The organism is Enterococcus hulanensis (assembly GCF_005405485.1).
Lineage (GTDB): Bacteria > Bacillota > Bacilli > Lactobacillales > Enterococcaceae > Enterococcus_A > Enterococcus_A hulanensis.
On record NZ_BJED01000016.1, the window covers coordinates 1 to 115,343 of the forward strand.

The 115,343-nt window shown below is 42.7% G+C and carries 118 protein-coding genes, 1 tRNA gene and 1 other annotated feature (1 of these 120 running past the window's edge); of the genes, 101 read left to right on the forward strand and 18 right to left on the reverse strand.

The genetic code is table 11. The annotated features are described in order from the left end of the window. From FFR60_RS16345 to FFR60_RS16430, 18 genes are all read left to right on the forward strand, one after another. Positions 1–3,637: InlB B-repeat-containing protein (locus FFR60_RS16345; protein ID WP_137664965.1), on the forward strand; the 3,637-nt coding region annotated here is incomplete at its 5' end. Positions 3,638–3,970: 333 nt separating this feature from the next. Beyond that, a complete protein-coding gene (gene selD, locus FFR60_RS16350; protein ID WP_137664966.1) occupies positions 3,971–4,993 on the forward strand; it encodes a selenide, water dikinase SelD in 1,023 nt (340 codons plus the stop codon). A 14-nt stretch (positions 4,994–5,007) separates the two neighbouring features. Next, positions 5,008–5,598 carry a sulfurtransferase-like selenium metabolism protein YedF gene (yedF, locus tag FFR60_RS16355; protein WP_137665048.1) on the forward strand — a complete coding sequence of 197 codons (591 nt, stop codon included), beginning with the start codon at positions 5,008–5,010 and terminating at the stop codon, positions 5,596–5,598. A 98-nt stretch (positions 5,599–5,696) separates the two neighbouring features. Next, a complete protein-coding gene (locus FFR60_RS16360; protein ID WP_088935589.1) occupies positions 5,697–5,963 on the forward strand; it encodes a putative Se/S carrier protein in 267 nt (88 codons plus the stop codon). Between the two features lie 4 nt (positions 5,964–5,967). Further along, positions 5,968–7,857: a selenocysteine-specific translation elongation factor gene (gene selB, locus FFR60_RS16365; RefSeq protein ID WP_137664967.1), complete on the forward strand. Its 1,890-nt coding sequence runs from the start codon at positions 5,968–5,970 to the stop codon at positions 7,855–7,857. Further along, positions 7,858–8,982 carry an aminotransferase class V-fold PLP-dependent enzyme gene (locus tag FFR60_RS16370; protein ID WP_137664968.1) on the forward strand — a complete coding sequence of 375 codons (1,125 nt, stop codon included), beginning with the start codon at positions 7,858–7,860 and terminating at the stop codon, positions 8,980–8,982. Between the two features lie 15 nt (positions 8,983–8,997). After that, positions 8,998–10,374 (forward strand): L-seryl-tRNA(Sec) selenium transferase, encoded by a 1,377-nt coding sequence (selA, locus tag FFR60_RS16375; RefSeq protein WP_137664969.1) that lies wholly within the window; start codon positions 8,998–9,000, stop codon positions 10,372–10,374. A gap of 39 nt (positions 10,375–10,413) precedes the next feature. After that, complete coding sequence (locus FFR60_RS16380; protein WP_371853600.1) at positions 10,414–10,896, forward strand: CD3072 family TudS-related putative desulfidase; 483 nt, start codon at positions 10,414–10,416, stop codon at positions 10,894–10,896. Then, positions 10,886–11,431 (forward strand): CD3073 family putative ECF transporter S component, encoded by a 546-nt coding sequence (locus tag FFR60_RS16385; protein WP_137664971.1) that lies wholly within the window; start codon positions 10,886–10,888, stop codon positions 11,429–11,431. The genes FFR60_RS16380 and FFR60_RS16385 overlap by 11 nt, the downstream gene beginning before the upstream one ends. Before the next feature lie 269 nt (positions 11,432–11,700). Then, positions 11,701–12,060 carry a YxeA family protein gene (locus FFR60_RS16390; protein WP_137664972.1) on the forward strand — a complete coding sequence of 120 codons (360 nt, stop codon included), beginning with the start codon at positions 11,701–11,703 and terminating at the stop codon, positions 12,058–12,060. A gap of 36 nt (positions 12,061–12,096) precedes the next feature. Next, on the forward strand, positions 12,097–12,849 hold the full coding sequence (locus tag FFR60_RS16395; protein ID WP_137664973.1) for an ABC transporter ATP-binding protein: 753 nt from the start codon (positions 12,097–12,099) through the stop codon (positions 12,847–12,849). Positions 12,850–12,860: 11 nt separating this feature from the next. After that, complete coding sequence (locus FFR60_RS16400) at positions 12,861–14,663, forward strand: FtsX-like permease family protein (RefSeq protein WP_137664974.1); 1,803 nt, start codon at positions 12,861–12,863, stop codon at positions 14,661–14,663. A gap of 256 nt (positions 14,664–14,919) precedes the next feature. After that, the gene (locus tag FFR60_RS16405) at positions 14,920–16,986 is read left to right on the forward strand and encodes an LTA synthase family protein (RefSeq protein WP_137664975.1); all 2,067 of its coding nucleotides are present in this window, start codon (positions 14,920–14,922) and stop codon (positions 16,984–16,986) included. 398 nt (positions 16,987–17,384) lie between these two features. Further along, positions 17,385–17,738: a DUF1622 domain-containing protein gene (locus tag FFR60_RS16410; protein ID WP_137664976.1), complete on the forward strand. Its 354-nt coding sequence runs from the start codon at positions 17,385–17,387 to the stop codon at positions 17,736–17,738. Positions 17,739–17,881: 143 nt separating this feature from the next. Next, positions 17,882–17,978 (forward strand) — tRNA-Sec (locus FFR60_RS16415). A 121-nt stretch (positions 17,979–18,099) separates the two neighbouring features. Beyond that, complete coding sequence (locus FFR60_RS16420) at positions 18,100–18,423, forward strand: hypothetical protein (protein WP_137664977.1); 324 nt, start codon at positions 18,100–18,102, stop codon at positions 18,421–18,423. A gap of 61 nt (positions 18,424–18,484) precedes the next feature. Beyond that, positions 18,485–18,832: a hypothetical protein gene (locus FFR60_RS22995; RefSeq protein ID WP_242551299.1), complete on the forward strand. Its 348-nt coding sequence runs from the start codon at positions 18,485–18,487 to the stop codon at positions 18,830–18,832. Between the two features lie 81 nt (positions 18,833–18,913). Further along, the gene (locus FFR60_RS16430; RefSeq protein ID WP_242551300.1) at positions 18,914–19,120 is read left to right on the forward strand and encodes an HNH endonuclease; all 207 of its coding nucleotides are present in this window, start codon (positions 18,914–18,916) and stop codon (positions 19,118–19,120) included. A 110-nt stretch (positions 19,121–19,230) separates the two neighbouring features. On the opposite strand, the gene FFR60_RS16435 is transcribed toward FFR60_RS16430, so the two are convergent. Further along, positions 19,231–20,499, reverse strand: a complete 1,269-nt coding sequence (locus FFR60_RS16435) for an AbiH family protein (protein ID WP_137664978.1) — start codon at positions 20,497–20,499, stop codon at positions 19,231–19,233. 86 nt (positions 20,500–20,585) lie between these two features. On the opposite strand from FFR60_RS16435, the gene FFR60_RS16440 reads away from it, so the two are divergent. The 31 genes from FFR60_RS16440 to FFR60_RS16590 all read left to right on the forward strand — a co-directional run bounded on the left by FFR60_RS16440 (position 20,586) and on the right by FFR60_RS16590 (position 57,996). Then, complete coding sequence (locus FFR60_RS16440; RefSeq protein ID WP_249355026.1) at positions 20,586–20,729, forward strand: hypothetical protein; 144 nt, start codon at positions 20,586–20,588, stop codon at positions 20,727–20,729. Between the two features lie 46 nt (positions 20,730–20,775). Next, the gene (locus FFR60_RS16445; RefSeq protein ID WP_137664979.1) at positions 20,776–21,060 is read left to right on the forward strand and encodes a DUF1905 domain-containing protein; all 285 of its coding nucleotides are present in this window, start codon (positions 20,776–20,778) and stop codon (positions 21,058–21,060) included. A gap of 116 nt (positions 21,061–21,176) precedes the next feature. Next, positions 21,177–21,671: a hypothetical protein gene (locus FFR60_RS16450; protein WP_088935508.1), complete on the forward strand. Its 495-nt coding sequence runs from the start codon at positions 21,177–21,179 to the stop codon at positions 21,669–21,671. 253 nt (positions 21,672–21,924) lie between these two features. Next, positions 21,925–24,312, forward strand: a complete 2,388-nt coding sequence (locus FFR60_RS16455; RefSeq protein WP_137664980.1) for a phosphoketolase family protein — start codon at positions 21,925–21,927, stop codon at positions 24,310–24,312. Between the two features lie 156 nt (positions 24,313–24,468). After that, positions 24,469–24,716 (forward strand) — a binding site (T-box leader). Between the two features lie 63 nt (positions 24,717–24,779). Next, positions 24,780–26,000: an NAD/NADP octopine/nopaline dehydrogenase family protein gene (locus FFR60_RS16460; RefSeq protein WP_137664981.1), complete on the forward strand. Its 1,221-nt coding sequence runs from the start codon at positions 24,780–24,782 to the stop codon at positions 25,998–26,000. Then, positions 26,000–26,758, forward strand: coding sequence for an aspartate/glutamate racemase family protein (locus FFR60_RS16465; RefSeq protein ID WP_137664982.1), 759 nt, complete (start codon positions 26,000–26,002; stop codon positions 26,756–26,758). Before FFR60_RS16460 ends, FFR60_RS16465 begins: the two co-directional genes overlap by 1 nt. Before the next feature lie 62 nt (positions 26,759–26,820). Continuing rightward, positions 26,821–27,648: a MetQ/NlpA family ABC transporter substrate-binding protein gene (locus FFR60_RS16470; protein WP_137664983.1), complete on the forward strand. Its 828-nt coding sequence runs from the start codon at positions 26,821–26,823 to the stop codon at positions 27,646–27,648. Between the two features lie 382 nt (positions 27,649–28,030). Further along, complete coding sequence (locus FFR60_RS16475) at positions 28,031–29,029, forward strand: hypothetical protein (protein WP_137664984.1); 999 nt, start codon at positions 28,031–28,033, stop codon at positions 29,027–29,029. A gap of 671 nt (positions 29,030–29,700) precedes the next feature. Beyond that, positions 29,701–31,200, forward strand: coding sequence for an ABC transporter permease (locus tag FFR60_RS16480; RefSeq protein WP_137664985.1), 1,500 nt, complete (start codon positions 29,701–29,703; stop codon positions 31,198–31,200). 12 nt (positions 31,201–31,212) lie between these two features. Next, positions 31,213–31,887, forward strand: a complete 675-nt coding sequence (locus tag FFR60_RS16485; protein ID WP_088935501.1) for an ABC transporter ATP-binding protein — start codon at positions 31,213–31,215, stop codon at positions 31,885–31,887. Beyond that, positions 31,880–33,250 carry a PASTA domain-containing protein gene (locus FFR60_RS16490; protein ID WP_137664986.1) on the forward strand — a complete coding sequence of 457 codons (1,371 nt, stop codon included), beginning with the start codon at positions 31,880–31,882 and terminating at the stop codon, positions 33,248–33,250. Before FFR60_RS16485 ends, FFR60_RS16490 begins: the two co-directional genes overlap by 8 nt. A 331-nt stretch (positions 33,251–33,581) precedes the next feature. After that, the gene (locus FFR60_RS16495; RefSeq protein ID WP_137664987.1) at positions 33,582–35,105 is read left to right on the forward strand and encodes a PTS fructose transporter subunit IIC; all 1,524 of its coding nucleotides are present in this window, start codon (positions 33,582–33,584) and stop codon (positions 35,103–35,105) included. 15 nt (positions 35,106–35,120) lie between these two features. Further along, positions 35,121–35,576 (forward strand): PTS sugar transporter subunit IIA, encoded by a 456-nt coding sequence (locus FFR60_RS16500; RefSeq protein ID WP_088935497.1) that lies wholly within the window; start codon positions 35,121–35,123, stop codon positions 35,574–35,576. Between the two features lie 51 nt (positions 35,577–35,627). Continuing rightward, on the forward strand, positions 35,628–38,249 hold the full coding sequence (locus tag FFR60_RS16505; RefSeq protein ID WP_137664988.1) for a glycoside hydrolase family 38 N-terminal domain-containing protein: 2,622 nt from the start codon (positions 35,628–35,630) through the stop codon (positions 38,247–38,249). Between the two features lie 11 nt (positions 38,250–38,260). Then, positions 38,261–39,052 carry a MurR/RpiR family transcriptional regulator gene (locus FFR60_RS16510; RefSeq protein WP_088935495.1) on the forward strand — a complete coding sequence of 264 codons (792 nt, stop codon included), beginning with the start codon at positions 38,261–38,263 and terminating at the stop codon, positions 39,050–39,052. 11 nt (positions 39,053–39,063) lie between these two features. Next, positions 39,064–40,434 carry a glycoside hydrolase family 1 protein gene (locus FFR60_RS16515; protein WP_137664989.1) on the forward strand — a complete coding sequence of 457 codons (1,371 nt, stop codon included), beginning with the start codon at positions 39,064–39,066 and terminating at the stop codon, positions 40,432–40,434. Between the two features lie 10 nt (positions 40,435–40,444). After that, a complete protein-coding gene (locus FFR60_RS16520) occupies positions 40,445–41,311 on the forward strand; it encodes an ROK family protein (protein ID WP_137664990.1) in 867 nt (288 codons plus the stop codon). Between the two features lie 295 nt (positions 41,312–41,606). Continuing rightward, positions 41,607–42,479 (forward strand): LysR family transcriptional regulator, encoded by an 873-nt coding sequence (locus tag FFR60_RS16525; protein ID WP_137664991.1) that lies wholly within the window; start codon positions 41,607–41,609, stop codon positions 42,477–42,479. Positions 42,480–42,723: 244 nt separating this feature from the next. After that, on the forward strand, positions 42,724–43,764 hold the full coding sequence (locus tag FFR60_RS16530) for an amidohydrolase family protein (protein ID WP_137664992.1): 1,041 nt from the start codon (positions 42,724–42,726) through the stop codon (positions 43,762–43,764). 13 nt (positions 43,765–43,777) lie between these two features. Then, positions 43,778–44,956 carry an alkaline ceramidase gene (locus tag FFR60_RS16535; RefSeq protein WP_137664993.1) on the forward strand — a complete coding sequence of 393 codons (1,179 nt, stop codon included), beginning with the start codon at positions 43,778–43,780 and terminating at the stop codon, positions 44,954–44,956. Between the two features lie 4 nt (positions 44,957–44,960). Further along, entirely contained in the window at positions 44,961–46,199 is a 1,239-nt protein-coding gene (locus FFR60_RS16540) for an alkaline ceramidase (protein WP_137664994.1), read from the forward strand. An 84-nt stretch (positions 46,200–46,283) separates the two neighbouring features. Then, entirely contained in the window at positions 46,284–48,182 is a 1,899-nt protein-coding gene (locus FFR60_RS16545) for a beta-glucoside-specific PTS transporter subunit IIABC (RefSeq protein ID WP_137665049.1), read from the forward strand. Between the two features lie 266 nt (positions 48,183–48,448). Continuing rightward, positions 48,449–50,002, forward strand: coding sequence for a PTS transporter subunit EIIC (locus FFR60_RS16550; RefSeq protein ID WP_137664995.1), 1,554 nt, complete (start codon positions 48,449–48,451; stop codon positions 50,000–50,002). Positions 50,003–50,033: 31 nt separating this feature from the next. Further along, complete coding sequence (locus tag FFR60_RS16555; protein WP_137664996.1) at positions 50,034–51,371, forward strand: 6-phospho-alpha-glucosidase; 1,338 nt, start codon at positions 50,034–50,036, stop codon at positions 51,369–51,371. Positions 51,372–51,507: 136 nt separating this feature from the next. Then, positions 51,508–52,272, forward strand: coding sequence for a MurR/RpiR family transcriptional regulator (locus FFR60_RS16560; RefSeq protein WP_137664997.1), 765 nt, complete (start codon positions 51,508–51,510; stop codon positions 52,270–52,272). Positions 52,273–52,433: 161 nt separating this feature from the next. After that, entirely contained in the window at positions 52,434–53,231 is a 798-nt protein-coding gene (locus FFR60_RS16565; RefSeq protein WP_137664998.1) for a MurR/RpiR family transcriptional regulator, read from the forward strand. Positions 53,232–53,346: 115 nt separating this feature from the next. Then, entirely contained in the window at positions 53,347–54,711 is a 1,365-nt protein-coding gene (locus tag FFR60_RS16570; protein WP_137664999.1) for a glycoside hydrolase family 1 protein, read from the forward strand. A 12-nt stretch (positions 54,712–54,723) separates the two neighbouring features. Continuing rightward, positions 54,724–56,037, forward strand: coding sequence for a PTS sugar transporter subunit IIC (locus tag FFR60_RS16575; protein ID WP_137665000.1), 1,314 nt, complete (start codon positions 54,724–54,726; stop codon positions 56,035–56,037). A gap of 169 nt (positions 56,038–56,206) precedes the next feature. Next, the gene (cysK, locus tag FFR60_RS16580; protein ID WP_137665001.1) at positions 56,207–57,136 is read left to right on the forward strand and encodes a cysteine synthase A; all 930 of its coding nucleotides are present in this window, start codon (positions 56,207–56,209) and stop codon (positions 57,134–57,136) included. Between the two features lie 348 nt (positions 57,137–57,484). Next, complete coding sequence (locus FFR60_RS16585; RefSeq protein WP_088935481.1) at positions 57,485–57,685, forward strand: cold-shock protein; 201 nt, start codon at positions 57,485–57,487, stop codon at positions 57,683–57,685. A 77-nt stretch (positions 57,686–57,762) separates the two neighbouring features. Then, the gene (locus FFR60_RS16590) at positions 57,763–57,996 is read left to right on the forward strand and encodes a hypothetical protein (protein WP_088935480.1); all 234 of its coding nucleotides are present in this window, start codon (positions 57,763–57,765) and stop codon (positions 57,994–57,996) included. Between the two features lie 56 nt (positions 57,997–58,052). Here FFR60_RS16590 and FFR60_RS16595 read toward each other — a convergent pair whose 3' ends face one another. Next, complete coding sequence (locus tag FFR60_RS16595) at positions 58,053–58,523, reverse strand: ImmA/IrrE family metallo-endopeptidase (protein WP_088935479.1); 471 nt, start codon at positions 58,521–58,523, stop codon at positions 58,053–58,055. 4 nt (positions 58,524–58,527) lie between these two features. Further along, positions 58,528–58,854 carry a helix-turn-helix domain-containing protein gene (locus tag FFR60_RS16600; protein ID WP_137665002.1) on the reverse strand — a complete coding sequence of 109 codons (327 nt, stop codon included), beginning with the start codon at positions 58,852–58,854 and terminating at the stop codon, positions 58,528–58,530. Between the two features lie 218 nt (positions 58,855–59,072). Here FFR60_RS16600 and FFR60_RS16605 point away from each other — a divergent pair, with 218 nt between their 5' ends. From FFR60_RS16605 to FFR60_RS16625, 5 genes are all read left to right on the forward strand, one after another. Beyond that, positions 59,073–59,462: a DUF722 domain-containing protein gene (locus tag FFR60_RS16605; RefSeq protein WP_137665003.1), complete on the forward strand. Its 390-nt coding sequence runs from the start codon at positions 59,073–59,075 to the stop codon at positions 59,460–59,462. 310 nt (positions 59,463–59,772) lie between these two features. Further along, entirely contained in the window at positions 59,773–59,988 is a 216-nt protein-coding gene (locus FFR60_RS16610; RefSeq protein ID WP_088935476.1) for a BhlA/UviB family holin-like peptide, read from the forward strand. Between the two features lie 70 nt (positions 59,989–60,058). Continuing rightward, positions 60,059–60,736, forward strand: coding sequence for a peptidoglycan amidohydrolase family protein (locus FFR60_RS16615; RefSeq protein ID WP_137665004.1), 678 nt, complete (start codon positions 60,059–60,061; stop codon positions 60,734–60,736). A 19-nt stretch (positions 60,737–60,755) separates the two neighbouring features. Next, positions 60,756–61,448, forward strand: coding sequence for a phage tail tip lysozyme (locus FFR60_RS16620; RefSeq protein WP_137665005.1), 693 nt, complete (start codon positions 60,756–60,758; stop codon positions 61,446–61,448). 174 nt (positions 61,449–61,622) lie between these two features. Continuing rightward, complete coding sequence (locus FFR60_RS16625; RefSeq protein WP_137665006.1) at positions 61,623–62,300, forward strand: peptidoglycan amidohydrolase family protein; 678 nt, start codon at positions 61,623–61,625, stop codon at positions 62,298–62,300. Between the two features lie 66 nt (positions 62,301–62,366). On the opposite strand, the gene FFR60_RS16630 is transcribed toward FFR60_RS16625, so the two are convergent. Beyond that, positions 62,367–63,095 carry a class I SAM-dependent methyltransferase gene (locus tag FFR60_RS16630; RefSeq protein WP_137665007.1) on the reverse strand — a complete coding sequence of 243 codons (729 nt, stop codon included), beginning with the start codon at positions 63,093–63,095 and terminating at the stop codon, positions 62,367–62,369. 87 nt (positions 63,096–63,182) lie between these two features. Next, positions 63,183–63,398 carry a hypothetical protein gene (locus tag FFR60_RS16635; RefSeq protein WP_088935473.1) on the reverse strand — a complete coding sequence of 72 codons (216 nt, stop codon included), beginning with the start codon at positions 63,396–63,398 and terminating at the stop codon, positions 63,183–63,185. 613 nt (positions 63,399–64,011) lie between these two features. Between FFR60_RS16635 and FFR60_RS16640 the strand changes: the two genes are divergently transcribed. Both FFR60_RS16640 and FFR60_RS16645 read left to right on the forward strand, forming a co-directional pair. Then, positions 64,012–64,443, forward strand: coding sequence for a universal stress protein (locus FFR60_RS16640; protein ID WP_137665008.1), 432 nt, complete (start codon positions 64,012–64,014; stop codon positions 64,441–64,443). Positions 64,444–64,525: 82 nt separating this feature from the next. After that, a complete protein-coding gene (locus FFR60_RS16645) occupies positions 64,526–64,954 on the forward strand; it encodes a universal stress protein (RefSeq protein WP_088935471.1) in 429 nt (142 codons plus the stop codon). Between the two features lie 18 nt (positions 64,955–64,972). On the opposite strand, the gene FFR60_RS16650 is transcribed toward FFR60_RS16645, so the two are convergent. Together FFR60_RS16650 and FFR60_RS16655 are read right to left on the reverse strand one after the other, a co-directional pair. Next, the gene (locus FFR60_RS16650) at positions 64,973–65,533 is read right to left on the reverse strand and encodes a GNAT family N-acetyltransferase (protein WP_137665009.1); all 561 of its coding nucleotides are present in this window, start codon (positions 65,531–65,533) and stop codon (positions 64,973–64,975) included. Between the two features lie 130 nt (positions 65,534–65,663). Continuing rightward, positions 65,664–65,813 carry a hypothetical protein gene (locus tag FFR60_RS16655; protein WP_171004960.1) on the reverse strand — a complete coding sequence of 50 codons (150 nt, stop codon included), beginning with the start codon at positions 65,811–65,813 and terminating at the stop codon, positions 65,664–65,666. Between the two features lie 251 nt (positions 65,814–66,064). Between FFR60_RS16655 and FFR60_RS16660 the strand changes: the two genes are divergently transcribed. From FFR60_RS16660 to FFR60_RS16670, 3 genes are all read left to right on the forward strand, one after another. Continuing rightward, positions 66,065–66,799 (forward strand): C39 family peptidase, encoded by a 735-nt coding sequence (locus FFR60_RS16660; protein ID WP_171004961.1) that lies wholly within the window; start codon positions 66,065–66,067, stop codon positions 66,797–66,799. 164 nt (positions 66,800–66,963) lie between these two features. Further along, complete coding sequence (locus FFR60_RS16665; RefSeq protein ID WP_137665010.1) at positions 66,964–67,392, forward strand: universal stress protein; 429 nt, start codon at positions 66,964–66,966, stop codon at positions 67,390–67,392. 102 nt (positions 67,393–67,494) lie between these two features. Then, positions 67,495–68,253, forward strand: coding sequence for a MerR family transcriptional regulator (locus FFR60_RS16670; RefSeq protein WP_137665011.1), 759 nt, complete (start codon positions 67,495–67,497; stop codon positions 68,251–68,253). Between the two features lie 17 nt (positions 68,254–68,270). Here FFR60_RS16670 and FFR60_RS16675 read toward each other — a convergent pair whose 3' ends face one another. Continuing rightward, positions 68,271–68,951 carry a hypothetical protein gene (locus FFR60_RS16675; RefSeq protein ID WP_137665012.1) on the reverse strand — a complete coding sequence of 227 codons (681 nt, stop codon included), beginning with the start codon at positions 68,949–68,951 and terminating at the stop codon, positions 68,271–68,273. Between the two features lie 125 nt (positions 68,952–69,076). Here FFR60_RS16675 and FFR60_RS16680 point away from each other — a divergent pair, with 125 nt between their 5' ends. Continuing rightward, positions 69,077–69,337, forward strand: a complete 261-nt coding sequence (locus FFR60_RS16680) for a hypothetical protein (protein WP_088935466.1) — start codon at positions 69,077–69,079, stop codon at positions 69,335–69,337. 454 nt (positions 69,338–69,791) lie between these two features. Next, complete coding sequence (locus FFR60_RS16685; protein WP_088935465.1) at positions 69,792–70,217, forward strand: universal stress protein; 426 nt, start codon at positions 69,792–69,794, stop codon at positions 70,215–70,217. 38 nt (positions 70,218–70,255) lie between these two features. Here the strand turns inward: FFR60_RS16685 and FFR60_RS16690 are convergent, their stop codons facing one another. Both FFR60_RS16690 and FFR60_RS16695 read right to left on the reverse strand, forming a co-directional pair. Continuing rightward, positions 70,256–70,516 carry a hypothetical protein gene (locus FFR60_RS16690; protein ID WP_137665013.1) on the reverse strand — a complete coding sequence of 87 codons (261 nt, stop codon included), beginning with the start codon at positions 70,514–70,516 and terminating at the stop codon, positions 70,256–70,258. After that, complete coding sequence (locus FFR60_RS16695) at positions 70,503–70,757, reverse strand: DUF5960 family protein (RefSeq protein WP_088935463.1); 255 nt, start codon at positions 70,755–70,757, stop codon at positions 70,503–70,505. Before FFR60_RS16695 ends, FFR60_RS16690 begins: the two co-directional genes overlap by 14 nt. Positions 70,758–71,371: 614 nt before the next feature. On the opposite strand from FFR60_RS16695, the gene FFR60_RS16700 reads away from it, so the two are divergent. Further along, positions 71,372–71,614 (forward strand): hypothetical protein, encoded by a 243-nt coding sequence (locus tag FFR60_RS16700; protein ID WP_137665014.1) that lies wholly within the window; start codon positions 71,372–71,374, stop codon positions 71,612–71,614. Between the two features lie 88 nt (positions 71,615–71,702). On the opposite strand, the gene FFR60_RS16705 is transcribed toward FFR60_RS16700, so the two are convergent. Together FFR60_RS16705 and FFR60_RS16710 are read right to left on the reverse strand one after the other, a co-directional pair. Beyond that, positions 71,703–73,403, reverse strand: coding sequence for an autotransporter outer membrane beta-barrel domain-containing protein (locus tag FFR60_RS16705; RefSeq protein WP_137665015.1), 1,701 nt, complete (start codon positions 73,401–73,403; stop codon positions 71,703–71,705). Positions 73,404–73,675: 272 nt separating this feature from the next. Continuing rightward, positions 73,676–74,047 (reverse strand): hypothetical protein, encoded by a 372-nt coding sequence (locus tag FFR60_RS16710; protein ID WP_088935459.1) that lies wholly within the window; start codon positions 74,045–74,047, stop codon positions 73,676–73,678. A 204-nt stretch (positions 74,048–74,251) separates the two neighbouring features. Here FFR60_RS16710 and FFR60_RS16715 point away from each other — a divergent pair, with 204 nt between their 5' ends. Continuing rightward, the gene (locus FFR60_RS16715) at positions 74,252–74,689 is read left to right on the forward strand and encodes a universal stress protein (RefSeq protein WP_088935458.1); all 438 of its coding nucleotides are present in this window, start codon (positions 74,252–74,254) and stop codon (positions 74,687–74,689) included. Between the two features lie 25 nt (positions 74,690–74,714). On the opposite strand, the gene FFR60_RS16720 is transcribed toward FFR60_RS16715, so the two are convergent. Next, positions 74,715–75,035, reverse strand: a complete 321-nt coding sequence (locus tag FFR60_RS16720) for a DUF960 domain-containing protein (protein WP_088935457.1) — start codon at positions 75,033–75,035, stop codon at positions 74,715–74,717. A 189-nt stretch (positions 75,036–75,224) separates the two neighbouring features. Between FFR60_RS16720 and FFR60_RS16725 the strand changes: the two genes are divergently transcribed. Together FFR60_RS16725 and FFR60_RS16730 are read left to right on the forward strand one after the other, a co-directional pair. Then, the gene (locus FFR60_RS16725; RefSeq protein ID WP_137665016.1) at positions 75,225–76,106 is read left to right on the forward strand and encodes a diacylglycerol/lipid kinase family protein; all 882 of its coding nucleotides are present in this window, start codon (positions 75,225–75,227) and stop codon (positions 76,104–76,106) included. 25 nt (positions 76,107–76,131) lie between these two features. After that, positions 76,132–76,539 carry a pyridoxamine 5'-phosphate oxidase family protein gene (locus tag FFR60_RS16730; RefSeq protein ID WP_137665017.1) on the forward strand — a complete coding sequence of 136 codons (408 nt, stop codon included), beginning with the start codon at positions 76,132–76,134 and terminating at the stop codon, positions 76,537–76,539. Positions 76,540–76,584: 45 nt separating this feature from the next. Here FFR60_RS16730 and FFR60_RS16735 read toward each other — a convergent pair whose 3' ends face one another. Beyond that, on the reverse strand, positions 76,585–77,844 hold the full coding sequence (locus FFR60_RS16735) for an MFS transporter (RefSeq protein WP_137665018.1): 1,260 nt from the start codon (positions 77,842–77,844) through the stop codon (positions 76,585–76,587). 432 nt (positions 77,845–78,276) lie between these two features. Between FFR60_RS16735 and FFR60_RS16740 the strand changes: the two genes are divergently transcribed. The 6 genes from FFR60_RS16740 to FFR60_RS16765 all read left to right on the forward strand — a co-directional run bounded on the left by FFR60_RS16740 (position 78,277) and on the right by FFR60_RS16765 (position 83,130). Then, a complete protein-coding gene (locus FFR60_RS16740; RefSeq protein ID WP_088935453.1) occupies positions 78,277–78,843 on the forward strand; it encodes a glycerol-3-phosphate responsive antiterminator in 567 nt (188 codons plus the stop codon). Between the two features lie 158 nt (positions 78,844–79,001). Next, the gene (locus FFR60_RS16745; protein WP_088935452.1) at positions 79,002–79,778 is read left to right on the forward strand and encodes an SDR family NAD(P)-dependent oxidoreductase; all 777 of its coding nucleotides are present in this window, start codon (positions 79,002–79,004) and stop codon (positions 79,776–79,778) included. Between the two features lie 68 nt (positions 79,779–79,846). Then, entirely contained in the window at positions 79,847–80,968 is a 1,122-nt protein-coding gene (locus FFR60_RS16750; protein WP_137665019.1) for an ABC transporter ATP-binding protein, read from the forward strand. Positions 80,969–80,979: 11 nt separating this feature from the next. Further along, positions 80,980–81,600 carry an ABC transporter permease gene (locus FFR60_RS16755; RefSeq protein WP_088935450.1) on the forward strand — a complete coding sequence of 207 codons (621 nt, stop codon included), beginning with the start codon at positions 80,980–80,982 and terminating at the stop codon, positions 81,598–81,600. A 4-nt stretch (positions 81,601–81,604) separates the two neighbouring features. Further along, on the forward strand, positions 81,605–82,513 hold the full coding sequence (locus tag FFR60_RS16760) for an osmoprotectant ABC transporter substrate-binding protein (RefSeq protein ID WP_137665020.1): 909 nt from the start codon (positions 81,605–81,607) through the stop codon (positions 82,511–82,513). Beyond that, positions 82,513–83,130 (forward strand): ABC transporter permease, encoded by a 618-nt coding sequence (locus FFR60_RS16765; RefSeq protein WP_088935448.1) that lies wholly within the window; start codon positions 82,513–82,515, stop codon positions 83,128–83,130. Before FFR60_RS16760 ends, FFR60_RS16765 begins: the two co-directional genes overlap by 1 nt. 30 nt (positions 83,131–83,160) lie before the next feature. On the opposite strand, the gene FFR60_RS16770 is transcribed toward FFR60_RS16765, so the two are convergent. Then, a complete protein-coding gene (locus FFR60_RS16770) occupies positions 83,161–83,874 on the reverse strand; it encodes a MurR/RpiR family transcriptional regulator (protein WP_137665021.1) in 714 nt (237 codons plus the stop codon). A 216-nt stretch (positions 83,875–84,090) separates the two neighbouring features. Between FFR60_RS16770 and FFR60_RS16775 the strand changes: the two genes are divergently transcribed. The 7 genes from FFR60_RS16775 (at position 84,091) to ade (ending at position 93,359) form a co-directional block, all read left to right on the forward strand. After that, the gene (locus tag FFR60_RS16775) at positions 84,091–85,578 is read left to right on the forward strand and encodes an FAD-binding oxidoreductase (protein ID WP_137665022.1); all 1,488 of its coding nucleotides are present in this window, start codon (positions 84,091–84,093) and stop codon (positions 85,576–85,578) included. Between the two features lie 65 nt (positions 85,579–85,643). Beyond that, positions 85,644–86,432: an electron transfer flavoprotein subunit beta/FixA family protein gene (locus tag FFR60_RS16780; RefSeq protein WP_137665023.1), complete on the forward strand. Its 789-nt coding sequence runs from the start codon at positions 85,644–85,646 to the stop codon at positions 86,430–86,432. Next, positions 86,432–87,358: an electron transfer flavoprotein subunit alpha/FixB family protein gene (locus FFR60_RS16785; RefSeq protein ID WP_137665024.1), complete on the forward strand. Its 927-nt coding sequence runs from the start codon at positions 86,432–86,434 to the stop codon at positions 87,356–87,358. Before FFR60_RS16780 ends, FFR60_RS16785 begins: the two co-directional genes overlap by 1 nt. A gap of 47 nt (positions 87,359–87,405) precedes the next feature. Further along, entirely contained in the window at positions 87,406–88,182 is a 777-nt protein-coding gene (locus tag FFR60_RS16790) for an SDR family oxidoreductase (protein ID WP_010743859.1), read from the forward strand. A 39-nt stretch (positions 88,183–88,221) separates the two neighbouring features. Further along, the gene (locus FFR60_RS16795) at positions 88,222–89,667 is read left to right on the forward strand and encodes an FGGY-family carbohydrate kinase (RefSeq protein ID WP_137665025.1); all 1,446 of its coding nucleotides are present in this window, start codon (positions 88,222–88,224) and stop codon (positions 89,665–89,667) included. Between the two features lie 172 nt (positions 89,668–89,839). Further along, entirely contained in the window at positions 89,840–91,423 is a 1,584-nt protein-coding gene (locus tag FFR60_RS16800; protein WP_137665026.1) for an oligosaccharide flippase family protein, read from the forward strand. Positions 91,424–91,619: 196 nt separating this feature from the next. Then, a complete protein-coding gene (gene ade / locus FFR60_RS16805) occupies positions 91,620–93,359 on the forward strand; it encodes an adenine deaminase (RefSeq protein ID WP_137665027.1) in 1,740 nt (579 codons plus the stop codon). A 42-nt stretch (positions 93,360–93,401) separates the two neighbouring features. Here the strand turns inward: ade and FFR60_RS16810 are convergent, their stop codons facing one another. After that, entirely contained in the window at positions 93,402–93,659 is a 258-nt protein-coding gene (locus FFR60_RS16810; RefSeq protein WP_088935434.1) for a hypothetical protein, read from the reverse strand. Positions 93,660–93,815: 156 nt separating this feature from the next. Continuing rightward, positions 93,816–95,582, reverse strand: coding sequence for a Na/Pi cotransporter family protein (locus FFR60_RS16815; RefSeq protein WP_137665028.1), 1,767 nt, complete (start codon positions 95,580–95,582; stop codon positions 93,816–93,818). Between the two features lie 270 nt (positions 95,583–95,852). Here FFR60_RS16815 and gad point away from each other — a divergent pair, with 270 nt between their 5' ends. The 16 genes from gad to FFR60_RS16895 all read left to right on the forward strand — a co-directional run bounded on the left by gad (position 95,853) and on the right by FFR60_RS16895 (position 110,392). Further along, positions 95,853–97,253, forward strand: coding sequence for a glutamate decarboxylase (gene gad / locus FFR60_RS16820; RefSeq protein ID WP_137665029.1), 1,401 nt, complete (start codon positions 95,853–95,855; stop codon positions 97,251–97,253). Between the two features lie 32 nt (positions 97,254–97,285). Next, positions 97,286–97,603 carry a DsrE family protein gene (locus FFR60_RS16825; RefSeq protein ID WP_088935431.1) on the forward strand — a complete coding sequence of 106 codons (318 nt, stop codon included), beginning with the start codon at positions 97,286–97,288 and terminating at the stop codon, positions 97,601–97,603. A gap of 204 nt (positions 97,604–97,807) precedes the next feature. Beyond that, positions 97,808–99,733 carry a BglG family transcription antiterminator gene (locus FFR60_RS16830; RefSeq protein ID WP_137665030.1) on the forward strand — a complete coding sequence of 642 codons (1,926 nt, stop codon included), beginning with the start codon at positions 97,808–97,810 and terminating at the stop codon, positions 99,731–99,733. Between the two features lie 4 nt (positions 99,734–99,737). Continuing rightward, a complete protein-coding gene (locus tag FFR60_RS16835; protein ID WP_137665031.1) occupies positions 99,738–100,064 on the forward strand; it encodes a PTS lactose/cellobiose transporter subunit IIA in 327 nt (108 codons plus the stop codon). 28 nt (positions 100,065–100,092) lie between these two features. Further along, positions 100,093–100,431, forward strand: a complete 339-nt coding sequence (locus FFR60_RS16840; RefSeq protein ID WP_137665032.1) for a PTS sugar transporter subunit IIB — start codon at positions 100,093–100,095, stop codon at positions 100,429–100,431. Positions 100,432–100,446: 15 nt separating this feature from the next. After that, positions 100,447–101,796 (forward strand): PTS sugar transporter subunit IIC, encoded by a 1,350-nt coding sequence (locus FFR60_RS16845; protein WP_137665033.1) that lies wholly within the window; start codon positions 100,447–100,449, stop codon positions 101,794–101,796. A gap of 50 nt (positions 101,797–101,846) precedes the next feature. Continuing rightward, on the forward strand, positions 101,847–102,929 hold the full coding sequence (locus FFR60_RS16850) for a M24 family metallopeptidase (protein WP_137665034.1): 1,083 nt from the start codon (positions 101,847–101,849) through the stop codon (positions 102,927–102,929). Continuing rightward, positions 102,913–103,959, forward strand: a complete 1,047-nt coding sequence (locus tag FFR60_RS16855; RefSeq protein ID WP_137665035.1) for a M42 family metallopeptidase — start codon at positions 102,913–102,915, stop codon at positions 103,957–103,959. The genes FFR60_RS16850 and FFR60_RS16855 overlap by 17 nt, the downstream gene beginning before the upstream one ends. Beyond that, complete coding sequence (locus tag FFR60_RS16860) at positions 103,946–105,136, forward strand: MalY/PatB family protein (RefSeq protein ID WP_137665036.1); 1,191 nt, start codon at positions 103,946–103,948, stop codon at positions 105,134–105,136. Before FFR60_RS16855 ends, FFR60_RS16860 begins: the two co-directional genes overlap by 14 nt. Positions 105,137–105,269: 133 nt before the next feature. Then, positions 105,270–105,554, forward strand: coding sequence for a type II toxin-antitoxin system RelB/DinJ family antitoxin (locus FFR60_RS16865; protein WP_137665037.1), 285 nt, complete (start codon positions 105,270–105,272; stop codon positions 105,552–105,554). Continuing rightward, the gene (locus FFR60_RS16870) at positions 105,547–105,837 is read left to right on the forward strand and encodes a type II toxin-antitoxin system RelE/ParE family toxin (RefSeq protein ID WP_137665038.1); all 291 of its coding nucleotides are present in this window, start codon (positions 105,547–105,549) and stop codon (positions 105,835–105,837) included. Before FFR60_RS16865 ends, FFR60_RS16870 begins: the two co-directional genes overlap by 8 nt. 197 nt (positions 105,838–106,034) lie before the next feature. Next, a complete protein-coding gene (locus FFR60_RS16875) occupies positions 106,035–107,675 on the forward strand; it encodes a BglG family transcription antiterminator (protein WP_137665039.1) in 1,641 nt (546 codons plus the stop codon). Then, a complete protein-coding gene (locus tag FFR60_RS16880; protein ID WP_088935420.1) occupies positions 107,672–108,121 on the forward strand; it encodes a PTS sugar transporter subunit IIA in 450 nt (149 codons plus the stop codon). The genes FFR60_RS16875 and FFR60_RS16880 overlap by 4 nt, the downstream gene beginning before the upstream one ends. Next, entirely contained in the window at positions 108,118–108,399 is a 282-nt protein-coding gene (locus FFR60_RS16885) for a PTS sugar transporter subunit IIB (protein ID WP_088935419.1), read from the forward strand. The genes FFR60_RS16880 and FFR60_RS16885 overlap by 4 nt, the downstream gene beginning before the upstream one ends. Positions 108,400–108,403: 4 nt before the next feature. Next, entirely contained in the window at positions 108,404–109,654 is a 1,251-nt protein-coding gene (gene ulaA, locus FFR60_RS16890; RefSeq protein ID WP_088935418.1) for a PTS ascorbate transporter subunit IIC, read from the forward strand. Continuing rightward, positions 109,655–110,392 (forward strand): sugar isomerase domain-containing protein, encoded by a 738-nt coding sequence (locus tag FFR60_RS16895; RefSeq protein ID WP_137665040.1) that lies wholly within the window; start codon positions 109,655–109,657, stop codon positions 110,390–110,392. It begins immediately after the preceding gene. 33 nt (positions 110,393–110,425) lie between these two features. On the opposite strand, the gene FFR60_RS16900 is transcribed toward FFR60_RS16895, so the two are convergent. Beyond that, positions 110,426–110,605, reverse strand: coding sequence for a hypothetical protein (locus FFR60_RS16900; RefSeq protein ID WP_088935416.1), 180 nt, complete (start codon positions 110,603–110,605; stop codon positions 110,426–110,428). A 74-nt stretch (positions 110,606–110,679) separates the two neighbouring features. Between FFR60_RS16900 and FFR60_RS16905 the strand changes: the two genes are divergently transcribed. The 7 genes from FFR60_RS16905 to FFR60_RS16935 form a co-directional block, all read left to right on the forward strand. After that, positions 110,680–110,847: a hypothetical protein gene (locus FFR60_RS16905; RefSeq protein ID WP_171004962.1), complete on the forward strand. Its 168-nt coding sequence runs from the start codon at positions 110,680–110,682 to the stop codon at positions 110,845–110,847. Between the two features lie 86 nt (positions 110,848–110,933). After that, a complete protein-coding gene (locus tag FFR60_RS16910; protein WP_010741677.1) occupies positions 110,934–111,122 on the forward strand; it encodes a CsbD family protein in 189 nt (62 codons plus the stop codon). Positions 111,123–111,320: 198 nt separating this feature from the next. Next, entirely contained in the window at positions 111,321–111,788 is a 468-nt protein-coding gene (locus FFR60_RS16915) for a cysteine hydrolase family protein (protein WP_137665041.1), read from the forward strand. Positions 111,789–111,803: 15 nt separating this feature from the next. Beyond that, positions 111,804–112,403, forward strand: coding sequence for a short chain dehydrogenase (locus tag FFR60_RS16920; RefSeq protein WP_137665042.1), 600 nt, complete (start codon positions 111,804–111,806; stop codon positions 112,401–112,403). A 300-nt stretch (positions 112,404–112,703) separates the two neighbouring features. Continuing rightward, positions 112,704–113,642: a sugar phosphate isomerase/epimerase family protein gene (locus FFR60_RS16925; RefSeq protein ID WP_137665050.1), complete on the forward strand. Its 939-nt coding sequence runs from the start codon at positions 112,704–112,706 to the stop codon at positions 113,640–113,642. Positions 113,643–113,667: 25 nt separating this feature from the next. Continuing rightward, complete coding sequence (locus FFR60_RS16930) at positions 113,668–115,041, forward strand: PTS transporter subunit EIIC (protein ID WP_137665043.1); 1,374 nt, start codon at positions 113,668–113,670, stop codon at positions 115,039–115,041. Between the two features lie 15 nt (positions 115,042–115,056). Then, positions 115,057–115,343, forward strand: partial view of a PTS sugar transporter subunit IIA gene (locus tag FFR60_RS16935; protein ID WP_137665044.1) — the 5' portion only. It continues 175 nt past the right edge of the window; the window shows 287 of its 462 coding nt (coding positions 1–287); the start codon lies at positions 115,057–115,059; its stop codon lies off the right edge, out of view.

A 115,343-nucleotide genomic window follows, 5' to 3' on the forward strand; every position in this document is an offset into this window, starting at 1 on the left:
AGCAACGAAACCATCTGATCCGACGAAAGCGGGTTATGACTTTACTGGTTGGTATAAGGATAAAGCTTGTAAAGAAGCATTCGACTTCGATAAAGAAGTGATTACAGAAGCGACAACGATCTATGCCGGTTGGGAAGCAAAAGCGAAAGAGAAATTTGATGTAACGTTTGAAACAGATGGCGGTTCATCAGTTTCAAAACAAACTGTAGAAGATGGAAATAAAGCAAGTAAACCATCCGATCCAACGAAGGCCGGTTACGACTTTACTGGTTGGTACAAGGATGCAGGCTGTACGGAAGCATTCGATTTTGACACCGAAGCGATCACGGAAGCGACAACAATCTACGCTGGTTGGAAAGCTAAGGCGAAAGAGAAATTCGATGTGACATTCGAAACGGATGGCGGCTCATCAGTTGCGAAACAAACTGTAGAAGATGGAGCGAAAGCAAGTAAACCATCTAATCCGACAAAAGCGGGCTACGATTTCACTGGCTGGTATAAAGATAAAGATTGTAAGGAAGCATTCGACTTCGATAAAGAAGTGATTACGGAAGCGACGACAATCTACGCAGGCTGGAAAGCAAAAGCGAAAGAGAAATTCGATGTAACGTTCGAAACGGACGGCGGTTCAGCTGTTGCGAAACAAACAGTAGAAGATGGAAATAAAGCCACAAAACCATCTGATCCAACAAAAGCGGGTTACGATTTCACCGGCTGGTATAAGGATAAAGATTGTAAAGAAGTATTCGACTTTGATAAAGAAGTGATTACGAAAGCGACAACAATCTACGCAGGTTGGAAAGCTAAGGCGAAAGAGAAATTCGATGTGACATTCGAAACGGATGGCGGCTCATCAGTTGCGAAACAAACAGTAGAAGATGGAAGTAAAGCAAGTAAACCATCCGATCCAACGAAAGCAGGTTATGACTTTACCGGTTGGTATAAGGATGCAGGCTGCACGGAAGCATTCGATTTTGACACTGAAGTCATCACGGAAGCGACGACAATCTACGCAGGTTGGAAAGCGAAGGCGAAAGAGAAATTTGATGTAACGTTTGAAACCGATGGTGGTTCAGCTGTTGCGAAACAAACAGTAGAAGATGGAAGTAAAGCCAATAAACCATCCGATCCAACGAAAGCGGGCTACGACTTTACCGGTTGGTATAAGGATAAAGATTGTAAAGAAGTATTCAACTTTGACACTGAGGTCATTACGGAAGCGACGACAATCTATGCTGGTTGGAAAGCAAAAGCGAAAGAGAAATTTGATGTAACGTTTGAAACCGATGGTGGTTCAGCTGTTGCGAAACAAACAGTAGAAGATGGAAGTAAAGCAAGTAAACCTTCTGATCCAACAAAAGCGGGTTACGACTTTACCGGTTGGTATAAGGATAAAGCTTGTAAAGAAGCATTCGACTTTGACACTGAAGTCATCACGGAGGCGACGACAATCTATGCAGGCTGGAAGGCGAAGGAAAAATTCGATGTAACGTTCGAAACGGATGGCGGTTCATCAGTTTCGAAACAAACAGTAGAAGATGGAGCGAAAGCAAGTAAACCATCTAATCCGACAAAAGCGGGGTACGATTTCACCGGTTGGTACAAGGATGCAGGTTGCACGGAAGCATTCGATTTTGACACTGAAGTGATCACAGAAGCGACGACAATCTATGCTGGTTGGAAAGCAAAAGAGAAATTCGATGTAACGTTTGAAACCGATGGTGGTTCAGCTGTTGCGAAACAAACAGTAGAAGATGGAAGTAAAGCAATTAAACCATCCGATCCAACGAAAGCAGGTTACGACTTTACTGGTTGGTACAAGGATGCAGGCTGTACGGAAGTATTCGATTTTGACACCGAAGTGATCACAGAAGCGACAACAATCTACGCTGGTTGGAAAGCAAAAGCGAAAGAGAAATTTGATGTAACGTTTGAAACAGATGGTGGTTCATCAGTTTCAAAACAAACAGTAGAAGATGGAAGTAAAGCTACAAAACCATCTGATCCAACAAAAGCAGGGTACGATTTCACCGGTTGGTACAAGGATGCAGGCTGCACGGAAGCATTCGACTTTGACACCGAAGTGATCACAGAAGCGACAACGATCTATGCCGGTTGGGAAGTGAAAGCGAAAGCGAAGTTTGATGTTGTATTTGACAGTAATGGCGGTTCCGCTGTTACAAAACAAACGATAGAAGACGGTAGTAAAGCAACGAAGCCGTCCGATCCAACGAAAGCCGGTTATATTTTTGAAGGCTGGTATAAGGAACAAACTTTCTTAACTCCGTTTGATTTTACTAATGAAACGATTACTGAGAATGTGACACTTTATGCCAAATGGAAGCAGGAAGATATCACAATTCCTAGCCATCAAGTTACTTTTGAGTTGGATAATGGAGACGCACCGATTAAACAAGAAGTGCAAGATGGAGAGAAATTAACTCGCCCACAAGATCCAACAAAATCAGGGTATAAATTTGCAGGTTGGTATAAAGATTCTCAACACACTCAAGTCTTTGATTTTGACAAAGAAACAATTTCTTCTAGTTTGTCATTATATGCAAAATGGGAAAAACTTGAAGAGTATAAAGTAATCTTTGATACAGCTGGCGGTGATCCGCTTAATGATCAACTCGTATTGGAAGGCGATTGTGCCGTTGCACCAGCTGATCCGACAAGACCTGGCTATGTTTTTGTTGGTTGGTATAAAGATGCCAATGGTTTGGAGGAGTTCGACTTCACGAAAGAAATTTCTGAAGATACGATTATCTACGCGCTTTGGGAGCAAGAAACTTATCAAGTAGATTATCAAACGAATGGCGGCGATGAGATTGCTTCAGAAATCGTCAATAGCAGCGAAACCTTCACGAAGCCACAAGATCCAAGCCGAACAGGTTACACATTTGCAGGCTGGTACACGGACAAAGACTTAACAAAAGCGTATGATTTCAATACGCCGGCGACAGGTAACTTAGTCTTGTATGCAAAATGGGAAAAAACTGTGGAAACGAACTATACGGTAACGTATGAAGTGAACGGCGGAAGTAAAGTTGACTCAGAAACAGTTAAGAAAGACGCACTGTTCACGAAGCCAAAAGATCCAAGTCGAACAGGCTACACATTTGCAGGCTGGTACACGGACAAAGACTTAACAAAAGCGTATGATTTCAATACGCCAGCGACAGGTAACTTAGTCTTGTATGCAAAATGGGAGCAAGCTGTGGAAACAGAATATACGGTGACGTATGAAGTGAACGGCGGAAGTGAAGTTGCTTCGGAAACAGTTAAGAAAGATGCACTGTTCACGAAGCCAAAAGATCCAAGTCGAACAGGCTACACATTTGCAGGTTGGTACACCGATAAAGAATTGACTCAAGCCTATGATTTCGCTACACCAGCGACAAGTGATATCACTTTGTATGCGAAGTGGGAGAAAAATGGGGCAACAACGGGCAATAACTATAGCGGTGGAAGTAATGGATTCTTTGGAGGCAACCAATCCAACTTTGGCAGTGCTTCAAAACAGAAATCTCTTCCAGAAACTGGCTCAGTTCAATCTCCTTATTTGTTATTTACTGGGTTTGTGTTTGTAGGACTTGCGGCTTTAGCTGTACTGAAACGTAAAAAAATGAAATAAGATTCAAAAAGGATCGCTTCCCACGTTAATACGAGTGGGAAGCGCCTTTTTTTGTTGGTTAGAATTAAGTAGTGATTGATAGGTTGGAAAAAGCAGTTGTGTAGGATAGAAGCGCACTTTTTGAGGTATTTTAGCCAGCTACAAAAAATAAGTTTTTCAACAGTGTAAAAAAACATAAGCAATCCTTTCTGATGGTGAAGAAAATTTTTCGCTGGAATCGTTTTATCCTAGGCACTAACAGCATCTTGCTTAGCTAATGAGCGTGACGAAATTTTACATAGAGAAACAAAAAGTAAACTGTTATAATAGAGGACGTGAAGGATGGTGGAAAGCATGGAGACAATCCAACAATTGATCGTCTGCGGCGGATGCAATGCAAAAATCGGACCGGGGAATTTAGGAGAGCTGCTGGCGGATTTACCGAAAGCAACGAATGAAAATTTACTGGTGGGTTTTGATTCGACAGATGATGCTGCTGTTATTAAACTACGTGATGATTTAGCGATTATTCAAACTTTAGATTTTTTCCCGACGATGGTAACTGATCCTTATCTTTTTGGCAAAATCGCGGCTGCGAATGCTTTGAGCGATGTCTATGCGATGGGGGGCGAAGTGCTCTCGGCACTGAATATCGTCGCTTTTCCAGAAGAAAAAGACTTAAATATATTAAAAGAAATTTTACGCGGCGGTGCGGAGAAGGTTCAAGAGGCAGGGGCTATCTTAGCTGGCGGGCACTCGATCCATGACCAGTCGGTGAAATACGGCTTGTCCGTTACCGGCACGATTGATCCAACTAAGATTTATCAAAATAATACTTGTCAATTAGGGGATCATTTGATTTTGACGAAGCCGCTTGGTGTAAGCATCATTACGGTGGGCTATAGTGCGGAAGAAATCAGCGAAGAGGCATTTGTGAAAGCAACCACGAGCATGGAAACCCTAAATAAATATGCGATGGATATTATTCGCAAATACCAAATTAACAGCTGTACGGATGTGACTGGTTTTGGCTTGGCAGGGCATTTGCATGAAATGATGAATGACAAATTCAGCGCTGAAATTCATTCAAAAGACCTGCCTTATTTTGAAGAGGCATATCAGGGTGCGAAGGAATTTATCCTCACTGCGGGCGGTCAGCGAAATCGGAACTATATGGAAGAGAAGATGGATTTCCAAATCAATGATTTCGGGATCGAGGAATTACTATTTGATCCGCAAACGTCTGGCGGGCTGCTGGTCAGTGTGCCAGAGGATGAAGTAGCGGCTTTGCTGGAGGAATTACAGGCTGCGAATATTCCTGCAAAGGATTTTGGGGTAGTCGTTGAAAAACAAGAAAAAGAATTGATTGTTTACTAGAGAGGATGGATATGATGTTTAAAGTTGATGCTTTAGGAAAAGCTTGTCCGTTACCAGTAATTGAAACGAAAAAGGCGTTGCGTGAGCACGAGGTAGTACAAACGCTGGTTGATAATGAGATCGCGACACAAAATTTGAAAAAGATGGCGGAACAGCTGGGCTATATTTATCAAATGGATCAAGATGCTCCGAATCATTACACAGTAGTCATTTCAAAGGCCAATGCGGACCTCACTGAGGAATCGCCTCAAGCTGCTGAACCGCTGGTGACAGTCGATGATTATATCGTGGTGGTGGATACAAACGTGATGGGACGCGGTTCTGATGAATTAGGGAAAAACCTGTTAAAAGGCTTCATCTATTCATTGACCGAACAAGACGTACTGCCAGAAAAAGTGATTTTCTATAATGGCGGGGTGCAATCAGTCGTTGAAGGCTCGGATTCATTAGAAGATCTTCGCGGCTTAGCTGAAAATGGCGTGGAAATTTATGCCTGCGGCGCTTGCTTGAACTTTTACGAGTTGACTGCGGCTGTTGGTGAAGTGACGAATATGTACCGGATCGTAGAAATGATGCGCCAAGCACCGAAGATCGTTAAACCATAAAAGCCTGTAATTATTATTTTAGTTAGATACGGCTTGAACATAAGACTCATTTTTCTTTTGAAAAATGAATACATTAATATGAAAAAGGAGCAGTTTTTATGCAGACATACGGTGTTGCGTTATTTTATTCAACCCGGGAGGCCATGAAAGCTGAGGAAATCGCGAAGGAAGCCCAACTTGCCGTTCGAATCATTCCCACACCGGAAAAGATTCATGCTAGTTGCGGCTTTTCTTTGAAATATCCGCTGTCAGAAGAGGCTTCATTGACCTTGTTGCTTGAGGAATCAGGGATTGCTTCGGAGGGCTTTTATCATGCGACCCAAGAGGGCTTGAAAACAGACTATACGTTGATTCAGAAAGGATAAATAGATGGCAAATATTGTAATTGGAACGGCAGGGCATATTGACCACGGAAAAACAACGCTGATCAAAGCTTTGACCGGGATCGAAACGGATACAACAAGCGAAGAAAAGAAACGTGGGATGTCGATCAATTTAGGTTTTGCTTATTTGGATCTGCCAAACAAAAAACGGGTCGGTATCGTGGATGTGCCGGGGCACGAAAAATTCATCAAAAACATGGTCGCTGGGCTGCCGGGGATCAATTTAGTCCTGCTGGTGATCGATGCAGCAGAAGGGATCATGCCGCAAACGAAAGAGCATATCGATATTTTGACCTTGTTAGGTATTCGGGATTTCCTGATTGTCTTGACGAAGGTGGATACGGTCGATCCTGATTTGAAAGAGTTGGTGATTGAGGATATTCGCGAACAATTAGCAGATACTCCATTGGCGGATGCTGATTTGATCGAAACGGATGCGGTAACTGGAACGGGGATCAAGGAATTGCTGGAAAAAATCCAAGAGCATTCGGAAGAGGTGCAGGAGCGTTCAGGCAGCGGATCGGCCCGTCTGAATGTGGACCGTGTGTTTAGTGTCAAAGGTTTTGGTACGGTTGTGACGGGAACATTATTAGATGGTTCGATCAATGCAGGCGATGATCTGTATCTCTATCCGAGTCAGAAAAAGACGCGGGTGCGTAATATCCAAGTGCATGAAACGGATGTGAAAAATGCGCAGCCGGGACAGCGAACAGCGCTGAATTTGGCGAATATCGCGACCGATGAGATTCAGCGGGGCGATGTGTTATCTGTGTCAGAAAAGCTGGAAGATACGTGGATGCTGGATGTAAAGGTTACCTGCTTGCCTGAAGTCGAAGGCGGAATTGGTCTATGGGATCGGGTGCGGCTATTGATCGGTACCCGAGAAGTGATGGCGCGGACAGTTCCCTTGGGGGTGGACTGGATCGGACCGGGCGAGGATGGCTTCTTACAGCTTCGTTTAGAAGAACAAGTCGCGGTTAAAGAGCGTGATCGCTTTATTTTGCGCTCCTATTCACCGATGTATACGATCGCAGGCGGCGAGGTTCTGGATGCGGCGCCGCATAAACATCGCCGCTTCAAAATGGAGATTCTGGAAAGCTTAAAGGCGAAAGAAGAAGGCAGTTTAGACGAATTGATCGCAGATTTCATGGTCAATAAGAAGCAGCCGTTCACTAAGGAAAAGGAATTGCAGGAATACTTAGGGGGTGATCTGGAAGAATTGCGGCCGATTTTAACCGAAATGGTCGAAGAGGGCCGCGTACTGGAAACCAAAGTCGGCTATTTGGCTCAAGCAAGCTATCAAAAATTGGTAGATCGCTCTACTGAGATTTTGGCCGCTTATCATAAGCAATACCGTCTGCGTTTTGGGATGCCTTTAGAAGAATTCCGCTCACGGATGCGGAGCGTCTTAGCTGAAAAAGAAATTTCAGCTCTGATCGGATTAATGAAGGAAGAATTGGTCAAAGAGGCGAATGACAAAATAGCGTTAGCCGATTTTGAGGTTACCTTCAATAAATACCAGCAGGCCGCAAAAGAAAAAATCGAAAAGGCGTTAGCAAAAAATGGCTATACACCAGTCAAAAAAGAAGAATTGTATGATCTGGATAAAAACGCAGAAGAAGTGTTAGAAGCGTTGAATGGCGAGTCGGTGGTCTTCTTGACCCATGAATATGTGCTGCTAGGAAAAGTATTCGATCAAGCCGTCAAAGAAAGTCAAAAATATATTGCAGAGCATGAACAGATGACCTTGGGAGATTTCCGTGACTTTACGAACTCCAGCCGCAAATCGTCGATGTTGATTCTGGAATATATGGATAAGCAGGAAATCACGAAACGAGTGGAAAATTATCGGATCTTAGGAGAGAAGGGAAAATAAATGGGCATTTATTTGGATAATGCCGCCACGACGGCTCAAAAGCCTGCGGTTGTGGCAGAAGCTGTGACGCAAATTTTGACGGGCGAATATGGAAATCCTTCTCGCGGCGCCCATGGTTACTCGTTGGCGGGCTTTCGTGTGGCCGAAAAGGCGCGCAATCAGGTGAAGGAGTTGTTTAACGCTGATCAGCGCTACGAGGTTGCTTTTACCAATAATGCGACGGTCTCGTTGAATGAAGTTTTGAAGGGTTTGATCCATGCGGGGGATCATGTGCTTACGACTTCTTGGGAACACAATTCGGTGCTGCGGCCGTTGTATCAGTTAGAAGCGCAAGGTGCCAGCTTCGATGTTGTTTCCAGCGAGGCGGTGACGGGTCGTTTGAATTATCAAGAATTTGCTGAAAAAGTTCGACCTGAAACGAAGGCGGTGGTCTGCAATCACGCCAGCAATGTGACAGGAAATCTGTTAGACCTTGAATGGGTCAAGAATTTCTGCGCGGAACAAGAGCTTTATCTGATTATTGATGCTTCGCAAACGGCGGGCGTCATACCGATCGATCTCAGTGACGGAAAAATCGCGGCGTTGTGCTTTACGGGGCACAAATCGTTATACGGACCACAAGGGACTGGCGGCGTTTGTCTATTGAAGGATTTGCCAGTCGAGCCGGTGATCACTGGCGGCGATGGGATGCAGTCATTTTCAAAGGTGCAGCCGAAGAATCTGCCAACCTTGTTAGAAGCTGGCACCTTGAACATTCCCGGGATCGCAGGTTTAAGTGCCAGCATCCAGTGGCTGATGGAAAAAGAGCCTGCGGAAAAATTAGGCACTTACTTCTATCAAGAGCTGCAAAAAATCGCGGGCGTGACGATCTATGGAGATTTCACGAATCCTCGGGTCGATGTTTTTTCAATTAATATCAAAGACGCGGAATCGGCGATCGTCAGTGATGTGCTGTGGGAAGAATATCAGGTTGCGACGCGTCCGGGGTATCATTGTGCGCCTTTGATGCACGAGGCGTTAGGGACGGCGGATCGCGGAACGGTTCGTTTGTCATTTTCAAGTTTTACCACTAAGGCTGAGGTCGATACAGTCTTAGCCGCATTACAAAATCTGGCGTTACGCTAAGAAAGCAGGTGGCCTATGTCAAAAGAGATTCAAAATATTTTAGCAAGTTTGCCTTCCGTGGATGTCTTATTGAAACAGATCGACCCGATTTATCCTCACGGAAAGGCCAAAGAAGCGACTCAGCAGGTTGTTGCGAGTCTACGCGAAGCGGTGGTTGACGGCACCCGAAAAACCGTCATCGATCAAAAAGAGGTTGTGGCAATGATCCACAAGCAGCTGGAAGAAAAGCAATTTTCACTTCGGCGAGTGATCAATGGAACAGGTACCGTGATTCATACGAACTTGGGGCGCTCATCATTAAGCGCGAAAACACAGGAGCAGCTGTTAGCGACCAGTTTCCATTATTCTAACTTGGAGTTTGATCTGGAAAGCGGCAAGCGCGGTTCGCGTTACAGCCATTTAGTATCGATCGTGAAGAAGCTTACAGGTGCCGAAGATGTGCTGGTGGTGAATAATAATGCGGCGGCAGTGCTTTTGGTCTTGAGTACCTTGACGCAGGAAAAAGAAGTGCTGGTTTCACGCGGCGAATTAGTGGAGATTGGCGGTGCCTTCCGAATCCCCGATGTGATCACATCAAGCGGCGGCACGATCGTCGAAGTCGGAACGACCAACAAGACACATTTAGCCGATTATGAAAAAGCGTTGACGGAAGAGACTGGTGCAGTCTTAAAAGTTCATACTAGCAACTATCGGATCGTTGGCTTTACCGAAAGTCCAGCGCTGGAGGATTTAGCAGAATTGGCGCATCAGAATGATTTGCCCCTGATCAATGATTTAGGCAGCGGATTGTTATTAGATATGCGGCCCTTTGGTTTGCCTTATGAGCCGACCGTAAAAGAAGTGCTGGATCAAGGCTGCGATATCGTGACCTTCAGCGGCGACAAGCTATTAGGCGGACCGCAGGCAGGGATCATCGTCGGTAAAAAAGAATACATTGAAAAGATGAAGAAAAATCAATTATTGCGGGCATTGCGGATCGATAAGATGACCTTGAGCGCGCTGGAAGCGACATTATCGTTGTATCTTGATGAAAAGGAAGCCTTGAAATCCGTGCCGACGTTGCAAATGATTGGATTGAGTGAAGAGGATTGTCTAGGTAAAGCGGCCGAGCTTGCGGCGATGCTGCAGCGGATCACAGAATTAAGTGTGAAGATCGAAAAAGACAGCAGCAAAATTGGCGGCGGCTCTTATCCGGAGCATTTATTGCCAACGTATGCTGTTGTGTTAAGCAGCGAGCGTTTTACCGCCGATGATTTGCAGGAAAAACTGCGCTTAGCGGCGACACCAATTGTCACAAGGGTAAAAAATGACTGCAACTTCTTAGATTTGCGAACGATCGCAGTAGAGGAATTTTCGCTGATTCAAGAAAGCCTGCAGGAGATTTTTAAATAGATTGAAGGAGGGGAGACTATTCAACCACAGAAACAATTAGTGGCCGTGTCTCATTGTGTTTTGAACCAAAATGCGGTGATCCATGGCTGGGAACGGGCACGCGGCGCTTTTCCATTTGCGATCGAGTTATTGAGTCGCGGGATTGCTTTGATCCAATTGCCGTGTCCCGAGTTTATCGTTTTAGGAGGCGATCGTCCGCCGATGACTTACGAAGAATATCGTGAGCTGCCGAATTATCGGCAAACATGTCAGGAACTGTTAGAGCCGATGATCCAGCAGATTCAAACGTATCAGGCAGAAGGCTATCAGTATCTCGGAATTATCGGGATCAATGAAAGCCCGAACTGTTCGATTACCGGGCAACGGGGAGTCTTGATGGAGGAGTTTTTCGCGAGGTGTCAGCAGGCTCAGATCGGGACTAACTTTTTGGAGGTTCCTACTTGGTACAGCGAGGACGATCAAGGGGCATTTAAGGAACAGTTGCAAGAGTTTTTAGAAAGAGGGGCAGCAAATGAACAGTAAAGCAAAAGTGATCGCGATGTGTGCGATCGCAGTCGGATTGAATGTTGTCTTGGGCGAAGCGGTGTCAATGATGAAGATTCCGTTGTTGTTTTTAGACACGATGGGGACGATTTACATTGCAGCGAATTTCGGCATGGGCTACGGTATTTTGACCGGAGTGACGACGAATTTATTGATGGGGTTATTCAGCGGTCCGTTATCGATTCCCTTTGCGCTGGTGAATGTAGCGGTAGCGATCGTGGTTGCGCTGTTGGCGAAAAAGGGCTTTGGGTATAAACAGGCGTTGATCGCAGGTGTATTATTAGCCTTTATTTGTCCGGCAATTGGAGCACCGATTCGTTTAGCGTTGTTTGGCGGGTTTACCGGATCAGGTACAGACATCGTGATCATGGCGCTGAGAGCTTCGGGCAAGGAAATGATCAGTGCAACTTATTGGGGTGCTGTAACGGGGAATGTGGTGGATAAAATCGCCTCTTGTCTGTTAGTTGCGTGGTTTATCAAATTACCGCAAATGCAGCGTTTTGCAATAAAGTGAGCGTGAGCAGATTCTGCGGCTAAGGTACTTAGTCTGGAAATTTTAAAGTGAGCTGGCTATCAACGGAAAAAAGTTGAGGCTGGCTTATTTTTTTGGGCTTAAATGAATCTGAACGTAATCGATCAACCGCTAATCAACAGGCGCTGGTCGTTTTTTTGCGGGAATTTTTCGAAATGACAAAACTGTTAGGTGTTTTTAGGTTGTTTCAATGGTTGATTTTCTGAGGGTTTTGTATAGTTGCTTCAGAAATAAAAAAGGAGCAATCAGTGATGAAAAAATTTTTGATTGGTTTAGTGAGTTTGATCGTCATCGCCTTTGTAGGCTTACAGATAGCAGATAAAGTTGTGAAGGGCGGCGAGGACTATTACGTCCAGATTACCACAGATGGAGAGCGCATCGACGAGAAGGACAGCAGCGGGAATTCTTATGTTGATTATAAGTATTCACTGCCCGGCTATGACAAGAACGGCGAGAAAAAAGTGTTGAACTTTAACGCATCGAAGGATCGTCCATTACGCCGCGAGGCTTTTCTAAAAGTAACGTGGAACGAGAAAAAGGGCGTGACTTCTTATGAAGAGGTCACACAAAAACAACTACCGAAAAAGGCCGCGGAAAAACTAGGGTTCTAGTTTTTCGGCCGCTTATACAGAACAAGGAGTGAAAGTATGGAAAAAATCGTAGCAGTCAATGACGTGAAGAAAACCTACGGAAAGGGCAATCAGAAAAAGACCGAGGCCCTAAAAGGAATTTCATTTGAAGTAGAAAAGGGCGAATTTATCGGAATCATGGGCGCCTCTGGCTCGGGGAAATCGACGCTATTAAACCTATTAGCAACCTTAGATAAACCAACAGGCGGCATGATTAAAATCAATCAGGCCGATGTGACCAAATTATCCGGCAATCAATTAGCCGATTTTCGCAGTCGCGAGATCGGATTTATCTTTCAAGATTTCAACTTGCTGGAAAATTTAACGGCGGCGGAAAATATCGCGGTTCCGTTATCCCTGCAAGGTGTGAAAGGTAAAGCAATTCATCGGCGAGTAGCCGAAGTAGCGAAGCGTTTGTCGATCGATGGTATCTTAAACAGTTACCCCGCGCAAATCTCTGGCGGACAAAAGCAGCGGGTGGCAGCCGCGCGGGCGCTGATCACTCAGCCGACGATTCTATTAGGAGACGAACCAACCGGTGCGCTGGATTCACAGAGCGCGCGGGATTTATTAGACACGATGGAGGAGCTGAATCAAAAGGATCAGGTTTCGATTTTATTAGTGACCCATGATCCATTTTCCGCCAGCTATTGCCGCCGGATTTTATTCATTAAAGACGGTGTGATCTATCAAGAGGTCAAACGTGAAAATCAAACGCGGGAAGCTTTTTATCGTCAGATTTTGAGCATTCTCGGGAATCTGGAACAGTAGGGGGAATTTCAATGCTTTTAAAATTATCGCTTACTGGGATTAAAGGCCGTTTGAGAGATTATATCGTGCTCTTTTCCGGCTTGGTCATGGCTTCTGGGATCTTTTACATGTTTGAAGGCTTGGCGACTAATAAGACCTTTTTGGAAAGCAATACGATGATCTCTTCGGTGGTTATGATTTTTCATTTAGGAACCGTTCTGCTGTCCATTATTACCTTTGTCTATATTTTGTATGCCAATTCCTTTTTAATGACGATGCGGCAAAAGGATTACGCGATGTTCATGATGCTGGGAGCCAAAGGTCGGAAGATCGCGCAATTGATCTTTATCGAAACCTTCGTGGTTGGTGTCGGGGCAACGATCGTTGGGACGGTGCTGGGCATTGGCTTGAGCAGTGTGGTCCAGCAATTGTTGGTCAAACAGCTCGCTATCAAGGTCACGCATTTTGCGGCACTTAATTCGTCAGCTATCTTGTTCACCTTGGCTTTTTTCACCATCATTTTCTTGTTAGCGGCCTTCGTGAATGCCATGACAATCGTGAAAAAACCAATCTTGAGTCTGTTAAAAGCCAGCGAAACACCATTGCCGGCCAATCGTAAACGAATGACACTGCTGCTGGAAGTAGTGGCAGGGGTGATCTTTTTAGGGATCGGCTATTTGATGATGAAGCTAGTGGGCACATTGCAGCTGATTGCCTTGGCGGTGGCACTGGTTACGATTATCTTAGGGACATACTTTGTTTTTCATTCCATTTTGATTTTTGTTTTGGACCTGTTGAAGCGCCGAGATAAGATCGCCTTGAAAAAATTAAACAATTTTACCTTGTCGCAACTAAGTTTCCGGATTCAAGATTATACGAAAATTTTGTCGATGGTGGCGATGCTCTTCGCGCTAGCGCTAGGGGCAATCACTGTAGGTCTGGGCTTCCATAATGAAGTCTCTAAAATGACCGAAGCGACCTCCGCCTATGATCTAGTGTTGAATAATGGACAAAACGTCTCTTCTTCAGAGCTGGAAAAAATCACGCCGACTTCTGATATTGCTTATCAGCAAAAAGAAGATGCGGCTACGGTTTACTATGATCGCGGGCAATTTGATCAAACCCCGTTTTCGGCAATCGAATTTGACAAGCAGAATCAGGCGAAAAAGGTTCAGTATTCAGGTGAGAAGCTGGCAGGTGATGTTGTTGCGGCCGACAAGTTACGAAACTTGGAATTGCCGGAACAACGAACGAAGAAGCACCAATTCTTAACAAGTGAGGAATTTGCGGCTTTGCCGATCCAAGCGACTGAATTGCGCTTGATCACGGTGGCTGATTTTGCGAAAGCTCGTCCAGCCTTAAAAAACTTAGCGGAAGAAAACTTGAAAAAAAATCCTTCATTAAATGATGGAGTGGGGAATTTTACGCAAAAAGCTTTGATCTATGATATGTATAATGCGTTGTTCTCAGGCTTTGAATTTATGGGCTTTTTCTTAGGGATCGCCTTTTTAACGATGCTGGCAAGCTGTCTGATGTTCAAAATATTATCAGGCGCCAAAAGCGATATTCAACGCTACAGCATGCTGGAAAAAATCGGCACGCGCCGCAAGCTGTTGACCCAATCGATTAGAAAAGAGATCGGGATACTATTCTTGGTTCCGGGATTATTAGGGGTCATTCATGTCTTGTTTGGACTCCAAATGTTCAAGACGCTTTTGAGTGAGCCGTACAGCAATATCTGGCTGCCGTTTTTGATTTTCTTTGTTCTATATTTTGTCTATTATTTACTGACCGTATGGATATATACCGGGATCGTGATGAGACGTGCAGACTAAAAAAATCCGGCGATGCCGGATTTTTTGTTATTTTATGGATAATTATTAAGATTGTGAATTTTTTATGTCTTAGGAAATTTTCATTTGGTCGGAAAAAGCTGAATAAATCGCGGATCAATCCTTCAAATTTTAAGGAAAAGCCGTTTTCTCTTTAAAAAAGATAAAATTGCCTGGAGACTGGTAAATAAAAATGCATATTTTTTAAATCTGCTCTATAGTAGGAACGGACAATTTAATAGAGAAAGAAGTGTTCCGGATGAACCGGTTAAAAAAAGCTTTTACGAATCGCTGGGTCATTTTATTGACGGCCAGTGTGCTGTTTTGGGCAAAGACGATCTTAGCCTATTATGTAGATTTTTCATTAGGGGTGGAAGGTTCGATTCAAACCTTCATTTTGTGGATCAATCCGATCGCCACGACCTTGCTGCTTTTTGGCGTGTTTCTTTATGTAAAAAAGTTTAAGCCGGCGCTGGTCGTGTTGTTTTTAATGGATTTGCTGAATAGCGTGATCCTTTATCTGAACGTGATCTTTTATCGCGAGTTCACGGACTTTGTAACAATCAAATCGATTTTAGGCTTTTCCAAGGTTTCGCAAGGAATCTCAGGCAGCTCCTTTGCCTTGATGAAAGTTCACGATATTTTTTATTGGGCGGACTTGATCGTCTTTTTAGGCATCTTGATCTATCTTTTTGCTAAGCGCAAAGAGATCAATAGTAAACCAGTCAAAAAGACCTTTGCCGTGGCAGTCAGTTGTTTAGCCGCATTGACTTTTTCCGTCAATTTATCACTGAGTGAAGCCAATCGTCCTCAATTATTGCAGCGGACGTTTGACCGTTCATACATTGTAAAATATTTAGGTTTAGATGCCTTTACTGTTTACGACGGCATCAAGACCGAACAGACCAACAGCGTGCGGGCGCATGCGTCAAGTAATGGCTTAACGGATATCTTGAAATATACCAAGGGTCATTATGCGGCGCCTGATCCAAGTAAATATGGGATTGCCAAGGGCAAGAAAATCATCGTGATTCACTTGGAAAGCTTCCAGCAATTTTTGATCAATATGAAGGTGGATGGCCAAGAGGTTACACCATTTTTGAACAGCTTGGAAAACGATAATAAACAAACGCTGGCCTTCGATAATTTCTTCCATGAAGTTGGCCAAGGCAAGACCAGCGACGCGGAAAACATGCTGGAAACCGGCACATTCGGCTTGCCGCAAGGGTCCTTGTTTACCCAACTTGGAAATGACAATACCTTCCAAGGCGCACCGGCGATCTTGAATCAAGAGGCTGGCTACACCAGCGCTGTTTTCCACGGAAATGTCGGTAGCTTCTGGAATCGCGACCACGTGTATAAAAATCTCGGCTATCAAAATTTCTTCGATCGTTCCTACTTTAATCAAGCGGATGAAAATCTTGGTTATGGGATCTTGGACAAAGATATGCTGAAGGAAACGGTGGGGCACTTAGAGCATTTGCAGCAGCCGTTTTACACCAAATTCTTGACCGTAACGAACCATACTCCGTATTTGACCGACGATAAAAATTTTAATTTCCCAGCGTTAAACACGGGAAATAGTACCGTTGATGATTATGTACGAACCGCTCATTATTTGGATGAATCGTTGCGTCAATTCTTTGACTACTTAAAAGCTTCCGGTATTTACCAAAACTCGATCTTTATGATCTACGGCGACCACTTTGGAATTTCTGATAGTAATAATAAAGATTTAGCCAAAGCTTTAGGCAAAGACCCAGCGACATGGGATAAATTTGATGACGCGCAAATGCAGCGGGTACCGTTGATGTTCCATATCCCAGGCTACACAAATGGCGGTATCCAGCATCAATACGGCGGCGAGATCGATGTTCTGCCGACCTTATTGCATTTGATGGGCATTGATACGAAGAAATATATTCAATTTGGAACGGACTTATTTTCACCACAGCACGATCAAACCGTCGCTTTTCGTAATGGCGACTTTGTCACACCGAATTACACGGAATTAAGCGGCGAAACCTATGACAATAAAACCGGTGAGAAAGTCGATCCAACAACCTTGAATATCGCACCAGAGATTGATAAAGAACAGAAGCAGGTCAAACAGGCCTTGAGCTTATCTGACAAATTGAATCAAGAAAATCTCTTGCGCTTCTATACGCCAGAAGGCTTCACCCCAGTCGATCCGAAAAAATACGATTATCATGATCTAGATAAGAAGAATGCCGAGATCGAAAAACAAAAAGGCAGCCAATCAACCAGCCTTTACTCGAAGAACGGCAATAAATCAACCACCGCACTATATCCGCCAATTCAATAGATTGAGGAAGAAGCATCCGTTGCTGGGATGCTTCTTTTTTCTGTCTAAAGAGCCTGTCGGCAGGTTCGATTCCCACACATTCCCGCCCATTTTTCCGCTCAGTGATTCAATAAATAGGAGATTACTTGATAAAACAGGTGAGAAAAAAGCAGCACCGATAAATCGTAGAAGGCATCTTTTAAAAAAGTAGGAGCATTCTCCCGTAAAGTTTTCAGCATAATAATCATCCTTTCAAAATTAGAAGTTGGTGATTGAAGTATTGAAATCACGATAAAGAACGAAGCTTATCGCGCGCTTAAAAGGTACTAAGAAAGACTAAAACTTGTGCCGATTATCTGTTTGATTCGCAGCTGGATTGGGCTTAAAATAGAGATATATCGTGAAAAGGTAGGATAGCTATGGTGACTATTGAAAATCTACTCCCGCTGATTTTCCATCCGATCGTGTTGTTATTGGATGTGCTATCGATTTCTATTATTTTGGTGGGAGCGATCATTTCTTTTATAAAATTGATACAGCACGGCAAGGGCGAAGAACATTCTTCTGTGCTGCACAAAAACAAGTACATCAAAGCGTATCTAGGCAGCTATATTTTGCTGAGCTTGGAATTTTTGATCGTGGCCGATATCATCGAATCCATCATCAATCCGACGTTTCAGGACATTATCAAGCTAGCGTTGATCGTACTTATCCGGACGATGATCTCTTATTTCTTAAACAAGGAAATCAGCGAGTTCTCAGAGGACGGGTAGGGTCAGAACAGTGTCTGGGTTTACCCAATAATTTAGTAATTTTAAAAAAGAAAGAAGTATTCAAAAGAAGGCTGCTTCTTTCTTTTTTCTTTGCGATTTGTTATTGATTCCCGCACAAAGGAATGGTATGATTGTTTTGTTTCGGGAGTGGATGGGTTCTGGTGTTCCCTCTGGTCTTCAAAACCAGTATGAGGAGTTAGGAGCTTCTTGGGTGGGTTCGATTCCCACACATTCCCGCCAATTGAACTAATATGTCTGACAAACACTGATTTGCCGCCAATCTCAGCAGTGTTTGCCGGACTTTTTTATGTAGAGGGTTTAGTATAATAGTGGTTATATTAAAAAGGGAGGAGAGTAATTTATGGTAATCGACAACAAAGAATTAGAAACTTTAGAAAGGGTTATGCAGTTTGAAAGCAAAGATAACGAAAAAGGATTGAAAATGTACCTAAAAACATTGTCACTTGAGGAGGTCAAAAAAATCCAACTTGTTATGTATATCGGACGAGGATATATTGATGGCTCAATTAGCGATGATAATATAAAGGATCCTGTATCTTTTATTAATGAATATGAGAATAGTTTTCTTTTTAGTGATGATAAAGGTATAGAGGTAGGGACTATCACAGATAAATTCAGTAGCCTTAACCGATATATAAAACAAGGTATTGAAATACTAAAATAATTAAAAGGCACTCACTTTTTGTGGGTGTCTTTTAATTATTTTTACTAGGAGGTAAGAAATCATGAAGAGAAAACGAAGTGTTGAGACTAATCCACCACCAACAGTTACGGCTAACCCACCAATATCAAAGAAGCAAAAGGGTAGGCAGCAACTAGACAAAGCTTTCGGATCTCTTCAAGCATTACGAGATTCGAAAGATATGGATCTGATCACTGAAGCGATCTTCGAGATCATAACAGCGTATGGATTGAAGACGGATGAGGTTGCGGCATTATGCTATTGCATCACTGAACAAACAATCAAAGCAGAACACAATGCAGCTTTGTTCGAACGAGAGCTTGATTTAGATGTTGAGGGATTATCAATCGAGGGGATCCTGTGCGTTCAGCAAGCATTAGTAACCAAATGAGATCGACAAACTATACAAGAGAAAGCGGTGGAAGAAGCTAAGACCTGTTGTGATCTCAAGAGACTTTGGTCTGTGTCAGGAATGTCTACGAAGGAATATGATTCGAAGGGAACCATCGTCCATCACAAGGTAGAAGCACGAGAGGATCTGTCGTTGTTCTGGGATGTAGATAACCTTGAGTTGGCCTGCGTAACCTGTCACAACAAGGAGCATCCAGAGCGTAGCGGTAGAGAGAAGAAGAAACGAACACGCATCAACGCAGTGAAGTTCTTTGCGAACAACGAGTAGCCGTGTTTATCGTGTCGTGTTGAGGATATCCCTCCTCCCTCCGAAATTGCGAAGGCGATCTGCGGAAGAACGGTGCCGTCCTCTTCTCACAGAATTACCGCTTTTCGAGTTTATGAACTCTTTTTCTTAATTTTTCCTAGCTCGTCTTCGAGTGGAATAATGAAAAGTCGTTTTTCAAGGAGAAGTTTGTGTAGTAAGTTTTTTCTATGATAAGAATTATCTAAGCTTCTGGAATAATATGTCAACAAATGAAGTACTTTTTTTACCATATCCTCCCTTGAGGATGAATTAAGATTTGCATAATAGAAATAAAGCTTGATTGAAGAATCATACAAGCTATAGTGATCAAAAATAGCTTGAAAATACGAGTAATCTAAAAGACTCAAAGAGTGACCAAAAAAGACAACTTTTGAAATAGCAGATTCCAATTGAAAGGCGTGTACTTCCGAAGAAAAAGAGCCGATCAATTGTCTATATGTCTTTGAAAAACGATAAAAATCATCTAGTTGCTCTTTGTCAACAGAATCAAAACCAAAAACCACATCCTGTTTTTCTAAAGATCCATGAACATTAATCGTCATTTTCTTAACTTGATCCCAAAATCGCTTGTTGTCTTCTACCCTTGATCCATTTAGTTCTTTTTGTCTAGGATAGCTATTATAGGATAAGGTCGAGTTACCAATTGGGTCTGTATAATTAAACGAAAGAATCTTATCTGAAAAAATGCCTCCACTAAAGTTTGTCTCTTTACTTTCAGTTAAAAGTTGAAGCAATAATTCTCGACATTCGGGATGGTAGCTTGATTTATTCTTGACTAACTTTTCCAGATACTCAGAAAAGGATTTTTCTAGTATAAGCAGCTCGTGTTTTAAGAAATCCACAGGATCCTTAAAATCACTATATCTATTTTCTGGAAATAAACCTAAGAATATAGATAAAAGCATCTTGCCTGACGAAGATAAATAAGATCTATCAGTATCAAACATTTTTTTATACGTGAATTCTGAGTTTTCTGTTTCACTGAAGAAATCTTTTATTCTGTTCTCAATATCATTCCATTCATCAGGCAGTTTATCTATTGAATAATAAAAGAGCAAATCCCAAAAACTTAGCTTATCAGAGAAGTCTTCTGGTGTTTTTATAGAGGTTGAAGGAGAAAATTTATTTTTAACACTCTCTCTATCGTATGGAAAAGATAAGTGATTGAAGAATTCTGGATTTTCAAATTCGCCACTGATTCTGAATTCGTAGTTCTCTTTTATTTCCTTTAGGAAGTTCCTTGTTTCATCGGGTAAATGATGAGTAAAAAAGTTTTCATACGTGCTATCTAGCCCGATGTATCTATCAAAACCATTGCCAATTATCAATAAAGTACTCATTTTATAGACTCCTTTTTCGATTTTTTAACTAAATTATACAAGTATTATCTAGTAGAGAACAGTTCATTTTGAAAGAAGATGATAAGATGCCGCAACCTGCAAAAAGCGCAAAGCTGCGATTATTGCAGAAAAATCCTAACAAGAAAAATACAAAAATTTTGAAGCAGCAAGCAGAGGCCGAGGAACGGATCCGAATGAAAAGTGACGAGATTAACGCGCCTTCTAAATAGGAACGTCGGCTTTTTTATTTTAAAGAAAAAGGGAGGGCTTTTAGTCATGCAAACATACAATTTCGAATCAAAGATATATGCCTCCGAGGTTGGCAAGGGCGGCGCATATATTATTTTTCCTTACGATGTTCGCGAGGAATTTGGCAAGGGGCGTGTCAAAGTGCAGGTGACGTTTGATGGTGTGGAGTATAAGGGCAGCATCGTGAACATGGGAGTGAAAAATGCGGATGGCAGTGTCTGTTACATTCTTGGTATTCGCAAGGATATTCGTAAGGAGATCAAAAAAGATATCGGTGACACTGTCAGCGTTAGTGTTTGTCCAATTGATTAAAAAAGTTTGGCGGTCCATTCATTTTTTGAATGGGCTGTTTTATTGTGGATACAGACCAATAGGATAGCACTCGCAAGCTTTTTTTATTGTATAATGGTTAAAAGGAGGCGGTTACATTGAAGAGAAGATCGTTTGTACTGATGTTGGTATTTGGCTGCTTGGCTATCTTTGGTTTTTCCACTGAAGTATCCGCGGATGTTCCTGTCTATCGCTTGTATAATCCAAATTCTGGTGAGCACTTTTACACAATTCACATGCACGAAAAGGTCAATTGTATCAGGGCGGGCTGGCGTGATGAGGGAATTGGTTGGCGAGCACCAGAAACTGGGGATCGTGTTTTTCGCGCCTATAATCCTAACGCTGGGGACCATCATTATACTCGTAACAACCTCGAAGTTGCTTGGCTAAAAAGTTTAGGCTGGTGGGATGAAGGGGAGGTCTTCTTTTCTCCAGAAGTGACTTGGCCGAAAGTTAATTTATATCGGCTATACAATCCTAATGCAAAAGCGGGAGCGCATCATTACACGCCTCATCTCAGTGAACGAAATCATCTCATTCGTGTTGGTTGGCGCGATGAGGGGATCGGCTTTTATGCCAGCAGTATCAAATAGCTAATTTGAAGAAAAATGAAATAAATTTGTCGTGGTCTTTGCTTAGGTGAAGACCTTTTTTTATTGCATAAATTAACTGATCTAGAGAAGTTTATGATCAAATCAACTTAAAATTAGCGGATTAGAAAGGCTTTTCCTACAATAAAAGTAAAATTCACTATTAATTTTCGAAAAGGTATTTACTTCTGCGAGAATTAAAGGTATATTGTACTAAAATAATAAAAGTAATTTTGACTGAAAAGGAGTTTTACAAATGGCAGTAGATTTTGATTCAAAAGAATACTTGGAAAAAGTTGATGCGTGGTGGCGCGCAGCCAACTATATCTCCGTTGCACAAATGTATTTGAGAGATAATCCGTTACTAAGAAAGCCGCTTGAAAAAGAAGATGTGAAGACCCATCCAATCGGTCACTGGGGTACGATCGCTGGTCAAAACTTCCTCTATGCGCATTTAAATCGCGCAATCAATAAATATGATTTGAACATGTTTTACATCGAAGGACCAGGCCATGGCGGTCAAGTAATGGTTTCTAACTCTTATATTGATGGTAGCTATACAGAGATTTATCCTGAGATCACAGAAGATGAAGACGGCTTGAAAAAATTATGCAAGATGTTCTCATTTCCAGGCGGGATCGCTTCTCATGCGGCACCAGAAACACCTGGCTCGATCCATGAAGGCGGCGAGCTTGGCTATGCCTTGTCTCATGCGACTGGTGCGATTTTAGACAATCCAGATGTGATCGCAGCGACTGTCGTAGGTGATGGTGAAGCAGAAACAGGTCCGCTTGCTGGCGGCTGGTTCTCAAATGTGTTCATCAATCCGGTAAATGACGGCGCCGTATTGCCGATCGTTTATCTAAATGGCGGAAAAATTTCCAACCCAACGATCCTTTCTCGCAAAAGCGATGAAGATTTGCAAAAATATTTTGAAGGTTTAGGCTGGAAACCTTACTTTGTCGAAGGCACCGATCCTGAAAAAGTTCATCCAGTTATGGCTGAAACTTTAGATAAAGTCATTACTGAAATCAAAACGATCCAAGCAGAAGCCCGCAAAGGCAAAGCAGAAGACGCTGCAATGCCGCACTGGCCAGTGATCTTGTTCCGCACACCAAAAGGCTGGACAGGTCCGCAAACATGGGACGGCGAACAATTGGCAGGCACATTCCGTGCGCACCAAGTGCCAATTCCAGTAGGATCAGAAGATATGGAGCACGCAGATAAATTAGTGGACTGGTTGAAATCATACCGCCCAGAAGAATTATTCGATGAAAATGGCAAAATCGTTGCTGAGCTGAAAGAAATTTCACCAAAAGGCGATCGCCGGATGTCAACGAACCCAATTACCAACGGCGGAATTGATCCAAAACCAATGAACATGCCGAACTGGAAACAATATGCGATCGATACGACAACTCCGGGTGCTGTAATGGCGCAAGACATGATCGTATTTGGTCAGCAAGCTCGTGATATGGTAACGGAAAACCCAACGAACTTCCGGATTTTCGGACCAGATGAAACGAAATCCAATCGCTTGAACAAAGTGTTTGAGGTGACGAATCGTCAATGGATGGAACCAAAAAACAGTAATGACGAATGGCAATCTTCAGCCGGTCGTGTGATCGACGGACAATTATCGGAACACCAAGCGGAAGGCTTTTTAGAAGGCTATGTATTAACTGGTCGTCACGGCTTCTTTGCCAGCTATGAATCATTCTTGCGAGTAGTTGACTCTATGTTGACGCAGCATTTCAAATGGATGCGTAAAGCCAGTGCTCATGCATGGCATAAAGAATACCCAGCGTTGAATCTGATTGCGACATCAACCGTGTTCCAACAAGACCATAATGGCTATACTCACCAAGATCCAGGCGTTTTGACTCATTTGGCGGAAAAGAAACCTGAATTTATCCGTGAATATTTACCGGCAGACGCAAACAGTTTGATGGCGGTAATGGATAAAGCGATGCAAGACAAGCAAGTCATCAACTTGATCGTTTCAAGCAAACACCCGCGTCCGCAATTCTATTCCGCTGATGAAGCCGAAGAATTGGTCGACAAAGGCTTGAAGATCATTGACTGGGCAAGTACGGATAATGATGGGGAAGAACCAGACTTAGTAATCGCAGCAGCAGGCACAGAGCCGAACTTGGAAGCTTTAGCGGCTGTATCAATCTTGAATAAGCAATTCCCTGATTTGAAGATTCGCTTTGTCAACGTTGTAGATATCTTGAAGCTGCGTCATCCTAATATTGATCCTCGTGGATTGACGGACGAAGAGTTCGATGCGATCTTTACCGCTGACAAACCAATCGTCTTTGCATTCCATGGCTATGAAGGCATGGTGCGCGATATCTTCTTCGATCGTCACAACCATAATCTTCACATTCACGGCTACCGTGAAAATGGCGACATTACGACACCATTTGATATGCGTGTCTTCAGCGAATTGGATCGCTTCCACTTAGCACAAGACGCTGCGAAAGCCGTCTATGCAGAAGATGCCAAAGGATTCTTGGCTGAAATGGACGAAACATTAGCAAAACACCATGACTTTATTCGGACAGAAGGCCGGGATATCCCAGAAGTCGAAAATTGGAAATGGGAAGAATTAAAACGTAAAGAATATCATTTTAGTTAAGCTAGGATGTTTAAAACCTGCAATTCATACCGAGTCCTTGGTATAGTTGCAGGTTTTTTGTTGTCAGGATGGAGTTGCTGTTTATTTTTCACTAGTGAAAATTTAGTATTGACATTTAAATTCATCTCACGTAATATTGCTTTTGAATTAAAATATAATTAAGCTACGATAAGAAGAGTAGCGATGTACGATTTCCAGAGAGTCTCTGTTTGGTGAAAAGAGATAGTCAAGCATTGTGAAAATGGTCTTTGAGCGTTAGTTATCGAGGGAGAAATCTTTAGATACTACGGGTTCACCCGTTATAGTGATAGGCTATCGAAATTTTTCCGTAGCCGATAAAGCGACTTGTTTAAAAGCAAGTAATGAAGGTGGTACCGCGATAAGGTATTTTTATCGTCCTTGATTTGTATTCTGAATACAGATCAAGGACGATTTTTTTTGTTTTTAATTATAAAGGAGGAAAAGAAATGAGTTATGAGAAGAGAGTCAATGGAGCAACAATTGCTGTTTTAGGAGGCGGTGCAGCGGCAAAGGCGATCGCAGCCGATTGTGTTTTAGGCGGAAATAAAGTCAACATTTGTGATTTGCCGGATTTTGCAGAAACGACGCTGGAAAATGTCGAACGTACTGGGATACTGCTTACAGGAAATCAAAACAACAAGTATGGATTTAAGCGTTCCGGCCAAGCGGTGCTGAATAAGATCACGACGGATGTAAAGGAATGTGTCGCTGGCTGTAAGCTGGTTATCGTTGCGGTTCCGTCGATCGCTCACGATGCTTTTTTTGAAGAGCTGGTTCCTGCTTTAGAAGATAATATGATCGTCCATATTATTCCAGATAATTTTGGTTCGTTAAAGCTGCGGAAAAAAATGCGGGAAAGCAATTGTACTAAATCGGTGATCATTGGCGGCTGGTCCAGTGCCCCATATGGAGCAAGAGTGGTTAAGGAAGGCGGAGTTTTAACTCCGGAAGTCAGCTTGATGTATCGAGCAATTACATTGCGGGGGGCGGCTTTACCATCGACAGATCAAGAAGTCTTTTTACAAAGTACACAAGAGCTGGGCTGTTTTGATGCTATCACAAATGGCGACGGACCAACGGGCGGGAATACGGTTTTAGATATCGGCTTCAGCAATGTGAACCCTGTTTTGCATTGTCCGGGAACGATTTTAGGAGTGGGAGTCATGGAAAATTGGGGCCGAGTTTTCGGCGGGAATGACAAAAGCACTTATTCGATTTATTCTCACGCCTATTGCGAATCAATTTCAGAAGTTCAGTATGCTTTTTATTTGGAAGAAGTGGCTTTGGCAGAGGCGATCGGTGTCGATCTTCAACGTTTTCCTAAGAAAAATTTCCTATCCAGGACTAGTATTTTGGGGCCGGAATACATGGGAGATGAGTGTATCGTGCCTTTTGACGAACAGTTTGAGATGGCTATCGGAACAGGTCCATTTAGTATTCATGATCGCTATATCACCGAGGATATACCTGTCGGCTGCCACATCTATCATGAGTTAGGGAAAAAATACGGAGTTGAAACAAAAGTGATCGACAGTATGATCACGCTGGCTTCTGTTATGACAGGACGTGATTTCTTAAAAGAAGGCTTGACCTTGGAAGATTTAGGAATTGGAAGTTTAGATCAAAATGCGCTGCTGGATTATTTAAATACGGGAGTGATCGAGTAATGAAAAGAGGCAATCTTCAAACAGAAGCGGATTTAGCTGCGACTTTTCAGGTTTCGCCAACAGCTTTTGCGGGGTACGCGATCGGTATTATCGCTGTTGATCTAATCTACCCCAAGGTCCCCGGAAATGTAGCAAATGCGACGACCTTTGATTTTCCAGTCCTTTACGAAGTGGTTGATTTTGAGATCGAGCAGCTTTTTGAAGGAAGCGAACAAATCAAGGAGCAGATTATTAGTGCTGCCAAAAAGCTTGAAAAACAAGGGGTACGGGCAATCGTTGGTGCATGTGGTTACTTTGGACACTTTCAAGAGGCTGTGGCGGAAGCGGTAGCGATTCCTGTTTTTCTGTCCAGCATCATTCAGGTACCGATTATAAAAATAGGCCTTAAAAAAGAGCAGAAGATCTTAACCTTAGTGGCTAGTGGGAAAGACATCAACGAAGCTTTTTTCTGTTCATCGGGCGCGGATTTATCGGATTGTACGATTTGCGAGATTGGTGCTTTGGAAAGTTTTTCCTCGATCCGCTGGGGAAAAACGACATTGGATAATCAGAAATTATCGGCTGATTTAGTTGAAATAGTGCAAAAACAGCTGGCTGAGTCACCAGAAATCGGCGCGATTTTACTAGAGTGCAGTGATTTACCGCCGTATTCGTATGCCATTCAACAGGCAGCCGGACTGCCGGTCTTCGATTTTAACAGCTTGATCCATTGGGTATATTATTCGGTCGTTCAAACAAGATATTACGGTCATTTCTAAACCGAACAGAGCTGCTGCAAAAGGCAGAATCAAAAATTTTAAGAAAAAAGGGGAAAGAATACATGAAGAGAAAGGCAATCGTTTTTTCGATTTTATTTACGGCAATCTTAGTTTTTGCCGGGTGCACGAAGGCTTCAACCAGTGATAAAAAGGAGGACACCTTGGTGATCGGCACCTTGACTACGCCTCATGGAGAAATCTTGGAGCATGTAAAACCATTATTGGAAAAGGAGGGTGTCAAATTAGAAATCAAGAATTTCGATGATTATATCCTGCCGAACAAAGCATTAGCCGATAAGGACATTGACGCAAACTATTTCCAGCATGTTCCTTTCTTTGAACAAGCCGTAAAAGAAAATGGCTACAAATTTGCGGATGCCGGAGCTGTTCATGTCGAACCGATGGGGCTATATTCTAAAAAAATCAACGCCCTTGAAGAACTAAAAAATGGTGCAACAATCATCACTTCAAATTCTGTTTCTGATTGGGGAAGAATCATTACGATTCTCCAAAATGCTGATTTGGTCAAGGTTAAGGAGGGGGTTGATCTAGAAACAGCCAACTTTGAAGATATTGAAGAAAATCCGAAGAATCTGACCTTCGAGCATTCTATCGATCCGTCGCTTTTAACTAGCGCATACAATAATGAAGAAGGGGATCTGGTGGCGATCAATGCCAATTTCGCCTATCAAGCAAAATTAAACCCAGTCAAAGATGCAATCTTATTAGAAGAAGATAATTCGCCTTATGGAAACATTATTGCCGTTCGCCAAGAAGACAAAAATGATCCGCGAATTAAGAAATTGACGAAAGTATTGCATGACAAGGACGTCCAAAATTGGATATTAGAGAAATGGGACGGTTCTGTAAAACCAGTGGCAGCGGAATAATAGGGCGCCACAAAACGCTTCAGTTTAAACTAATCTAAAACGAAAGAAGCAAGATCGAGTAAAAAATCAAATTTTACTCGATCTTTTTTTTAAAAAAATTATAATTAGTCCAGTTACTTGCTAAATGCAGTATATTTGAAAAAATCAAATAAACAGCAATGGGAACTGACGTTTGGAATCGAGGTGCCTCAAAACGTTATTTTTAGTGTTATTTTATTCCGCGAAAATATAGAGTAATCCATCCGAAACGTTATTACCCAAAACCTTAATTTTTAATTGCGAAAAAAGTTCTTTTGAAAACCTATTTACAATATGGTTATTTAATGTATAGAATAGCGATGTAAACGATTACTTTAAAATTGACGGACGGAGGATGAAACGAATGAAGGAAGCAAAATTAGGCCAGAGACAGGTTTTTGGTATGTTGAGAAAGAGCTTGGAAAAACGCGTGATTCAGCGTTTTGAGCAGGCTAAAAATGCCGCAGAGATCGTGGAGTTTGCGGTTGCTATCCTTATTCGTGACGCGCTTTGCGTTGGTGATTTTTCATATATGTTTCCAGAAGTGATCCGTGAAATTTTCCTGACTGCTGAGCCGAATGATACGCTGCGCCGTCATTGTGTTTACTTTCAAAATTACTTTACTACTAAGGGCGAGTGGCAGAAAGTCATCGACCATCTATTTAAGAGCGAAAAAGAATTTCGGGCATTTACCAAGGAAACTTGTTTATATAGAGCATTATTAGAGAAAAAGGCGCGTGAAACGTCTGCAGAATCTGAGTTTCGTTTCGATCTTGTCACGGTTTTTAAGGATGCTAACGGGAAAAGATACACATGGACGCTGCGTGATACGAAGCAGGTCGCTAAAAATTTAGCGAACGAAACTGCCGAAGTCCTGCAAATTTTGACTACCTTAACGATTTTTCAAGCATCGGGTGTCCGTCGTTTCGCTGAGTACGTGAAGTTCAAAAGTACAAAATCATGCGTCGATGCCGAGCACGAAGCCGATTCAACAGAACCGATGGAGGAGTCTATTCAGGCATCAATCGTTGAAAATAAGCGAGATGTGAAGGCGAATCCGCGTCAAAAACAAGCAGCGCCGACTGCTAAAATTACCGCAGATAACCATCAAAAGACCGTGAATCAGGTGGCTGCGAGGTCCGAGAAACAAAAAGACGGACCGAAAAATAGAGCGCGGGCAGATTCGAAGGCAAACAGTCTAGCCGCAAAGGCAAACTCTCCGACGAAGGAAGCTAAGGCACCGCCGCAAAAATTGGATACCTCCGCTTTGCGATATGGCAAACCCGCGGAACAAATAGAACAGGCGCATGACGATAAAAAATGGAATAGCCGCGTAAAGGAATTTTTTGCGAAAATCATGTAGCGACGTTTTGATGCGTGGGGTTATTACGCATATTTGGAATGGGAACTAAGGACTTGATGGATCGTTCAGGCTTCTTTGTGATGGGGAAAATTCGGGTGGAATTGTAAATCAAGCCTAGCACCATTAAAAAAGTCTGTTCCTTTTATTTTGTGATGGGTAAAATAGTCAGATAACCGAGAATAGTCTGGGAATCTCGAAACCTTCTTCTATGGATATTTCAGGGACATTCGAGAAGGTATTTCATGCTTGGCGCGGGTTTAGTTACCGTTCAAAATAATAGAAATTAGGTCATTCATAGGAATGGCCTTTTTTGGCGTTTACCAATAACGGCAGTTCCTTACCAAGCATTTCGCAGTATAGGGTTTTATTTGAGGTTCAATCATTTAGCAAACAGCCTCTAATCTGACGTTCAAGAGTAAAAAGCGACCGTTTAGGATATTAATAAATTATGAAATGTGATGTATGCTAGACTTTTTTTAAAATGGATTGTTACTTTTTTAACAATGTTGCACGATGAGTGTTTCTGCGCAATAAACATCTGCGATCATTTTGCTTCTATTGAATGCACGGAATCTTTTTGAAAAAACACCTGAATATGACGTCATCAAAAAAATGTATTTATCAAGAAACGGATCAGTTACGAAAAAAATAAAAGGAGAAGGGGTAAGTGTATGGATTTTAAAAAGCGGGCCATCAGCAGTATCGTTCGACGAAAAGGGAAGTCAGTGATCTTATTTTTAGTTGTTTTTATTTTAGGAAATGTTATTGCAGGAGCAGTAGCGATTCAGCAGTCGACCACCAATGTTGAAGTGGAGACGAAGAAGAAAATGCGACCTGTAGCAACGGTTGAGATGGATTATGAAGCGTACGAGAAAGAAATGAGCGCAGCTGCAGCTGGCGAGGATCAGGCTATTAATGAACCGAAAGTGAAGGACTACGAAAAAATCAGCAAGCTGCCTTATGTTAAACGGTATAACCTTTTTATTTCAAGCGGCGTTGGAACAAATAAACTCAAGGCTGTAACCGACCCAAATGGCGGCATGTCTTACGGCGGCAGTTCCAAATATATGTTTAGCCTCAAGGGCTACAATAATAAAGATATCTTGGACGTTTCGGAAGGGCTGATCAAACTAACCGAAGGAGACGGCTTCACGGACAATGATATAAAAAAAGGCAGTGATGCGGTAATTATCAGCCAAGAAGTCGCTGAAAAAAATAATTTATCGGTTGGAGACAACTTTGTGCTTGATGCGGTCGTAGAAGTAATGATGGAAGCGGAAACCTCAGAAGCCTCAGAAGAAGAGGAGATGCAGATGCAGCCTAAATCGGCGACCTTTGATCAGCCAATGAGAGTTGCCGGGATTTTTAACGTTGTACAGAAGAAAGCCGATACCCAGCAAACCGAACAGCAGCGCTCGGACAAAGAATGGCGCGCGCTGGAACAGATGAATACGATTTATACCACTGAAGGGGCCGCAAAGGCTATTCAAAAGAAATCGGATGAAAAAATGGGCACAAGCACAGATGAGGGATCTGCGGGTGAAGAGAGCATCTATTATGAAACGACCTATGTTCTAAAATCATCGGAGGATATGGATGCCTTTCGTGAAGATGCCGATGCTCTTTTGCCGGAATACTACCATGTAGTGGCCTCTACAGATCAATATGAACAAGTAGCTGGCGGGTTGACTAAGCTTAATACGATCGCTAAATATATTGTGGTGGTCGCTGTTGCGGCAACGCTTCTGATTCTGTCATTGGTTGTTCTGCTTTTCTTGCGGGACCGCAAACACGAACTGGGAATTTATTTATCCTTCGGGGAAAGTCGCGGCAAAGTAATCGCGCAAATTGTTCTGGAGCTGCTATTGATTAGCAGTGTGGCCTTGCTATTCTCATTGATTACCGGGAATTTCTTAGGCGGCGCAATCTCGCGCTCTTTGATCCAATCGGATTGGATTAATAATGCGGCTCAGCCGGACCAATATCTTTATATGAATAATTTGATGCAAAGCGATCTTTCCTTCTCAGATATTCAACAGGCGTATAAGGTCACCTTCAGCTTCGGTTATATCCTGACGTATCTGCTGGTTGGTTTAGGTACGGTTTTAATCTCTGCTATTTTGCCGTTGCTGTATATTCTTCGTTTAAATCCGAAGAAGATTATGATGTAAGGAGGATGAATGATGACTTTACTAGAAGCGAAAAATATTGATTATTATTACCAAGATGGGGATCAGCGAAGATTCATCTTAAAAAAAGTTTCCGTTGGGTTTGAAAAGGGCAAGCTCTATAGTATTTTAGGGAAATCTGGTTCTGGCAAAACGACTTTTTTATCGTTGATCAGTGCCTTAGATAAACCGAAGGAGGGGCAAATTCTGTTCAATGGACAAGACATTGCGAGCATCGGCTATGAAAAGTTTAGGCGAAACGACATCAGTATCGTTTTTCAAAGCTATAACCTGATTCCTTATCTGACGGCTGTTGAAAATGTCCTAGTTCCGATGGCGATCACGGAAAATGAATTGCCAAAAGAGAAAAAACAAGTCGCCTATAATCTATTGAACTACATCGGAATCACTGAGGACAAGGCGAATCGCATGGTCAATCAGCTATCCGGCGGGGAACAGCAGCGGGTGGCGATTGCGCGAGCGTTATCGATGAACGGCGATATTATTTTGGCCGATGAACCTACCGGGAATTTAGATGAAGAGTTGGAAGAAGAGATCGTTGCTATTTTCAAGGAGCTGGCTCATAAGCATCAAAAGTGTGTCATTCTCGTGACCCACTCCAGCGAGGTTGCCCAACAGGCGGATGAGGTGCTTCAACTGCGAAAAGGTGTGTTGAGTCATTATGAGTGATTTTCTATCAAATTTTGTTAATAACGACGATGATAATGAAAAGAAGAAGGCTTCTAAGGAGCGGGAAGGATCGGAGCAAGCAGAAAAACAACCGGCAGCCAAATCACGAAAAAAAGCAGAGAAGGAACAGGTGGAGTTCGATCCCACCTATAAAAAAAGAAAGCAAAAGAAAGTTTTCCTTATCTCTTTAGTCGGAATTCTCGCGGTCGTCACTCTTTTTGTCGCCTACTATCAGTTTACCCATGTGAAAGTTCCTGCTTTTCAAGGACAAGAGATTGCTAAGGCGCGAGAATGGAGTGTCGAAGAAGGCATTCTTTTAAACATTAAAAGCACCTACAATTTTGAACTGGCTACTAATAAAATCGTCAAACAGGACATCGCTTCTGGCGCGAAAATCAAAAAAGGGAAAACGTTGAAGCTGACGGTCAGTCTAGGTCCCTATCCAGATGAGCAGGTGATTTTACCGGAATTTGAAACAATGACCGCCAGGCAAGCCAAGTCTTGGGTAAAAAAAGAAAAAGCCGAAAATGTATCCGTGATCGAACAATATGAAGAGAAGGTTGCAAAAGGGACGTTTATCAAACAAGAGGCGGCAAATAAGGAATTAAACCTGAAAAATTACAAACGCAAGGATCGTTTGATCGTTTATTATTCTAAGGGAAAGGAAACCTTTGAAAAAAATATCGAAGTCCCGGATTTTAGCAATAAGACCCTGACAGAAGTAAATGAATGGGTAAGAAAAAATGAAGTGAAATTAGTGACGGAAAAAGTCTTTTCTCAATCCATCGCTTTAGATAGTGTGGTTTCGCAGCAAACCGCTGCCGGTACTAAGGTCGCAAGGCAAGAGGAATTGAAGGTGCAAATCTCCAAAGGGAAACCACTAGTCGTTCCTAATTACGCCAACTATACATTAGAAGAAGCACGGGAGCTTTCTGGAAAAATTTCGGCGGTCCTCAAAAGTACCTATTCCGAAACGATTCCCTTTGGTCATTTTATCAGCCAAAATATCGCGGCGGGAACCGAGTTGGATGAAAAAGACAATCCGCCAACTATTGAAGTTGTTTACTCCGAAGGTCGACCTTATATCAAGGATCTTCGCAAAAATACGCTGGAGGGCGATCTGCCAAAGCTGTTTTTCGAAACCTATTCATCAAAGGGAGCGAATATTACCTACGATGTCTATTATCTTGATTCTGATCAGCCAAAGGGAACGGTGGTTGAAATGAGCAGCTACGGGGAATACCTTCCGCTGAATGCCAACCTAACCATCGGGATCAGCTTGGGAAACATCCAGCCTGCCGAAGATTCCCCCGCGACAGCCGATGAACCGAAAGAAGAAGAACAGCCAGAAGAAGCCGATTAGTAAGAATACCTTTCAGCAAGACAAGAACTTGCTGGTTGAATAGCGAGATGCCCAAAGAAAAACGTTCCTTTTCTTTGGGCATTTTTCTGTGTGAAGAAAAGTGAGATAGATAATGCTTCCGAAAGAATGAGAATCATAAGCTGGATCAATCAAAAAGCCCCCTTGGAAAACGGTCCGTAGCCTGGCGACAAATACCAAATAATGCTGTGAAATAAATCCCACTAATAGTGCGAAAGCTGGTACTAGTACCCAAACAATCGAAAACGCTTTAATTGTAATTGATATTAAGTTATTCTTCATAAGGAAAATAATTAGATGGGGGAATGACAAGATGGAGAGAAAAATTGTTGCTGTGACAGCTTGTGCGGCGGGAATCGCGCACACCTATATGGCCGCGGAGTCGCTTGAACAGGCGGCTAAAAGAATGGGTTATGGGATCAAGGTCGAAACAAATGGTGCGATTGGGGCCGAAAATGTTTTAACGGCGGAAGACATCGAACAAGCGGATGTCGTGATTGTTGCATCAGATATCAAGATCGACCCGATCCGATTTACCGGAAAGCGGCTTTTCGTCACCAAATCGATTCCAGCAATCGAAGATTCAGAAGCGCTGATTAATCAGGCCTTTGAAGAGGCGCAGGTTTTTGGGAAAAAGGGATCAAAAGTAGGAAAGATCCAAATAGGAAACGACAAAGAGAAAGTAAATTTCTTTACGCATATCATGAGCGGAATTTCTTACATGGTACCAATGGTAATTGCGGCTGGTTTGATTTTGACCATCGCCAATTTGTATGCGTTTCAAAAAGATGATTTGGGTCGGATCGTTAATTGGGGCTTTGATAATAAAACGCAAATGGGCTTTTTAATGTCTAAGTTGTTTTATGTAGGTCAAATCGGTTTTAAATTAATGATTCCATTGTTCGCCGGTTTTGTAGCGAATTCGATTGCGGACAAACCGGCAATTGCTCCGGCGATGATCGGCGCCTATCTGGTAAATGATCCAGAGTTTCTTAATACAGAAGCAGGCGGCGGCTTTATCGGCGCGATTGTTGTCGCATTTATTGTTGGTTATTTGGTAAAGGGCTTGAAGAAAATCAAATGGCCAAAATTATTAGTTCCGATTGTACCGATTATGATCATTCCATTTATCGCGACAGCCATCATTACGTTGATCGTACTTTATATCATTGGAAATCCGATTGCGATTGGCATGGATGCGATGTATCAAGGGTTAACCAACTTGAATAATAATTATGCGGGCGCACCAATTCTAATTGGGGCAATCTGCGGCGCGATGATCGGTTTTGACTTGGGCGGACCAATCAATAAAACCGCACTAGTATTTGGAACAGCGATTTTTACGGATACATTGACAAAATATGGCATCGACGGCGCGAATTTTGTTCCCGGAACAGCGACTCAAGCGGCGATCTCAGTTGCGCCATTAGGCGTTTGGCTAGCGACGATTTTGTTTAAAAAGAAATTCTCTAAAAATGAGAAGATCGCAGCCAGTGCCGCATTCGGTATGGGGATTGTAGGTGTCACAGAAGGGGCGATTCCTTTTGTTGCGGCTGATCCGATCAGAATGATTTTTTCGAATGTGGTAGGTTCGGCTGTTGCCGGTGGCTTAGCGGCTGCGACAGGTTGTAAATTCTATGGCGGAATCGGCTCACCATTAGGAACATTTATTGGCTATATTGAACAGCCGATCCCGTTTATTACATGGATATTATGTGTGAGTGCAGGGATTTTAACCACCGCTCTTTTGATCGGCTTTACACGTAAACAGGTAGTGGAAGATATTGCTATTGAGCAAGAGGAACAGGACCAATTGATGGAAACAGTAAACGAATAGGCAGGTAGAGGAAAAATGAATAAAGCAGTATTTAATCAGGACCATATATTATTTGATCAAACATCAACCACTCAGGAGGAAGCCTTCAAGAGCATTGCTAAATTTGCCTATGAGTCAGGCTTTGTTTCCGACGAACAGCTGTATTTCGAGGGATTAAAAGCGCGAGAACAAGAAGCTACGACAGGATTTAAGGATCATATTGCGATCCCTCATTGTAAAAGCAGTGTAAACAAGAAGCCAGGCTTATTTTTGATCAAATTTGAGCAGGCGATTCCGTGGAATGCCTTGGACCAGAAACCAGTCAAAGTAGCATTTGGTTTGACCATTCCCGAAGAAGGGGCGACAGAGCATTTGAAGTTATTAAGCTTGATTGCGAGAAAATTGATCGATCAAGACTTTAGAGCTGGGGTTTTGGAGCAGGACGATCCAGCTGTATTAGCTGAAATTATTAATCAAATTGATTTTAAATAATGCTTCAGAAGAATCCAACAGAAACAATAATTTACGAGTAGGATGGCATTTATGCAAAGAAAAGTTCATGTAATACACCATACACATTGGGATTTTGAGTGGTATTTCACCACTAATGAATCCTTTGTTCAACTGGCTTACCATTTGGACGAAGTGATGCAGGCATTAGAAGATAAGCAAATTGATTATTATCTGCTGGATGGTCAGATGAGTATTTTGGATGATTATTTAACCAGCTTTCCCGAACAAAAGGAACGCTTGGCACAATTAGTCAAAAGCGGAAAATTAGCTATCGGCCCGTGGTACACACAGACGGATGAGCTGATCGTTCGCGGAGAATCGATCGTCAGAAATTTGAATCTAGGGATGGAATTAGCGGAGTCATTGGGCGGCTGTATGAATATCGGTTATTTGCCGGATTCCTTTGGCCAAAGCAAGGATATGCCGAAAATCTACAATGGCTTCGGTATTCAACAGGCGGTCTTTTGGCGTGGTGTTCCTAATGAAGTCACGACGAAGCGGGAATTTCATTGGACTGCGGAGGATGGCTCAAGTGTTTTAACCTCTAACATAAAAAATGGCTACTTTGTCGGCGTGGGGCTGATCTGTTCAGATGACGCGCCAGCATTGATCGAGACGATTTCTGAGGGGGCGACTGGTAATGACCTAGTGTTACCGGTTGGCGGGGATCAACGGTATATTGATTTCAATTTGCGTGAACGTATGGAGCTGTATAACCAAGCGCTGCCAGATACGAAGCTGGTGGAAAGCAATTACGATTTGTTTTTTGAAGCGATCAAAGAAAATAAGCTTCCGACAGTAACGGGCGAATTTATTTCCAGCTCCGTTTCAAAAATCCATCGCTCCATTTATTCTTCGCGCTACGATCATAAGTATTTGAACGACAAAGTAGAACGCAGGATGATCTATCAAGCGGAGCCTTTAATGGTGATGGCGGAAAAATGCGGGATTCCCTATAAAAAGGGGCTGCTGGATCGTATTTGGAAGCTGTTGAATAAAAATCATACCCATGATTCTGCCGGCGGCTGCAACAGCGACAAAACCAATCAAATCATCACCGATCGCTTTGTAGAAACGGATCAGCTTTCCTATTCGCTGGTTGATTATCTAACTAGAAAAATTGCTGAATCGCGAATGAATGTCTCAGAGGGTGAACTCGTTATTTTCAACACGCTGCCTTGGAAAAATAAAAAAGTAGTAAAGTGTGAAGTTTCCACGCCATTTGCAGCTATCGCGCTTGAAAAAGACGGAAGGACGATTCCTTTTGAGATCGTGGGTACTCGAAAAGAATTTTCCGGCTCGATTCGTCGCGAGAAAGCAGATGAAGATCCGACCAGCTTCTATTTCATTCATGAATTGTTAATAGAAGCAGAGCTTCCGCCGCTCAGCTTTATGACTTATCAAGTCGTTGAGAAGTCTGAGGAAATCAAGCGGCAATCGACTAAGGAATCGGCCAAACAATCTATCAGAAATGACTTTTATCAAATCATTTTTGAAGCGGGTGCACTTTCTTTAGTAGACCGAAAAGCAGGAGAGACGTATAAAGACTTTTTAGCGTTTGAAGATAGCGGCGACGAAGGAGATACCTATGATTATTCACCACCTTACGCCGATGAGTGCTATCGCTTGAACTTAGCTGATGCGAATTGTGAGGTAATCCAAAACACGTTGCTGTCTAAATTCACTTTTACCGGGGAGTGGAATATCGCTAAAGATTTATCCGAGCGTGAATTACAAAAACGGACGCAAAAAATTCCATATCAATTGACGATCGAATTAATGAAGGAAAGTCGACAAATTCAATTCCATTTGGAAATCGACAATCAGGCCAGCGATCATCGGATGAGGGTCTTGATCGATACGCCGCATAAAAATGAATTTTCTTATACCGATACACCTTTCGGTACGATCAAAAGGGCGGTGGAGGATCAGCACATTGATGATTGGAAGGAGTTGGGGTGGCGAGAAGAACCCACGGCGATTTTCCCGATGCTGACCTATGTGAATAGTCACGATTCATCCTCCAGCTGGACTGCTTTCAGCAAGGGGATCAAAGAATATCAATTTGTGGGGGAAGACTTCCAAACAATGGCCCTGACACTGTTTCGTTCGGTAGGCTATCTAGGTCGACCGGATCTGCTGCGACGACCGGGAATAGCTTCAGGAAACGAGTTCAAATATATTCCGACACCGGATAGTCAGATGCAGAAAAAAATGACTTTCAAGTTTGCGCTTCAGATTGATCACGACTATCAACCGCCACAACTGGCGAAGGATTATTTAGCCTATGCGATCAGCAGTCCTTATTACCAGATTCAGGAGCTGAATCGTTTTACGACGACTCTTAAATATTTTGTCTCGAATCCGTTAAAAAACAAGGTGTGTGAACAAGCAGGAATCACCTTTGATAGCAGCAAGCTGATTTTCAGTGCGTTAGTAAAAACGAAAGATGGCCCCGGCTTTGATTTTCGCGTGTATAATCCGGACCTCCATCGAGAAGTTGCTGGAGAAACGATCGCAGGTCCCCATGAAATGAGCTATACGTTTGTTGACCTCAAAGGTAACGCTGTTTCTTCGACAGAAAAAAATGATATTATTCCTCTAGGAACCTTTAAACCAGGAGAAATAAAAACGATCCATATCGTTGATTGAGGAGAAATCATATGCAAGAAGACCTTTTTATTTTAATTGAATCCTGCCGCTTGAATTTTACTTCTGTTGAGCAGGTGATCGCGGACTACCTGTTAAGTAAACAGGCAGCTATGACGATCGATAAATTATCGGAGCATCTGGCGGTTTCAAAATCGTCGATTACCAGATTTTGTAAAAAGATTGGGCTGAACAACTACAAGGAACTGATTTTTCTATATAAGCTTTCTTTGGATAATGAGTCGTCAAATTTATCGGTGTCATCAAAGATCACCGCTGCGTATCATTCCTTGGCGACACGCAGCGACAGCAACTATTCACAAGAAGTGGTCGATGCCTTTTGTGAATTGCTCCATCAGCATAAGATCATTCACTTTTTTGGCAAAGGCTTCAATTCTTATGCGGGGGCTGATTTTCAATTCAAATTTTCCAGAGTCGGTAAATATGTCCGGGTGATCTCAGATGAGAATTCGATCTTGATGTCGGCGAATTTTGCCAATCAGGATGAATTGATCGTCGTTTCAAGTTTGCGGGGCGATGACGAAGAATTGCTGGAGGCGATGAAGATCGCGAAAAAAAGAAATGTCTCGATCTTGCTGATAACCTCCAATCGCTACTCGCAGCTGATTCCTCATGCGGATGTTGTGTTGATTGCCGCGAGCTTTACAAGGGAAGAAGCCCTAGGAAATATTTCCCCGCAGATACCGATCCTTATTCAGCTGGATATGGTTTACGAGAGATATATCCATTTATATTCAGACGCGATCACTCAATGGCTGGCGTCTGAACAAATATTGCACAAATAAGAGGAGTACACATGAAGAATTTTCCTGAGAACTTTTTGTGGGGGGCGGCAATGTCGGCTCCCCAAACAGAAGGACAGAGTTTAAATTTCGGAAAAACCGCGACAACTTGGGACTATTGGTTTCAAATAGCGCCTGAGAAATTCCATCAAAACCAAGGACCAGCGATCACCTCTGGCGTATACGATCACTATTTGGCTGACTGCCGGCGAATGCAGGAGATTGGGCTAAACTCCCTTAGAACTTCCATTTCGTGGGCGCGTCTGCTGCCGGATGGGAAGACAGTCAATCAAGCGGCAGTTGATTTTTATCGGCAGTACTTTTCAGCGATGCTGGATCATGGCGTAGAGCCGATCATTAACCTCTTTCATTTTGATATGCCCATGTGGCTGATGGAACAGGGCGGCTGGGAAAATCGTGTTTCGATTGAAGCCTTTGCCTTTTATGCGCAAACCGCGTTTGAATTATTTGGCGATCTTATCAGAAAATGGACGACCTTCAATGAGCCCATCGTCCATGTAGAGTGCGGGTATCTTTATCAGTATCATTACCCCGCAGTCGTTGATTTTCAGCGGGCGATTCAGGTGGGCTATCATACATTGCTTGCCCATAAAGCAGCCGTAAAGGTTTTTAAAGCAGCGGAGCAAGCAGGAGAGATCGGGATTATTTTAAATATTTCGCCAACATATTCGAAAAGTGAAGCGCAAGCGGATTTGTCAGCTGCCTTTCGATCAGATTTGCTGAATACCCGGAGCTTTTTAGATCCGACAGTATTAGGGACGATTCCTGATGAACTCATCGCGTTGTTAAGGGAGAACCAGCTGTTGCCGGAGGTGGAAACAGGCGATCATGAGTTGATTAAAGAAAATTTAGTAGATTTTATCGGACTAAACTATTATCAGCCGCGACGTGTTCAAGCACCGGAAAAGGGTCGGATGCCTGCACAAATGCCTTCAGACTTTTATGCAGCCTATGATTGGCCGGATAAAAAAATAAATCCTTACCGCGGCTGGGAAATCTATCCTGAAGCACTTTATGACGTTGCGGTCATGATGAAAGAAGCGTACAACAATATTCCTTGGTATGTAAGTGAAAATGGAATGGGTGTCGCAGAAGAAGAGCACTTCATGAAGGACTCTGGGGAAATTGAAGACGATTATCGAATTGAGTTCATGGAAGAGCACCTAAACTATCTGTATAAAGGAATCCTTGAAGGCAGCAACTGCTTCGGGTATCATGCTTGGACATTTGTAGACTGCTGGTCATGGCTGAACGGCTACAGAAATCGCTACGGCTTTTATCGCTTGGACTTAAAAACACTGGAACGTTCTGTGAAAAAGAGCGGCCGCTGGATCAAAGTAGTAAGTGAAAATAATGGATTTTAGGTGATGATGAATGAGTTTAGTCGTATTTGATATTGGCGGAACAACGGTCAAGCATGGGATTTGGGAAAATCAGGTATTAAGTGAGGTCGCCGCTTTTCCAACGCCCGACACGTTTGAGGCATTATTAGAAGCTTTTCAGCAGGTAATCAATGAATCTGATCAAACCTTCGAGGGCATCGCTATCAGTGCGCCGGGAGCCGTTGACCAAGAGCAACGAAAAATACTTGGTATCAGCGCGGTGGATTATATCCATCAACGTCCAATTTTTGCTGAGCTGGAAGAATATTTCGGACTTCCAGTCACGATAGAAAATGACGCAAATTGTGCTGGAATCGCGGAAGTTGAGCTAGGTGTCGGCAAGGATGCGCAAAACATCGCTTTCGTTGTTTTAGGAACAGGGGTAGGCGGAGCACTTTTTGTCCACCGAAAATTATATAAAGGGAGTCACCTATTTGGCGGGGAAGTCGGTCTGCTGAAAAGTCAAAATGAGCAAACCTTCAGCCAAAATGGCACCTTAGTCAAAGCTGCGAACTTTTATTTCGAACAAACCAATACGAAAGTCGATGGAAAAGAGCTTTACGCATTAAAAGAAAATGGTGATCCATTGGCTGAGAGACTTGTAAATGAGATGTACCAGATTATGGCGAATAATCTTTACAATATCCAAGTCATGTTTGATCCTGAATTGATTGTATTAGGCGGAGGAATCTCAAGACGCCCAGAATTAGCAGCAGAGCTTACCAATCGATTATCTGAGCAGCTAAAAAAAGAAGGCGTTGAAGAGATCATGCCTGCGATCAAATGCTGTAAATTTCATAACGATGCGAATTTGATTGGCGCAGCGTTGAATTTTAAATTTAAAGGGACTCTACTTTAATAGCTAGTGTCATATAAATTTAGCGGATAACAACGCTGTTTATATGACACTTTTTTGTATTCAAATTAGGAGCCTATCCAGAGTTCTTTCTATTCAGTGTTTGTTACTGATAGCCGGCCAATAGCTATTCTAAGCTAACAAAGGAGCAAATACGAGCTAATAAATAGAAAACAATATTGATTTATTATAAAAAGATGATAAGCTTCAAGTGAAAATGATTTTTAATGCCATAAGAAAATTAGCACAGACAGACGCCCACTTCGCTGGTCTGTCTTTTTGAAAAGAGGGGGAAAAAATGAATATCAACTACCTCAGAGATTTTGTCATTTTGACAAAGCACAATAATTATTTAGAAGCTGCGGAAGAACTGTTTATTTCACAGTCGACCTTATCAAAGCATATTCAATTATTGGAAAAGGAGCTGGACGTTAAGCTTTTCATCAGGACGACAAGAAATGTTCAGTTGTCGCCCTATGGAAAGGAATATCTGCCCTACGCGGAAGAAATGGTCAGTCTTTATGAGAAGTCAGTGACTGAATTGAATCAGTTTAAGGATAAGCTGCTGCAAACTATTACCATCGGAGCGATTCCTATTATGGCACCTTATGGTATTACCCAAGCAATCATGGACTTTCGCAAGATGTATCCGCAAACCAATGTCCATGTGATTGAAGCAGACTCGCAGCAATTAATGGCCATTTTAGAAAACGGCGAGTGTGATCTCGCGTTTATCAGAGAGGAGCCTAAGATAAATGAAAAGCTGGCCCGCATTCATTTTTCCACCGACCACTTAGTCGCGGTGCTTCCTCAATCTCATAAATTGGCGAAAAGCAAACGTATAATGCTGAATGAGCTGGCTGATGAATCCTTTCTTTTTCTAAATAAAGGCACCGTGATGTATAACTTATCCGTCACTGCATGTCGAGAGGCGGGCTTCGAACCGACAATCGCTTATACGGGAAAGCGAGCAGAAAATATTTTGGATCTGGTGAAAGAAGGCATGGGGATTTCTCTATTAATGGAAAAACCAATTAGCTATTTAAATTCAAAAGGTGTCGTGAGGGTACCGATTTATCCCGAGATTCGAACAGATATAAATGTTTATCATGCGAAAACGAAGGAAATCACGCCCATAACCAAAGCATTTCTAGAATTTATTGGTGAATGAACTGCTTAAAAACAATATAAAAAATCAAAAGAATGCTATTTATTCCGATATCGAATAAATAGCGTTCTTTATCGAATCGTAAACGGTTTCAGAATATATTATCATTAAGACATAGAAAAGAGGCAGGACATTAAAGAGAAAAGACAGTTCTGTTAGCAGCAGACCTCCGGAGGTTTTTTCTTTAAAGTTATGGGATTCCTCTTGTTCAATTTCCAAGCAAAATTACAAGAAAGCGAGAACTGAAATGATAATTGACAGTAACTTATACTGGTTTGATGAAAGTATTTTTGCTTCGAAGCAAAAATTAGAGAATTTTTTAAGCAGTGTACCAAAGCATTATGATACGAACGCCTATTACAAAGAGCTTGAGGATGGCCGCACTCAAATTGTCATCGAACGGCCCAAAGGCTTTGAAAATCTAAACTATCTTCAAGGAGAGTATCAGTTATCGAACATTCTGGCAGATATGGACCAAGCGGGCATCAATCAGGCGATCTTAAAAATTCCCGGCTGTCATGAATGGCTGACGCTCGAACAGTGTAAAGCATTTAATGATGGAATGTATGAATACATGAAACAAAGCGAAGGGCGGCTGGTTCCATTAGCAGTCGTACCGCCAATGGGGACGCAAGAGGTTTTTGACGAGCTCAAGCGCTGCTTTGAAGAGTTGAAATTCCCAGGAGTGCAATTGGTCACTCATTACGGCAAATATTATTTAGATGATGAACAGTTTGCCGCATTTTTCGAGGAATTGAATCGCTATCAAGCAACAGTTTATATCCACCATACACCGGTTCCAACACAATATGAGGCCTTGTTTGAATACACCAATATCAGACGTTCCTATGGCAGATGTGCGGATCAGCTCACCGCTGTTTGTCGGGAGCTGTACAGCGGCTTTTTTGAAAAATATCCCGATCTTACATTTGTTCATTCCATGTTAGGCGGAGGATTCTTTGCACTGAAAAACATGCTGATGCCTCATAAAAAGAGCAGTAAGGATACCGTTCAGCGTTTTGCTGATGACCAAACCAATGTAGAAGCACATTTAGCGAAAAATATTTATTTTGAAATGTCGCATGCGCAACCGTGGGGGAAAGATTCTTTGGAGCATGCCATTAAGATGATGGGGGCAGATCATATTATTTTCGGCTCCTCCTATCCGGTGCGTCGCGAGTGGTTAACAGAAGGTGCGGCGTTTATCCAGAGTTTAGCTATTGAAGAAAAAGACAAGTCCTTAATTCTAGGAGAAAATGCGCAGCGATTGTATCAAAGCTCAATTTAGGGGAGGTATTAAGATGAGAGCAGGTGCGGGGAGAACAAACCTTGAATTACCGGATACTATTTTTCCCATAGAAAATTTTCGGTATCTCCATGATGATTTGGCATGCAGAGTCATCATTTTGGAGCAGCAAGAGTCATTGGTATTTGTTTCTTTGGATCTGACTTCGTTAAAAGAATATGCCATTGACGCCATCAAGACAGAAATCAGCAGTCACTATGCGGTGCCGTTGGATCACATTTTTATCAGCGTTAGTCATACCTTTTCTGCGCCGCATACGCGTTCAATCGAAGCAATGGAAAGATCGAGTGAGGAGATCAAGCAAAAGAATCAATTATTTTTGCAAATCATTTTATCAGCGGTTGCAGACGCAGTGGAAAAGGCGATTGGCACCATCCAACGGGTCAAAGTTATCTGCCATACAGCGGAAACGAATGCAACGATTAATCGGGATGTGGAACAGGAAGCTGGTTATTGGATCGGCAGAAATCCTAATGGGTTTTCCGACCGGAAGCTGCCAATTCTCAAATTTATGACTGAAAATCAAGAGATATTGGCTGTTCTTTATAGTGTGGACGTACAATCTTCGCTAGTCGAAACGATCGACGATACAGCGGTCAGCAGTGACTTTATTGGATTGGCTAGTAAAAGTATCGAGGACCATTTTGATTGTCCCGCTTTAATTATGCTAGGAGCCGCCGCCGATCAGATCCCGAAAAGCGCAAGCCAAGATTTTCAAGACCTGACCAAACAGGCAACCGCGCTGGGAAATGTTCTGATAGAAGAAATAAAGCAGGAGGGGTCAGAAACTGACGGGCCCTTCGTATTGGACAAACTGACAGTCACGGTAAAAGGGCAAGAGCTGCCAGATAGAAAGCAGTTAAAACCTGCTAGAGACCATGTCTTTATTCCCAGTGCTGATCGAAGGGTGAGTATTCCGATAGTGACCTTTGGCGAAGTGGCGATCGTCATGCTGAAACCGGAAATCACCAGTAATATTGGCGCTGGCATTAAGGCCCGATCACCGTACGAGACAACGATCGTCGCGACAATGATTAATGGCGGGCAAAAGTATATGGCCGATGAAGAGAGCTATCAAAAGTGTACCTATGAAGCAATGAATTCGATGTTTGCCAGCGGAAGCGCCGAAATAGTCAGTGAAAAAGTGTTGGCAGAATTAATCAAAAGGAAGTGAAAAAATGGACGTAGGATCAGGAAGAATCGACATTACACCCGAGGAGCCGTTTTATCTTTTAGGCTATAAAACACCTTTGAGAAATCAACCGGCAGAAGGCATTCATGATCATATTTTTATCAATGGTTTGTTAATTTGCACTAATTTAAATCAGAAATTATTTATTGCCACAGGCGATTTATTGGAGCTGGAGGATCAGTTTGCCGCGACGATTCGCTATAAGATCAGTCAGCGCTACGGTATTCCTTTTGCCAATGTCATTATCGGTGTTACCCATGATCATCACTCCGTGAGAGACTTTCACGAAAGTTGGGAGTTTGGGAAGTTTAATGAACAATACCGCGATTTTCTAGCGAATAGTTTTGTTGAATTATATGAAAAATGCGAGAACAATCTGGTAGAGGCGAAGATGGTTTACGGCGATGATTTGGTTTTAGGCTATTTCAGCAATCGCAATCATCCCGGCCAGCAATCGGACAATACGGTTTCCGTGGTTAAGTTTGTACATGAAGGCAAGGAAATCGCGGGACTGGTCAACATCGCGGTCCATTCAACAGTTCTAAGCGGAAGCAATATGCTGCTGACCGCCGATCTGGCAGGGAATTTGTCACAGAAGTTAAAGGATCTTTGGGGCTTTTACCCATTAATGCTGATCGGCTGTGCCGGTGATTCCAGCAATCATAATGATCGGTCGGCTAGAGATTTTGCTGAGCTGGACAGGGTAACCACCGGATTAGCCGAGAAAATAAATCACATTGAACTGGAACGCACGATCACTGTAGATAATCAGCCGCTCCGTGTGCTGACGCTTAATCAAGAAGTTGTGAACGATAAGAAAGCCTATGATCAAGACCTGTTAAAGAGAATTGAAGGAATGAAAAACGGATCAATCAAAGCGGTCGGATCTCAGCCGCTGGAGCATCTGATCAAGAAATGCGAAGCGCAGCTGAAGGAACCGCCGTTTTATGATGTGGTGCCTATGCGCATTTTAGATTTAGGCGATCTGCGCCTGTTCGTATTTCCCGGAGAACTGGCTTCAGCAGGCGGGGAGATGCTGCGAAATTCTACGAATAAAACCGTTCTTATCGCAGGCTATTGTGACGGGTTTCATCATTATTTTTTGGAGGAGAAGGATTACGGTCTAAGCTTTGAAACAATTGGGAACCCGGTTCCGTCTGGGACTTTTGAAAAAATTATTGGTCAATTTTGTCAAGGAAGCGAGCTGTTAGACTCACAGTCGTAGGTTCAAATTTGGGTGTTCGGAAAGAGCCGTAATCGGGGCTGAGTGAAGTCGATAATAATGAAAAATAGAAAGGTTTTAATGATTATGGACTACATGAAATTAGGCAAAGAAATTCTAAAGCAGGTCGGCGGGAAAGAGAATGTCGCAAATATTTCGCATTGTGTAACCAGGGTTCGTTTTGTATTAAAAGATGAAAAAAAGGCAAATGACGACGAAATAAAACATATGCAAGGTGTTTTGGATGTCATCAAACAGGGCGGGCAATATCAAGTTGTGATCGGTCCGAGTGTTAAAAAAGTCTATGATGCCATTATTAAAGAAGGCGGATTCTCTGAGGATGCTTTCGACAGCTCACAGGCCAATCAGGAGGATGATAAAAATCTTTTGACCAAGGCGCTGGGGTTAGTTAGTTCAATTTTTATCCCAATACTAGGCGTTTTATCTGGTGCAGGGATGATCAAAGCGATGCTGGCTTTAATCAGCGTGTTCGGACTGCTTTCTGATACAGACGGGACTTATATCATATTAAATGCACTCTCTGATGTTCTCTTCTATTTCTTCCCGGTTGCGATTGGCTGGAGTGCCGCTAAGCGTTTTGGGATCAAGGAGATTTACGGAATTGTTTTAGGCGCGTTTTTAGTCTATCCCAGCATTGTTGCAGCAGCGAGCGGGGACCCGATCAATACGTTGTTTGCGGGAACGATTTTTTCTATGAACTATCAATTAACCTTCTTAGGTATTCCGGTGGCGTTACAGAATTATGCCAGCACAGTCATTCCAATCATCGCGATCGTTTGGATTGCCAGCTATGTCTACAAGTTTTTTGATACGTACATTCCGGATGTGTTGAAAATGGTTTTTGTCCCCTTCTTTACCCTGATCGTTACAGGGGTAGCTAGTTTAATTATTATTGGTCCCATTTCGATCGTTCTGCAAAATATGCTGAGCGGCACGGTCTCTTGGCTGATTAATTTGAATACTGGGATTGCAGGATTCCTTTTAGGGGCTTTTTGGTCCATTTTGGTTATGTTTGGTTTGCACTGGGCCGTTATTCCTTTCTTTGCGATCAATGTCGCGCAATATGGGTATGATATTATTAATCCGCTTATTTTCTCTGGAGCGCCCGCTATTCTTGGTGCGACGATTGGTATAGCGATTCGCACAAGAAACAAGGATACACGGGCAGTTTCAACGGCAGCGGCAGTTTCTTCCTTCTTCGGGGTCAGCGAGCCCGCGTTATACGGGGTTTTGATTCCTCGTAAATGGATTTTAGTCACTTGCTTGACTGGTGCCGGAATTGGCGGGGCGATTGCCGGATTAGCTGGTTCTAAGCTGTATACCTTTGGCGCACACGGCTTACTAGGCTTGCCGACGTTCATTAATCCGAAAGGCATTGACAGCGGCTTTATCGGTCTGTGCATTAGCGGGATCGTGGCCTTTGCCTTTGCGTTGATTACGGCCTTGATTATTGGCGATAAAAAAAGTGAAGCAGATTTCCTTCCTAAAAAAGATGAAGAGGGAAAATCAGAGATCGATTATTATGCTCCGGTAAAAGGCGAAGCCATCGATTTGATCAATGTGGATGATGAAGTATTTTCAAAATTAGTGTTAGGCGATGGGATCGCGATCAAACCTAGCGAAGGAAAGGTGTACGCTCCAGCAGATGCGATCGTCAGAGTAGCTTATCCAACGGGGCACGCGATTGGCCTAGCAGGAAACAACGGAGAAGAAATCCTGATCCACATAGGAATAAATACGGTTGATCTAAAAGGAGCATATTTCACCAGTCATATTCAGCAAGGCATGAAAGTCAAAAAAGGCGATCTTTTAGTCGAGTTTGATTTAGATGCGATAAAAAATGAAGGCTATGATCCAACGGTTATGGTCATTGTCACCAAAACGGATAACTTAAAGTCCGTTGAACCAATGGTGATTGGCGCAGTTGATACGAACAGCCGGCTGCTTAGGATTGGTCTGGAATAAAAATATAGGTGTGCAGAAGATGATTCATTTTCTGCACACTTTTTTTTCGTTAATTAATAGAGAAATGAAAACCGGCAATTCGCTAACGCTAAGCATAAAATAGGTTTTATTTAGCAAAGATAGCTAAGTGTTATTAAAAATCGTTTTGCGGTTTCTACCGATGGACCTCGGTCCAAAGCGTAAAAGAAGCATTGTAACGGATTTCATAAGTTGGTAGTCTAAGGTCAAGAGATACGTATACTCAATAAAACGAATGGAGAGAGATGATGAAAAGTAAATTTTATCAGACGATGCAGGACTTTTCTAGGGCAGTGATCGTTCCAGTCAAGTTCATGGCGGTAATGGGGTTGTTCTTGGCAGTATCTGTTATTTTACAATTAGAATTTATGCCGGGTGTCTTGCAGACCTTCGGCGGATTGATCAAAACGATGATGGACAGCATGCTGAATAATTTGGCGCTGATCTTTTGTGTCGGCATCTCAGCATCATTAGCAAAAAAGAAAAAGGTCGAGGCCGCGCTTATCTCATTAATCGCATTTTTATTCTTTTTAGCGGCGAACAATGCGTGGCTGACCTTGACGAATCAATTGGCGGAAGCCGGTGAAATGGGTCTTTTTGGAACGGGACAGGCGGTTGTTTTAGGTTTTCAGGTTGTCGATATGAATGTCTTTTTAGGCATGCTGGTTGGTTGTATCGTGGCATTTATTCATAATCGTTTTTCGGATAAGGAGTTTGTCGACTTCCTGAGTATTTACGGTGGTTCGCGTTTTTCCTTCATGATTTTGATTCCGGTTATTTTAATGACTGCGATCGGCATGAGCTATATTTGGCCGGTGGTAAATAGTTGGATCTCGTCATTGTCAGGCTTCATTTTGACGACTGGATTACTAGGTGTGTTCATTTACTCCTTTGGAAATCGCTTCTTGATTCCGACAGGTCTGCATCATTTATTGTGGATGCCATTTTGTTTTACTGCGCTGGGCGGGACGGCGAAAATCGGCGGACAGGTCTACAATGGTGCGGCGAATATCTTTTATGCGGAAATGGCGAATGCGGGCTCGATCACGAGTTTAGATCCATCTTTACGGTTTGCGACCTTTGGGTTTGTGAAGATCTTTGGTTCGATCGCGGTGTCTTTGGCCTTGATCCACTGTGCGAAAAAGCAGCGTAAAGAAGAGGTCAAAGGAATGATCCTGCCTTCAATGTTTGTTGCGGCGGTGGCGGGGATCACTGAACCGTTGGATTTCTCCTTCTTGTTTGCCTCGCCGTTATTGTGGTTGGTTCACAGTCTGATGACGGCAGTTTCAGAAACGATTCTATGGGGAATCGGTGCCAGAACCTATATGTTGTACGGCTTGATTGACACAGTTGTGTCAAACTCGGTTTTCAGTCCTTCAGTCACCAAATTTTACTTAGTGATTATCGTCGGTATCGTTATGTCGGTCATCTGGTATTTTGTTTTCGTTCTATTAATCAACAAACTAAACATTAAAACACCAGGGCGAGAAGATGAGCTGGCAGAAGAAGTTGTCCTAGCGAATGCGTCGAATGAAGGAATAGCTCTCGACGGCAGCACTGATTTTGATTTCGTTGTTGCGGGTCTCGGCGGAAAAGAAAATATCGAAAGTATTTCGAACTGCTTCACTCGCTTGCGGGTGACAGTCAAAGATGAAGCGTTAGTAGATTCGGCTCAATTAGAAAAAATCTCGCAGCAAAAAGGTGTCGTCCTAAATGGCACGAATGTCCAAGTCATCATCGGCATGGGCGTCCAAGGCTTCAAGGATGATATTTGCGAACGATTAGGTATGAGCGAAGCATAAAATTGTGGTTTATTTTGAAAGGAAGAGAAGAATGAAGTTGGAAAAACAGTCAGTTGTAATCGCAGGCGGAGGAAGTACCTACACCGCTGGAATCGTCATGATGCTTATTGAAAATCAGGACAAATTTCCTTTGTGTAAATTAAAATTTTACGACAATGACGAAGAACGTCAAAGCATTGTCGCCAAAGCCTGCGAGGTGATCGTCAAAGAACGCGCGCCGGAAATCGAATTTTTAGCAACGACCGATCCCGAAGAAGCTTTTACGGATATCGACTTTGTGATGGCTCATATTCGTGTAGGCGGTCTGTCGATGCGGGAGCAGGATGAAAAAATTCCGTTAAAATATGGCGTCGTTGGACAAGAAACCTGCGGACCTGGCGGGATGGCTTACGGGATGCGCTCTATTCCGGGCGTAGTGGAATTGATCGACTATATGGAAAAATATTCGCCGGATGCTTGGATGCTGAACTATTCGAATCCAGCCGCGATCGTAGCGGAAGCGACCCGCAGAATGCGTCCGAAGGCGAAGATCATCAATATTTGCGACATGCCTGTGGCAATCAAAAAATCCATCGCAGATATCGTCGGTTTAGAAAGTGAAAGTGAGATCATCGATCGTTATTACGGCTTGAACCATTTTGGCTGGTGGACAGAACTGACCGACAAGCAGGGCAATGATTTAATGCCGAAATTAAAAGAGCATGTGGCGAAATACGGATATGCCGCGGCAGAAAGTGAAGGAAATCCTTTATTGGAAGAAAACAGCTGGATGGATACCTTCCAAAAGGCCAAGGATGTTTATGCCGTCGATCCCACGACAGTACCCAACACTTACCTAAAATATTACCTGTATCCTGATTACGTGGTGGCTCACGCCGATCCAAATTACACACGAGCCAATGAAGTGATGGACAATCGCGAAAAAAATGTGTTTGCGGAATGCGAAAGAATCGCCGCGGCACAAACAGCGGAGGATACGACGATCGAAGCCGGCGAACACGCGGAATTTATCGTTCAATTAGCAGGCGCTTTAGCCTACAACACCTATGAGCGGATGCTTTTGATCGTTAAAAATGAAGGAGCGATCGCGAATTTAGACGATGAGGCGATGGTCGAGGTCCCATGTATCGTCAGCAAGCGCGGCTATGAACCATTATGTATGGGGAAAATCCCGCATTTCCAAAAAGGGCTGATCGAACAGCAGGTCGCCGTCGAAAAATTAGTCGTCGATGCGTTTGAAGAACAATCGTATCAAAAATTGTGGCAGGCGATGACGCTTTCCAAGACCGTTCCATCAGCGGCAGTGGCGAAGCAAATCTTGGATGAAATGATCGAAGCCAATGGCACTTGGTGGCCGGAATTAAAATAAGTTTTACAATGAAAGTATTAATGATTGGAAACGATCGTTGATACTTTTTTTCTAACGTATATTTTGCCAGTTTTGCCATAGTTTGAATTCGTTTTCCGGTAAGGTAAAATAAGAATAAACGCTAAGGAGGATGACTATGCTTTTTTCCGATATCGTCAATCAGCATTATGACAATTTAAATGAGATCGACCTGCAAATGGTCCAATACATCCATGCCCATCCTAAAGAAATGACGACGATGGGAACCAATGATTTTGCCAAAATCTGTCATTCCTCGAAATCAACCGTGATCCGCTTTACGCAAAAGCTGGGCTTTACCGGCTTCAGCGAGCTGCGAAATTTTTTAAAATGGCAAAACAATCCCAATGAAGCCGTGGAAGAGCCCACCTTCAAAAAAAGAATTTTTTCCGACGCGGAACGAACGATCAACTATCTCAAAGACAACGACTGGGAAAATATTTATCGCGCGCTGCAAAACAGCCGCAACGTCTATTTATTGGGAACAGGAGTCACCCAGCAGAACCAAGCAGCCGAATTACAACGCCTGCTGCTGCTGATTGGCAAGCCGGCACAAATGATTCCCGCCTCTTCCCAATCGAATGAGTTCAAACGCATCGTGGAAAAGATCACCGCCGAGGATTTGATTTTTGTGCTGTCATTATCGGGTGAGAATCAGCACCTCTTTAATGTATTGAACGTTCTATCCACCCATCGCTCCACCATCGTTTCGATCACGAACATGCAGAACAATTTATTATCCGGACGAGCAGATTATTCACTGTACGCCTCCAGCAGCCGGAGTCCTAACCCAACCGATTGGTGGCTGCAAACCTCGTCCTCATTTTTCCTGCTGATCGAAGCATTTGCCTTCGGGTATGTCGATTATTGCCGGAGAAAATGATGTAACTAAGTTTGCGCAAGGTGAGTGAAGCTGCTTTTATCTGCAAAAATAGAAGCCATCAGCTTTCTCACGCCCCGCAGCGGATTTTGCGAGCCATTGAATGGATTCTTTTTTCATTATATACTTTAAAGGAAATTGACCATAAGAATGGGGTGAGGACGATGGAGCTAGGGAATCCAGTAAGGAGTATTTTACTTCGTTATATCAATAATCAAAAAAAGCAGGACAACAATTATTTTATTGCCCAGATCGTGTTGGATAACTTTGATGAGATTCCCCAATTAACCATTTATCAGCTGAGTGAAAAATGTTTTGTTTCCACCGCGGCGATCTCACGGTTTATTCGTTTGTTAGGATTTGCGACGTATACCGAATTTAAATCCGCCTGTGAAGCCGAGATAGGAATTACTCATGATTATGACAAGAAATATACGGCAACGGACCCGGCACCGGAGAGTTCATTTATTGCCGAATTCACTGAGAATCTGCACCGCAATTTGACTTATTGCCAAGAACATCTTTCGGAGTCTGAGCTGAAGGAAGTGGCTGAGAGGATTCATACAGCTTCTGATGTGATGGTTTTCGGCTTAGAATTTGCTTCGTTTATGAGCCAGCATTTTCAAAGTCGCATGGCTATGATGGATAAACGTGTTCATAATGGGTTTACTGTGGATGATCAATTGGCAGCGATTGAAAGAATCCAGCCTAACAGCTTGGCGCTGATTTTTTCGATGGAAGGCGGCTTTTTCTATTTCAACGAAAAAGTGATTGCGGCCTTGAAAAAGAAGGACGTCCATATCATTGTCTTTACGTTTAAGAGTTCACCGATGATTGAACGCAGCGCTGATCAGGTGATCCTCTGCGGGGAACGCAATGAAAACACAGAAGGACGACTGTCGGTTCTTTATATAATGGAGCTTTTGCTGTTTTATTATATGCGAACGATTTATTTAGCCTGAAGTTTCATATTTTGAAACAAAGCCTCTAGTTTTGAAACTAGGGGCTTTGTTTTGTCGTCGTGAATGGAATCGCTTCCGTGCTATTGTTTAGGTAACAGGAAGGAGCGATGCACATATGGAGAAAAAAAGTTTTTATTGGGGAGCCTCCACCTCGGCATTCCAAGTGGAAGGAGGATATGGCGAAGGCGGCAAAGGTGTCGCTACGACGGATGTCCGAAAAGTACCCGCAGGCGTAGCGGATTCAAAGGTGGCCTCTGATCAATACCATCATCTGAAAGAAGATGTTCTTTTGATGAAGGAATTAGGGATCACGCTTTATCGCTTTTCCTTTAATTGGACCCGTATCATGGGGAATGGCTACGAGGAAAATCCAGCAGGGATTGCTTTTTATAATCAGCTGATTGATCTTTGTTTAGAAAATGGCATTACACCATTTCCGACGCTGTATCATTTTGAAATGCCGCAGCGCTTTGTCGAGGATTTTGCCGGGTGGCAATCACGGAAATGTGTGGAGCAGTTCGTAAAATATGCGGAAATCTGTTTTCGTCATTTTGGTGATCGGGTAAAATATTGGGGCACGATCAACGAGCAGCTGATTGCCAGCGCGGCAACTGATTTAAACGGAAATCACGAGACAAATCCGGAGCTGAAAATGAAACACATGTATCAAATGAGCTATCACATGTCCCTTGCCGAGAAAAAGACAATCGAAGTCTTTCGTAAAATCGTAAAAGATGGAAAGATCGGTCCGATTTGTTCAATGCAGGTAGTGTATCCGGAAACACCAGCGCCCAATGATATTCTAGCCGCACGAAATGCACAGGATTTTTTGCAGAATTGTTTTTTGGATATGTCGGTTTTTGGCAAATATCCAACTAGCTACAGCAATTATTTAAAGAACAAAGGCTGGTATCCTGAATCCGAGGAAGAGGATGCCGCGGTGCTAAAGAATAATCGGCCGGACTTTATCGGGATCAATTATTATTGCAGTACCTGTGTGCGGGCATTAGCTGACGGTGAAGATAACAGTAAGCTGCCGCCGTTTTATCGGAATGAATTATTTACTCTGGGAAATAACCCCCATTTGACCAAGACCCAATGGATGGAGTTTGGGATCGATCCAGAGGGCTTATACATCGGAATGCGGGATATTTATGAGCGTTACGGACTTCCGATGGTGGTGACCGAAAACGGGTTGGCCTATTCGGATGTTTTAGAAGGAGAGACAGTCTCCGATCATTATCGAATTGACTATCTGGAACAGCACATCAAGCAGTGTGAACGTTTGGTGGAGGAGGGGTATCCGGTCTTTGGCTATTGCCCTTGGTCGCTGCTTGATTTGGTTAGTTCCCATCAAGGATTTAAAAAACGTTACGGATTGGTGTATGTTGATCGAACGGATGAAGACGTAAAGGACTGTCGTCGAATCCCGAAGGAAAGCTATTTCTGGTATAAAAACCGAATTCAATCGAATAAATAAGGAGCGAGAAGAATGAATACTTTTATTGATTTCATGGAAAAACGATTTATCCCTGTCGCAAATAAAATCTCTGAAAATCGTTACTTAAAGAGTGTCAGCACAGGGTCGATGGCGCTGCTGGGTGTTATTATGGTAGGCTCGATTTTTACAGTGATCGCTAGTTTCAGCTGGGGACCTTATCAAGAATTCTTGACTAGTACACAATTAGGGACACTGCTAAATTATATCCCGGATTTTACCATTGATTTGTTGGGGATGTATATGGCCTTTAGTATCGCGTATTGCGGTGCAGATATTTTCAAGATAAAAGAGCACGCATTAGGAACAGGCTTGATCTCACTTGTCAGCTTTTTGATGCTTAGTCCGTTGACGGATGTGCCAGAGGAGCGTTTAGCCTATCTGAATACCAGCTATTTAGGAGCTAAAGGTGTCTTTGTTGCGATCTTTGTCTCACTGTTAACGATTCAAGTGATGCGATTTTTTGTTAAGAAGAACTTTACGATCCGTATGCCTCAAGGCGTGCCTGAGATGGTTACCAAGTCCTTTACTTCTTTAATTCCGGCTGTTGCGATTGTTTTGATTTTTGGACTAATCAAGCTGTTGTTTAGTCTGACCAGCTTTGAAACAGCGACGGACTTTATTTATACCTTGCTTCAACAGCCGCTGCAGTCATTGACCGCAACCTTGCCAGCATTCTTAGTTCTGATTTTGATTTCCAACCTGCTGTGGTTCTTTGGGATTCACGGATCAATGACCGTTTTGCCGATTTTGATGCCGATCTTTTTGGGCTACCTCGCAGGAAATACCGAGGCTGTCTCAGCCGGCGAAGCGATCCCGCATGTCATTAATTTCGGTCTTTACGATCTGGCCTGTCTAGGAGGAAGCGGAGCTACGATCGGTTTAGTGGCGAATATGTTTTTCTTTTCCAAGAGCAAACGTTATCGCGCCTTTTCCAAAATTGTTTTCCCCAGCGGATTATTCGGAGTCAATGAACCGGTGATTTTCGGGATGCCGCTGATGCTAAATGTGATGCTGCTGATTCCATTTCTATTAACTCCTTTAGTGATCGTATCTCTGGGATATCTGTTGATCTCTTTTGGAATCATTACTGCTCCAATCGGAATCTTAGGTGCCGGATCATTACCGCCGCTGGTTCATGGGATCGTGCAGGGAAGTTTATCCTTTGGTATTTACGAAATTATTGCGGCGGTGCTTTCAATGGCCATCTATTTCCCATTCTTTAAAGCCTTAGATAATCAAGCAGTTCAAGAAGAAGCTGCCGCAAATGAGTTAGCAGCAGAAGATTCGACAGTTAGTGAAATTTAACGAGGAGCTCAACCATTTATAAGCAAATGGTTGGGCTCTTTTTGTGTGATTATCAAAATAAGTATCCATAACTAAAACCAATGACCAGCCATAAAAAAGCGCAATTAGCTAAGACGGATCGGTAACAGGTATAGTTGATGTACTGAAAAACAAGCAGGAGGACATCAATATGGGAAAAACTTATTCATCCATTTTAGAGTTAATCGGAGAAACGCCAATCGTGAAGCTGAATCCACTGGTACCGGAAAACAGCGCGGAGGTTTATGTCAAGCTGGAGTTCTTTAATCCCGGCGGCAGTGTGAAGGATCGGATCGCTTTGCATATGATCGAAACAGCTGAAAAGGCGGGAGAATTAAAGCCGGGAAATACGATTGTGGAACCAACTAGCGGGAACACGGGAGTAGGTTTAGCCATGGTCGGTGCTGCCAAAGGCTATCCAGTCATTATCGTGATGCCGGATACGATGAGTATTGAACGAAGAAAACTCATTCAAGCATACGGTGCAACGCTGATCCTGACACCAGGCGCAGAAGGGATGAAGGGGGCGATCGCAAAAGCTAGCGAGCTAGCCAGTCAAGACGGCTACTTTATGCCGCTGCAGTTCAACAACCCGGCAAATTCGGCGATCCACCGAGAAACGACGGCGAAAGAAATTCAAGCAGCTTTTGGGACAGGCGGTTTAGACGCTTTTATCGCAGGTGTCGGGACCGGCGGAACGATCACGGGTGCCGGTCAAAAATTGAAGGAAGCCTATCCTGATCTAAAGATTTACGCAGTAGAACCGGAAGAATCGCCTGTTTTAAAAGGCGGCGCCCACTCTCCTCATAAAATTCAAGGAATCGGTGCCGGTTTTGTCCCAGAAATACTGGACACCACGATCTATGATCAAGTCCTTTCCGTTTCCAGCGAAACAGCTCTGCAAGCAGCGCGGGAAGCTGCCGCAAAAGAAGGCATATTAGTCGGAATATCCGCAGGTGCAGCGATCCATTCTGCACTTCAAGTAGCACAAGAATTAGGACCGGACAAAAAGGTTTTGGCGATCGTTCCAGATAACGGAGAACGCTATTTATCGACTGCCCTGTATCAATTTGACGAATAACGAAATTCCGCCCCTTCATCGTTGGTGAAGGGGCTTTTTTAAATGTTCGTGTTTAACGCCGGAAAGGTTCGATAAACGTTTCATTTTTGTTAATATGAAAAGAATTGAGAATACAAGGGTTAATTGGAGTTATTAAGGAAATGATGCGAAACTTAATATTATAAGCAAAGGACTGCGTAAATGTTCATGTTTATTTGCTTTCTTCGTTCCGCCATGTTATGGTAACTAAGTAATACTTTGATATGTGACTAGGTGGTTATCTAAGAATTTTAAGATACTTTTTTATTACACGTCATTTTTTATTACAACAAAATAAACACAGTTGATGTGTAATTGGAGGTACTTTCTATGAATAAAGGTACAGTAAAATGGTTTAATGCAGACAAAGGTTTTGGTTTCATCACTGGAGAAGACGGAAATGATGTTTTCGCACATTTCTCAGCTATCCAAGGCGACGGATTCAAATCTTTAGACGAAGGTCAAGCAGTGACTTTCGATGTTGAAGAAGGCCAACGCGGCTTACAAGCTTCAAACATCACAAAAGACTAAGATTAATCTATTGATGGATGACTAAGGAGATCGGAAACGATCTTCTTTTTTTATAATATTTGAAGGAGGATATTCAAATGGCGAACACCTATGGATTCAAATCTCCAACCCCCTCATTTTTAGGGGAGCGCTTCTCGATCGGGCAAGAAGTATTTTTCGAATATAAAAAGGAAACACAACTAGGAATTGTAAAGAATAAACTGAACAATTCAGCGATCGTCAAAATCATCAAAAGTGAAACAGAAGATTTCATTGATTTTACGACGGTCATTAGTTATGGTGAACTAGTCGATCCTGAGACCAATTTTTAATGGTCTGAATAAATAGATAAAACGAACGGCCCTCAGCACACGCTGAGGGCCGTTTTTTACTCATCAAAAAATTCAAAGACACCGATCGTTCCATCAGCGCGAAAAAGAATCCGGTAGTTTTTATAAGAAAGTCCTTCGCCATACATCCGGGCATAGACCTTGACCGCATGCTCCAAAGACTCCTTACTGATCCCTAAATAATCGGCACATTCCCAAACCGTGGAAAAACGTTCTTTGTGACAGTCAATGATGTCTTGCGGGGTGACGACTAAAGTAGCGCCAACATCGCGGGCTTTTTGTTCTTGCTTACGTTTTTCATGGGTGTCCTGCTGCGTAATGTCGCCGGAGCTTGTTAGATAATGGGCGATTTCTTCTGCGATCGTATCGGTTAATTCTTCAGAAGTTTGGCGCGGGTTCAAGTAAACATGATTATCGATATATAACCCCTTTTGGCCATCGGGCATGGATGGATCAAAAATATAATTGATTCCTTGAAAATGAGCCATTAGTTTTTCTGCTTTATCCATTCGATTAATCCTTCTTTGCGTGTTTCTGTTTAATGAAATCAATATAATTCAGAATATCTTCCATCTGTTCTTCGGTCACTTCATCATCAATATGGGCGGCCACGGTCATCTGTTTGGCCGAAAAAGTATTTTTTTGCTCCCGGCCATGCAAGTAGTCCAAAGAGACATTAAAAAAATCCGCGATTTTATTTTGCGTCTCGATATCAGGCGTTCGTTTTCCTTGTTCATAGGAAGCGTAAGTTGTTTTCGCGATCCCCAGCTTTTTTGCCATTTCCAACTGGGTAAGGTGAGGTGTTTTTTTTCTCAGCTTTTTTAATTGTTGTGCAAACATAATGACACTCCCTTCGATTCCATAGTAACACGAATCATCTAACGATTTCCAGAAAAAACAGACGATATGTCGACAAAACAATTTACATAGTACGCGAAATGTATTACCATTAATCTACAAAAAAGATTTTGAGTCCGTTTTAAAGGGAATTTAGTATTAAAAATAATTTACTATTTCCCAGTGACTTCTAACGATAGTTATTTTAAGGAGGAAAGACGATGGAAAAATGGAAGAAAGACTATTTGAAAGGAATCCTGCGCGATTATCCCAACATGGAGGATTACTACTTAGAAAGAAAAGAAAAACTGCTTTTGCATAATAAGCGGACGCGTCAACAGGCGAATACAGATACAAAAAATAAAAAACTATTGATCTCCATTTCTTTAGATCGGCAGCTGGTCAACTTGGAGCGAAATCAAAAGATCATCACCATGTGCTTAGAAAATGCGACAGCGGAAACAAAAGAGATCATCGAGCTGCTTTATATGAAGAACAATCAGAAGGTCAATCTTGATCTAGTGGCGGACCAGGTCTTTTTAAGCAAGCGGCAAGTAATGCGCCTGCGGGATGCTTTTTTTGAAGAGTTAGCCGAACATCTAGGAATCTGATGTCTTTTTTTTGGCAACAAATCGAACATAAGTTCGTATATAGTGTAGATAGATCAAACAGAAAGGAATGAAACGGATGAGTAAGCGAGTATTTGTTTTGAAATTGGGCGGGAAAACATGAGAAATGTTTGTGGTGGAGTGAAAGCAGAAAATTAGATAGTTCGGAAGGATTTTTTGGCAGAGGATTTTCCTATTTTCAGATGGTTAATAGTTAGTTTTTCAGCATCAACAGAGAATTACGAAAAGGCGTGCAATTTGTTCTTCTGAATTATCTAACAGGTCAGTAAAAATTCAGGAAAGCTGGTGAAGCATGGATAATTTTATTTCAACGTTCCTCAATAATCCTGAAAGCATCGGATTTCCAGTGCTTTTTGTCTTTCTCTTAGTCTGGGTGATGAAGCAGAACAATGCACGGGAAGAACGCTATTTAAACACCATCGATGATTTGACAGAATCACTCAAGCAAGTCGAGAGAATCGAGACAACGGTCAATCATATAAATGAAAGAATGGGCGAACAGGGATGAGGATTTGACACAAATTTTGGCGACAAGAGTAAGTTTAGTAGTTACGACAAAGTAAGGGAGGGAATTTTTGATGGGTGACATCAATAAAATGATTCAATGGATGAAAGACCATGAAGGAAAAGTAGTTTATGAGCAAGTGAGACCTTGGGGCACCGGGACACCACCGCGATATGATTGTTCAGCAGCAGTGATTTCTGCTTTAAGAGCAGGCGGTTTTTTAGATAATAGCGGCGGAAACTATGGAAACACTGAAACATTATATGCACTTGAAGGGAAGCTGTTAACACCGATTCCTCAAGAGCAGGTGGGGCGAGGCGATATTTTTGTATCAGGTCCTAAGGGTGGATCAACCGGAAATAATGGACATACAGGGATTTTTCTAGATAATCAAACGATTATTCACGCGACTAAATATTTACCCTATGGCGTTAATGGTATCGTGACGACTTCAGCAGCCGGATGGTTGGGAAGCAGTCCAGTTTATTACTATCGCTTGAAGGGCGGAAATGCTAACGGCTCGGGAGCTTCTGTAGGAGATGTTCAACCACAGTGCTTTATTGAAATGAACAATGGCATTTCATGGTTTGACGGTAAACGCAGACATAATCTTCCCAATAAAGATTGTCAGGAAATTTTGAACAGAATTTATCGGGAAAATAATGGGAAAGACATGCCGGCAATTAAAATGAAAGGCGCAGATGAAGCATGGCTGGTTCGTTTAGACCAAGCTATTAATGCTAAGTCGTAAAAGAGAGGAGAGAAGTGAATTGGGACAAAGAGAAGTAGCAAAAGAAGTTTGGGACTTTTTAGTATCTCGCGGTTGGACTAAACAATCTGTAGCGGGGATCTTGGGAAATATCCAAAGTGAAAGCAGTCTTAATCCGGATATTTGGTCAAATGACGGGGGATATGGTTTAGTCCAATGGACACCTAGTTCAAAATTGATTAACTGGTGTACTGAAAAAGGAATGAACTACAAAACAGTAAATGCACAATGCCAACGCATTCAGTATGAAATGGAAAACGGTATTCAATGGTTTAGCAATCCGCAACGCCCTGATTTAGGTTATCTATCGTTTAGAGATTTTACAAAACTAACAGATGTGAAAAAAGCTGCTGAGTATTTTATTGCTTTTTATGAACACCCAGCAAATCCTAATCAGCCAGTTCGAGCAACGCAAGCACAATATTGGTACGATCAGTTTAAAAATCAAGCAAATACAACAAGTCAAGGAGGAATTGAAATGCAAGCATTAATTACGATTGGACAAGGAAGTAAAAAGGGAGTTAGCTGGTTTGATGGACAAAAAAGACACAACCTGCCGCATGCAGACTGTGCCACCATTTTGAACGAGGTTTATCACAAAAATACTGGGAAGTATATGCCCAACATTGATTTATCCGGCGATAAAGAAGCATGGTTGGTTCGTTTGGATCAAGCTATCAATGCAGGTTCTTAATACAAAAAAGCTGATACAAGAGTGTAACGCAAACCGTGTAGGCAGTAGGACAATTTAGATATTGAGACTGTTTACACGGCGTCTTAATGAATGGGAGATTTGGCGCTCGGCAGGCTTACGGATAGCGCTAAAACTATGAGAAACAGAAAAATGGAATAGAACAGAGGTGAAAAAATGGGTGATATAAACAAAATGATTCAATGGATGAAGGATCGTGAGGGGAAAGTAAAATATAGTCAGCCTAATCGCTTAGGTCCGAATAGTTACGACTGTAGCTCGGCAGTTTATTTTGCATTGATAGCGGGTAATTTTTTACCTACTAATACTTTAATTGGCAATACGGATAGTTTGTTTAGGTTGGAAGGAAGTGTTCTTAAGAGAATTAGTGCTTCAGAAGCGCGCAAAGGAGATATCTTTGTCTCAGGATATCCTGGAGGGTCATCAGGGAATAATGGACACACTGGTATTTTTTTAGATAATCAAACGATTATTCATTGTACTTCCTCGCTTAATGGAATCGGTACAACTCCAGCAAAAAACTGGATGGGAGATTATATGGGATTACCAGTTTACTATTATCGTTTAATCAATCAAAGCTCTGGCGGTTCAGAAGAGAATAATAGAAAAGGAATGATGAGAATGTTCGCATATATGGTAGAAGGAAAACCTGAAGTTTATGGAGTATGGGGAAATAAAGTATTCCATTTGACGAGTGAAGCAATGTATAAAGATTTTAAAAATATTGTGCTAGATCAAACAGGTAAGGAATGTAAGACTTATAAGTGGAAATTACCTAATAATAAGTCCACTTTTGATTTAATTAATTTAATGGCTGAAAAAGTGAATATCTAAATTTACAAAAATCACGTGAGTTTTCTACAGAAACCCACGTGAATTTTTGTAGTTAAATGAAATTTTTTACTCTTTCTCCGCCTTCACAATCAGCATCATCGGCCGCCGCATTTCGTCCTGCATACCCGGAATATCCAGCATGTTTTCAGGCGGCATCGGTTCGACGATGCGTTTGATTTGAAAGCCGTTCGTTAACAAATGATCCAAATAAGTGGTCAATGTGCGGTGATATTTTGTCACATCGCTGCCGAGAAAGTGAGCGGTGCGCTTGCCTTCGAAGAAATAATTATCGACAGGAAAGTGGGCGATTTTACCAGCTTCGTCATAAGACCAATCCTGCGAACCTTCCGCGGTGAAGATCGGATGTTCTACCGAAAAAATCAATTGCCCTTCAGAAACCAGCCATTGTGCGATGTTTTTAGCCAGCTTGCCAAAGTCCGCAATATAATGGATGGCTAACGAGCTGATGACGATATCAAAGCTCTCCGCATCAAAAGTCACCTCATCAATGCTGGCTTGTAAGTAAGTGATATTACTAAAGGTATTCTTTTTACGTGCAACCTCCAACATCTTCTCCGACAGATCCACACCCACCACCGAAGCGGCGCCATGTTCTGCTGCATAAAGACAGTGCCAGCCATAACCGCAGCCCAGATCGAGTACGCGTTTTTCTTTAAAATCAGGCAGCAGATCCTTCAACGTCTGCCATTCTCCGGCACCATCCAGCCCCTGCTGGCTGCGCGCCATCTGACTATAGCTTTCAAAAAATTCTTCGTTATCATAAATATTATTCATTGTAATTCCTCCATGTAATTTGTATTTTTTTAAACTACATGGAGTTCATCTCTTTTGTGTGCGATCATTTTTTATTCCTCGCTTTCGTTAAATTTCATTCATCCAATAGGTGCGATCGATCGGTTCAACAAAAATCTCGAACTCGCTGGACTCGCTTTCAATAATATGAGTCACCCCATGAACCAGAAAAAACTTATCCGGCTCTCTTAATTGCAACGTATCACCGACGTGAGGGATCAGCGACAGATCCAACGTACGTTCCTCCTTGCGGGTGAGGATGTTTTTTAAGTTTGCTTTATACATGCCTTGTTCCTCCAATTACACAATGTTCAACGTACTCAGTTTAACACAGTTACGAGAGATAAAAAGGCGCTTTTTCATTTTCCGTTATCAAGAGAATTTCCCTTACAAATCTGTTCTGGTGAATTTTTTCTTCCTAAAAAACAAAAAAGACCGGCCAAAAAGGCAACGGTCCGCAAGTGAAAAACAAATTCTATAAAGGATGGGTAATACCCGCTTCTTACTATAAATGGAAAAGGCTTTCTTGGCAAATTTTTTGCTCAAAAAAAGCCGTCGCAGGGCAACGACGGCCGGAGTTCTGGGAAGGAACTCGGATAAACAAATGAACTACTGTAACCTTAACGGATTATAAAAATAGATACAAGAAAAATGCTCATGGGAGATCAGAATTCTGTCAAAAATTGAATAGTGAACCGTGAAAAGGCGGCTAAATCGTCCAAAAACAGTAAAAACCCAAAAAGTTTTGTAATCACTAAAAAATTTTCTTTTTTACCAAGGAGAGTTGTTTGCTAGGAAGGGTTGTGAATAAAACTGGGCTCAGCTATAAAATAGAAAGTTGGTTTCGTTTCACAGATCGCTTATTTTCCTTTATAATTTAATAAAGGAGGCGGTTCCAATGATTAATAAATACAAAAATATTTTAGTCGCAGTTGATGGCTCTGAACATTCAGAACACGCTTTTGAGGAAGCCGTTGAAGCAGCCAAACGTCACGATGCCAAACTGAATGTTATTTCAATCATTAATGACAGCGAACTCTCCACCAGCGCGTTTTCTTTCAGTAAAATTTACGCGGCAGAAAAAGAACAGGTCGAAAAAGATTTGTTGAAAAAAGTTCATGATGCATCTCGCAAAGAATTTGAGAATATTGAACCGTTTGTTGATCTAGGCAGTCCCAAAGAAAAGATCGTTGAATTCGCCAAAGATAATGATGTCGACATGATTTTTCTAGGTGCCACCGGAAAAGGCGAGATCAGCTTATCACGAATCGGCTCAACCGCAGCCTATGTAGTAAACCATGCACCGTGCAGCGTGACTGTGATTCGGTAATTTAAAATAGTAAGCACGAAAAATAAATTCATTCGTATGAATAAGGATGCCAGTTCATTCGTATGAATAAGGAGCAGATATTATGATCAGTAGATATAAGAATATTATGGTTGCAGTTGATGGATCGGATCAATCAGAAGGGGCTTTTTTTGAAGCGATCGGAGCAGCTCGGCGAAATGAAGCAAAATTGTATGTTGTTCAGGTAATTGATGATTCCAGTATTTTAATGAGCAGCGCCCAGCCGATGGATGATATCTTGGCTGAAGAGTCTCAGCGGGCAAAGCAATATTTAGAAAAGCTTGCTGAACGGGGACGTTATCAAAATATGGAGCTTATTCAATACATCGGAAATCCCAAAAAAGCGTTGACCGAAGAATTACCCAAACAGTATGACATCGATTTGATTTATGTCGGTGCTACTGGGAAAGGGCGTTTCCAACGCTTATTGGTTGGTTCTACCAGCGGCTACATTGTAAATCATGCCCCATGTAATGTGATGGTTGTAAGATAAAAAAAAGGATTTGACGATTTATTCGTCAAATCCTTTTTTGTAGTGTTCTTTTAGTAATGTGTAGTGGTTCATATCGCGCAATTTGCCAAAAAGCAAAGCATCCTGCGGCTCGGTACTGGTCAGTGTGAAGCCGGCCTTTTGGGCGACACGATTGCTGGGGGCATTTTCAACATCAACAAAGATCAAGAGCTTGTTTAGTCCGAAGTCTTTGAAGGCCAGGCTGCAAAGCGCTTGCACGCATTTTGAAACAATGCCGCGTTTGGTATAAGAAGAATACAGCCAATAGCCGATCTCGCCTTTGCCGATTTTTTGGTCAATATTGTGGATGTCGATACACCCGCAGATCGCTTCGTCATATACGATGAAGAAAAGGAAATCCGTACCTTCTGCGTAGCCATGCAATTTCATTTTAATAAAATCTTTTTCATCCTCGAGCGTTTTCGTTTCAGCGATAACATCTATAAAGGCTTCAATATGTGGGCGATCCGATTCAATCAAGGCGAACAATTTCTCCGCATCATTGAGTTGCGGAAAAACAAGGGATAAGCGGTCATCAATTGAATAGGTAAACGTAGTCATCAGCGACACCTCCGCAAAATATTTTACCGATCATAACAAGGAGCGCCAAGAAAGTCAAAAAAGGCACCTACCGTGGATTCACAGCAGGTGCTTCTAACGCAATCTCGCGTCTGTCATTGAGGAGTCACTCCTATTTCGTTTTTTGCAATTCTTGTACCGCTTTTTCAATCGTTACGCCAGTTGCTACATGATTGTGATCATTTTTGTCGAAGACGATAAAAAGATTCAAATCAGTGTTCAATGTGACACGGTATTGCACGTTTGTGTTATCGAATGTCATAATCATTCTCCTTTCTTAGTGTTACGAAAGGCAACTATCACGTTGATAACGAAATTCCAATGCTAATATAGCACAGTTTTTCAATGTTTACTAACAAAAAGTTCGTAACCGTGAAAAAACTTAGCAAATCCTTAATGCTTGTTGTTTAATAGAGCAAACATTAAAAATCCGATAAGCCAAGGGTTATTCTTTGAGGCATTTCTTAAAAGACCGTATACTTTTCGTTGGACTATTAATATTTAGGTGAGAAGATGAAGAAAAAAAGAATTATTATACTGCTGATTTTCGTTGCGGTGATCGGCGGCGGGATTTATTTAGTTAAAGATAAAAATGAGCTTACAGATGGGCTCACGGATTTAATCGAGCAACCGCAGCAAAAAAATAAACTAGTGATGGATGTTCCTTTAGAGAGTCAATTCGACGGGGACGCATTGGAAAATGGCTGTGAAGTTACGTCGCTGTCGATGCTGTTGCAATATTACGGCTATGATACGAATAAAAACGAATTAGCCGACGAGCTGGACTATCAGCCCTTGTTTACAGAATCGGGAAATCACGGGAATCCTCATTTAGGTTTTGTCGGTGATATTACTGGCGGGGACGAGGCGATGGGCGTGGCGGTTGAACCGATCGCGAAATTGGCGAGGGAGTATGTGGGTGATGATTATCGTGTCGTTGCTGGTGAGAAAAACTCTTTCAATAAAATTATCAATGTCGTAGCCAGCGGCAAACCAGTCTGGATCGTTGCAACGGTAGATTTCCAAGTGCCAACTGATGATGATTGGCTGCTATGGGAGACGGATCAGGGCAGTATTTACGTGACACCGTTGATTCACTCGGCAGTGATCACCGGTTTTGATCGTGAGAAAGAGATCGTGTATGTCAATGATCCATATGGGTATCAAAATCGCGAAATTGATTGGTCGGATTTGAAAAAAATCTATCAAGAGTCTGATCAGCAATCACTTTATTTAGAAAAGAATTAAGCTATCAAGCCACTTCGAGCCATTTCGAAGTGGTTTTTTGCTGCATTTCAAAAAGTTAAACCCATTTTTAATATTGATGTAAAAAGCTTTTGAATCAAGAGAAGGCTTACAAATCATTTTTGACTTGCTATACTGAAAGAAAGCAATCAAAGGGGGAAGACGCAATGAAAGAACGCTATTATAATATTTTGGCTGCAGTCGATGGCTCGCCGCAGGCACATCAGGCGTTGATGGAAGCTGTTGAGACGGCACGCCGAAACAATGCTCGTTTGTATATCGCCCAAGTTGTGAACAGTTCGGGTATGCTGGTCAACAGTGCGACACCAGTTTCCCAGATCATTGAAGAAGAAAAAAAGGCCGCAATCAAATTACTCGAAGAAGAGGTTGCCGGAATCGATTACTATAATAAGCAAATGGTGACCTGCGTCGGAAATCCTAAAAAGGCGCTTTGTTTTGATTTGCCGGAAACCTACAAGATCGATCTGATCTACATGGGAGCTACCGGAAAAGGCGCGATCGAGCGCAGGTTAGTAGGATCAACCACCGATTATGTCGTTAATAATGCACCCTGTAATGTGATGGTTGTTAAATAAATACTAGCAATTTTTTTCTTGACCTTTACGCTGCGTCAAGGTGTAAGCTGTTTTTGTCGAGAGTTGTAAACAAATTATTCAATAGAAGATAGAAGGAAAAAGATGAACTATACAATTAAACAAATCGCCGAGCTTTCCGGGGTAAGCACGCGAACGTTGAGGTTTTATGATGAACGTGAGTTACTGAAGCCAGCCTTTTTAAGCGCTGCTGGTTATCGGATGTATACCGAAAAAGAAGTCGACCGTCTGCAGCAAATTTTATTATACCGCTCATTTGGTGTCCCTTTGAAAACCATCAGGGAATTACTTGAACGACCAGCCGAAAAAATCCAGCAAACCCTGCTGGAGCAAAGAGCTGAAGTGGTGAAAAAACGCAGAGAATTGGACGATCTGTTGAAAGTTCTCGACCAGACATTGCTATATTATAAAGGAGAAATCGAAATGACCACAGAAGAAAAATTTGAAGCCTTCAAACAGAAAGCTTTACTAGAAAATGAAGAAAACTATGGTAAAGAGATTCGCGAAAAATACGGGGAAGATACAGTCGAGGACTCGAATCAAAAATGGCTGGAGATGAGCGAGCGCGACTATCTAAAAATGGAAGAAGTCGAAGCGACATTATTCAAGAAACTGACGGAATATTTAGAGGCCGGCGAATTACCCAGTACATTAGCAGAAGAAATCTTCGGCTTACACCGATTGTGGCTGCAATTCAGCTGGAAAAAATACACAGCGGAAGCGCACAAGAATTTGAGCGAACTCTATTTGGCTGATGAACGCTTTACTAATTATTACGATGAAAAAAGCGGAATCGGTGCCACCGAAGCCCTGTGCCAGATTATTCAGTATTATACGAATTAAAAGGATTGAGCGAGTGCTCAATCCTTTTTTAATGCCAGCAGCTTCAATGAACGCTGTGCTTCCTCTGTAAATTGTTCTTCCTGCTGTAATAGTTCGGTACTTTGCGGAAAAGCAGAGAAACAAATCAGGAATTTCCATTGGATCAGCGGTTCATTGCTGTGGGCTTTTTTTATTTGTAAAAGCCGCTGATAGTTTTCTGTAGTTGCTAATGCCGGATGATAAAAGGCCATATAACCGATCGCGTCGATCAGTTCACTTAATTGTGAGGATGGCAGCTGTTCTGCGGCTGCCAATAATGTAGGAAAAATTTCTGGTTTCATTCGTCCCAATGAACGAGCGATCAGATCTCTCGGCAGGGGAAAGGATTTCTTTTTTGAGGGAGCTATCGGCGTGCGGTGCTGGTTATCACCGATGGTCGCGAGGAAATCAATCATTCGCAGAGCCGTCGATTGATCGCCGCTTTCTAGTTTTTCAGTTAGCGCCAGCCGAGTGTAAAGTGCCGGCTCGGTTTTTAGCCTGCTTAATAAAATGTCTGATATTTCACAAGTGAGCGGGATCAGCTTGGCGGCGATGGTACGTTCGCCGGCATTTTCGGAAAAAAGCAAGTTGGATAACTCGTTGATAGATTTTTTTTTGTAAGCAGAGAGTTCACTGTTTTCAACCCATCCACGTTGTTTTCTTTGCGAATTATTGTTCATTCATTTCGCTCCTTTTTTAAAAGTATAACAGAAAAGGTCAAAAGAAAATTTGTGTTTTATTTCACAAAATGATTGATTTCTGATAAATGCTGTGCTATCATCAAAAAAAAGAAGAGGTGACGGGAATGAAAAAAGTAGTTGCGAATCCGATGGAGTTAAGAGATGCTATTCGTTGCGAGAAACCAAATATTTCAATCACAGGCGGCTTTGCTGAAATGATGCAGCCGATAGTTACGCAACAAGAAGCGGATGTAGAGAAAATGGACCTGCCGACTTTCATGAAATTGGCTTTAGATCCTGCGACGATGGAAACATTGACTACCGCATATCAAGTTGCTATGAAAAATGATGCCCAAGGGCTTGAATTAGAATGCGTACGGCTTTAATTTTTTAGCTATTTTTGTGAAAAATGTATCAAAGTTAAATGTTGATGTCCTTGTAGTTAATGGCTGCAAGGATTTTTTGAACGTTTTAAAATGTCCTTACAACGGGAAAATAATCATTTTAGTAATTTTAATTTGGCTTAATTATAAAATATAGACATTTTGGTAGAAGGAAAATATTTAGTAACATTCAGAATAAATTTAAAAATGTTAAAAAAACAATTCAAAAAATCACCAAAATAGGATAAAAATCTGTTAAAATATGATTATGAGGAAGACCTCTCTCAATCTTTCTTAGCTAGTTTTATTTGACTAGCATCCCCTTTAAGCACCTTGATTAATCAAGGTGCTTTTTATTTTTGCGCAAGGAAGTCTTATACAGCTTGATTGAAAGCGCTTGATATTTCTATACAGATTGGCTTACAATTAAATAGAATAAGGGAAAGGGGGGCTTACCATGAAAGAGTCGTACAAAAAAATACTTGTCGCAGTAGATTCATCAGAGCAGGCACGTCGAGCATTTCAAGAGGCAGTCGAAGTCACACGCAGGAATGATGCACATTTGTATATTTTGATCGTATCCGACACCAATCATCTAGGGTCCGAACCTTATGCAGTCGACCACATCGTCAAACAAGCACGAAAAGCAGCAGGAGCTATCGTTGAATCGCTGGAAGAAATGATTCCAGCTGATATCTCGTACTCTTCAATTATTGACGATGGAAATCCCAAAGCCAAAATCGTTGCCTATGCCGAAGCGGAAAAGATTGATTTGATTTTGATGGGCGCCACTGGAACCGGCACTTTTTCACGTTTGTTACTGGGATCAACAACAGCTTATGTTGTAAACAATGCGCCTTGTAACGTGATGGTGGTTCGCTAGATAAAAAAAGAAAGCCAGCACAATTTTTGTGCTGGCTTTTAGCTTGCTGTTTGATAGGCTTGGAAATCGTTCATGAGTTTGGTTTTCCCTAAGACGGCGTATTTGGCGATGATCAATTGTCCGCGGGCATTACGTTTCCCGAGAACGACGATCTTCATGCCGTTTTCGACATCTGCGAGAAAATTCAGTGAATGAGCAGCGATCAGGCAGTTCGTACCTGACAATTGAAAATAGACTAACGGCTGCTGTGAAAACTGAACGATCTTCAATTTTGTTACGGTGCCTTTAAGAGATTCCATCGGCCTTCCTCCTCGTATGGATACCTTTGAAAACGAGCTCATTGTCTTTACGTTCAAACTGAAAACAAATATCTTTTTTGCGACCGGTCTTTTTGGCAGGGATAACAAAGTAATCACGATTCTCTTTATCCATCTTAGTAGTAATTTGGTTCAAAAATAATGCTAGCGGCAATGAGTCCTTTACTAAGGAATCATAGGTTCGATAAAAAATTTCAACAGAATCTGGACTAATCATTGACATGGTCATCACCTCAAATTTATTATACGAACATTTGTTCGGGAAGTAAAGTAGAAAGCTGAACTTTTTACTAAATAAAATACGCCAAAAGAAAAAAGAAACCGCCACTATAATGGAAGTTTCTTTTAACTCATTACCTCAAGATAAAATAGATCACAAGCCAAAACAGCAGGCAAAAAATGATCAGTATTCGATAGATGATGTGTCTAGGTTGGCGATAGAGCCAAGCATAAAATTTTTTCATATAAAAAATCCTTTTTATCCAGTGTTTCTAACAGAAAAACTGTTACCAACAGGAATGCTACCGTATTGGAGGGCAGAAGTAAAGTGCCGTAAAGTAAAAATAAATTATAATTAGTTGGTGCATGAGAAATATTGAAGGGAAATAAGCGGTTGGGGACTTAATAGTAGGAATTAAAATAGATTCCCTTGGATTTTTAAGAGGTAAAATAAGAATTGTTGCAATTTGTTTATAAAGCAATGGTGATAGCCTAACAAAAGTTTAGATGTAGTCTGTTAGTTTAATAAGAATTTTTTTGTAAAAGAAAAAAGTTGTGAAATAAATCTCAAATCCGTTTGATAAATGTTATTATGATCCTCCAGAAAGGGGGCGTAGCATGAAAATAAAGGATTTAGAGTATTATATTTTAGATGAAATTGCTAATAAAAATTTTAGCAACTTGACTCATCAGTTTTTCAAAACCTCTAAAGCTGAATTTGAGGACAGCTTGGCTGAATTAAAGAAACACGGCCTTATTCAAGGCAACATATTTGATAGCAATGGGTCCATCAAAAACCAGTTTAGATTTTTCTTCTTATCTGAAAAAGGAGAGAGCCTATTAAGCGACAGCGCATGCTAAAAAAATTCGGATCACTCATCATGAGTGATCCTTTTTAGATGATAAAGAAGTACACTTGTGAAGTTTCAAGCGTGTCGAGCATGATTTGCTAGTGTCTTCGTTTTGTCCGCTTCCTGGACTTGTTCATAATAAGAGCTCCAGCCACGATAATGACTCCGCCTAAAGCCAGCCAGGAAATATAGCTTCTGCTGTTGGAAATTGAGGCTTGATTAGTATTGCTGCTGCTGGATTTGACTTCGGTGACACTTTCACTGGTTTCGGTATTTTCAGCGGCCGTACTTTTATTGGTAAAAGCGGTTGCTAACTGAAAATATTGATCAAAGGCGGTGCGATCGATTGAAGGTTCACTCAAGGTACTATTGTCATCTAAACTGATCTGGTTGGAGTAAGCTCCTGTAACGGTGATAGTTGATGAACCAGTTCCTTCCACAACGGTTTCTCCATTGGCTAGGATAGTCACGCTTTTCCCATCCGTATCAACAATTTCTCCGCCCGCTTCTACATTCAAATTCGTTACCTGTGAATCATCGGTCACGATCCATTTAGAGCTTTTATCGACAGTGACAGTGATAGGCGCTTCAGTGGCAGCGGTGTTTACATCGTTAGTGGTGATTTCAGTATTGCCGCTATAAGTGGTTCCTTCGGTCAAGACCAGATTAAGACTGCTGATCGAATCAACGCTGATTTTTCCTGCTAATTCTTGTTTGATTCCCGTGAAGGTCACCTTGCCGCCATTGCTGCCGCCAGTTCCCCAATTATTCGCATCGTTTCCTTGAATCGTTAATAACGCTGCTTGGTCACTGTCAAAGTCTAGCTTGGTGTCCTGCAAAATAACATTCGCCTCCGTATTCGTTACATAAAACATGGTGCCTTCAGTCGCACTTTTCAAGGTCGAGTTGACTGCTTCGAAGGTGGCGGTTTCCCCAGTAGCTGCTTCCGCGTCTCCGGAAGTCGATTGATAGATAATCACGCCATTGGCAATAGGATCGCTGCCGGTTGTTCCTGTTAATTCGCTGGTTAATTCAGAGTTGTAAATTTGAATCGAGTTAAGGCCTTCCATGCCGGCGATCTGGCTGCCGCTGGAAGTCCCTGTAACATTATTTACCTCGATGTCGCCAGTTGAATAAAGCAGCGGCGATCCTGAACCCTGTGTAGTAAATTCGCTATCTGTCACAGAAACATTTCCGCCGCCGCGATCGGTTGCCAAGGCCGCACTATGATCGCCTTTGGTGCTGATCGTGGTTTTGTTCGCGATGATTGTTCCGCCATAGGTCGCATCCATTCCGCGGGAGTTATCAGCTTCCGTCGCAATTGTATTGTCATTCGCGTAAATCGTTCCATTATCTGTGGCAAATAACCCATTGCTTCCTTGGTCGCTCGCTGTTAATTGACTATTGGAAAGATAGGCAAAGGAATCTTGATTCACCGCCAATAAAATCGAGTTTAGACCATAAAAATTACTATTATCGTCATTTGCGCTTGCGCCAGTTTTTTCTAACGTACTTTTTTCGAGTGTCAATGTCCCGCCATTTTTTACCAAGGCCGTATTTTTATCACTTTCATCGGAACGTTGCGTCTCACTGGTTGAAGTGATCTCCTGATTGTCTGCGACCAAACTGCCCGTTAATTCGCCAGAATAATCATAAGTCATGGTATCGGCGCCGCCCATTCCGCCGCCGCCATCTGGCGGAGCGGCAGGTGCCCCAGTTTGTTCAACGCCTATAACAGGAGTGGTACCTAATAATAAAGTGCTTAATAATACAAGCACCGCGGCTCGCTTTGTTTTCAATAGAAAAGCCCCCTTTTGGTGATATTTTTCCTTCAGTCTAGGGGGACAACCTTAAATCAAGCCTAAAAGAACTGGTTTTTTGAGCAACAAAAAAAAGAAGCTCTTCAGCTTCCTTAAAAATATTATACGTGGACGGCTGGAATCGAACCAGCACCTCTTTCTTAAATGCGGACTACTTCATTGAACGAGTAAAACACCAAGTTCATCCACGCTTATTAGTATAGCGAAGCGGGAATGTTTTTGAAAGCTGTTCAGAAGTAATTAAAAAAATATTATACTTTGACTTTTTTCTCGAAGTCCTCTGAGAATTCTTTAGCGATCATCCAACCATAACTTTCAGTGATAGCAGCGGCGGTGGAGCCGTTGATGACATTACCGGCGACTGGAAGTTTTCCGGCTAGAAAGCGGGCGGTCATTTGGCCGGCTTTTTGCGCTAAGAATTGAGTAGCTAGTGCTTTAGCGGCGCCTTGCTCTAATTTGATATGAAAAACTTTGCCCAAAGCAATCACCATAGCAGTTTGGATCGGTAATAAAACGGTCGCATCCGGAAACGGCAGCTGTGCCATGCCTGCGCCAACACCTGCGGCGGCAGTAGAGGCACTATGGATAATGAGATGGGCTTTTCTTCGTTGTATTTTGTTCATTGCAGAAGCTCCTTACTCGATTAAATGTATTTTTACCGGTTGGTTGAAGAAAGTTTAGCATCTTGAAGCGAAAAGAACAATTTATCTAACCGTCTTTAAAGCAGTTTTAAGCATTGCAAAATTAAAAAAATGAGGAGGAAGGTTTTATTTTATTTTTCGAACGATCGTGGAGATGATAAAATAGGATTGAAAGGGGCGGTAAAAATGGTTGATGAATATAAAAATATTTTAGTTGCTGTGGATGGCTCTGAACAATCCAAAAAAGCATTTGATGAGGCGATCAATATCGCCAAAAGAAATAAAGGCAAGCTGACCTTGGCAACAGTGATCGATACGGCTAGTTTTACCGGGACGACCGGAGGGAATTCGATTCCCCTGATGCAGGAGGTCCATGAAAAAGCCCAAAGTATTATTACCGAGTTGGAGAATCATCGTGTGGCAGAAGAAGCAGAGGTCCATCTGACTTCTCAAATCATCGCCGGCAATCCTAAGCGTGAGATCGTCGAGTTGGCGGAAAAATTGGAGACCGACTTGATCGTGATGGGAGCGACCGGACTAGGTGCCTTGTCCTTATTATTCGTAGGTTCAACGACTGCCTATGTAGTGAATCAGGCGCCATGTAATGTCATGGTCGTAAAATAAGCACACAAAAAACGTCTGACGTTGGTCAGACGTTTTTTTCGTCTAGTGTCATCAGCATTTCAGTGCCGTCATCATAGACATACATGACTTTGGGAAATTCTATTTCTTCATAAGCTTCAACATAAGGTGCGGTGATTCCGTCAGAAAAATAGGGATCACTTTGGGAGTATACGACACTTAATGTCCGAGCAATTTTGTTTTTAAAAAAATGAAACCGTTGTGGTGAAGTGAGCGGCAATCCTTTCATCGGGCGCATGAAAATCATATGCCAAATTTCCTGCTGCATATGTTCAGGAACGACGTCAAAAGGCACTTCGCTGCGACGCGGTTTTGTTGGTTCAAACATTTTTCTCAACCCTCTCTTTGCTTTATCATAGCAGGTTTTTTTAAGAAAAAAAGTAAAAGCAATCATTTTATAAAAATTTAGTTCGTCGAAACAGTTTTTTTAGGTTAAAAATGATAAAGTAAAATAGAAAAGGTTAGAACAATTAGTATTCTAATTAACATTAAAAGTGATTGAATGAAGGTGAAAAAGATGCATTACGGAATATTTTTTAATCCTAATGCCGGAGATGGAAACGCAGAAAAATCAGCAAAAAAAATGCGTGAAAAATTTGAACAGGCCGGTCATTCAGCCGACTATTTAACAGCACCCGATCCAGAAGAAGCAGTCAAAACAGTAAAAGAAGCAGTCGAGAAATTTGATGGGATCGTGTCGATCGGCGGCGATGGTTCGCTAAATATCGTTGGTACGGCATTTGTACAAGCTGGAAAAGCATTACCATTGGGGATTATTCCTGGTGGGACGATCAATAATTTTGCCAAACGCTGGCATTTGCCGATGGATGAAGAAGAGGCGATGGACGTGATTATCGCTGGTCATCAACGACAAGTGGGCATCGCGGCTTGTCAGGATCGCCAGAAGGCAGTGATCAGCTCCTTTACCTTTGGCTCTTTTGCGGATATTTCCAATGAAGTCCGGCAAAGTGAAAAGCGAAAATTCGGCTTGATCGTGTATCCAATGAAAGCCATCAAACAAATTGGAAAAGACACGTCTTATCCTGTGGAGATCACGGCTGAGGGCTATCATGAAAAATTAAAGGTGTGGTTCTCCTTGGCGACGACCACGCATTCGATTGGCGGAAGGCCGTATGTTGATACTGATTATGACAAATTGCATGTCAGTATTTTACACAATATGCGATTTCGCAAACTGCTGCAGCTGCTTCGGTTTATCTTTACCGGACGTCTCAAAGATTCTGATGCGCTGACTTATTTAGAGACCGACAAGCTGGAATTGAAACCATTGACCGATAAAAAAATCTACTCTCGAATCGATGGCGACAAGGGACCGGCATTACCGTTAACGGTGGAATTTCTGGCGGATTTTGTGCCGCTTTATGTACCAGAAAAATAAGAAAAAGGAAGAGGGGGTTTTTGAATTGGATAAGAATATGGAGACATTGTTAGCTAACGCCGATACGTTTACGCTGATCACGATTGATCATCGCGGCTTTCCGCATCCCATCGCTGTATCGCCGCCGCTTGAACGAAATGGTTTTTATTATTTCAAATTTTATATCAACGGTGATGGCAAAACGGCAGAAAATATTCAGCAAAATCGCAGCGGCAGTTTATTCTGCTTTGACAAGGAAAAGCATGAGAGCATCGCTTTGAAGGGGTATTTGTTCGCAGAAGAATTAGTCGAGTACAAAAAATTAGCTGCTCAGTTGAATGAGTTCCAAAAAGAATTGAATTATGAACATCCCATGATCGCTGTTTTTGAGACATTAAGCATCAAGCATTATGAAAATATGCACGGCGAATTTTTAGATGTACCGGAAAAATAAAAAAGATTCATCCCTTTAAAAATGAAGGGATGAATCTTTTTTTGCTTATTCAACTTCGACAGCGGCAACTTTTGCGGCCTTGTCTTTTTTGATGATGGCAGTAAGAACCAATGAGAAGATGATACAACCGACACCCATTGCGATCGCATACATGAACATCATATTAAAACCGGCTTTACCAGGATTTGAATCCAACCAGCCGCCGATCATGGTGTACATGAAGACATCTGGCAGATAGCCTAAACAAGAAACGATCCCTGATACACGACCGGTCATCTCTACTGGGAAGCCAGCGTCATCAATGATCGCGAAGTATTGACTACGAACGACATAAATAAGGAACAAACCGAAGATGAAGTTCGCGATGACAGCTGTTAATAGACCCGCGCCCTCTGGTAAGACTAAGAAACCAGCAAAGCAAAGAGTCAATAATCCGGCACCGCCGATAATCACCCGGATACGCGAGCCCATTTTATCCGCGATAATCCCTCCGACGATCCCGCCGCCAGCTTGTACTAAATAACGTACACCACCAAGAGTAGTCCCGCCTGCTACCGAAAGACCATAGACGTTAATCGCGTAAGTATTGATGTAGCCCAAAATTCCATAAATACTATAAGCAAAGAATACAATGGCCACTAACACCCATGTACGAGGCATTTTTAAGGTTTTGAACATGCCGATCGCAACTTTTGAGATCGGTTCTGTGTGAGATTCTGCTGCTGTGTCTTCAATAACGAACCAATTTAAAATACCAATAATAATAACAGCAATGGCACATACACGAATCGCCCAAGCAGTTCCTAATACTTCATTTGAAAAACGACTATACACAGCTGTCATCCCAAATACAAGTACGGCGTTCAACAGACCGCGTAATCCTTCTTGCCAACCGAACAAACGCCCTTGTTCCGAACTATCACCTAACATCCGAGTCGCTTTAATCGCTGCGGACCAATAGGTGATGATGGTAGAAATTCCCATCAAGACGAAAATCAGCCGACTGATTTGGAAGCCTGGAAAGGTTGAGAACCAGAAACCCAGCACACCCGTCACTAAGAATGAAAAGGTCAGCAACTTGCGAGCTGAGAATTTATCCGCCACGATCCCGCCGATAAAATAAGAAAATGTTGCCATTGTGGCATAACCGGAAGAGAGCATACCCATTTGTGCATTTGTCAGATCCATGGCTTTTTGGATCGGCACATAAAAGGTCTCCCGAATGTAAGGAAGCTGAAAGATAATCCCAGCACCGGCTGAAAGTAGCAACAACGTTCCCCATTTTTTAACTGCTTGCTTGTTCATATAACACCCTCCTGATTGTGAATTCTTTTACAAAAAAACAAAAAAGAAGCAACGCTTAAGTAAGCGTTACTTCTCTCTGGTCTCCAGTAACACCCAAAGTATAGAATCATATGAAAGCGATGTCAACAACTTTTTACAGCAAAGTGATTTCGAAAATAATTTTTCAGCGAAATTTTCATGTTTGAAAAGCCTGCAAAACCTTGATTTTACAATGGATTTCCGCAAGTAGATTTTTCTTTAAGGAATTGACGAAAGAGCAGTTATCCCTTAGACTGATAAATACTAACATTTTTGAGTTAAATGGCAGCGTGAAATCGACGGTGCATTTTAGAAGGAACGCTTTATCGTTCTTGGGATTTCTCATGTAAGGGTTTGTGAGATATGCTAGAATGAAAGCGGATTAAATTACTTAGTAGGGATAAGGATAAAAAAATGAAAAGAAAAATTATTCAAATGATGGAGGACAATCCGCTGATTGCCGCCGTCAATAGCAAGCGCAGTTTTGAGAAGGCCTTGACCTGCGAAAGTGATATCATCTTCGTTTTGTATGGAGATGTGTGCAGCATCGTGGACATCGTCGATCAATTAAAAGAGGCTGGCAAGATCGTGATGGTGGATGTGGATTTGATCGACGGGTTGGCAACGAAGGAAACTGCGGTGGATTATTTAAAGCGCGCCACTAAGACGGACGGCATTATCAGTTCGAAATCGATCCTGCTGCGAGCGGCGAATGCTCGAGGCTTGTTTACGATCCATCGCTTCTTCTTGATCGATTCGAAGTCTTTTCATAATCTGCCGAAGCAATTAGGAACATCAAAGGCAGATGTAGTAGAGGTTTTACCAGGGGCGATGCCAAAAGTTTTATCTTGGGTGCAAGATGTTGTGGACGTTCCGATCATAGCCAGCGGGCTGGTTTGCGACAAGGAATTAGTCATGACGGCCTTGCAGGCAGGGGCAGTCGCCATTTCAACGACAAACATGGATGTTTGGGAAATATAAACAAAAAAAGGTCGTAGCTAAGAGGACAGAGAAAAGCGGACACCAGCTTATTTGGTGTTCGCTTTTTTGTGTACTTAACAATATCTGGTCGGACGAACGAGCTTTTAAAAAGCGAACAAGTTCGCGGCGGCTTTATCATATAAACGGAGGGAAGATAAATGGAGATCACAGAGTTCAGCATGGATTTTTTTTCACTGGCTGGAAAAGTCGCTATCGTAACTGGAGGAAATACTGGTATCGGGCGGGCGTTTTCGCTGGCATTAGCCAAAAGCGGGGCCAATATTTTGGTTCCCAGCTTGATCGATGATGATGGGACAACGCAGAAAATTATTGAAGAGACGGGGTCTTGTTATGTCTTTATGGAAGTTGACCTGACCGAAGAAGGGGTGCCGCAGCAGGTGGTCGAGCACTGTGTGGAGGTCTTCGGTACGGTCGATGTGTTGGTAAATTGTGCCGGGATGCATCTTTGCGCTGAGGTTACTCAGTTTGATCGTTCGAAATGGGACCCGATGATCCAGTTAAATCTGACGGCCGCTTTTGAAATGTCTCATCAAGCAGCTAAAGTGATGATTCCTCAAAGAAGCGGCAAGATCATCAACATCTGTTCACTATTTTCATTTTTAGGCGGACAGCAGTCTCCGGCAAATGCGGCAGCTAAGCATGGCCTGGTAGGTTTGACGAAAGCGTACTGTGATGAACTGGCTGGGTACAATATCCAAGTCAACGGAATCGCCCCAGGGTATTTGGCGACGGATATGACAGAATGTGATCGGGAAAATCCAGAGATCAATCAACGAGTCTTGGCCCATGTCCCAGCGAATTATTGGGCAGAGGAGGCCGATTTGATGGGTGCGATGGTTTATTTAGCAAGTCCGGCCTCGAATTTTGTGAATGGACATATTTTACCGATCGACGGCGGCTATCTGGTAAGGTAAACGGCTATCGTTCGTCGTGGCAGTTTTATGTGCCACGGCAATTACATAAAAATGGAGGGAACATTGCTATGATCGAGTTTGAACAGGTAGAAAAAAGGTATGGGGAAAAGGCGATCGCCGTCCACCCCTTTGATTTGACGATCGAAGACAATCAATTTATTTGTGTGATCGGGACCAGTGGGAGCGGGAAAACCACGTTGGTACGAATGATCAACCGAATGATCGAGCCTTCAAAAGGCAGCATCAAAATCAATGGGCGCGACGTTACCAAACTGAATGAAGATGAACTGCGGAGACAAATCGGTTATGTGATCCAGAATATCGGTTTGTTTCCGCATATGACCATCAGAGAAAACATTATGATCGTGCCGAAGCTTCTGAAGTGGAGCGATGAAAAAAAATCCGGGATCGCCGAACGTTTGATCCAGCGGGTCGATCTGCCCTTGGATTATTTGGAACGAAAGCCGAAAAATCTTTCCGGCGGTCAGCAGCAGCGGATCGGTGTGATCCGTGCATTGGCAGCCAGCCAAGATATTATTTTGATGGATGAACCCTTTGGCGCACTGGACCCGATTACAAGAGATGCGTTGCAGGAAATGATTAAAGGCCTGCAGCAGGAGATGAATAAAACGATCGTTTTTGTTACCCATGACATGGATGAGGCGATCAAGTTGGCGGATAAGATCATTATCATGGATCATGGCGAGATTGTTCAATACGATACGGTGGAAACGATCTTGGAGCACCCTGCCAATGATTTTGTCGAAGAGCTGATCGGAAAACGCAAGCGCAATGTCTATTACAACAATGAAATGACTGTCTCCGATCTGATGGTGGAACGGGTCGAAGCGATCTCGTTAAGCAAATCGGTCACTGAGGCGATTAAACAAATGTCGGAGAAAAAAGTAGATACCTTGCTGGTGGTGGATGACCAAAATTATTTGAAGGGGTTTGTTGATATTAATTTTATCGAACGCAATATTTCCAAATTGAAGCCAACCTCTTCAGTTTTTGATGTGATGGGGACGGATACAGCAAGTGTGAATCAAAATGATCGGGTGGCGGATGTGATCGAGCCGCTGATCAATCATATTTATAAATATTTACCAGTGGTGGATGATGAGAATCATTTGGTGGGCATCGTGACCCGCTCAGCATTGGTGTCGCTCGTACAGGAACAGTTGCAATAGGAGGTGATGACATGAATTTTTGGACCGAATACGGCAATGAGATTTTATTAAAATTTTGGGAGCATTTCTATTTATCCTTTTTGGCGATTTTTCTTGGCATCTTAGTGGCGGTTCCTTTAGGGGCGTTGTTGACGCGGGTCGAAAAGGGCTCTGAGACGATCATCAAGGTTGTCGGCGTTTTTCAAACGATTCCGTCGTTGGCGTTGCTGTCGATCATGATCCCATTTTTCGGCATTGGAAAAATTCCAGCGGTGATCGCGCTCTTTCTATATTCGCTGCTGCCGATTTTACGTAATACCTATGTCGGCATCAAATCGGTTGATGCGACCTATTTAGATGCCGCAAAAGGGATGGGAATGTCGCAAATGCAGCGCTTATTACAGATCGAACTGCCCTTGGCGATGGGGGTCATCATGGCGGGAATCCGCGTGTCGACCGTCTATGTTATTTCCTGGACGACCCTAGCTTCGTATATTGGTGCCGGCGGTTTAGGGGATTTTATCTTTAACGGGTTGAATTTATACCGGATGGATCTTGTGATGATGGGGACGATCCCGATCACCTTGCTGGCGCTGCTTTCGGATGCTTTGCTTAAGCGTTCAGAAATCAAATTAACGATGGATAGAGGGTGAGTCGATGAAAAAGCGAATTTTTCTATTAGCGGCGATGCTCCTGCTTTTCGGAAGTTTTATTGTGCAGAATTTTTCTAACAAGGACGATACGATCACGGTGGCTGGCGGAGTGACCTCTGAATCACAGATTTTAGGGAATATCGTGGTGGAGCTGCTGCAGCATGCCACCGATAAAAATATCGTCTATCTAAATAATCTGGGCTCAGCCAATTTGATGCATGAGGCGATGGTGCGGGGAGACTTGGATGTCGCACCAACACGGTATACTGGCACGGACTTGATTGGTACTCTAGGCTTGCCGACGGAAAAGGACCCAGCTAAAGCCTTGAAAATCGTACAAAAGGAATTTGATCAGCGTTTTGGCTTTGATTGGTTCCCAAGCTACGGCTTTTCTAATCAGTTCACCTTTATGGTGACGCAAGAAACTGCCAAAAAATACGGCCTGGAAAAGGTCAGTGATTTGAAAAAATGTGCGAGTAAGATGCGTCTAGGTTCTGACCAGACGTGGTATAAGCGAGAAGGCGACGGCTACAAAGGCTATACTGAAGCCTACGACACCAAGTTTCAACGGGTTTATCCGATGCAGGTGGGCTTGCTTTACGATGCACTGGTTTCGGAAGAATTAGATGTGATCTTGGGGTATTCGACTGATGGACGGGTCGGCAGCTACGACCTTGTGATGTTGGAAGACGATTTGAAATTCTTTCCGCCTTATACTGCCAGCGTTGTTGTATCAGGGGAGACGTTGAAAAAATACCCAGAATTAAAACCGATTTTGTTGAAATTACAGGACACGATCGATACGGAAACGATGCAGCGCTTGAACTATGAGTCGGATAATGAGCTGTTGGAGCCCAAAATCATCGCGCGGCGTTTCTTGGAGAAGCATAACTTTTTTGAGGAGGGAAGCTGATGTTTGATAATTTGATCCAGTATTTAAGTGAAAACTCTTCGTACTTGATCGCGCAATTTGGCGTGCATGTCTATATTTCGGTGATCGGTGTGGTGCTGACCTTCCTGATCGGATTTCCGTTGGGGATATTATTGTCTGAGCGGCAAAAGCTTTCTGATATCGTGATCGGGATCATCAATGTGATTCAGACGATTCCATCGATTGCGATGCTGACGGTGCTTTTGATTTTGATGGGGCTGGGGCAAAATACCGTAGTGGCGACGGTTGTCCTGTATTCCTTATTGCCGATCGTCAAAAATACGTATGTTGGTCTAGTGAATGTTGATCCGATGTATGTGGACAGCGCAAAAGGGATCGGCATGAATCGGTATCAGATTCTTTATATGATCAAGATTCCCTTGGCGATGCCGGTGATTTTAGCTGGTGTGCGTAATGCTTTAGTGATCTCAGTAGGTATCACAACGATCGGTTCATTCGTTGGCGCGGGTGGTGTCGGCGATGTGATCTTGCGGGGAATCGCTATTACTGACGGCGGTCCAATCATTATTGTCGGTGCGGTTTTGTGTGCGTTTATCGCCATGATGATGGATTGGATTTTTGATTGGATCATGAAATAAATCCTCGAAAAAAGAAAGCCCTTCGCGAGTTTATTCGCGAGGGGCTTCTTTCATCAGCTTACGAATGACTTCCTCGATGTACATCAACAGGATCGTCCGCGTTTTTTCATGAGACTTCAACTGCTCGTCTTGGTGAGACTTGGTTAAGAAAATAATCTCACTGGCATCGAGGGATAGGTCTGTGTTCAACTCCTCCATCACCAATAATGATTTGGCGTGGTGTTTTTTCGCTTCTTCGAACAAAGGATCGAAGTTGGCGAATTTGCCGGCAACAGAAAAGATCAGCAGCAGCGAATCTTCTGTTAACAGATCTGGGATCAGTGACGGCTGGCTGACGCGAATGACATTTTTGTTCAAGGTGAAATTCAGCTTGTATTCAAAGTATTCCATGCAAAAGTTGGTTGGCCCGTAACCGAAAAGCAAAATCTTTTCGGATTGCTGGATCAGGTCGGCTAAATAATCGACGGCTAATTCATCGAAATTTTCGATGAACTCTTTGATGCGGGCAAACTCGCTATTTAATTTTTTTTGCTTGATTAATTCTTTGCCGGTTAAAAAACGGGAATACTCCTTGTAGCCGGAGAAGCCCATCTTTTTGACCAGCTTGGAAACTTTGGAAGGCGAGACCTCCGTCAGCTTCGCGGCTTCGGTGATGGTCAAGTTTGGATTGACTTGGCTTTCCTCCATCAAACGGTTATGGATTTTTATTTCTAGATCGTTTAAACGATCCAATTGTATTTTCATAGGGCTGCCTCCTTATTCGCAGGGATTTATCTTGAGTTCAGAATAGCATAGCTAGAATCTAAAAAGCAAACAATAAATGGAAAATTTTCCTAAAAGCAGACTAAAAATGAAATTAAATAGAAAATTTAATCAAATTTTAATGTAAAATGGAAAATGACCCTTTATACTGAACTCAGGAAAAGCGCTTTCGAAAAAAAGATGAATGGAGCTAATTGAATGAATTCTGAAACATTGGTGAAAGAAGCAATCATTAAGGACGTGAAAAAAATCGTCGCTGAAGAACAGGTAGTCACGGATCATACAACATTATATGATGCCGCCTCCGACCGCTATCGCAAGTATATGAAAGCTAAAGGGGTGCTGGACAATCCGCTGCCGACTGCAGTTGTTTATCCCAACAATGCAGAAGAAGTCAAAGAGTTGCTGATGTATTGTAACGACAATGACATCAACGTTATTCCTAGAAGTGGTCAAACCGCAACTGAAGGCGGCTTGGAAAACTGGAAAGACTTAGCATTAGTAATCGACGGTTCGCGTATGAACAAGATTTTAAAAATAGATCCTTACAACATGCAGGCGACTGTTCAAGCAGGCGTTCCCTTGCAAGCGTTAGAAGATGAGCTGAGAAAGATCGGCTATACGACGGGACATTCGCCGCAATCAAAACCGATCGCACAATATGGCGGTTTGGTGGCCACTCGTTCAATCGGACAATTCTCAACGTTATATGGCGGGATCGAAGACATGGTAGTCGGACTTGAATGTGTCTTCCCGAATGGTCACATCTCACGCATTAAAAATATTTCTCGTCGTGCCGGCGGACCAGATATTCGCCATATCGTCATCGGAAATGAAGGAACACTTTGCTACATCACCGAAGTAACGGTGAAAATCTTTAAATATTATCCAGACAATAATAAATTCTTTGGCTATCTAGTGAACGATGTCGAAGATGGTGTGAAGGTTCTGCGTGAAGTGATGGTAAACGGCTATCGTCCATCGGTTGCCCGGACGTATTCGCCAGAAGATGCACGTCAGCATTTCTATCATTTCTACGAAGGAAAATGCGTCCTGATCTTCATGGCAGAAGGACCAGAAGGCATCGTTGAAGCGACCGGCAAAGGAATCGAAGAAGCGGTCGAAAAATTCAAAGACGGTATTGTGAAGCAAGTGGATTCTCAGTTGATCGAAAACTGGTTCAACCAATTGAACTGGACTCAACAAACGATCGACGATGAAATCCAAGGCATGATCGATAATGACAAGCATGATGGCTATACGACAGAGGTCTCAGCCGATTGGGAAACCATCACGAAAATCTATAACAACGTCATCAACCGGATTCGCAACGAGTTTCCGCGGGCAGATGATTTAACGATGCTAGGCGGACATTCTTCTCATAGCTACTTGAACGGAACTAATATGTACTTCGTTTACAACTATGACATCAACTGCGAACCAGAAGATGAAATGAAGATTTATCATCATCCGATCCAAGCGATCATCGTAGAAGAAACACTGAAATTAGGCGGCTCAATGTGTCACCATCACGGTATCGGCAAATATCGGAATGAATGGACCAAAGAAGAGCACCAATCTGCGTACTATATGCTGGAAAGCTTGAAGGAAGTCTTCGATCCGAAGGGTGTCATGAGCTTTGGTAATATCTACCCAGTTCAAGAAGGCTTGAAGTATCAAAAATAAATCGACGATTCATTCGAGGGCGAAATTTCGCCCTTGAATGAAATGAAGTGATAGGAAGGGCAAGTATGAAAATCATTTGTTTAGTCAAATACGTTCCAGACACGGAAAAATTTGAATACGATTACGAAACAGACAAGATCAATCGCGACGCTTCACGTCTGATTCTAAATCCAGATGATAAGAATGCCGTGGCTTTTGCCATGATGCAAAAAAAGCAGGACCCTTCTGTTTATGTGGAAGTCGTGACGATGGGCCCGCTGAAGCTGGAAGAGCCGATGAAGGACTTTGTTCGGCTGGGAGCGGATCATGCGACATTGATCAGCGATCGACATTTTGCCGGCAGCGATTCACTGGTGACCAGTCGGATCATTTCTCGCTATCTTGCCTCGAAGGAATATGATTTATTGCTCACCGGTACACATACGCTAGATGGCGGAACAGGTCATGTGGGTCCGCAGATCGCGGAAACGATGGGGATCAATCAGTTTTCAAATATCGTTGCAATCAAAGAAGCGACTCCTGCCTATTCGATCGTTGAAGCGCTGCAAGAGGAAAGAACATATCGCTTGAAGATCGAAAACCCCAGCGTGTTGAGCGTCACCCATCAAATGAATTTGCGCTTAGGGTTTGTTAGATATGAGAACATCGGGAGAAATGTGGATGACCAATTTGCGCTGGTAACGAATGAGGACCTGCAGTTAACAGCCGAACAAATTGGCGGCAAGGGTTCACCTACCAAGGTGAGAAAAAATGTAGTCGTAAAAAGAGAACAGGTGGAACACAAAGTGGTGAAGGTCGACGACGAAGGCATCGATGAAGTGATTCATTTTCTAAAAGAAAAGGGGTACTTATAATGTTTAAAGGACTCATTCTGATAGATAACGATCAGATCGATTATTCATTGGATTTGGTCGAGGTAGTCAATCGTTTGGCTGGTGAAGAAGAAACCTGCGTTTATGGTTTAGGGATCAACTTGCCTGAAGAAGTTAAAGGGCTTGATGCAGTGATTAATGTTGAGACGCCAACGCTCCAACTAAAGGACAGTCGGGTAGTAACGGATATCATTGAGCAGGTTCATAGGAAGTATCAGTTTGACAGCATCATCATTTTAGCAACGGAATTTGGGCGAATGGTGGCGCCGCGCTTGGCGATGCGGCTTGAGGTAGGATTAGTGGCTGATATTACCGATATCCATGTCGACAAACGCGGAAAAAAACTGGTGCGGCCGGCTTTTTCAGGCAATATTATGGCAAGTATCGTGTGCGAATCGTCTCCCATCATGGCAAGTGTCCATCCCAATGTCTTTCATGCGAAGGACTTGACCAAGGAACCATCAATCATCGATTTTATTCCTGCAGAATTGAAAGCGTCATCAATCGAAGTGTTAGCGGTCGTGGAAAGTGAACAAAGCGGCATCGATATTCGTGAAGCAGACGTGATTGTTTCGGCCGGGGGCGGCTATACGCAGCCGATCGATCAATTGCAGGATTTGGCAGATGAGCTGAAGGGCGTCGTGGCGGTATCAAAACAGCTGGTCGATCGCAAGAAGGCGCCGCGAGAGATCCAAGTGGGGCAATCGGGCAAGACAGTCAGCCCCGATCTTTATCTGGCGCTGGGAATTTATGGCTCGACGCAGCATATCGAAGGATTAAAGAATGTCAAAGAGATTATTTCGGTGAACACGGATCTTGGTGCGCCGATGAATTATTTAGCTAGTATTGTCGTACATGGCGATGCAGCGGAATTCGCAAGGAAACTCAGCAGCAAACTTAAGGGATAACCCCCAAGCGGGTGAAAAACAAAAATAAAGGAAAAGAAGGTAGAAAAATGGAAATCAAAGACTTTAAAATGGATATGTTTCACATCAAAGGGAAAAACGCGATCGTAACAGGCGGGAATACGGGATTAGGACAAGCATTCTCATTGGCATTAGCAGAAGCAGGCGCGAACATCTTTATGCCGTCGATCATGCCTGACGATCCAGAATTCAACGCGGTGTTAGCAGAACGCGGAGCAAAAACAGCCTACATGGAAGCAGACATTACTAAAGACGGCGTGTGCCAAGAAGTAGTTGAAAAATGTGTCGCTGAATTTGGCTCAGTTGATATTTTAGTGAACTGCGCGGGCATTTGTCCATGTGACGATGTCGTAAGCTACGGTCGCGACAAATGGGACCCAACCATCAATATCAATCTAACTGCAGCCTTTGATATGAGTCATGAAGCCGCTAAAGTAATGATTCCTCAAAAGAGCGGAAAAATCATCAACATCTGTTCTATGTTCTCTTTCTTGGGTGGACAATGGGCACCGGCTTATGCAGCGTCTAAACACGGCTTGGCTGGTTTAACCAAAGCTTATTGTGACGAATTAGCGCAATACAATATCCAAGTAAACGGGATCGCACCGGGCTACTTCAAAACACATGCGGCCAAAGCATCCATCGAAGACCCAGAACGCAGCAAGTGGATCGTGGATCATACACCAGAAGGACGTTGGGGCGATGTTGCTGACTTGATGGGCGCAACAGCTTTCTTAGCATCAGAAGCTTCGCATTTTGTTAATGGACATATCTTGGCAGTCGATGGTGGGTTCTTAGTACGATAGTCCACCTATATTATAGAAGAAAAAAATCAAGGAGAGACTATGGAGAAAAAATATATTGTTGGTATTGACGGCGGAAGCCAAAGTACCAAGATCGTCATTTTTGATTTAGAAGGAAATATCGTGGGCGAAGGCAAAGAAGCGCTGCGTCCGATGCACCTGGGAGAAGATGTCGTAGTTGAACATCCAGGCGATGATTTGTGGGATGCGTTATGCTCCGCCGCAAGTAAAGCGATGGATGAATTCGGAGAACGGAAGGAAAATATCGTAGGGATCGGGCTAGGCTTTATCCGCTGCTGCCGCGTTTTATTGAAAAAAGACGGCAAGCTGGCACAGCCAGTCATCAGCTGGATGGATAAACGTACGTCAACGCCTTATGTCCACGACAACCCAGATGTGCAATACGTGACATCCACCAGCGGTTATATCACGCATCGCTTAACGGGTGAATTCAAGGATAATATCGGCAATAACTTTGGACAATGGCCGGTGGATTATGATACGTGGGACTGGTCAACCAATGAAGAAGTATTGAAGCAATATAATTTACCAGAAGATATGCTGTTTGAAGCGGTCAAACCCGGAGACAGGCTGGGAACGATCACCAAGGAAGCCAGCGAAAAGACGGGATTACCTGAAGGTCTGCCAGTATTTGCCACAACTAGTGATAAAGCGGTTGAAGCGCTGGGGGCTGGATTGATCCAAGATACGAGTGCTGTGGTTTCTTTAGGTACTTATATTTGCAGCATGATGATGGGTAAGCAGATGCCACCTAGCGATGCGGTGAATTATTGGGGCATCCTGTCCTCTATGCCTGGTCGTTATATTTATGAAGGCTATGGTATTCGTCGCGGAATGTGGACTGTTTCTTGGTTCAAAGATTTGTTAGGCGAAAAAATCAGTATTCGCTCCAACTATCAAGGCATCAGTGAAGAGGAATATCTAAATGAGCAAGCCGCAAATATTCCAGCTGGAAGTGACGGCTTGATGACAAAATTAGACTGGTTAGCGAATCCTTGGGAACCATTCAAACGAGGAGTCATGATCGGCTTCAATGCCCATCACGATTATCGCTATCTGTACCGTTCTATTTTGGAAGGCATCGCTTATACGATTAAGAACAATGTCACCAATATGACGGATGAAATGGGTCATCCGATCGATGAAGTGATCGTTACCGGCGGCGGGTCAAACAGCGACTTGCTGATGCAGATATTTGCGGATGTCTTCAATCTGCCGGTCAAACGAAATGTCGTAAACGGCAGTGCCAGCGTCGGAGCTGCGATCAACGCAGCGGTTGGCTTAGGCATTTATGGAAGTTACGAAGAAGCTGTTGAAAAAATGGTCAAGGTGAAGGATGTCTTCACGCCAAAACCAGAAAACGTAGCGATCTATAAACAGTTAAATGAAGAAGTGTATCAAGGCTTAACGGATTATACAGATGAAGTGTTGAAGAAGACACATAATGTGCTGCATCCAGAAGGCTAATATAATAGAAGGAAGCAGCTCCGGAAAATAGCGGAGCTGCTTTTTTGGCGTTTGATTATGATAGACTTTTCTGTTGTTAGACATCATTAATTTATAGTTAAGAAACTTGATCAATACGGCTTTGCGATGAGTATTTTATCTATACTTATTCTATCTGGTTGGAGGTAAGTAAATGAAAAAGAAATTGCTCACAGGAGCTTTTTGGTTATCTATGTCTAACATTATTTGCAAGGTTCTAGGAATTGTCTATCTGATTCCTTGGCTGATATTTATGGGGAATACTCGTGATCAGCAAACTGCGCAAGCTCTTTATAACGTCGCGTATCTTCCTTACGCTTTGTTTTTATCGCTAGGTACAGCGGGTTTTCCTAGCGGCATTGCGAAAAAAATTGCTGAGTTAAATGCTAAAGGGAATACAGATCGGATAAGAGAATTATTTCAAAGTGGTTTGGCTGTTATGGAAATGATAGGTATTCTCTCTGCTTTATTGATGTTTATTTTTGCGCCAGTATTGAGCAGCATCAGTCCGATAGTTAATCATGCGGCCGGTACAACAGCAATACGAAGCTTATGCTTTTCATTGCTGATCATACCTATGTTAAGTGCGATAAGAGGATATTTCCAAGGGTTAAGTTTGAGTGTTCCGTTTGGGATTTCTCAAGTTATCGAGCAATTGGTTCGAGTGATTGTAATTCTGATGGGAACCTATTTGGTCCGAGTTCATTTTAACGGGAGTATTCTATCAGCGGTTGTACTGAGCACATTTGCGTCAAGTGTAGGCGGAATATTCGCTATTGCTTATCTGCTTTGGGCTGGGAAGAAGAAGGATATGTTTCGTCTTAAGTATTTCACTTTTTCACCAATAAAATCTTTAAAAAAATCGAAAAAACTTGCCGTTGATATAATTAAGGAATCTTTGCCATTTGTTTATGTAGGATCAGCCATCTCCATTTTACAGCTGATTGATCAGGTTTCATTGAGACCATTATTCTCTTTACTTTTTCCACAGATTAGTTTAGGTGAGTTACAAACACTTTATACACTGGCTTCTACAAATCCGAATAAATTAGCACCGATACTTTTAGCTATTATCAGTTCGATCACTATTTCCTCTTTGCCCCTGTTGAGTATGATTAAGGCGAAATTTGATTTGCTGACCAGTGTCTCGGATATCCTTCGTTTAACGATTACTTTTTTAGTACCTTCAACAATAGGGATGGTACTGCTATGTGTGCCTTTAAATACACTATTCTTTGGTTTTGATTTTGCAGGAAGCCTGTATTTAGCAGTGACGATCATTAGTACATCATTCTTGGGTATTTTTACAGTATTACTTGCCGTTTTACAGGCGTTGAGTTTTCATAAGAAGGCGATCCATTTCACTTCACAGATAATTCTATTAAAATTGCTGCTTCAAATCCCCTGTATTTATCTGTTCAAAGGTTTTGGCTTGGCCATTGCGACAACGCTTAGTACCGTATTTGCAACAATAATTGCTTATCGATTTATAGTTAAGCAGCTAGATATTCATCCAATAAGCTATAATCGTAACTACTACTTAAAATTATTTCAGTCTACATTAGTGATGATTCTTATCAGTTTATTAGCTTTCAATTTCTTATCTAACATGATTAATTTCGAAAATAGATTTCAATCAATTATTCTGATTGCTGTAATTGGCTGTGTTGGTGCGCTAGCCTTTATCGCGATGTTGTTTGGGAGGAAGCTGAGGGCAAAGATTAGAGCTCTTCTTTAAAAGAGAGTGATTAGCAGAATAGCAACTTCTTTATAGGTCATTTCTAAATTCTCTGGCTCCATAAACTTGCTTATTTTTTGAAAAGCGAGTTTGTGGAGCCTTTCTTAGAATCTTTTTCAAATTATAGCGATTTGTTAGTGTCTCGCGAGTTCAACCCTGCTATAATAGAAAAAATATTTAAAAAGGGGAGAAGGCAGTGGATAAAAAGGCATTAAAGCGATTGATTGATGTAGCAGCGGGACGGGTACCGGCTGATTTAGTTTTAAAAAATGCGCAGGTGATCGATGTTTATCAAGCGGAGATCATGCAAGGGGATGTAGCGATTGTTGATGGAAGGATCGCTGGGATCAACGGAGCGTATGAAGGGAAAGAAACCGTCGACTTAAAGGGAAAATTTGTGGCGCCGGGCTTTATTGATCCGCATATCCATGTGGAGTCCTCTTATGTGACACCGGAGGAATTTGGCCGACTGTTAGTGCCTCATGGAACGACGACCGTGTTGGCTGATCCCCACGAAATTGTTAATGTCTTAGGATTGCAGGGATTGGATTATATGGTGGAGGCGGCGAAGGAAACGGCGCTGGATATTCGCTATATGATGCCTTCTTGTGTACCGGCGACGAACATGGAGAATGCTGGTGCGGTAGTAGAGGCGGCGGACATGATTCCAGCCTTCGAAAAAAATCAGGTGGATGGTTTGGCGGAGTTCATGAATTTCCCCGGCGTGATTAATGCCCAAGACGAGGTGTTGGATAAGCTGTTGGCCGCAAAGGAACGCGGCTTGCGGATTGATGGTCATTCGCCAATGGTTTTCAATGAAGAATTAAACGCTTATGCCGCTGCTGGGATCGCCAACGATCATGAATGTTCAACCGTTCAGGAATTGAAGGATCGGATCGCTCGCGGCATGTACGTCTTTTTACGTGAAGGCTCGGTAACTCAGAACCTGCGGACGTTGTTAAAAGGTGTGACGGATAACAACTACCAGCGTTGTGTGTTATCAGCGGATGACTTGCAGGCGAAAACAATGCTGGAAAAAGGACATTTGGACAACAGCATTCGGATCTGTATTGAAGAAGGGGTTTCTCCGATTCGAGCGATTCAAATGGCGACGATTAATGCAGCTCAGTGCTGCCAATTAACTGATCGCGGGGCAATCGTTCCCGGCTTGAGAGCCGATTTGGTGATTTTTTCTGATTTAGCACAAGTGGAGATCGAAGCGACGTATATTGCTGGCGAATTGATCGCTGAAAATGGAAAGTATCTTCCAGCAATCAAACGAATTTCGACCGAAAGTGTTCAATCGAGTGTCCATATCGACAACTTCCGCAAAGAGCAGTTAGCACTGAACTTAACCAGCAGTAAAGCTCGTGCGATCGAAGTCATTCCGCAGGAGGCTTTGACCAATGAAGCGATCGTTTCTGTTCAAAGAGATATTCAAGGCGGGTTTGTGTTTGATCCGCAGCAGGATGTCACCAAAATCGCGGTTGTTGAGCGGCATCATAATACCGGTAATGTCTTTGCGGGATTGTTGAAGGATTATGGCTTGAAAAAAGGTGCGATCGGCTTATCGATCGCCCATGATTCCCATAACTTGATCGTTACAGGAACGAATGACGAGGATATGGCTGCCGCCGTACACGCATTGAAGGAACAAGAAGGCGGCGTGGTATTGATCGAATCAGGAGAAGTTATCGGCAGTATGGCTTTGCCGATCGCGGGATTGATGAGCGATCTTTCAGGCGAAGAGGTCGCAGCCCAAGAAGCGGAGATCAATCGTTTGGCCCATGAAGTGTTAGGTGTGTCGGAAAAAGTTGATCCGATCATGACACTAGGCTTCATGTCTTTAGCCGTCATTCCTAATTTGAAGATCACCGACATTGGCTTGGTGGATGTAACGAAGTTTGAAGTCGTGCCCGTATCTGTCGAAGAATAAAAAAATTAGGTGAAAGATCTCGAAAAAGATCTTTCACCTAGTTTATTTTTTTGTTCTGAAAATAGCCGGCAGAAAAATGAAGAAGGAAAGAATCAGCACACAAGCACCGACCGTCAAGAGTAACTTTGGCAAGCCCAGCTGTGAAGCGCTGGCAAAATTACCGAAGATATTTGATAAAATGATCGCCAAACTAACCAGCATCGTCGCGATAATTGCTTTGCCGCGTTCGCCCCGTTTCTCAAAATAATTAACAACAGAATAAAGCCCCCAACCCAACAAAATAACAGTAAATGTATCCATTTTTTACAACTCCCTTTCTTTGATACATTTATCTTACCAAGGAAGCTGATAGGAAAATACTTACGAAAAAGGCTGTAAGCTTACGATTGTGAAAGGTGGAGGAATAAAATGATACAAAAAAAGGAGTGGATTTCTCCACTCCGAAAAGATTAACTTTTAGTCCAAAGCCTCGCCGGCCTCACCGATTGTCTCATCGGCTGCTTCTTCGGTTTCTTCATAATGGAAGTTGGACGTATCGTATTTAAAGTTGTATTTATTTCCTAAGAAATACTTGGCGATATGCAAGGTACGATCGCTGGAGCGTTCAAGGTTCGAACTGATATCGATCAAAAGCACACCGTCAGCGGCGCGGCCTTCGCCATTTGTCATGAGCTTGATGTATTTCTTACGCAATAATTCTACTAATTGATTGATTTCTTCTTCGCGGTCCAACATCTTTTGGGCAAGTTCGACATCGTCGTTTTCCAAAACTTGCAGCGCATCGCGAATATTTTTTGATACCTTATCGAAAAGAAGTTCAAGATCCTCATCATGAAGCAGGAAGGTTTGACGGCTGCTCGTTGATTTGGTCTTGTTTCGTTTGTCTTTGGCACGTTGTTTTTCTTCCAGAGCAATCGATTCTTCCACATAGCGAATGATGTTGATGGAGTGGTCGCCAATACGTTCAAAGTCTTTAGTGAACTCCAGCAGCATGGCTTGTTCCTGACTTTCTAACGGTGACAATCCACTGACGGAGATTTTTACGAGATACTCTGTTAATTCGATATCACATTGATTGATGGCATCTTCATATTGTAAGACATCATCACGCCATTCTTCTTTTGTGTCATTATAGTATTTTCGGGCAGAGTTTAGCGAAGAAAGGACGTAATTCCCCATCTGAACCACTTCGCCCTTTGCTTGCTCGATCGCCATAACCGAAGAGGTATGGATGATTGGTTCGCTCAAGGTGACTGCTCGAATATTCAAATTCTTCTCGCTGCCTGGAACGATCTTCTTCACCAGCATTTCGATCTGCGGAATGAACCAGAACTGGATTGCCAGATTGGACAGGTTAAACAATCCGTGGGCAAAGGCCAGCTGCATGGCTGGATTCAAGCCTAACGAAGCTGCGAAAAAGGTGACGACTTTGGTAAAAGGTGCTAAGAGAATCGTAAAGATCAGGGCACCTACCAGATTGAAGATCACGTGAGAGGCTGCGGTCCGTTTTGCGGCCACACTAGCCCCTAAACAAGCGATGATCGCCGTGATGGTCGTTCCAATGTTATCACCGAAAAGAATCGGCAGAGCGGCACCCAGCGTCACGCTGCCTTGCATATAAAGCTGCTGTAAAATACCGATGGTCGCACTGGAGCTTTGCAGGACCATCGTTAATAACGTCCCGATACCAACACCTAATACAGGGTGATGAGAGACACTGATCATTAACTCATTAAACTGCGGCAGGTCTTTTAAGGGGTCCATTGCGGCTCCCATTAGTTTCAAGCCGTAAAAGAGCGCACCGAACCCAAAGAGGATCTGTCCGATCGATTGTAAAGAGGTTCGTTTCGAAAAGAAGAGTAAAATCGCACCGGCACCGATGATCGGCAGGGCGTACTCGCTCAAATTAAACCCGATGATGAAAGCGGTCACAGTGGTCCCCACGTTGGCTCCCATGATAACCCCGATCGCTTGTCTTAAAGTCATGAAGCCGGCACTAACTAAGCCCACCGCTAATACGGTAGTGCCCGAGCTGCTTTGGATTAAACCGGTCACGATGATTCCGGCTAAAACGGCGCGAAAAGGTGTTGATGTAAATCGATTCAAAATTTCTCTTAATCGGTTTCCGGCAGCCTTTTGCAAACCGTCCCCTAAATATTTGATCCCGAAAAGGAAAATTCCTAAACCACCTAAGAAACTGAAAAGCATTTCTTGATAAGACATAATGCGTCCTCCGCTAATTTTTTTTGCATGCTACTACCAAAATAATAGATTCACAAGTAAAAAGAAAGTCTTTTATTTAAAAAAGCCCTATTTTTTTTGAAATAACCGCATTATTTTGCATTGATCCGCAAAAAACGCAGAAATCGCTCGTTAAATGGATGGAATTCTTTTGTGTTTTTTAGCGCTTTCAGCTACTCTTAAAGTAGTAGGAAAATTTTTTTTCAATCGGATAAACAGGGCCACTTTTTTTAATTAGAGGAGATGTGTCAGATGCTTTATGGAAAGAAAGATCGACGTGAGGCGAGTTATTTGGAACCGATTTTTGGTTCAAGGAATGAAGATGAGGTATTGCCGTCTTATCATTTAGGGGAAAAATCGATCGAACCGCGGATTGCTTACCAAATGATTAAAGATGATTTATTAGATGAAGGAAATTCTCGTTTGAATTTAGCGACCTTTTGTCAGACATTTATGGAGCCTGAGGCGGTCAAGCTGATGAGTGAGACGCTTGATAAAAATATGATCGATAAATCAGAGTACCCGCGGACTGCCGAGATGGAAAATCGCTGTGTGAACATGATCGCGGATCTGTGGAATGCGCGTGGTCCGGAAAAATATATCGGAACATCAACGATCGGCTCCTCTGAAGCGTGTATGCTGGGCGGAATGGCGTTGAAGTTTGCTTGGCGCAAGCGGGCTGAGAAGTTAGGCGTAGATATTCAGGCCAAGAAACCAAATTTGATCATCTCTTCGGGCTATCAGGTCTGCTGGGAGAAATTTTGTGTCTATTGGGACATTGAGCTGCGTGAGATTCCGATGTCGGCGGATCACTTGTCCTTAGATGTGGAAAAGGCGCTGGAAGCGGTAGATGAATATACGATCGGGATCGTTGGGATCTTGGGGATCACTTACACCGGTCAATATGACGATATTAAAAAATTAGATCAACTAGTAGACGCGTATAATCAACAGACAGAACACAAGGTCTATATCCATGTGGATGCGGCGTCGGGTGGCTTGTACGCGCCCTTTGTTGAACCGGAGCTGGAATGGGATTTCCAATTGAAAAATGTGATCTCCATCAATACTTCCGGGCATAAATATGGTTTAGTTTATCCCGGTGTCGGCTGGGTCGTGTGGCGGGATGAAAAATATTTGCCGGAGGAGTTAATCTTTAAGGTCAGCTATCTTGGCGGCGAGATGCCGACGATGGCGATCAATTTCTCCCATAGTGCTTCTCAGATGATCGGTCAGTATTATAATTTCGTACGTTTTGGCTTCGAGGGCTATCAAAGTATCCACCAACGGACCCACGATGTAGCGGTCTATTTGGCAAAAGAGCTGGAGCGTTCACGTCATTTTGAGATCATCAATGATGGCACACAGCTGCCATTAGTCTGCTATAAATTGTCAGAGGATAGCGAACGGCAATGGACGCTGTATGATCTGTCGGATCGGTTATTGATGAAGGGCTGGCAGGTTCCTTCTTATCCGCTGCCGAAAAATCTGGAGCATCAGGTGATCCAGCGGATCGTGGTGCGGAGTGATTTCGGTATGAACATGGCGCATGATTTTATCGAGGATTTGAAGGCGGCGATCAAGGAGCTGGAGAAGAGTCACTTGGTTTTTCACGAGGATACAGAAATAAAAAATTATGGCTTCACTCATTAAATAGAAATTATAGAATTAGGGAGGCGTTTTAAATGAAAGTTGTTTTTCATGTCGATGAGTTGGGAATGATCAGAGAGGCCCGTCATAATATTGAGCATATCTTGTTGTCAGAGCCTAAAGCAGACATTGTGCTATTGATGAATGGCGAGGCGATCCAAGGCTATTTGCTGCCGCGGGTGATCAAATTTATGAAGGAGTACCCTCATATCACCTATCAGGCTTGTCATCATTCCATGCGGAACTTCCACGTCCGCTCGAAGCAGATGCATGAGCAGGTTGAGATCATCGAATCCGGCGTGATCGGTCTCGTTGATTTGCAGGAGCAGGGGTACTCGTATATTAAATGCTAGAAAACTGAGCTGGAGAATAAGTCTTTCATTCATGAAGGGCTTATTTTTTTGTCATGAAAAATGACTTTCGCAGGGGGAGCCAGCTATGCTTTAATAGGGAAGCGCCTTTTCATTCAGTTCATTTTTGCATTTTTAATTTGAAAAAGTTGCCATTTTAAGTAAAGGGCTTACATTGTATAGTTTTGTTGTAAGCGGGAGGTAGTTATGAGACAAGAAAAAATTGTTGAATACTTATATGCAAAGAAGCAAGCGATTGCTCCCAAGGCATTAGCCGCTGCATTTCAAATATCGGAGCGAACGCTCGCAAATGATATCAAATGGTTAAAGGAGATCGGGACAGCAGCTGGCTTTGACGTTGAGCGCGTCCGTTCAGCCGGTTATCAGCTGAAGGTTCTTGATCAGGCCAAGTTTCAAAGCTACTTGGCGCAAACAAAGCGCCAGGAGCAGGTAGACAGCACAAGTCCGCAGGAACGGATCAAAAATATTGAGCTGCTGCTGCTGTTTCACGAGGAATACATCACGATGCAGCAGATCGCGGAGTGGCTGGATGTTAGTTTATCGACCGTTAAGGCGGACATCAAGCAGGTTGAGCAGTTTTGCGAAACTTACGAGCTGTCGCTTTTCAGCAAAGCTCACTACGGTCTGAAAATCATCGGGACCGAAAGTAAAAAGCGACGGGCGATCTTGTATTTGATCCGCAACACCATCCACACACCGGTGCTGACGGAACGCTACAAGGAGTTCAACTTTGTTTTTGACGAAGCTGATTTGCGGCGCTTTTTACAAGAGCAGCTTCAGAAAAATCAACTGAAAATCAGCGACATCGTCTTTGAGAACATTGTTCAGCACATTCGCCTGTTAAGTTTTCGGATCATGCAGGACAACACCTTGAACAATGAAGAGGATGAGGAGCAGAAAATCGGCGATGATTATGATCGTTTGACCGAAGAACTGGTGGCCTATGTCGAAGCGACCTATCAGATCATATTTTCTAACGCGGAGAAGAATTATTTAGAAGAACAGCTGCGGGGAAAATTTGCGGTGTTAGATGATGCGGCCAGCAACCGGCAATTAAAGCAGGCGATCGATAAGGCATTAGAGCATGTCGATCGGCGCTATCACACGCATTTTCGCGAGGATCAAGATTTAGCCAACGCGTTATTGATGCATGTGGCTCCGCTGCAGCAGCGGCTCTATACCGGCCATCAATTGGAAAACCCCATCATTGATGACATCTACACACAATATGCCAATGTCTTTAATGTAGCGATGGGCTTTATTAATGAGCTGAATAAGGACTTGGACGCTGACATCAGCAAGGATGAGATCGGGTATGTCGCTATTTATTTCGCGGCGAGCTTGGAAAAGCAGTCCAATCAAGTCATCGACGATTATCAAAAGATCGCGGTTATCTGTTCGACTGGCGGAGGAGCGGCGTATTTATTAAAAGTCACGCTGGAACGTCTTTTCAGCAACGCGGAGGTCGATACCTTTGCCTTAAATGAAATCGATCAGATCGATTCAACCTATGATTTGATGATCTCGACAGTGCCACTGGCGCAGGACCAATTCGATATTCCGATTATTTACACAAAACCGATTTTAAATCAGGCCGAGATCACCAAGATCGAAAAGGATCTGAATCTTTTAAGAGAATCGCAAAACAAAGTGTTCGATGTGCATCAATTCATTCTCAGCTTGTTTGATCCAGACTGGTTTCAAATCGATCCGCCAGCGCAGGATTACCTAGAGCTTTTAGAAAATGAAGGCGTTCGTTTAGAAGAGCAGGGATTGGTGGAGCAGGGCTTTAAACAAAGTGTCTTGGAACGGGAAAAGATGATCGATACGATCTATCAGCACGGCATTGCAGGGCCCCATCCGATGGAGCAGGCGGCAGTCAAGGAAGTCATCGATGTGATTCTGTTGAAAAAACCGCTGAGCTATCGTGAAAAACAGGTAAGAGTGATTTTTCTGATCAACATCAAGAAGGATCATTTGAATCTGCATAAAGAAATCAGCCGCTTGATGATCAAAATGATGGACGATCCGACCCTAGACAATCAATTACAAAAAATCACAAATTTTCAAGACTTCATGTCTTATATGAAAAGCTTAATGAAAGAAGGATAAAGCAATGAACGATCAAGAAATGGATATTTTTAAAATTATTTCCGCAGCAGGAGATTCTCGGGGCTCTGCCTTTGAAGCACTGCGCTTAGCACGTAAAGGAAAATTTGCGGAAGCTGAAGCGAAAATGCTAGAGGCTAAAGAAAAAAGCATCGACGCCCACGACGTGCAGACCAAATTAATCACCAGCGAGATCAACGGCGATAAAACAGAAACAAGCTTGTTGATGGTACATGCGCAGGATCACCTGATGACCAGCATCTTAGCTCGTGATTTGATTGAAGAAATGATCGGTATGTTAAAGGAACAAAGCGAAACCAAGGCTTTGCAATAGGATAAAAAATTTTTAGGAGGATATCACTATGAAAACATTACTCGTTTGTGCCGGAGGCTTCTCAACTACCATGATGATGGAGTCCATGAAAAAAGTGGTCAAAGAATCAAAAAGCTTGGAGGAAAAGGATTATCCGATGGAAGCGATCGGTGTCGATAAATTGGAACGCTATATCGATGATTATGATGTAATTTTAGTCGGCCCGCAATTAAGCCACAAATACGATTTCATCAAAGGCGAAGCTGATAAAGTCGACAAACCGACTGTCTTATTAACCTCTGATATTTACGGTTCAATGGATGGCGCGACAGTTATGAAGCAAGCTTTGGTGGCTTATCGTAAAAATCAAGCACAGAAAACCCAATAGTTAGGAGAGAAAAAAATGGAAAATCCAAAGAAACAGGGTGCCTTTGAAAAGGTCGAAGGATTCATTCGCAAAACATTGGTTCCAATTGCCAACAAAGTTGACAGCAATCCTTACTTAACGGCGATCAAAAAAGGGATGGTCGTCATGACGCCGGTATTGCTGCTGGGTTCGATCGCAGCGATCTTCCCATCGATCCCAGAGTTTATCAAAGCAGATGCGGTTGCGAATTGGTTTGAAAACTATGGCTATATTTTTGGAATCATTTCGAAAGTTTCATTAGGTTTAGTTGGTTTATATGCAGTCTTAGCAATCTCATATTTCTTGAGTGAGCATTACAAGCTTTATACGGTCGGCTCCATGATGCTTTCTGCCATCGCGTTTTTGATCGTGGCGATGGATGTCGATGACAATGGCAATATTGTTGCCTCTTACCTTGATTCAAAAGGGCTGTTCACAGCAATCTTCATAGCTATTATTTCGGTAAAAATTTATCAGTTCTTCACGAAGCATAAGCTGGTTATTAAAATGCCTGAAGGGGTACCGGATTTCGTTTCCAGTTCCTTCGAGTTGATCACGCCAACGGCTACGATCGGTGTCTTGTTCATCGCGATTCGCGCTGTGACGGATAGTTTGTCTGGCGGTGTCTTATTGCCGCAAGTAATCATGGATGTTTTAGCACCAGCCATCGGCAGTCTGGATTCATTATGGATCATTTACATTGTACTGGTATTGCGTCTAGTTTTCTGGTTCTTCGGGATTCACTCAGCAGTCTTATCGCCGATCCTATCACCAATCGCGGTGCAATATTTATCAGAAAACATCGCCGCTCACGAAGCAGGCGAACCTTTGCAGCACGTAATTACTAACGGCACGTTATCTGCCTTTGCCAACTTCTCTGGTTCAGGTGTTACGATCGGGCTAGTTTTAGCGATGCTCATCAGCAGGTCGCAACGCTACAAAAAAGTTGGGGCAGTGGCCTTACTGCCGTCCTTGTTTGGGATCAATGAACCGGTGCTTTTCGGGGTGCCGATCATTTTAAATCCGGTCTTGATGATTCCCTTCATCTTTGGCGGTGCCTTAGTTGGGATGTTCCCAATGATCTGTATGAAGCTGGGGCTATTGAACTTCCCAATTTTTGATCCGCCGTATGTGCCGGTATTTATGGAAGGCTTTTTAACCGGCTTTGACTGGCGCGCGATCATCATTCAAGTGATTCAAGTAGCGATGTCCTTTGGTTTATACTTACCGTTCTTCAAGGTCTTGGAAAAACAAGAATTAGAACGCGAAGCCTTATTAGAAGCAGAAAAAGCCAACTCTGTCATTTCAGATGACGACGAACAATATTTAACCGATATTGATTTCTAGCCGAAAAGGACAGTTTTAACTGTCCTTTTTGCTTTAAGGAGCAGATGTAAATGAGAATCGACCAATTACGAGAACAACTAGAAAAAGCAAAAATCGCTGGTCTGTTAGTGACCGATAAAATCAACCGCCGCTATTTATGTGGCTTTACCGGATCGAATGGGTTACTGCTAGTCACTGAAAAGGATGCGCGTTTATTTGTTGATGGCCGCTACACCCAGCAGGCACAGCAGCAAACCTCCAATGTTGAGATTTTCGAGATCCAGGTTGGCGGCAGTTTAAATGAAACGCTGCGGCCGTTTGTTGAAGGCTTGACACTGGGCTTTGAAGCGGGGACGATCGGTTATCAGACCTTTACGGGTTTCCAAGCTTTGATGGCAGAGGTCAGCGGCCGCTTAGTGGCAACCAATAATTTAGTCGAGGGCTTGCGCATGATCAAAGCACCAGAAGAAATTCGCGCAATCAAACAAGCGGCTGCCATCGCTGATCAAACATTGGAAGTGATTTTGCCAATGATTCGCAGCGGCATGACGGAGTTAGAGCTAGCCAATGAAATCGATTATCGCAGTAAAAAATTAGGCAGCGAAGGACCGGCCTTTGAAACGATCGTAGCGTCAGGGGAGCGAACGGCTTTGCCTCATGCTCATGCTAGTCAGAAGAAAATTGCCGCCAGCGAATTGATCATGATCGATTTTGGGGCGATTTATCAAGGCTATTATTCGGATATTACGCGGACCTTCGGCTTTGGCGAAGTCTCTGAGGAAATTAAAGCGGCCTATCAAAAAGTGTTAGCGGCTCAAAAGAAAGCAGTTGAAGCAGTCGCTTTTGGCAAAACGCTCGGCGATATTGATCAGACCGCGCGACAGGCTTTGGCACAACAAAACCTTGCTCAATATTTTAGCCATAATCTGGGACATGGTATTGGACTTTCCTGCCATGAATATCCGGCGTTGGCACCACAGGCGGCCTTGCCAATCGAAAAGAATATGACCTTTACCATTGAACCGGGTGTCTATCTGGCGGAGGACAGCTTTGGTATTCGAATCGAAGATGATGTCTGGGTGAATGATGCAGGACGCGCCGAAATTTTGACGAAGTTTAACAAGGAGTGGATGACAATTGATTGCAACGGATAAATTATTGATGGAACTGTCTAATTTAGATGCACTGCCGGGACAAGAAGCTCAAGTACAAAAGGCATTGCAAGAAACCATTCAAGGACCCTCAACCAAGGATGCGTTTGGCAACCTGTATTTTGGTGATCTGAAAACAACCAAGAAAAAAATCGCCTTGTACGCTCATATGGATGAGGTCGGTTTTTTCGTCCATCGCATAACAGATGAAGGGTTTGTGTACTTTTATCCGATTGGCGGCTGGTGGGGTCATGTGGTTTTAGGCCAGCAGGTAAGGGCGACTTGCCGTAAAAACGGTGCCGTTTTAGAAGGAATCGTGGGAACGCTGCCCAAAACTAGCCACAAAATGACTGAAGTTGTGCCGATCAGCGAGATGTATATCGATTTTGGCGTTCGGTCAAAGAACGAATTGTTAGAAGCTGGTTTGCAGGTTGGCGACATGATTTTACCCAATACACAGGCGAAAAAAAGCTTCAATCAGCAGAAGATCATGGGCAAAGCCTTGGATGATCGGGTGGCGTGTACCGTGATGGCGCAGGTGAAAAATCAAGTCGACACCAAAAATATCGAAGTCATCGGTGTCGGTACCGTTCAAGAAGAAGCAGGCACCCGCGGTTCAAAGGTCGCGGCCGCTCAAGTCGATGCCGATATCAATATCGTGATCGATGTTGCCAATGGCAAAGACACACCAAAAGCCGCCGAATTTCCTAACCGCATTCAAGGAGACGGTCCGGGATTAGTTTTGGCGGATAAAACGGCTTTAGGAAATATTCGATTGATAGACTACTGCAAGGACGTCGCCGAAAAAAATCAGATTCCTTGGCAGTATGATTTATTAGGCGGCGGAGGCACGGATGCCGGCTCTGTTCAATTGTTCGCCGGAAAACCGACGCTGGTCTTTTGCGTGCCGGTTCGTTATTGCCATTCATGGAATTCCATCGTGGCGCTTTCCGACGTAGAAGCAACGATCGACCTATTGTCGGCAGTCATTCGCTCGTTAGATGAAGGAGGGATCGAGCTTGAGCAATTTTAATCAGCGGCGCTCCCGTTATGGCACCTATTCGACCCAATGGGACTATGTTCAGGATCGCTTTGGAGAAAAGGAGCTATTGCCGTTTTCAATTTCCGATACGGATTTTATGATTCCTGATGGAACGATCGACGTTTTGGACAAGGCGGTTAGTCGCGGCTTTTTCGGTTACACCCGTTGGAATCATTTGGATTATAAGCAGAGCATCAGCGGCTGGTTCCAGCAGGAGTTCGATTGCGCCATTAACCCTGAATGGTGCGTGTATTCGCCTAGTGTGATCTATAGTCTATCGGTTTGTATCCAATTGCTGAGTGAAAAGGGGGACAAGATCGTGACCTTCACACCTTGTTACGATGCCTTTTTCAACTGTATCGGCGGTAATGAGCGCGATTTAGTCGCTTTTTCACTGACGAATCAAGCAGAGCAGTATACGATTGATTTTGCGGGCTTGGAAAAAGTCTTTGCGACAGAAAAGCCGGGAATCTTCTTATTATGCAACCCTCATAATCCAACAGGCAGAGTATTTACCGCGGAAGAACTAACCCGACTAATCTCATTATGCAATCAATATAAAGTCGCGATCATCAGCGATGAGATCCATATGGATGTCCGCCGTCCCGGAAAGAAACATCTGCCGATCTTGACCTTTGCGGATCAAATCGAAGTTCCTGTGGTTCTATTATCATCTGCTTCCAAGACCTTCAATTCACCGGGTCTCGGCGGATCGTATGGGATCTTTTCAGATGAGGGGATGCGGGAAAAATTCTTGAGCATCTTAAAAGGGCGGGATGGCTTGTCTTCGATTCCTTATCCCGCCTTGTTGGCGACGATGGATTACTACAACAACCAAAAACAATGGGTGGAAGAGCTGAATCAGACCGTTGATGAGAACTTTGCCGCATTGAAGGAAATTCTGGATACAGATCCGAGAATCCAGTTTGCCATTCCTGAAGCCACCTATCTCGGCTGGATCAATATCGAAGAACTGCCGTATACGATGGAAGAATTACAAGCCGTTTTAGTCCAACAAGAAAAAGTCGCCATCATGAAAGGCGAGACCTATGGCGCAGAAGGCAAGAACTACCTGCGCTTCAACCTAGGAGCGCCAAAAGAAAAAATCATTGACGGCGCTGAACGTTTGATGCGGGCGATACGGTGTTTAGATGAAAGATCCTCTTGATAGAGGGTCTTTTTTATTGGTAATAGGGAGAATCAGACTTTGCTTTGTTGTGGATATCATAAAACGGCGCAAAAGTATACAAATGTATACAAAAATGCTAAAATAGACTTGAAATAAGAAGGAGAGAGTAACAATGGCAACTATCCGAATTGATGATGATTTAAAGAAAGAAGCCGATGAAATGTTTGATGAAGTAGGGATGAACACGGCTGTTGCAGTGAAGATCTTTTTAACGCGATTTGTTAAAACAGGCAAATTCCCCTTTGAAATAGAAACACTGGATTACCAGCCTAATAAGGAAACCCAAGAGGCCTTCAAAGAAACTGAGGAGATGATTCAACAAGACGACCTTAACAATTCTGAGGACTTGCAAACGTATTTTGAGAGAATGAAAAAGGAAGCCAACGATAATGCTTAATTACCGAACGACAAAGCGTTTTGACAAGGATGTGAAGAAGCTGATCAAGCAAGGTAAGCCGCTTGAAAAGCTGCAAAAAGCGATGGACTTGCTGATAAATGAAGAAGAATTAGGTCAGGAGTACAAACTCCATCCGTTAGAGCCCAAGAATCAAATCCCTAAACGGTGGGACATGCATATTGGCGGGAAGTCTAGTGATTGGGTGGTCATTTTCTATTACGAATTCGAAAAGAACACGATTATTTTTGAACGAACGGGAAGTCATTCTGAGCTGTTTAAGTAATATGCTGCAAACAAAGGAACCTTTGAGGGTTCTTTTTTTGTTTGTCCTGATTCCGATGTTATATTTTAGGGTACACCGATTATAAGCAGTCGAAACCAATCGAAGTGTTCAGCGTTTTTTTTAAATTCAATCAACTTTTTTTGGTCTACTTGCAGATTTTGCGGCGTGATAAATTAAGGATGAAGGTGAGGATGATAATGAATAACGATTATGTAGATAGTAAACAGCGAAAGTTTTTGATCGTCAAACGTTTGCTTGAACAGGAGCATCTGAGTTATCAGCAGCTGTCTGAGGATTATTATGTCTCGCGCAGCAGCATCGCTAATGATATTTCTTACATCAAAGAATTATTTTCGAAAGAAGATTTGGCGTTGACCTTTGATAATTCAGGTACTTTTTTCAAAGGTTCAGAGGTTCAAATCCAAAAAGTTTTAAAACGAATCGTTCTCAATCTGCTCAATAATGAGCAGCCGACAGCGCTTTTTATCGAACCAGAATTGATGGAAAAAGTCTCCAAGGGCTTCTATCATGCATTGGGTGAAAAAAAGATCGAGATCCCTGAAAGCTACACGCAAAATATTATCGTTTCGATCGTCTTAATTATTCAGCGTGCCAAGGAAAATCATCACATTCATTTAGAAGGAACGAATCAATATGGACAGTTCTTTTTGGAGTTTGATAAGTATCCGTTAGTTTATGGGCTTTTAAATGAGCTGGAGGAGCAGAATATTTACAGCTTTTCACAAGAGGAGATTCAATATCTGACTTATTTGATCGTCGGCAGCGGGTTGCGTTTTTTCATGAAGGATGATGCTATTCCCTTTGCTTTTCGCGGGAAGGTGCGGTTTTTGATTCAAAAGGTTAGTGAAGGTCTGCAAATTGACCTGACTCAGGATAGCCGTTTGGAAGAGGACTTGGTGGTTCACCTGTATCAGTTGATCTTGCGATTAGAAGCTCAGTCTTCTGTTGTGAATCCACTGATTGATGAGATCAAGCAAACATACCCAGCGCTTTACGGAGTCGTTTGGTTTGGACTAGCAGATTTTTGCAAGCCCTATCAAATTGCTTTATCAGATGATGAGGTGGGATTTGTCAGTATTCATTTTCAAGCGGCTTTAGAACGGGTCAAAAAGATGCACAAGATTCTCTTTGTTTGTCCTAACGGGATTGGCACCAGTTCCTTTGTATCCGCAAAAATACGCAGAATTTTACCGGATGTGAATAGTATCGAAACGGTCTCCACCTCAAAACTTGAAGGAATGGATCTGTCAGACGTTGACTTCATTATCTCAACTGTTGAGATTGCGGCTACTGAAAAACCAGTTGTTCGAATCAGTCCAATGGTGACGGTCAAGGATATGAAGCGGATTATGAATCATTACATTGATTTGATCATTGCCCGCGAGCAAAATAATTTGCCGAAGCTGGAGGTGGCAAGTGAGACAAAAGACTTTATCGCACGAAATATTTTATTCCAAAATTTTTCCACTAAAGAAGTAGCACTTAATTTTATGATCGATCAGCAGGACTTTTCTGATGAATCATTAAAAGAAAAATTCAAGCAATCCGTATGGGAGCGGGAGGAGTTACAGTCGACCTATCTGGATAATGGTTTTGCGATCCCTCATGGAGCACCGGAATTTGTTGAAAAAACAACAATCTCGATTTTAATTTTAGATAAACCGATCAATTGGGGAAATCAAAAAGTCGATATCATCGTCTTGTTAATGATCAAAGAAGAAGAGGTGCGAAAAGTAGAGCCTGTAATGGAATTAGTTATGCAGGGAATTGAGGATAAAAATTGGTTTATATCAAAAATGATGGAGGTTAAAGCATGAGTTTAGTAAATACGTTATTGCCAAGTGATCAAATCCAAGTCGTTGAAGCTATTGAAAGCTGGCAGCAAGCAGTTGCGCTCGCAGGCGAGCCTTTGCTGAAACGAAACTATATCACATCGGCATATATCCAATCGATGATCGCTAGTGTAGAAGAGCATGGACCGTATATGGTGCTGGCAGACTATTTTGCCCTAATGCACGCACGACCAGGAGAGGGTGTCAATCAACAAAGCATGAGCCTGCTGGTGGTGAAAGAACCTGTCGATATGCTGGATAAGCCTGTGAAAATTTTTCTAGTCTTGGCAGCCAAGGACAATCAAAGTCATCTGGAAAGTCTGCAGCGCATTATGACCATTTTTATGGATACACAAAAGTATCAAATGATCTTAGAGGGAAACAAAGCAGAGATTACTGAGCTATTTAATGAAGGAGGAAATGAACAATGAAAATTTTAGCAGTGTGCGGATTTGGTGTAGGCAGCTCGATGGTGTTGAAGATGTCGATTGATAAGGTGGTGAAAGAATTAGGCTTAAAGGCTACCGTTGAAAATACCGACCTTTCCACAGCGAAGGCAACACCAGCGGATGTTTATTTTACTAGTCAGGAATTACTGTCAGAGTTGAAATCATCAGTCAAAGCGCCCGTTTATCCGATTAAAAAATATATGGATGTTGCTGAAATACGTTCGCAAATGGAAAAATATTTAAACGAAAGAGAGGGATAAGTCAATGAGTTTTATTACAGATCACATTCTAAAAAATCCGCCTGTTTTACTTGGACTAATTGCCATGATTGGATTGCTCGTTCAACGAAAATCAATATCTGAAATTATTAAAGGCACGATGACTGCGGCTTTTGGGATGGTCATTTTAACCGCCGGTGTCAACATGCTGGTTGGAACGATTGCGCCGATCAATGCGGCAGTTCAAACACAGTTGGGGGTGAAGGTCGCGGAAGGACTGTCCGATGTTACTTTTACTGCTGAATATGGCGGCACAGTGGGGTTGGCAATGTTCTTAGGGTTGATTCTGCATTTATTGATCGCCCGATTCACACCGATCAAAACAATCTTCTTAACCGGCCATATGTTGTGGTGGTTTCCCTTTGTATTAGTCGCTGGCGGTGTTGAGGCCGGATTAAAGGGTACAATGCTGATTGTTGTTAGTGCGGTCTTGTCCGCCATTTATTGGTCAGTAATGCCGTGGATCATGCGGAAATATGTTTGGGATGCCACAGGAGATGATTCATTCTTGATTGGTCACCCTACAGGAATCTTATCTTTGATCTCAGGTTTTGTTGCTAAAAGAGTAGGAAATAAGGAAAAATCGACAGAAGATTTGAACGTGCCGGAAAGTCTGTCATTCTTTAGAGAAATTTCGATCACCGGTGGTTTGGTAATGTTCTTGATGAATCTCGTAGTGGGGATCATTGCTCCAGTCTTGATTCCAGAGGGTGGAAACTTAGTCATGTTCGCCATTGAAGCTGGATTGAACTTTGGTGCCGGCTTACTGATTATGCTGTATGGAGTCCGTTTATTGATCAATCAAATTATTCCAGCCTTTCAAGGGATCGCTGAAAAAGTCGTTCCCGGGGCAAAACCAGCCTTTGATGTACCGATTCTTTTCAATTATCGCCCGAACGCGGTAATTATCGGTTTCATCGTTGCCATGGTCACTTCAACTATCTTAGTGGTGTTAGCCAATAGTTTCGATCTATTTGGTATTTTGATCGTACCGTTAGTGATCACCAGTTTCTTTGAATGCGGCGGCGCTGCTGTGATCGGTGAAGGTCAAGGCGGTCTGCGCGGAGCAATTATCGGGACGATTACTGCGTCGGTAGCGATGGTTCTGTTGGTAGGTGTTTCAGCGGTTGTATTTAGTACGACGATCCAGAATTGGATATTAATCTTTGGTGGAAATGACCTTTCCTTATGGGGAATGGTTGGAAAATTAATAGGCAGCTTGTTTGGAGGTTTTTAAATGTTTCAATATTTTGATCGTATTCAGGAAATTTTAAAAGAAGTTGAGGTAAACGAAGCAGACGCGATCAATCAAACGATTGAGCTGCTAACCGATGCTAACTTAAAAGGAAAAGGAATTTATATTTTTGGCGCGAGTCATGCGGGAATTTTAGCTGAGGAATTATATTATCGTGCTGGCGGGATGATGACGGTCAATGCTATTTTTGGCCGAGAGCTGATGCTTGACCAGTCACCGATCACGGTTACGAGTAAAATGGAACGCTTGGAAGGGTATGGGACGACACTTGCCTCGACTATTCCTTTTAAAAAAGATGATGTATTGATTCTTCACTCGGTCTCTGGCAGAAATCCCGTAACGATTGATTTGGCTTTGAGTGCCAAAGAAAAAGGTGTGAAGATCGTCGCGCTGACCAATGTAAATTATTCAAAACAAGTGACTAGCCGACACTCTTCAGGAAAACGCCTCTTTGAGCTGGCTGATATCATTTTGGATAATCACGGTGATACCGGCGACGCTTGCTGCTCCATCGAAGGAATCGAACAAAAAGTTGGACCCAGCTCGACCGTAGTAGGCGCAACGATCTTAAACACGATCATCGTTGAAGTCACAAGGAAATTGATTGAGCATGGAGTTGAGTATCCGCCTATTTTCTATTCAGCAAATCTGGACGGCGGCGATCAGCTGAATCAAGAGCTGTTTAAAAAATACGAGAATGTCATTCATTACAGCTTATAAAACAAAAGCAGAGAAGCAGCCAACAATCGTGGCTTACTTCTCTGCTTTTTCGTTCCATTTTTTGGGGCTCCAGATATTTCCTTCCAGCGCAACCTGCAGACTTTCGTTGTCATCTTCTAATTGTTCGATGTACTTGATCGCTTCTTCGATAACAAAGCGCGACTTTTCATCTGAAATCGTTGCTAATTGTTCTTGCAGCCATGTATTTCGCATTTACTTCACCTCAAAAGCAGTGTAGCATAGAATTAATTGGTGGTCGGTGCGTGATGCTTGAGAGGAGATATACAATGGAAGTGAATGAAAGCGTTCTCTGCGAAATAAAAGCTGAGTTGACTGCAGCAAAAATCGAGCTGGAGCGATTGAAGCAGTTAGATTTTTCAAGTGAATTAAAAGATGAGCGGATCAAGTCGTTAAAACAGGAGATCCAACAGGCGGAACGCCTTTTGAATAAGTAAGCAGATTTTTAGCCTTCTATTTTTGCGGGTGGTAGAATAATTTTAAGAACAAGATTTGATTATTTTATCAAACAGGAGGGTTTATGATGGCAAACAACGATGAATTAAAAGGTAAAGTGAACGAAGCTAAAGGAAAAGTTACAGACGATGAATCAACCGAATTAAAAGGAAAAATCCAACAAGGCTTTGGTAAAGCAAAAGACAAAGCGAAAGAAACAGCAGATGATGTTGCTGGTAAGATCAACAAAAAAATCGACAAAGAAAAAGAAGATTAATCATTAAGACGGTTGAAAAATAGGTTTCATGCTCGGATTTTGAGTTTGAAACCTATTTTTATCTGTTCTGCTTTTTAAAGTTTAGAAAAGTTTAGTTGGCTATTCCTTTAGCGAAAGCTTCATCATACCTTCATTTTTTGCTGAAAGCCTTTTTCAATTGCTTTATAATAGAAAGCACAAGGAAAGGTTGGGGTTAGGGTGACGCAAACTGCACTGTTGGTAGTAGACATACAAACCGGGACATTGGCACCATTGATGGGAAAAGAAACTCTTTTAAAAAATGTGAACGAGCTGATCGATCATTTTCATCATGAAGAGCTGCCGGTCATTTTTATTAAGAAGGTCGGGTATGGGGAGCTTTCTAAGCAACTGCATCGAGAGGCAAATGATCCGGTAGTAACAAAGGTTCCGATGAATACGTTTAAGGCTCCAGAATTTCAGACAGTGATGAAAGAACAGGGACTGGGGAATTTTGTTGTGGTTGGATTAATGAGTAATGCCTGTGTTCAAGCGACTTGTAAAGGAGCTTTGGCTGAAAAATTTCCTGTGACATTAATCGAGGATGCTCATGATTCGGTGATCAAGCCCATGCGAAATGTTTGGAATAAAAAATTAAAAGGACTTGGCGTCACTACCATGACGACTAAAGAGTACATAGAAAAATAAAAGGAGCGGATGATTGTGCGCATTTTAATAGTTGGCGGTAAAGGAACGATCGGTCAAGCGGTCGTTGAGAAATTAAAGGACGCTCACGAGCTTATCCTAGCAGGCAGAACGAGCGGCGATGTACAGGTAGATTTGACTTCGGTGGACAGCATCGAAGCGATGTTCAAAAAGGTTGGTCATGTTGATGCCATTGTCAATGCATCAGGAGCCGCGAAATTTCAATTAGTAGAAGAGATGACTCCTGAGGACAATCTGGTAGCAGTCCAAAGTAAATTGCTGGGACAGATCAATCTGGCGCTGATTGGCCAAAAATACTTGCGTCATGACGGCAGTATCACGCTGACGACAGGAATTATGAAGGATGATCCAATTCCGGGAGGGGCGTCTGCGGCGATGGCCAATGGCGGAGTTGCTGCTTTTGTAAAATCTGCGGCCATTGATTTTACTCATGGTATTCGGATCAATTGTGTCAGTCCCAATGTTTTAGTAGAGTCTTATGATAACTATCAGGATTCCTTCAAGGGCTTTGTTCCTGTTCCGGCAGAACGTGTCGCGATGGCCTATGTTAAAAGTGTCGAAGGAAAACAAACTGGACAAGAGTATCAAGTATATTAATAAAGAGATCACCTTCGTGAAAAGCGAGGGTGATTTTTTTGTGCTGTCTATTCAAATCAGTTTTCAAAAAAAGACTCGCTACCTTTTAGGTCTGCAAGATTTTTTATCACAAACAAGCTGCAACTAGTTAGAGCAGCTTGTTTGTTTGCTAATATCAGGAATTTGAGTAGGGCAAAAATCGGCTTTAAAAAGCTATTTGAAAAAATATGGAATAATTTGGAATAAAATGGAAATTTATGATTGAAAATGGTCGGGATTCGTGGTATTCTTTGGTTGTACAAAACAAGGAGGAGGATAATGATGAAATTAGCCACACGGATCAATTCGTTTTTGCCAATTTATGACAATGATTTGAATAATGTCTTTGGTGCATTCAACGATTTAGGATTAGATTATGTTGATTTGAACTATCCAGAACATGTAGAAGGGATCGAAGCTTCTGACATGAATGGGATGCTTGCCAAGAACAACTTGAAATTAAATGGTGTTGCGTTACGCTTTAGAAGTGAGTTTATTAATGGTGAATTGGGGAATGCCGATTCAAAAATTGCGGCGGACGCCTTAAACTTATGTAAGCAGGCGGCTGATTATTGTCGCGACGCGGGCGGTAAAGTAGTTACGGTTTGGTTGGGATTTGACGGGTTCGACTACAGCTTCCAAATTAATTATCAAAAAGTTTGGAATCAAATTCGAAATGCGTTTATTGAAATCGCCGATTATGCACCAGATCTGCAAATCAGTATCGAATACAAACCATTCCAACCGCGAGCGTATGCCTTCATTGACAGCATGGGTGTGACCGGAATGATGCTAAATGAAATCAATCGTAAAAATGTTGGCGTGACATTAGACTATTGTCACATGCTGATGAAGCACGAAAATCCAGCTTTTGCCGCGGATATTTTTGGCAACCAGGGAAAGCTTTATGGAGTTCATCTTAATGACGGCTACGGGTTAAATGATGATGGCTTGATGATTGGTTCTGCTACACCGTTTAAAACATTAGAGTTTCTCTATTATATAAAGAAACATGATTTTGATGGCGTGATTTACTTTGATACATTCCCAATTATTGAACATGCCTCAAAAGAGTGTGAGCAAAATATGAAAATGATCAAGCTGCTCGATCAAATGATCGATACGGTGGGACTTGAGCATATTCAGTCGATTATTGATAAAAATGATGCAGTGGCAGCCAACCAATTGATGATTGATTTTTGGTCAGCAACAAGCAAATAAGACGATAAAAAAGGAAGTGGATAAAATGGACTACAAAGCAATGGCGAAAAGTATCTTAGAAAATATTGGTGGTTCTGAAAATGTTGGAAATATGACTCATTGTGCAACTCGTTTACGCTTAACCTTGAAAGACACTTCAAAAGCTGATGATCAAGCCGTCGAAAATATCGACGGTGTGATCAATGTCATCAACAAGGCAGGGCAATATCAGCTTTTGATCGGTACAGAGGTCGGAAAACTCTATGATGAATTCGAACCATTGGTTAAAGGGAATGGCGATGCTGCGGTTACTGATAGTAAAGAGGCTTCCTCTGGAAACATTATTAGCAGTATTTTTTCAGCAGTCTCAGCGATTTTCGCACCGATTTTACCGGCATTGGCGGGTTCCGGGATTTTACGCGGCTTATTGATTCTATGTGTACAGCTTGGACTTATCAGCGAAGGCAGCGGCACTTATTCGATTTTGTATGTTGCTTCTATGAGCGTATTTTATTTCTTGCCTGTCTTGTTAGCGTTTACTTCTGCGCGGCGTTTTGGCGCGAGTCCATATATTTCAGCCTTAATCGGCGCAGCATTAATTAATCCTGATTTTATTGGGTTGATGGGTGATGCAGGGAACGGTGCTACCACCGATTTCTTTGGAATTCCAGTGGTTTTGATGAACTATAATTCAACAGTCGTTCCAATTATTCTCTCTATTTGGGCATTTTCTTATCTTTATAAATTCTTGGATGCAAAAGTGCCAGAAACCTTGAAGCTAGTGATTGTTCCATTGGTGTCATTAGTGATCATGATCCCCTTAACCGTTATCGTGATTGGACCGATTGGTGTTTACAGCGGAGAAGCAGTAGCAAATGTTGTAAACTGGCTGATTGAGCGCAGCAGTGTCTTAACGGGGATTCTGGTTGGCGGCGGCTGGAGTGTCCTTGTAAGTCTGGGTATCCACTGGGCAGTCAATCCGATCATGATCAATAATATCTCTACGTATGGTTTTGACTACATCGTACCATTTACGTTTGCTTGTAACTTTGCAGTAATTGGAACAACTATCGGTGTTTATTTCAAAGCAAAAGATAAGAAATTACGCGGATTTGCTTTGACTGGTTTAGTTACAATCGCATTGTCGGCAATCATTGAAGCGACGTTGTTTGGTCTGCTTGTTAAAAATAAAAAGCTTTTCTTAGCACAAATTATTGGTGGAGCAGTCGGCGGGGCTTATCTTGGTTTAACTAAAGTTGTCACGAATGCGTTTGTTTTCGGCAGTGTCACGACTTTTCCAGCATTTGTTGAGAAAAATTCATCGAACTTCATTCAGGCTATGATCGGTTTACTGATTTCATTGGTAGTTTCAGCAGTATTGGCCTTCATTTTTACTAATAGAGATGAAAAATTAGCATAGAAAGAGGAAATGATAATGGGATTCTTTAATAAGAAGAGTTTGGTTTATTCTCCTGCAAAGGGATTGGTCAAGTCGATCGCTAAAGTAAACGATGAAATGTTTTCTACCAAAGCATTAGGTGATGGCTTTGCCGTTGAACCAGCAGATGGAACGATTACGGCACCGGTCAATGGGACTGTAACATCGATTTTTCCTACAAAACATGCGATTTCATTGAAAGGTAAAAACGGTTTGGACGTTTTGCTTCACATCGGAATTGATACAGTGGAATTAAATGGTTCGGGGTTCACGATTAAAGTTGA

Coding starts and splice junctions, on each gene's coding strand:
- FFR60_RS16865 (WP_137665037.1), top strand. CDS start 105,270: ATGGCAACTATCCGAATTGATGATGATTTAAAGAAAGAAGCCGATGAA.
- FFR60_RS16435 (WP_137664978.1), bottom strand. CDS start 20,499: ATGAGTACTTTATTGATAATTGGCAATGGTTTTGATAGATACATCGGG.
- FFR60_RS16400 (WP_137664974.1), top strand. CDS start 12,861: ATGCTTTTAAAATTATCGCTTACTGGGATTAAAGGCCGTTTGAGAGAT.
- FFR60_RS16525 (WP_137664991.1), top strand. CDS start 41,607: ATGAATATCAACTACCTCAGAGATTTTGTCATTTTGACAAAGCACAAT.
- FFR60_RS16930 (WP_137665043.1), top strand. CDS start 113,668: ATGGACTACAAAGCAATGGCGAAAAGTATCTTAGAAAATATTGGTGGT.
- FFR60_RS22995 (WP_242551299.1), top strand. CDS start 18,485: ATGAAGAGAAAACGAAGTGTTGAGACTAATCCACCACCAACAGTTACG.
- cysK (WP_137665001.1), top strand. CDS start 56,207: ATGGGAAAAACTTATTCATCCATTTTAGAGTTAATCGGAGAAACGCCA.
- FFR60_RS16440 (WP_249355026.1), top strand. CDS start 20,586: ATGCCGCAACCTGCAAAAAGCGCAAAGCTGCGATTATTGCAGAAAAAT.
- FFR60_RS16825 (WP_088935431.1), top strand. CDS start 97,286: ATGAAAGTTGTTTTTCATGTCGATGAGTTGGGAATGATCAGAGAGGCC.
- FFR60_RS16755 (WP_088935450.1), top strand. CDS start 80,980: ATGAATTTTTGGACCGAATACGGCAATGAGATTTTATTAAAATTTTGG.
- FFR60_RS16470 (WP_137664983.1), top strand. CDS start 26,821: ATGAAGAGAAAGGCAATCGTTTTTTCGATTTTATTTACGGCAATCTTA.
- FFR60_RS16905 (WP_171004962.1), top strand. CDS start 110,680: ATGGAAGTGAATGAAAGCGTTCTCTGCGAAATAAAAGCTGAGTTGACT.
- FFR60_RS16630 (WP_137665007.1), bottom strand. CDS start 63,095: ATGAATAATATTTATGATAACGAAGAATTTTTTGAAAGCTATAGTCAG.
- FFR60_RS16715 (WP_088935458.1), top strand. CDS start 74,252: ATGGTTGATGAATATAAAAATATTTTAGTTGCTGTGGATGGCTCTGAA.
- FFR60_RS16760 (WP_137665020.1), top strand. CDS start 81,605: ATGAAAAAGCGAATTTTTCTATTAGCGGCGATGCTCCTGCTTTTCGGA.
- FFR60_RS16675 (WP_137665012.1), bottom strand. CDS start 68,951: ATGAACAATAATTCGCAAAGAAAACAACGTGGATGGGTTGAAAACAGT.
- FFR60_RS16430 (WP_242551300.1), top strand. CDS start 18,914: ATGTCTACGAAGGAATATGATTCGAAGGGAACCATCGTCCATCACAAG.
- FFR60_RS16510 (WP_088935495.1), top strand. CDS start 38,261: ATGCAAGAAGACCTTTTTATTTTAATTGAATCCTGCCGCTTGAATTTT.
- FFR60_RS16480 (WP_137664985.1), top strand. CDS start 29,701: ATGGATTTTAAAAAGCGGGCCATCAGCAGTATCGTTCGACGAAAAGGG.
- FFR60_RS16605 (WP_137665003.1), top strand. CDS start 59,073: ATGGAAAAATGGAAGAAAGACTATTTGAAAGGAATCCTGCGCGATTAT.
- FFR60_RS16520 (WP_137664990.1), top strand. CDS start 40,445: ATGAGTTTAGTCGTATTTGATATTGGCGGAACAACGGTCAAGCATGGG.
- FFR60_RS16490 (WP_137664986.1), top strand. CDS start 31,880: ATGAGTGATTTTCTATCAAATTTTGTTAATAACGACGATGATAATGAA.
- FFR60_RS16655 (WP_171004960.1), bottom strand. CDS start 65,813: ATGACATTCGATAACACAAACGTGCAATACCGTGTCACATTGAACACT.
- FFR60_RS16530 (WP_137664992.1), top strand. CDS start 42,724: ATGATAATTGACAGTAACTTATACTGGTTTGATGAAAGTATTTTTGCT.
- gad (WP_137665029.1), top strand. CDS start 95,853: ATGCTTTATGGAAAGAAAGATCGACGTGAGGCGAGTTATTTGGAACCG.
- FFR60_RS16670 (WP_137665011.1), top strand. CDS start 67,495: ATGAACTATACAATTAAACAAATCGCCGAGCTTTCCGGGGTAAGCACG.
- FFR60_RS16595 (WP_088935479.1), bottom strand. CDS start 58,523: ATGGATAAAGCAGAAAAACTAATGGCTCATTTTCAAGGAATCAATTAT.
- FFR60_RS16535 (WP_137664993.1), top strand. CDS start 43,778: ATGAGAGCAGGTGCGGGGAGAACAAACCTTGAATTACCGGATACTATT.
- FFR60_RS16650 (WP_137665009.1), bottom strand. CDS start 65,533: ATGACTACGTTTACCTATTCAATTGATGACCGCTTATCCCTTGTTTTT.
- FFR60_RS16765 (WP_088935448.1), top strand. CDS start 82,513: ATGTTTGATAATTTGATCCAGTATTTAAGTGAAAACTCTTCGTACTTG.
- FFR60_RS16720 (WP_088935457.1), bottom strand. CDS start 75,035: ATGTTTGAACCAACAAAACCGCGTCGCAGCGAAGTGCCTTTTGACGTC.
- FFR60_RS16465 (WP_137664982.1), top strand. CDS start 26,000: ATGAAAAGAGGCAATCTTCAAACAGAAGCGGATTTAGCTGCGACTTTT.
- FFR60_RS16625 (WP_137665006.1), top strand. CDS start 61,623: ATGGGTGATATAAACAAAATGATTCAATGGATGAAGGATCGTGAGGGG.
- FFR60_RS16665 (WP_137665010.1), top strand. CDS start 66,964: ATGAAAGAACGCTATTATAATATTTTGGCTGCAGTCGATGGCTCGCCG.
- FFR60_RS16845 (WP_137665033.1), top strand. CDS start 100,447: ATGGAAAATCCAAAGAAACAGGGTGCCTTTGAAAAGGTCGAAGGATTC.
- FFR60_RS16740 (WP_088935453.1), top strand. CDS start 78,277: ATGAAAAGAAAAATTATTCAAATGATGGAGGACAATCCGCTGATTGCC.
- FFR60_RS16880 (WP_088935420.1), top strand. CDS start 107,672: ATGAGTTTAGTAAATACGTTATTGCCAAGTGATCAAATCCAAGTCGTT.
- FFR60_RS16750 (WP_137665019.1), top strand. CDS start 79,847: ATGATCGAGTTTGAACAGGTAGAAAAAAGGTATGGGGAAAAGGCGATC.
- FFR60_RS16505 (WP_137664988.1), top strand. CDS start 35,628: ATGCAAAGAAAAGTTCATGTAATACACCATACACATTGGGATTTTGAG.
- FFR60_RS16695 (WP_088935463.1), bottom strand. CDS start 70,757: ATGTCAATGATTAGTCCAGATTCTGTTGAAATTTTTTATCGAACCTAT.
- FFR60_RS16600 (WP_137665002.1), bottom strand. CDS start 58,854: ATGTTTGCACAACAATTAAAAAAGCTGAGAAAAAAAACACCTCACCTT.
- FFR60_RS16420 (WP_137664977.1), top strand. CDS start 18,100: ATGGTAATCGACAACAAAGAATTAGAAACTTTAGAAAGGGTTATGCAG.
- FFR60_RS16785 (WP_137665024.1), top strand. CDS start 86,432: ATGTTTAAAGGACTCATTCTGATAGATAACGATCAGATCGATTATTCA.
- FFR60_RS16540 (WP_137664994.1), top strand. CDS start 44,961: ATGGACGTAGGATCAGGAAGAATCGACATTACACCCGAGGAGCCGTTT.
- FFR60_RS16685 (WP_088935465.1), top strand. CDS start 69,792: ATGAAAGAGTCGTACAAAAAAATACTTGTCGCAGTAGATTCATCAGAG.
- FFR60_RS16565 (WP_137664998.1), top strand. CDS start 52,434: ATGGAGCTAGGGAATCCAGTAAGGAGTATTTTACTTCGTTATATCAAT.
- FFR60_RS16910 (WP_010741677.1), top strand. CDS start 110,934: ATGGCAAACAACGATGAATTAAAAGGTAAAGTGAACGAAGCTAAAGGA.
- FFR60_RS16405 (WP_137664975.1), top strand. CDS start 14,920: ATGAACCGGTTAAAAAAAGCTTTTACGAATCGCTGGGTCATTTTATTG.
- FFR60_RS16455 (WP_137664980.1), top strand. CDS start 21,925: ATGGCAGTAGATTTTGATTCAAAAGAATACTTGGAAAAAGTTGATGCG.
- FFR60_RS16710 (WP_088935459.1), bottom strand. CDS start 74,047: ATGAACAAAATACAACGAAGAAAAGCCCATCTCATTATCCATAGTGCC.
- FFR60_RS16830 (WP_137665030.1), top strand. CDS start 97,808: ATGAGACAAGAAAAAATTGTTGAATACTTATATGCAAAGAAGCAAGCG.
- ulaA (WP_088935418.1), top strand. CDS start 108,404: ATGAGTTTTATTACAGATCACATTCTAAAAAATCCGCCTGTTTTACTT.
- FFR60_RS16445 (WP_137664979.1), top strand. CDS start 20,776: ATGCAAACATACAATTTCGAATCAAAGATATATGCCTCCGAGGTTGGC.
- FFR60_RS16645 (WP_088935471.1), top strand. CDS start 64,526: ATGATCAGTAGATATAAGAATATTATGGTTGCAGTTGATGGATCGGAT.
- selD (WP_137664966.1), top strand. CDS start 3,971: ATGGAGACAATCCAACAATTGATCGTCTGCGGCGGATGCAATGCAAAA.
- FFR60_RS16745 (WP_088935452.1), top strand. CDS start 79,002: ATGGAGATCACAGAGTTCAGCATGGATTTTTTTTCACTGGCTGGAAAA.
- FFR60_RS16835 (WP_137665031.1), top strand. CDS start 99,738: ATGAACGATCAAGAAATGGATATTTTTAAAATTATTTCCGCAGCAGGA.
- FFR60_RS16795 (WP_137665025.1), top strand. CDS start 88,222: ATGGAGAAAAAATATATTGTTGGTATTGACGGCGGAAGCCAAAGTACC.
- FFR60_RS16875 (WP_137665039.1), top strand. CDS start 106,035: ATGAATAACGATTATGTAGATAGTAAACAGCGAAAGTTTTTGATCGTC.
- FFR60_RS16560 (WP_137664997.1), top strand. CDS start 51,508: ATGCTTTTTTCCGATATCGTCAATCAGCATTATGACAATTTAAATGAG.
- FFR60_RS16370 (WP_137664968.1), top strand. CDS start 7,858: ATGGGCATTTATTTGGATAATGCCGCCACGACGGCTCAAAAGCCTGCG.
- FFR60_RS16485 (WP_088935501.1), top strand. CDS start 31,213: ATGACTTTACTAGAAGCGAAAAATATTGATTATTATTACCAAGATGGG.
- FFR60_RS16870 (WP_137665038.1), top strand. CDS start 105,547: ATGCTTAATTACCGAACGACAAAGCGTTTTGACAAGGATGTGAAGAAG.
- FFR60_RS16885 (WP_088935419.1), top strand. CDS start 108,118: ATGAAAATTTTAGCAGTGTGCGGATTTGGTGTAGGCAGCTCGATGGTG.
- FFR60_RS16700 (WP_137665014.1), top strand. CDS start 71,372: ATGAAAATAAAGGATTTAGAGTATTATATTTTAGATGAAATTGCTAAT.
- yedF (WP_137665048.1), top strand. CDS start 5,008: ATGTTTAAAGTTGATGCTTTAGGAAAAGCTTGTCCGTTACCAGTAATT.
- FFR60_RS16460 (WP_137664981.1), top strand. CDS start 24,780: ATGAGTTATGAGAAGAGAGTCAATGGAGCAACAATTGCTGTTTTAGGA.
- FFR60_RS16500 (WP_088935497.1), top strand. CDS start 35,121: ATGAATAAAGCAGTATTTAATCAGGACCATATATTATTTGATCAAACA.
- FFR60_RS16615 (WP_137665004.1), top strand. CDS start 60,059: ATGGGTGACATCAATAAAATGATTCAATGGATGAAAGACCATGAAGGA.
- FFR60_RS16385 (WP_137664971.1), top strand. CDS start 10,886: ATGAACAGTAAAGCAAAAGTGATCGCGATGTGTGCGATCGCAGTCGGA.
- FFR60_RS16735 (WP_137665018.1), bottom strand. CDS start 77,844: ATGAACAAGCAAGCAGTTAAAAAATGGGGAACGTTGTTGCTACTTTCA.
- FFR60_RS16815 (WP_137665028.1), bottom strand. CDS start 95,582: ATGTCTTATCAAGAAATGCTTTTCAGTTTCTTAGGTGGTTTAGGAATT.
- FFR60_RS16555 (WP_137664996.1), top strand. CDS start 50,034: ATGAAGTTGGAAAAACAGTCAGTTGTAATCGCAGGCGGAGGAAGTACC.
- FFR60_RS16610 (WP_088935476.1), top strand. CDS start 59,773: ATGGATAATTTTATTTCAACGTTCCTCAATAATCCTGAAAGCATCGGA.
- FFR60_RS16780 (WP_137665023.1), top strand. CDS start 85,644: ATGAAAATCATTTGTTTAGTCAAATACGTTCCAGACACGGAAAAATTT.
- FFR60_RS16690 (WP_137665013.1), bottom strand. CDS start 70,516: ATGGAATCTCTTAAAGGCACCGTAACAAAATTGAAGATCGTTCAGTTT.
- FFR60_RS16590 (WP_088935480.1), top strand. CDS start 57,763: ATGGCGAACACCTATGGATTCAAATCTCCAACCCCCTCATTTTTAGGG.
- FFR60_RS16545 (WP_137665049.1), top strand. CDS start 46,284: ATGGACTACATGAAATTAGGCAAAGAAATTCTAAAGCAGGTCGGCGGG.
- FFR60_RS16770 (WP_137665021.1), bottom strand. CDS start 83,874: ATGAAAATACAATTGGATCGTTTAAACGATCTAGAAATAAAAATCCAT.
- FFR60_RS16585 (WP_088935481.1), top strand. CDS start 57,485: ATGAATAAAGGTACAGTAAAATGGTTTAATGCAGACAAAGGTTTTGGT.
- FFR60_RS16840 (WP_137665032.1), top strand. CDS start 100,093: ATGAAAACATTACTCGTTTGTGCCGGAGGCTTCTCAACTACCATGATG.
- FFR60_RS16575 (WP_137665000.1), top strand. CDS start 54,724: ATGAATACTTTTATTGATTTCATGGAAAAACGATTTATCCCTGTCGCA.
- FFR60_RS16725 (WP_137665016.1), top strand. CDS start 75,225: ATGCATTACGGAATATTTTTTAATCCTAATGCCGGAGATGGAAACGCA.
- FFR60_RS16475 (WP_137664984.1), top strand. CDS start 28,031: ATGAAGGAAGCAAAATTAGGCCAGAGACAGGTTTTTGGTATGTTGAGA.
- selB (WP_137664967.1), top strand. CDS start 5,968: ATGGCAAATATTGTAATTGGAACGGCAGGGCATATTGACCACGGAAAA.
- selA (WP_137664969.1), top strand. CDS start 8,998: ATGTCAAAAGAGATTCAAAATATTTTAGCAAGTTTGCCTTCCGTGGAT.
- FFR60_RS16495 (WP_137664987.1), top strand. CDS start 33,582: ATGGAGAGAAAAATTGTTGCTGTGACAGCTTGTGCGGCGGGAATCGCG.
- FFR60_RS16515 (WP_137664989.1), top strand. CDS start 39,064: ATGAAGAATTTTCCTGAGAACTTTTTGTGGGGGGCGGCAATGTCGGCT.
- FFR60_RS16570 (WP_137664999.1), top strand. CDS start 53,347: ATGGAGAAAAAAAGTTTTTATTGGGGAGCCTCCACCTCGGCATTCCAA.
- FFR60_RS16680 (WP_088935466.1), top strand. CDS start 69,077: ATGAAAAAAGTAGTTGCGAATCCGATGGAGTTAAGAGATGCTATTCGT.
- FFR60_RS16360 (WP_088935589.1), top strand. CDS start 5,697: ATGCAGACATACGGTGTTGCGTTATTTTATTCAACCCGGGAGGCCATG.
- FFR60_RS16395 (WP_137664973.1), top strand. CDS start 12,097: ATGGAAAAAATCGTAGCAGTCAATGACGTGAAGAAAACCTACGGAAAG.
- FFR60_RS16390 (WP_137664972.1), top strand. CDS start 11,701: ATGAAAAAATTTTTGATTGGTTTAGTGAGTTTGATCGTCATCGCCTTT.
- FFR60_RS16410 (WP_137664976.1), top strand. CDS start 17,385: ATGGTGACTATTGAAAATCTACTCCCGCTGATTTTCCATCCGATCGTG.
- FFR60_RS16635 (WP_088935473.1), bottom strand. CDS start 63,398: ATGTATAAAGCAAACTTAAAAAACATCCTCACCCGCAAGGAGGAACGT.
- FFR60_RS16550 (WP_137664995.1), top strand. CDS start 48,449: ATGAAAAGTAAATTTTATCAGACGATGCAGGACTTTTCTAGGGCAGTG.
- FFR60_RS16895 (WP_137665040.1), top strand. CDS start 109,655: ATGTTTCAATATTTTGATCGTATTCAGGAAATTTTAAAAGAAGTTGAG.
- FFR60_RS16925 (WP_137665050.1), top strand. CDS start 112,704: ATGAAATTAGCCACACGGATCAATTCGTTTTTGCCAATTTATGACAAT.
- FFR60_RS16790 (WP_010743859.1), top strand. CDS start 87,406: ATGGAAATCAAAGACTTTAAAATGGATATGTTTCACATCAAAGGGAAA.
- FFR60_RS16640 (WP_137665008.1), top strand. CDS start 64,012: ATGATTAATAAATACAAAAATATTTTAGTCGCAGTTGATGGCTCTGAA.
- FFR60_RS16800 (WP_137665026.1), top strand. CDS start 89,840: ATGAAAAAGAAATTGCTCACAGGAGCTTTTTGGTTATCTATGTCTAAC.
- FFR60_RS16660 (WP_171004961.1), top strand. CDS start 66,065: ATGAAGAAAAAAAGAATTATTATACTGCTGATTTTCGTTGCGGTGATC.
- FFR60_RS16810 (WP_088935434.1), bottom strand. CDS start 93,659: ATGGATACATTTACTGTTATTTTGTTGGGTTGGGGGCTTTATTCTGTT.
- FFR60_RS16775 (WP_137665022.1), top strand. CDS start 84,091: ATGAATTCTGAAACATTGGTGAAAGAAGCAATCATTAAGGACGTGAAA.
- FFR60_RS16900 (WP_088935416.1), bottom strand. CDS start 110,605: ATGCGAAATACATGGCTGCAAGAACAATTAGCAACGATTTCAGATGAA.
- FFR60_RS16850 (WP_137665034.1), top strand. CDS start 101,847: ATGAGAATCGACCAATTACGAGAACAACTAGAAAAAGCAAAAATCGCT.